The 114,613-nt window shown below is 55.3% G+C and carries 108 protein-coding genes and 2 pseudogenes (1 of these 110 cut by a window edge); 54 read left to right on the top strand and 56 right to left on the bottom strand.

Annotated elements, in window-relative coordinates:
• Together L2731_RS15950 and L2731_RS15945 are read left to right on the top strand one after the other, a co-directional pair.
• Positions 1-875 carry the 3' portion of a PrnB family protein gene (locus L2731_RS15950; RefSeq protein ID WP_249254478.1) on the top strand. Its footprint begins 298 nt before the window's first position, so 875 of the gene's 1,173 nt are visible here — the last part of the coding sequence; the start codon falls outside the window, past its left edge; its stop codon occupies positions 873-875.
• A 3-nt stretch (positions 876-878) separates the two neighbouring features.
• A complete protein-coding gene (locus tag L2731_RS15945; protein WP_249254477.1) occupies positions 879-1,991 on the top strand; it encodes an aminotransferase class V-fold PLP-dependent enzyme in 1,113 nt (370 codons plus the stop codon).
• A 98-nt stretch (positions 1,992-2,089) separates the two neighbouring features.
• Here L2731_RS15945 and L2731_RS15940 read toward each other — a convergent pair whose 3' ends face one another.
• On the bottom strand, positions 2,090-2,914 hold the full coding sequence (locus L2731_RS15940; RefSeq protein WP_249254476.1) for an N-acetyl-ornithine deacetylase: 825 nt from the start codon (positions 2,912-2,914) through the stop codon (positions 2,090-2,092).
• A 397-nt stretch (positions 2,915-3,311) separates the two neighbouring features.
• Positions 3,312-4,721: a glutamate--ammonia ligase gene (gene glnA / locus L2731_RS15935; RefSeq protein WP_041508885.1), complete on the bottom strand. Its 1,410-nt coding sequence runs from the start codon at positions 4,719-4,721 to the stop codon at positions 3,312-3,314.
• 368 nt (positions 4,722-5,089) lie between these two features.
• Here glnA and typA point away from each other — a divergent pair, with 368 nt between their 5' ends.
• Positions 5,090-6,913, top strand: coding sequence for a translational GTPase TypA (gene typA, locus L2731_RS15930; RefSeq protein WP_249254475.1), 1,824 nt, complete (start codon positions 5,090-5,092; stop codon positions 6,911-6,913).
• Positions 6,914-7,587: 674 nt separating this feature from the next.
• A complete protein-coding gene (locus L2731_RS15925) occupies positions 7,588-7,806 on the top strand; it encodes a hypothetical protein (RefSeq protein ID WP_239853427.1) in 219 nt (72 codons plus the stop codon).
• Positions 7,807-8,292: 486 nt separating this feature from the next.
• On the opposite strand, the gene L2731_RS15920 is transcribed toward L2731_RS15925, so the two are convergent.
• The 3 genes from L2731_RS15920 to L2731_RS15910 all read right to left on the bottom strand — a co-directional run bounded on the left by L2731_RS15920 (position 8,293) and on the right by L2731_RS15910 (position 10,677).
• On the bottom strand, positions 8,293-9,507 hold the full coding sequence (locus L2731_RS15920; protein WP_249254474.1) for a 4Fe-4S binding protein: 1,215 nt from the start codon (positions 9,505-9,507) through the stop codon (positions 8,293-8,295).
• 273 nt (positions 9,508-9,780) lie between these two features.
• Entirely contained in the window at positions 9,781-10,431 is a 651-nt protein-coding gene (locus L2731_RS15915; RefSeq protein WP_239853424.1) for a DUF2959 domain-containing protein, read from the bottom strand.
• A 24-nt stretch (positions 10,432-10,455) separates the two neighbouring features.
• Positions 10,456-10,677, bottom strand: a complete 222-nt coding sequence (locus tag L2731_RS15910) for a hypothetical protein (protein WP_011867341.1) — start codon at positions 10,675-10,677, stop codon at positions 10,456-10,458.
• 134 nt (positions 10,678-10,811) lie between these two features.
• On the opposite strand from L2731_RS15910, the gene L2731_RS15905 reads away from it, so the two are divergent.
• The 5 genes from L2731_RS15905 to L2731_RS15885 are packed head-to-tail and all read left to right on the top strand — an operon-like array spanning position 10,812 to position 14,211.
• Positions 10,812-11,690 carry a virulence factor BrkB family protein gene (locus L2731_RS15905; RefSeq protein WP_415837094.1) on the top strand — a complete coding sequence of 293 codons (879 nt, stop codon included), beginning with the start codon at positions 10,812-10,814 and terminating at the stop codon, positions 11,688-11,690.
• Positions 11,687-12,643, top strand: coding sequence for an alpha/beta fold hydrolase (locus L2731_RS15900; protein WP_249254473.1), 957 nt, complete (start codon positions 11,687-11,689; stop codon positions 12,641-12,643). Before L2731_RS15905 ends, L2731_RS15900 begins: the two co-directional genes overlap by 4 nt.
• Before the next feature lie 40 nt (positions 12,644-12,683).
• Positions 12,684-13,232: a type III secretion system chaperone family protein gene (locus L2731_RS15895; protein WP_249254472.1), complete on the top strand. Its 549-nt coding sequence runs from the start codon at positions 12,684-12,686 to the stop codon at positions 13,230-13,232.
• 59 nt (positions 13,233-13,291) lie between these two features.
• Complete coding sequence (gene dtd, locus L2731_RS15890) at positions 13,292-13,729, top strand: D-aminoacyl-tRNA deacylase (protein WP_249254471.1); 438 nt, start codon at positions 13,292-13,294, stop codon at positions 13,727-13,729.
• Between the two features lie 5 nt (positions 13,730-13,734).
• Positions 13,735-14,211 (top strand): thioesterase domain-containing protein, encoded by a 477-nt coding sequence (locus tag L2731_RS15885; protein WP_249254470.1) that lies wholly within the window; start codon positions 13,735-13,737, stop codon positions 14,209-14,211.
• 297 nt (positions 14,212-14,508) lie between these two features.
• Here the strand turns inward: L2731_RS15885 and L2731_RS15880 are convergent, their stop codons facing one another.
• On the bottom strand, positions 14,509-15,072 hold the full coding sequence (locus L2731_RS15880; protein ID WP_249254469.1) for a NapC/NirT family cytochrome c: 564 nt from the start codon (positions 15,070-15,072) through the stop codon (positions 14,509-14,511).
• Between the two features lie 316 nt (positions 15,073-15,388).
• On the opposite strand from L2731_RS15880, the gene L2731_RS15875 reads away from it, so the two are divergent.
• The 7 genes and pseudogenes from L2731_RS15875 (at position 15,389) to L2731_RS15850 (ending at position 22,689) form a co-directional block, all read left to right on the top strand.
• The gene (locus L2731_RS15875) at positions 15,389-15,901 is read left to right on the top strand and encodes a hypothetical protein (RefSeq protein WP_249254468.1); all 513 of its coding nucleotides are present in this window, start codon (positions 15,389-15,391) and stop codon (positions 15,899-15,901) included.
• A 128-nt stretch (positions 15,902-16,029) separates the two neighbouring features.
• On the top strand, positions 16,030-16,467 hold the full coding sequence (locus tag L2731_RS15870; RefSeq protein WP_249254467.1) for a DUF2057 family protein: 438 nt from the start codon (positions 16,030-16,032) through the stop codon (positions 16,465-16,467).
• A 105-nt stretch (positions 16,468-16,572) separates the two neighbouring features.
• On the top strand, positions 16,573-16,980 hold the full coding sequence (locus tag L2731_RS15865; protein ID WP_041508908.1) for a hypothetical protein: 408 nt from the start codon (positions 16,573-16,575) through the stop codon (positions 16,978-16,980).
• A gap of 269 nt (positions 16,981-17,249) precedes the next feature.
• Positions 17,250-17,789 carry a heavy metal-binding domain-containing protein gene (locus L2731_RS19570; RefSeq protein ID WP_283165105.1) on the top strand — a complete coding sequence of 180 codons (540 nt, stop codon included), beginning with the start codon at positions 17,250-17,252 and terminating at the stop codon, positions 17,787-17,789.
• A 23-nt stretch (positions 17,790-17,812) separates the two neighbouring features.
• Positions 17,813-18,037, top strand: a pseudogene (locus L2731_RS19610) (heavy metal-binding domain-containing protein); the annotation flags it as partial.
• Positions 18,035-19,537, top strand: coding sequence for an efflux RND transporter periplasmic adaptor subunit (locus tag L2731_RS15855; protein ID WP_415837080.1), 1,503 nt, complete (start codon positions 18,035-18,037; stop codon positions 19,535-19,537). The pseudogene L2731_RS19610 and the gene L2731_RS15855, both read left to right, overlap by 3 nt.
• Before the next feature lie 8 nt (positions 19,538-19,545).
• Positions 19,546-22,689 (top strand): efflux RND transporter permease subunit, encoded by a 3,144-nt coding sequence (locus L2731_RS15850; protein ID WP_249254465.1) that lies wholly within the window; start codon positions 19,546-19,548, stop codon positions 22,687-22,689.
• Positions 22,690-22,751: 62 nt separating this feature from the next.
• Here L2731_RS15850 and L2731_RS15845 read toward each other — a convergent pair whose 3' ends face one another.
• Both L2731_RS15845 and L2731_RS15840 read right to left on the bottom strand, forming a co-directional pair.
• Positions 22,752-22,928 (bottom strand): hypothetical protein, encoded by a 177-nt coding sequence (locus L2731_RS15845; protein ID WP_160290138.1) that lies wholly within the window; start codon positions 22,926-22,928, stop codon positions 22,752-22,754.
• 135 nt (positions 22,929-23,063) lie between these two features.
• Positions 23,064-23,843 (bottom strand): VOC family protein, encoded by a 780-nt coding sequence (locus tag L2731_RS15840; RefSeq protein ID WP_249254464.1) that lies wholly within the window; start codon positions 23,841-23,843, stop codon positions 23,064-23,066.
• Positions 23,844-24,227: 384 nt separating this feature from the next.
• On the opposite strand from L2731_RS15840, the gene L2731_RS15835 reads away from it, so the two are divergent.
• Entirely contained in the window at positions 24,228-24,641 is a 414-nt protein-coding gene (locus L2731_RS15835; protein WP_249254463.1) for a globin family protein, read from the top strand.
• Between the two features lie 85 nt (positions 24,642-24,726).
• On the opposite strand, the gene mtr is transcribed toward L2731_RS15835, so the two are convergent.
• The 3 genes from mtr to L2731_RS15820 all read right to left on the bottom strand — a co-directional run bounded on the left by mtr (position 24,727) and on the right by L2731_RS15820 (position 29,986).
• Positions 24,727-25,983, bottom strand: a complete 1,257-nt coding sequence (gene mtr / locus L2731_RS15830) for a tryptophan permease (RefSeq protein WP_239853390.1) — start codon at positions 25,981-25,983, stop codon at positions 24,727-24,729.
• The gene (gene plsB / locus L2731_RS15825) at positions 25,983-28,406 is read right to left on the bottom strand and encodes a glycerol-3-phosphate 1-O-acyltransferase PlsB (RefSeq protein ID WP_249254462.1); all 2,424 of its coding nucleotides are present in this window, start codon (positions 28,404-28,406) and stop codon (positions 25,983-25,985) included. The genes mtr and plsB overlap by 1 nt, the downstream gene beginning before the upstream one ends.
• 206 nt (positions 28,407-28,612) lie before the next feature.
• Positions 28,613-29,986 (bottom strand): DUF4397 domain-containing protein, encoded by a 1,374-nt coding sequence (locus L2731_RS15820; protein WP_249254461.1) that lies wholly within the window; start codon positions 29,984-29,986, stop codon positions 28,613-28,615.
• 304 nt (positions 29,987-30,290) lie between these two features.
• On the opposite strand from L2731_RS15820, the gene L2731_RS15815 reads away from it, so the two are divergent.
• Positions 30,291-30,884, top strand: a complete 594-nt coding sequence (locus tag L2731_RS15815; RefSeq protein ID WP_249254460.1) for an FMN-dependent NADH-azoreductase — start codon at positions 30,291-30,293, stop codon at positions 30,882-30,884.
• 98 nt (positions 30,885-30,982) lie between these two features.
• Here the strand turns inward: L2731_RS15815 and L2731_RS15810 are convergent, their stop codons facing one another.
• The 30 genes from L2731_RS15810 to gmk form a co-directional block, all read right to left on the bottom strand.
• A complete protein-coding gene (locus L2731_RS15810; RefSeq protein ID WP_249254459.1) occupies positions 30,983-31,168 on the bottom strand; it encodes a hypothetical protein in 186 nt (61 codons plus the stop codon).
• A complete protein-coding gene (locus tag L2731_RS15805; protein ID WP_239853386.1) occupies positions 31,161-31,499 on the bottom strand; it encodes a rhodanese-like domain-containing protein in 339 nt (112 codons plus the stop codon). The genes L2731_RS15810 and L2731_RS15805 overlap by 8 nt, the downstream gene beginning before the upstream one ends.
• 121 nt (positions 31,500-31,620) lie before the next feature.
• Positions 31,621-32,076, bottom strand: a complete 456-nt coding sequence (locus tag L2731_RS15800; protein WP_249254458.1) for a GNAT family N-acetyltransferase — start codon at positions 32,074-32,076, stop codon at positions 31,621-31,623.
• A gap of 121 nt (positions 32,077-32,197) precedes the next feature.
• Complete coding sequence (locus tag L2731_RS15795; protein ID WP_249254457.1) at positions 32,198-33,439, bottom strand: beta-ketoacyl-ACP synthase; 1,242 nt, start codon at positions 33,437-33,439, stop codon at positions 32,198-32,200.
• Positions 33,439-34,164, bottom strand: a complete 726-nt coding sequence (locus L2731_RS15790) for a 3-ketoacyl-ACP reductase FabG2 (protein WP_249254456.1) — start codon at positions 34,162-34,164, stop codon at positions 33,439-33,441. Before L2731_RS15790 ends, L2731_RS15795 begins: the two co-directional genes overlap by 1 nt.
• Complete coding sequence (locus L2731_RS15785; RefSeq protein ID WP_415837078.1) at positions 34,161-34,703, bottom strand: hotdog family protein; 543 nt, start codon at positions 34,701-34,703, stop codon at positions 34,161-34,163. Before L2731_RS15785 ends, L2731_RS15790 begins: the two co-directional genes overlap by 4 nt.
• The gene (locus L2731_RS15780; RefSeq protein ID WP_249254455.1) at positions 34,703-35,893 is read right to left on the bottom strand and encodes a beta-ketoacyl-[acyl-carrier-protein] synthase family protein; all 1,191 of its coding nucleotides are present in this window, start codon (positions 35,891-35,893) and stop codon (positions 34,703-34,705) included. Before L2731_RS15780 ends, L2731_RS15785 begins: the two co-directional genes overlap by 1 nt.
• A 32-nt stretch (positions 35,894-35,925) precedes the next feature.
• Complete coding sequence (locus L2731_RS15775) at positions 35,926-36,498, bottom strand: DUF3261 domain-containing protein (RefSeq protein WP_249254454.1); 573 nt, start codon at positions 36,496-36,498, stop codon at positions 35,926-35,928.
• Positions 36,489-37,778 (bottom strand): NAD(P)/FAD-dependent oxidoreductase, encoded by a 1,290-nt coding sequence (locus tag L2731_RS15770; RefSeq protein WP_249254453.1) that lies wholly within the window; start codon positions 37,776-37,778, stop codon positions 36,489-36,491. Before L2731_RS15770 ends, L2731_RS15775 begins: the two co-directional genes overlap by 10 nt.
• Complete coding sequence (locus L2731_RS15765; RefSeq protein WP_249254451.1) at positions 37,775-40,309, bottom strand: MMPL family transporter; 2,535 nt, start codon at positions 40,307-40,309, stop codon at positions 37,775-37,777. Before L2731_RS15765 ends, L2731_RS15770 begins: the two co-directional genes overlap by 4 nt.
• Positions 40,306-41,049 carry a LolA family protein gene (locus L2731_RS15760; protein ID WP_249254440.1) on the bottom strand — a complete coding sequence of 248 codons (744 nt, stop codon included), beginning with the start codon at positions 41,047-41,049 and terminating at the stop codon, positions 40,306-40,308. Before L2731_RS15760 ends, L2731_RS15765 begins: the two co-directional genes overlap by 4 nt.
• Entirely contained in the window at positions 41,046-41,483 is a 438-nt protein-coding gene (locus L2731_RS15755) for an acyl-CoA thioesterase (RefSeq protein ID WP_249254428.1), read from the bottom strand. Before L2731_RS15755 ends, L2731_RS15760 begins: the two co-directional genes overlap by 4 nt.
• 10 nt (positions 41,484-41,493) lie before the next feature.
• Complete coding sequence (locus tag L2731_RS15750) at positions 41,494-43,056, bottom strand: HAL/PAL/TAL family ammonia-lyase (protein WP_249254425.1); 1,563 nt, start codon at positions 43,054-43,056, stop codon at positions 41,494-41,496.
• Positions 43,057-44,775, bottom strand: a complete 1,719-nt coding sequence (locus L2731_RS15745; protein ID WP_249254415.1) for a glycosyltransferase family 2 protein — start codon at positions 44,773-44,775, stop codon at positions 43,057-43,059.
• Positions 44,775-45,146: an ApeI family dehydratase gene (locus L2731_RS15740; RefSeq protein WP_249254413.1), complete on the bottom strand. Its 372-nt coding sequence runs from the start codon at positions 45,144-45,146 to the stop codon at positions 44,775-44,777. The genes L2731_RS15745 and L2731_RS15740 overlap by 1 nt, the downstream gene beginning before the upstream one ends.
• Positions 45,139-46,500, bottom strand: a complete 1,362-nt coding sequence (locus tag L2731_RS15735) for an AMP-binding protein (protein ID WP_249254411.1) — start codon at positions 46,498-46,500, stop codon at positions 45,139-45,141. Before L2731_RS15735 ends, L2731_RS15740 begins: the two co-directional genes overlap by 8 nt.
• Positions 46,497-47,045, bottom strand: a complete 549-nt coding sequence (locus L2731_RS15730; RefSeq protein ID WP_249254400.1) for a COG4648 family protein — start codon at positions 47,043-47,045, stop codon at positions 46,497-46,499. The genes L2731_RS15735 and L2731_RS15730 overlap by 4 nt, the downstream gene beginning before the upstream one ends.
• Positions 47,045-47,293, bottom strand: a complete 249-nt coding sequence (locus tag L2731_RS15725) for an acyl carrier protein (RefSeq protein WP_011867307.1) — start codon at positions 47,291-47,293, stop codon at positions 47,045-47,047. Before L2731_RS15725 ends, L2731_RS15730 begins: the two co-directional genes overlap by 1 nt.
• Positions 47,294-47,301: 8 nt before the next feature.
• Entirely contained in the window at positions 47,302-47,556 is a 255-nt protein-coding gene (locus tag L2731_RS15720; RefSeq protein WP_239853366.1) for a phosphopantetheine-binding protein, read from the bottom strand.
• Complete coding sequence (locus tag L2731_RS15715) at positions 47,534-48,355, bottom strand: lysophospholipid acyltransferase family protein (RefSeq protein WP_249254398.1); 822 nt, start codon at positions 48,353-48,355, stop codon at positions 47,534-47,536. The genes L2731_RS15720 and L2731_RS15715 overlap by 23 nt, the downstream gene beginning before the upstream one ends.
• On the bottom strand, positions 48,348-49,082 hold the full coding sequence (locus tag L2731_RS15710; RefSeq protein ID WP_249254395.1) for a beta-ketoacyl synthase chain length factor: 735 nt from the start codon (positions 49,080-49,082) through the stop codon (positions 48,348-48,350). The genes L2731_RS15715 and L2731_RS15710 overlap by 8 nt, the downstream gene beginning before the upstream one ends.
• Before the next feature lie 186 nt (positions 49,083-49,268).
• The gene (locus L2731_RS15705; protein WP_249254393.1) at positions 49,269-50,141 is read right to left on the bottom strand and encodes a DUF3014 domain-containing protein; all 873 of its coding nucleotides are present in this window, start codon (positions 50,139-50,141) and stop codon (positions 49,269-49,271) included.
• Positions 50,142-50,275: 134 nt separating this feature from the next.
• Complete coding sequence (gene recG, locus L2731_RS15700) at positions 50,276-52,351, bottom strand: ATP-dependent DNA helicase RecG (protein ID WP_249254391.1); 2,076 nt, start codon at positions 52,349-52,351, stop codon at positions 50,276-50,278.
• 135 nt (positions 52,352-52,486) lie between these two features.
• Entirely contained in the window at positions 52,487-53,416 is a 930-nt protein-coding gene (locus L2731_RS15695; RefSeq protein WP_249254382.1) for a calcium/sodium antiporter, read from the bottom strand.
• A 163-nt stretch (positions 53,417-53,579) separates the two neighbouring features.
• Entirely contained in the window at positions 53,580-55,235 is a 1,656-nt protein-coding gene (locus L2731_RS15690) for an AMP-binding protein (protein ID WP_239853354.1), read from the bottom strand.
• Positions 55,236-55,527: 292 nt separating this feature from the next.
• Positions 55,528-56,232 carry a tRNA (guanosine(18)-2'-O)-methyltransferase TrmH gene (gene trmH, locus L2731_RS15685; RefSeq protein WP_239853352.1) on the bottom strand — a complete coding sequence of 235 codons (705 nt, stop codon included), beginning with the start codon at positions 56,230-56,232 and terminating at the stop codon, positions 55,528-55,530.
• A 68-nt stretch (positions 56,233-56,300) separates the two neighbouring features.
• Positions 56,301-56,684 carry a RidA family protein gene (locus L2731_RS15680; protein ID WP_011867295.1) on the bottom strand — a complete coding sequence of 128 codons (384 nt, stop codon included), beginning with the start codon at positions 56,682-56,684 and terminating at the stop codon, positions 56,301-56,303.
• A gap of 34 nt (positions 56,685-56,718) precedes the next feature.
• Positions 56,719-58,824 carry a bifunctional GTP diphosphokinase/guanosine-3',5'-bis pyrophosphate 3'-pyrophosphohydrolase gene (gene spoT / locus L2731_RS15675; RefSeq protein WP_239853350.1) on the bottom strand — a complete coding sequence of 702 codons (2,106 nt, stop codon included), beginning with the start codon at positions 58,822-58,824 and terminating at the stop codon, positions 56,719-56,721.
• Positions 58,825-58,837: 13 nt separating this feature from the next.
• Complete coding sequence (gene rpoZ, locus L2731_RS15670; protein WP_011867293.1) at positions 58,838-59,119, bottom strand: DNA-directed RNA polymerase subunit omega; 282 nt, start codon at positions 59,117-59,119, stop codon at positions 58,838-58,840.
• 59 nt (positions 59,120-59,178) lie between these two features.
• A complete protein-coding gene (gmk, locus tag L2731_RS15665) occupies positions 59,179-59,802 on the bottom strand; it encodes a guanylate kinase (protein ID WP_041508939.1) in 624 nt (207 codons plus the stop codon).
• A gap of 245 nt (positions 59,803-60,047) precedes the next feature.
• On the opposite strand from gmk, the gene L2731_RS15660 reads away from it, so the two are divergent.
• The 4 genes from L2731_RS15660 (at position 60,048) to L2731_RS15645 (ending at position 64,811) form a co-directional block, all read left to right on the top strand.
• Positions 60,048-61,256: a hypothetical protein gene (locus L2731_RS15660; RefSeq protein WP_249254366.1), complete on the top strand. Its 1,209-nt coding sequence runs from the start codon at positions 60,048-60,050 to the stop codon at positions 61,254-61,256.
• A gap of 88 nt (positions 61,257-61,344) precedes the next feature.
• On the top strand, positions 61,345-62,289 hold the full coding sequence (locus L2731_RS15655; RefSeq protein WP_249254364.1) for an NTP transferase domain-containing protein: 945 nt from the start codon (positions 61,345-61,347) through the stop codon (positions 62,287-62,289).
• Positions 62,282-63,346 carry a phosphotransferase enzyme family protein gene (locus tag L2731_RS15650; protein WP_249254362.1) on the top strand — a complete coding sequence of 355 codons (1,065 nt, stop codon included), beginning with the start codon at positions 62,282-62,284 and terminating at the stop codon, positions 63,344-63,346. Before L2731_RS15655 ends, L2731_RS15650 begins: the two co-directional genes overlap by 8 nt.
• Before the next feature lie 178 nt (positions 63,347-63,524).
• Positions 63,525-64,811, top strand: coding sequence for an acetyl-CoA hydrolase/transferase family protein (locus L2731_RS15645; RefSeq protein WP_249254360.1), 1,287 nt, complete (start codon positions 63,525-63,527; stop codon positions 64,809-64,811).
• Between the two features lie 128 nt (positions 64,812-64,939).
• Here the strand turns inward: L2731_RS15645 and L2731_RS15640 are convergent, their stop codons facing one another.
• Both L2731_RS15640 and L2731_RS15635 read right to left on the bottom strand, forming a co-directional pair.
• Positions 64,940-65,551 carry a paraquat-inducible protein A gene (locus tag L2731_RS15640; RefSeq protein ID WP_249254357.1) on the bottom strand — a complete coding sequence of 204 codons (612 nt, stop codon included), beginning with the start codon at positions 65,549-65,551 and terminating at the stop codon, positions 64,940-64,942.
• Positions 65,552-65,863: 312 nt separating this feature from the next.
• A complete protein-coding gene (locus L2731_RS15635) occupies positions 65,864-66,727 on the bottom strand; it encodes a YicC/YloC family endoribonuclease (protein ID WP_249254355.1) in 864 nt (287 codons plus the stop codon).
• Between the two features lie 181 nt (positions 66,728-66,908).
• Here L2731_RS15635 and rph point away from each other — a divergent pair, with 181 nt between their 5' ends.
• Both rph and pyrE read left to right on the top strand, forming a co-directional pair.
• Positions 66,909-67,622 carry a ribonuclease PH gene (gene rph / locus L2731_RS15630; RefSeq protein WP_033539356.1) on the top strand — a complete coding sequence of 238 codons (714 nt, stop codon included), beginning with the start codon at positions 66,909-66,911 and terminating at the stop codon, positions 67,620-67,622.
• Between the two features lie 84 nt (positions 67,623-67,706).
• Complete coding sequence (gene pyrE, locus L2731_RS15625; RefSeq protein ID WP_249254352.1) at positions 67,707-68,348, top strand: orotate phosphoribosyltransferase; 642 nt, start codon at positions 67,707-67,709, stop codon at positions 68,346-68,348.
• An 83-nt stretch (positions 68,349-68,431) separates the two neighbouring features.
• Here pyrE and folE read toward each other — a convergent pair whose 3' ends face one another.
• From folE to coaBC, 5 genes and pseudogenes are all read right to left on the bottom strand, one after another.
• Complete coding sequence (gene folE, locus L2731_RS15620; RefSeq protein ID WP_041508989.1) at positions 68,432-69,076, bottom strand: GTP cyclohydrolase I FolE; 645 nt, start codon at positions 69,074-69,076, stop codon at positions 68,432-68,434.
• 225 nt (positions 69,077-69,301) lie between these two features.
• Positions 69,302-69,466 (bottom strand): annotated as a pseudogene (locus tag L2731_RS15615) (alpha/beta hydrolase family protein); the annotation flags it as partial.
• A 22-nt stretch (positions 69,467-69,488) separates the two neighbouring features.
• Positions 69,489-70,082 carry a nucleoid occlusion factor SlmA gene (gene slmA / locus L2731_RS15610; RefSeq protein WP_041508952.1) on the bottom strand — a complete coding sequence of 198 codons (594 nt, stop codon included), beginning with the start codon at positions 70,080-70,082 and terminating at the stop codon, positions 69,489-69,491.
• A gap of 115 nt (positions 70,083-70,197) precedes the next feature.
• Entirely contained in the window at positions 70,198-70,656 is a 459-nt protein-coding gene (gene dut / locus L2731_RS15605; protein WP_249254342.1) for a dUTP diphosphatase, read from the bottom strand.
• A complete protein-coding gene (gene coaBC, locus L2731_RS15600; RefSeq protein ID WP_415837079.1) occupies positions 70,653-71,849 on the bottom strand; it encodes a bifunctional phosphopantothenoylcysteine decarboxylase/phosphopantothenate--cysteine ligase CoaBC in 1,197 nt (398 codons plus the stop codon). The genes dut and coaBC overlap by 4 nt, the downstream gene beginning before the upstream one ends.
• Positions 71,850-71,984: 135 nt before the next feature.
• Between coaBC and radC the strand changes: the two genes are divergently transcribed.
• From radC to L2731_RS15575, 5 genes are all read left to right on the top strand, one after another.
• On the top strand, positions 71,985-72,662 hold the full coding sequence (radC, locus tag L2731_RS15595; protein WP_041508954.1) for a RadC family protein: 678 nt from the start codon (positions 71,985-71,987) through the stop codon (positions 72,660-72,662).
• A gap of 123 nt (positions 72,663-72,785) precedes the next feature.
• Positions 72,786-73,022: a 50S ribosomal protein L28 gene (gene rpmB / locus L2731_RS15590; RefSeq protein WP_011867275.1), complete on the top strand. Its 237-nt coding sequence runs from the start codon at positions 72,786-72,788 to the stop codon at positions 73,020-73,022.
• A 6-nt stretch (positions 73,023-73,028) separates the two neighbouring features.
• Positions 73,029-73,202 carry a 50S ribosomal protein L33 gene (gene rpmG, locus L2731_RS15585; RefSeq protein ID WP_041508955.1) on the top strand — a complete coding sequence of 58 codons (174 nt, stop codon included), beginning with the start codon at positions 73,029-73,031 and terminating at the stop codon, positions 73,200-73,202.
• A 311-nt stretch (positions 73,203-73,513) separates the two neighbouring features.
• The gene (argA, locus tag L2731_RS15580; RefSeq protein ID WP_249254315.1) at positions 73,514-74,833 is read left to right on the top strand and encodes an amino-acid N-acetyltransferase; all 1,320 of its coding nucleotides are present in this window, start codon (positions 73,514-73,516) and stop codon (positions 74,831-74,833) included.
• 345 nt (positions 74,834-75,178) lie between these two features.
• Positions 75,179-75,763, top strand: a complete 585-nt coding sequence (locus tag L2731_RS15575) for a hypothetical protein (RefSeq protein ID WP_239853316.1) — start codon at positions 75,179-75,181, stop codon at positions 75,761-75,763.
• Here the strand turns inward: L2731_RS15575 and rarD are convergent.
• Entirely contained in the window at positions 75,734-76,621 is an 888-nt protein-coding gene (gene rarD / locus L2731_RS15570; protein ID WP_239853314.1) for an EamA family transporter RarD, read from the bottom strand. The genes L2731_RS15575 and rarD overlap by 30 nt on opposite strands.
• Positions 76,622-76,776: 155 nt before the next feature.
• Positions 76,777-77,241 carry a thioesterase family protein gene (locus tag L2731_RS15565; RefSeq protein WP_041508958.1) on the bottom strand — a complete coding sequence of 155 codons (465 nt, stop codon included), beginning with the start codon at positions 77,239-77,241 and terminating at the stop codon, positions 76,777-76,779.
• 237 nt (positions 77,242-77,478) lie between these two features.
• On the opposite strand from L2731_RS15565, the gene recQ reads away from it, so the two are divergent.
• Positions 77,479-79,311, top strand: coding sequence for a DNA helicase RecQ (gene recQ, locus L2731_RS15560; RefSeq protein ID WP_249254302.1), 1,833 nt, complete (start codon positions 77,479-77,481; stop codon positions 79,309-79,311).
• Positions 79,312-79,335: 24 nt separating this feature from the next.
• Here the strand turns inward: recQ and L2731_RS15555 are convergent, their stop codons facing one another.
• Positions 79,336-81,021: a tetratricopeptide repeat protein gene (locus L2731_RS15555; RefSeq protein WP_239853308.1), complete on the bottom strand. Its 1,686-nt coding sequence runs from the start codon at positions 81,019-81,021 to the stop codon at positions 79,336-79,338.
• 581 nt (positions 81,022-81,602) lie between these two features.
• Here L2731_RS15555 and leuA point away from each other — a divergent pair.
• The 7 genes from leuA (at position 81,603) to glpK (ending at position 90,473) form a co-directional block, all read left to right on the top strand.
• On the top strand, positions 81,603-83,174 hold the full coding sequence (gene leuA / locus L2731_RS15550) for a 2-isopropylmalate synthase (RefSeq protein WP_239853306.1): 1,572 nt from the start codon (positions 81,603-81,605) through the stop codon (positions 83,172-83,174).
• A 55-nt stretch (positions 83,175-83,229) separates the two neighbouring features.
• Positions 83,230-84,324 carry a 3-isopropylmalate dehydrogenase gene (gene leuB, locus L2731_RS15545; RefSeq protein ID WP_249254290.1) on the top strand — a complete coding sequence of 365 codons (1,095 nt, stop codon included), beginning with the start codon at positions 83,230-83,232 and terminating at the stop codon, positions 84,322-84,324.
• Entirely contained in the window at positions 84,324-85,724 is a 1,401-nt protein-coding gene (gene leuC / locus L2731_RS15540; RefSeq protein ID WP_249254281.1) for a 3-isopropylmalate dehydratase large subunit, read from the top strand. The genes leuB and leuC overlap by 1 nt, the downstream gene beginning before the upstream one ends.
• 9 nt (positions 85,725-85,733) lie before the next feature.
• Entirely contained in the window at positions 85,734-86,339 is a 606-nt protein-coding gene (gene leuD / locus L2731_RS15535; RefSeq protein ID WP_249254271.1) for a 3-isopropylmalate dehydratase small subunit, read from the top strand.
• Positions 86,340-86,914: 575 nt separating this feature from the next.
• Positions 86,915-88,267: an outer membrane protein transport protein gene (locus L2731_RS15530; protein WP_249254259.1), complete on the top strand. Its 1,353-nt coding sequence runs from the start codon at positions 86,915-86,917 to the stop codon at positions 88,265-88,267.
• A 206-nt stretch (positions 88,268-88,473) separates the two neighbouring features.
• Positions 88,474-88,965 carry a nuclear transport factor 2 family protein gene (locus tag L2731_RS15525; RefSeq protein ID WP_249254257.1) on the top strand — a complete coding sequence of 164 codons (492 nt, stop codon included), beginning with the start codon at positions 88,474-88,476 and terminating at the stop codon, positions 88,963-88,965.
• An 11-nt stretch (positions 88,966-88,976) separates the two neighbouring features.
• On the top strand, positions 88,977-90,473 hold the full coding sequence (glpK, locus tag L2731_RS15520; RefSeq protein ID WP_249254255.1) for a glycerol kinase GlpK: 1,497 nt from the start codon (positions 88,977-88,979) through the stop codon (positions 90,471-90,473).
• Positions 90,474-90,478: 5 nt separating this feature from the next.
• On the opposite strand, the gene L2731_RS15515 is transcribed toward glpK, so the two are convergent.
• From L2731_RS15515 to L2731_RS15505, 3 genes are all read right to left on the bottom strand, one after another.
• Entirely contained in the window at positions 90,479-90,787 is a 309-nt protein-coding gene (locus tag L2731_RS15515; protein WP_239853293.1) for a hypothetical protein, read from the bottom strand.
• Between the two features lie 104 nt (positions 90,788-90,891).
• Complete coding sequence (locus tag L2731_RS15510) at positions 90,892-92,016, bottom strand: PepSY domain-containing protein (protein WP_249254240.1); 1,125 nt, start codon at positions 92,014-92,016, stop codon at positions 90,892-90,894.
• On the bottom strand, positions 92,013-92,723 hold the full coding sequence (locus tag L2731_RS15505) for a peptidase (RefSeq protein ID WP_249254238.1): 711 nt from the start codon (positions 92,721-92,723) through the stop codon (positions 92,013-92,015). The genes L2731_RS15510 and L2731_RS15505 overlap by 4 nt, the downstream gene beginning before the upstream one ends.
• Positions 92,724-93,137: 414 nt before the next feature.
• Between L2731_RS15505 and mraZ the strand changes: the two genes are divergently transcribed.
• From mraZ to lpxC, 15 genes are all read left to right on the top strand, one after another.
• A complete protein-coding gene (gene mraZ / locus L2731_RS15500) occupies positions 93,138-93,596 on the top strand; it encodes a division/cell wall cluster transcriptional repressor MraZ (protein WP_033539377.1) in 459 nt (152 codons plus the stop codon).
• Positions 93,597-93,629: 33 nt separating this feature from the next.
• Positions 93,630-94,571 carry a 16S rRNA (cytosine(1402)-N(4))-methyltransferase RsmH gene (gene rsmH / locus L2731_RS15495; RefSeq protein ID WP_249254235.1) on the top strand — a complete coding sequence of 314 codons (942 nt, stop codon included), beginning with the start codon at positions 93,630-93,632 and terminating at the stop codon, positions 94,569-94,571.
• Between the two features lie 37 nt (positions 94,572-94,608).
• The gene (gene ftsL, locus L2731_RS15490) at positions 94,609-94,923 is read left to right on the top strand and encodes a cell division protein FtsL (protein WP_041509001.1); all 315 of its coding nucleotides are present in this window, start codon (positions 94,609-94,611) and stop codon (positions 94,921-94,923) included.
• Positions 94,920-96,656 (top strand): peptidoglycan D,D-transpeptidase FtsI family protein, encoded by a 1,737-nt coding sequence (locus L2731_RS15485; RefSeq protein WP_041509002.1) that lies wholly within the window; start codon positions 94,920-94,922, stop codon positions 96,654-96,656. The genes ftsL and L2731_RS15485 overlap by 4 nt, the downstream gene beginning before the upstream one ends.
• The gene (murE, locus tag L2731_RS15480; RefSeq protein WP_249254498.1) at positions 96,653-98,122 is read left to right on the top strand and encodes a UDP-N-acetylmuramoyl-L-alanyl-D-glutamate--2,6-diaminopimelate ligase; all 1,470 of its coding nucleotides are present in this window, start codon (positions 96,653-96,655) and stop codon (positions 98,120-98,122) included. Before L2731_RS15485 ends, murE begins: the two co-directional genes overlap by 4 nt.
• Positions 98,119-99,489, top strand: a complete 1,371-nt coding sequence (locus L2731_RS15475) for a UDP-N-acetylmuramoyl-tripeptide--D-alanyl-D-alanine ligase (RefSeq protein WP_249254226.1) — start codon at positions 98,119-98,121, stop codon at positions 99,487-99,489. The genes murE and L2731_RS15475 overlap by 4 nt, the downstream gene beginning before the upstream one ends.
• Positions 99,489-100,571 carry a phospho-N-acetylmuramoyl-pentapeptide-transferase gene (mraY, locus tag L2731_RS15470; RefSeq protein WP_239853282.1) on the top strand — a complete coding sequence of 361 codons (1,083 nt, stop codon included), beginning with the start codon at positions 99,489-99,491 and terminating at the stop codon, positions 100,569-100,571. The genes L2731_RS15475 and mraY overlap by 1 nt, the downstream gene beginning before the upstream one ends.
• A gap of 6 nt (positions 100,572-100,577) precedes the next feature.
• On the top strand, positions 100,578-101,909 hold the full coding sequence (gene murD / locus L2731_RS15465; RefSeq protein ID WP_249254216.1) for a UDP-N-acetylmuramoyl-L-alanine--D-glutamate ligase: 1,332 nt from the start codon (positions 100,578-100,580) through the stop codon (positions 101,907-101,909).
• Positions 101,902-103,116 carry a cell division protein FtsW gene (ftsW, locus tag L2731_RS15460; RefSeq protein ID WP_041509007.1) on the top strand — a complete coding sequence of 405 codons (1,215 nt, stop codon included), beginning with the start codon at positions 101,902-101,904 and terminating at the stop codon, positions 103,114-103,116. Before murD ends, ftsW begins: the two co-directional genes overlap by 8 nt.
• A complete protein-coding gene (gene murG / locus L2731_RS15455; protein WP_249254205.1) occupies positions 103,117-104,211 on the top strand; it encodes an undecaprenyldiphospho-muramoylpentapeptide beta-N-acetylglucosaminyltransferase in 1,095 nt (364 codons plus the stop codon).
• Positions 104,204-105,658: a UDP-N-acetylmuramate--L-alanine ligase gene (gene murC / locus L2731_RS15450; protein ID WP_249254194.1), complete on the top strand. Its 1,455-nt coding sequence runs from the start codon at positions 104,204-104,206 to the stop codon at positions 105,656-105,658. The genes murG and murC overlap by 8 nt, the downstream gene beginning before the upstream one ends.
• 143 nt (positions 105,659-105,801) lie before the next feature.
• On the top strand, positions 105,802-106,566 hold the full coding sequence (locus tag L2731_RS15445) for a cell division protein FtsQ/DivIB (protein WP_249254186.1): 765 nt from the start codon (positions 105,802-105,804) through the stop codon (positions 106,564-106,566).
• 3 nt (positions 106,567-106,569) lie between these two features.
• Positions 106,570-107,805: a cell division protein FtsA gene (ftsA, locus tag L2731_RS15440; RefSeq protein ID WP_011867246.1), complete on the top strand. Its 1,236-nt coding sequence runs from the start codon at positions 106,570-106,572 to the stop codon at positions 107,803-107,805.
• A gap of 34 nt (positions 107,806-107,839) precedes the next feature.
• Positions 107,840-109,015 carry a cell division protein FtsZ gene (ftsZ, locus tag L2731_RS15435; protein WP_041509011.1) on the top strand — a complete coding sequence of 392 codons (1,176 nt, stop codon included), beginning with the start codon at positions 107,840-107,842 and terminating at the stop codon, positions 109,013-109,015.
• Between the two features lie 180 nt (positions 109,016-109,195).
• Complete coding sequence (gene lpxC / locus L2731_RS15430; protein WP_041509012.1) at positions 109,196-110,116, top strand: UDP-3-O-acyl-N-acetylglucosamine deacetylase; 921 nt, start codon at positions 109,196-109,198, stop codon at positions 110,114-110,116.
• A gap of 3 nt (positions 110,117-110,119) precedes the next feature.
• Here lpxC and L2731_RS15425 read toward each other — a convergent pair whose 3' ends face one another.
• A complete protein-coding gene (locus tag L2731_RS15425; protein WP_041509013.1) occupies positions 110,120-110,575 on the bottom strand; it encodes a DUF721 domain-containing protein in 456 nt (151 codons plus the stop codon).
• 27 nt (positions 110,576-110,602) lie between these two features.
• Between L2731_RS15425 and L2731_RS15420 the strand changes: the two genes are divergently transcribed.
• Positions 110,603-111,502 carry a M23 family metallopeptidase gene (locus L2731_RS15420; protein ID WP_041509014.1) on the top strand — a complete coding sequence of 300 codons (900 nt, stop codon included), beginning with the start codon at positions 110,603-110,605 and terminating at the stop codon, positions 111,500-111,502.
• A gap of 58 nt (positions 111,503-111,560) precedes the next feature.
• Positions 111,561-114,284, top strand: coding sequence for a preprotein translocase subunit SecA (gene secA / locus L2731_RS15415; RefSeq protein WP_249254166.1), 2,724 nt, complete (start codon positions 111,561-111,563; stop codon positions 114,282-114,284).
• 25 nt (positions 114,285-114,309) lie between these two features.
• Here secA and L2731_RS15410 read toward each other — a convergent pair.
• The coding region (locus L2731_RS15410) for a hypothetical protein (RefSeq protein ID WP_249254156.1) at positions 114,310-114,613 on the bottom strand (304 nt) is incomplete at its 5' end.

The raw sequence follows: 114,613 nt of genomic DNA, 5'->3' as shown, positions 1-114,613 counted from the left end.
CCCTGCTTGAGGCCTCGGCGCTTGCTATGCATATAGGTGCCTCCATCGGCGTGACGCCGCGCTTTGCTACGGCGCATCTGACCACCCACAACCGTGCGGTTAACGGCCTCTACAAACGCTTTACCGATCTGGACGACGAGAAGCTGTTTGTCGACTACAACACCAAGGGGATCCTCGCCTACAAGCGCGCCGCCGATGCTTTGTTGAAGATTAAGCCGCTGGGAATTTCCCATCCCATGACCGCCGAACTGCTGGAGGTGGCTCGCGTGGCGCTGGAGCAGGTGATCGCCTCCAATCAGATCCTGTTCGATCGCCTCGATACCCAGGCGTTTTTCAACAGCGTGCGTCCCTATTACAAGCCCTATCGCGTCGGTCAGCAGGTCTATCGGGGTGCCAACGCCGGTGACTTTGCCGGCATCAATGTGATCGACCTGCAGCTGGGGCTCTGCTTCGCCAACGAGTCGGCCTACTCTCAGCTACTAGTAGATAAGTTCCTCTACATGATGCCGGAAGATCAGCGCATCCTGCGCGACTGCATGCGCCGCACTAGCCTGATGGATGATTTTCTCGGTGCGATGGAGATGCGGGAGCAGTCCTGGTATCGGCAGAATCTGGCGCAGTTCCTGCGGGTGTGTGAGGCCCACGGCCAAGGGGCGATACAGCATCATGATCAGCTGGTAGAGAAATATATCGCCCAGCCCGCCAAGCAGATGGAGAGTCAGCATATCGATAAGGTCACCGCCAGCGGCCCGCCACTGCCAGTGTTATTGGGGGCGCTGGAGAAGCTCAGAGACAGACGCGCCGCCGCCAAGCGAGATGACATTCGTACCCGTTTCGACGATATCGCCAGGCTGCGCGCCAGCCTAGAGGGGTAGAGTATGTATCAGAATGATTTTGAGATGCCTAAGTCGGTCTACCTGTTAAATCACTCGGTGGGCAGGCCACTTAAGAGCCTGCGTCAGGCGTTCGATGAGCGATTCTTCCTGCCCTGGCAGGGTTCGGGGCGCGAGCCTTGGGGGGATTGGTTGTCTGTGGTAGAGGATTTTCGTGCCCAGCTGGCCAGGCTGTTTAACAGTGAGGCCAGGCTGTTTTGTCCTCAGGTTAACCTCTCCAGCGGCTTGACTAAGCTGGTGCAGTCCCTGCCCAGGTTGAGACGTCCTGGCGCCGTGATCCTGATGAGCGAGAACGACTTTCCCAGCATGGGCTTTGCCCTGCAACAGGCGCTGCCCGAGGCGCAGATACGTTTCATTCCGGCCAATCTGGATGTGAGTCTGCCCGAGGTGTGGCAGGCCTATCTGACCGACGATATCGATCTGGTGTTTATCAGCCATGCCTATTCTAATACCGGGCAGCAGGCGCCGCTGGATTATCTGGTGCCTAAGGTGCGTCAGCTAGGGGCCTTATCTGTGGTGGATGTTGCCCAGGCCGCCGGGGTATTACCTCTGGATCTTAGTGTGCTAAAGCCAGACTTCATGTTGGGGTCCAGCGTTAAGTGGCTCTGCGGCGGGCCGGGAGCGGCCTATCTCTGGGTCAATGCCGAGCAGCTGGCGCATTGCTCGCCCCAGGACGTGGGCTGGTTTAGCCATGAGAACCCCTTCGAGTTCGATATTCATCACTTTCGCTATCACGACTCGGCGCTCAAGTTTTGGGGCGGCACGCCTTCGGTGGCACCTTACGCCATCGCGGCCCACAGCATAGGCTATTTCGCCGAGCTGGGTAGCGACAAGGTGCGCCAGCATAACCTGATGCAGCTGCAGCGTATCTGGAATCAAGTGGGCGAGGCCCTGGTATCGCCCGCAGATTCTGCTCGTTGCAGCGGCACCGCCATCTTGAATTGTGGCGCGGCGCAACAACAGGTGGTCGAGGCGCTGACTCAGGCCGATATCAGCCTGGATGTGCGTAAGCAGGGGATGCGTATCTCGCCGCATATTTACAATGGTGAGCAGGACATGCAGCGGCTATTGGAGGCCCTAGCTCCCTTCTGTCGTTAGTGGAAGCCCATGATCGCTGACAAGAAGCCAGGCCTAATGCCTGGCTTTTCTATGGGCGTCAGATCTTAGCGCTTGACCCTAATTCTTCTCTCAAGTTACTAGCGCCTCGCCAGACTCAACTCGACGAAGCGCTTGATGATGGCGGCATTGGCCAGGATGCGCTGGTCGAACCCCTGCTGGCCAGGTGTCTCGCTACACACGCCGACGCTGGCGCCCAGCCGTACCAGGAAGGCCTCGAAGGAGAGGTCGAAGTGGTTGAAGATGATGCCATCTTTGACCGGGCAGTCGTCGATCAAGCCATCTTGGGCGATAGGGAAATAGTGCCCTAGGGCGTCACGCAGCTCACGGCTGAATTGGCCGGGGTGCTGGTTGGCCTCGAAGGAGTAGATGTAGGTGTCTGTCAGCAGCACATCTTCGTGGCAGGTGAGGATGCCATCTTTACTGGCGGCGGCCAGCAGCTGAGAGTGGGTCAGTAGGATCTCGCCCTCACTCGAGGTGTCTTGATTGCTGACGCCGCGGCCGTTTTCTAACACGAAGCCGCGATTAGGGTTCTGTCCCAGCTTGTTGAACCTGTGGCCGCGCTTGAAACCGGTAGGATTTACCAGAGGCAGCAGGCTGAGGTTGATCTGGCTAAATAGCTCAGGCTCCAGTTCGTTGAGGAAGTAGAGCAATCCCCAGGGGCCGGCGGCCTCCTCGCCATGAAAGCCGGCGCTGATCAGAATAGAGGGCTGATCTGCCTTCTGCGCCGGTGACTGATAGAACTCCAGCGGATGCGGACCGGCATCACCCAGCTTGCGCGCCTGTAGTCCAAGGCGGCTGGCCTGCTCTTCTAAGCGGGCATAGAAGCTGCTGATATCATTGCTCTGACAGCTAAAAATATCGCTGTGCCAGGTGAAAGACTGGAAGGGATCGCGGCTAGACATAATGGGATTCTAAAGTAAGTGATTCGGCGTGATCATGATAGCAGTTTGGCCATAAAGTTAAATCAATTTTATGCCTGTCGTCAGGCGGTTAGGCCAAGTTTTTCCGTTGGTTAAAGGACATAAGAAGCCGCCTTAAGCGGCGGCTTCTTCAAGCTGTGAGCTGAATTTACAGGCAAGGATGACAGGCAAGAGTTACAGGTTTTAGTAAAGCTCGAACTCGGCTGGGTGGTGCGAACCAGACTCTAAGCTTCTGCTGTCTTCAGAGCGGTATAAGTTTCGCATCGATGGAGTCTTTACTGGGAGTTGAAAAGAGAGTCCCGGCATCGAATCAATGGGCATAAAAAAGCCGCCTAAGCGGCGGCTTCTTCAAGCTGTGAGCTGAACTTACAGACAAGGATTACAGGCTGTAGTAAAGCTCGAACTCAGCTGGGTGAGTAGTGCGAGAAACGGTTTCAGCTTCTGCTGTCTTCAGGGCGATATAAGAATCGATGAAGTCATCAGAGAATACGCCGCCCTTAGTCAGGAACTCACGGTCTGCATCCAGGTTCTCCAGCGCATTTTCCAGTGAAGTCGCAACCTGTGGGATCTCAGCCGCTTCTTCCGCTGGCAGATCGTATAGATCTTTGTCCATGGCTTCGCCTGGGTGGATCTTGTTTTGGATACCGTCAAGACCAGCCATCAGCAGTGCAGCGAACGCCAGGTATGGGTTAGCCGTTGGATCTGGGAAGCGAGTCTCGATACGACGAGCCTTAGGGCTTGGCACTACTGGAATACGGATAGACGCAGAGCGGTTACGTGCCGAGTAGGCCAGCATTACTGGTGCTTCGAAGTGAGGCACAAGACGCTTGTATGAGTTAGTGCTTGGGTTAGTGAAGGCGTTCAGCGCGCGAGCGTGCTTGATGATACCACCGATGTAGTAAAGTGCAGTTTCACTCAGACCCGCATACTTGTCACCAGAGAATAGGTTAACACCGTCTTTAGCCAGTGACTGGTGAACGTGCATGCCGCTACCGTTGTCGCCAACGATTGGCTTAGGCATGAAGGTCGCCGTCTTACCATAAGCGTGAGCCATGTTGTGAACCACATACTTAAGGATTTGGATTTCGTCGGCTTTTTCAGTCAGCTTGTTGAAGCGAGTCGCGATCTCGTTCTGACCGGCAGTCGCCACCTCGTGGTGGTGAGCTTCAACCACTTGACCCATCTCTTCCAGTACCAGACACATGGCGCTACGTAGATCTTGTGAAGAGTCAACCGGTGCTACTGGGAAGTAACCGCCTTTCACGAATGGACGGTGACCTGTGTTGCCGTCTTCGTAGTGAGTGCCTGAGTTCCAAGCCGCTTCTTTGGCGTCTAGCTTAACGAAACAGCCAGACATGTCGGTGCCGAACTTAACGTCGTCAAACAGGAAGAACTCTGGCTCAGGACCAATGAGTACGGTATCGGCGATGCCGGTAGAGATCAGGTACTCTTCGGCTTTCTTAGCGATAGAGCGTGGGTCGCGGTCGTAACCAGTCATAGTGCCTGGCTCAAGAATGTCACAGCGGATCAGGGCAGTGGTTTCTTCGGTGAACGGGTCGAGTACGAAGGTCGTTGGGTCTGGCATCAGTACCATGTCTGACTCGTTAATGCCTTTCCAACCAGCAATAGATGAACCGTCGAACATTTTACCGTCTTCAAAGAAATCGGCATCAACCTGGTGAGCAGGAATAGATACGTGCTGCTCTTTACCTTTAGTATCGGTAAAACGCAAATCAACAAACTTAACTTCAAGTTCTTCTAGTTGTTGTAAAACTGATTCAACTGACATTCTAAAGTCTCCGAGTAGAGTAGAGGGGATGCCCTTCTTATATCATTCAGCGTTGCGACCAACGCGGTTCTGGCATGAGTAAAGCCAGACTCGTGCCAAAAGTTTAAGGTATTGATTTTTATGGGAACGATAAAGAAGGTGAGTGGTGGGAATCCCGATGTTGCACCATAAAGGTGCAATGATTGCCTCTTAATGGTGCGCTCACCAAGATGGTGCGCACCAATATAAACATGACTATTCATAGCTGACTAAAAAATAATCCTGTGCGAGAGCCCCTCGCTAGAGTAGAATGGCACGTTTTTTATTGCAACAGCTATTATTAGGGCTGTTATCAATACCCTATTTTTTCGATGGTAAGAGGTTTATCCGTGTTAGAGAATTTACGTAACATCGCCATTATTGCACACGTTGACCATGGTAAGACGACCCTGGTTGATAAGCTGCTGGCACAGTCTGGAACCCTTGAGACTCGAGGAGAGGCCGCTGAGCGGGTGATGGATTCCAACGATCTTGAAAAGGAACGTGGAATCACGATTCTGGCGAAGAATACTGCCATCAAGTGGAACGACTACCGTATCAACATCGTTGATACCCCTGGCCACGCCGACTTCGGTGGCGAGGTTGAGCGTGTACTTTCTATGGTTGACTGTGTGCTACTGCTAGTTGATGCGGTCGATGGTCCAATGCCACAGACACGTTTCGTGACTAAGAAAGCCTTCGCTCAAGGCCTTAAGCCTATCGTAGTGATCAACAAGATCGACCGTCCGGGTGCACGTCCTGATTGGGTTATCGATCAGGTATTCGACCTGTTCGACAACCTGGGTGCTACCGATGAGCAGCTGGACTTCCCAATCGTTTATGCCTCTGCATTGAACGGTTTCGCGACTCTGGATCCTGAAGAGACTGGCGCAGACATGACGCCACTGTTCGAGACCATCGTCGAGAAGGTGTCTTCACCTGATGCCGATGCCGAAGGTGCCTTCCAGATGCAGATCTCTCAGCTGGACTACAACTCATACGTGGGCGTTATCGGTGTAGGCCGTATTAAGCGTGGTAGCGTTAAGGTTAACCAGCAGGTTACCGTAGTGGCGGCCGATGGCACCACACGTAACGGTAAGATCGGCCAGGTACTCGGCTACATGGGTCTGGACCGTCACGAGGTTGAGGAGGCAAACGCCGGCGACATCGTGGCCATTACCGGTCTGGGCGAGCTGAAGATCTCCGACACCATCTGTGCCGTGGGCAACGCCGAAGCCTTGCCTCCTCTGTCTGTTGACGAGCCAACACTGACCATGACCTTCCAGGTAAACACCTCGCCATTCGCTGGTAAAGAAGGTAAGTACGTGACTTCACGTAACATCCTTGAGCGTCTGCAACAGGAACTGGTACACAACGTGGCACTGCGCGTCGAAGAGACTGACAGCCCAGACCGTTTCCGCGTATCTGGCCGTGGTGAGCTTCACCTGTCTATCCTTATCGAAAACATGCGTCGTGAAGGCTACGAGCTGGCCGTATCGCGTCCAGAAGTTATCGTTAAAGAGATCGACGGCGAGAAGTGCGAGCCATACGAGACCCTAACCGTAGACGTTGAAGAAGAGCATCAAGGTGCGGTTATCGAGAAGCTAGGTACCCGTAAGGCTGACATGCGTGACATGCAGCCAGACGGTAAAGGCCGTGTGCGTATCGACTTCATCATTCCTAGCCGTGGCCTGATCGGTTTCCAAACCGAGTTCATGACAGCCACCTCAGGTACGGGTCTTATCTACCACTCATTCGACCATTATGGTCCTGTGAAGGGCGGTGAGATCGGTCAGCGTCAAAACGGTGTGTTGATCTCTAACGCTACCGGTAAGGCACTGACCTTCGCCCTGTTCGGTCTGCAAGACCGTGGTCGTCTGATGATCGGTCACGCCGCCGAGGTTTACGAAGGCCAGGTAGTGGGTATCCACTCTCGTGCCAACGACCTGACAGTTAACTGTCTGAAGGGTAAGCAGCTGACCAACATGCGTGCCTCTGGTACCGACGAAGCTCAGGTACTGACGCCGCACATCCAGATGACCCTTGAGCAGGCGCTTGAGTTCATCGATGACGACGAATTGGTAGAAGTGACTCCGCTGAGCATCCGCGTGCGTAAGCGTCACCTGACCGAGAACGATCGTAAGCGTGCCAGCCGTGCCTCGAAAGACGCCTAATCTGACCCGCACCTTTTAGGTGCAGTCGATTAGCCCAAAGCCCCGACCATGCAGATGGCCGGGGTTTTTTGTATCTGGCGTAAGCTGGCCAGATATTCAGCCGTGGCGCCAAGTTGGATACCTTAGGGGGCGTAGATGATATGGGTGTATAGCTGAGTTATTTGACACCATGGCTGCATGGTTAACCTATCGCCTGCCCGGCGAGGGATGAGTTGGATTTTAGCTATTGAGCTTCTGGCTCATGCAGTTGTTTGGCTGAGTTATTTAACACCAAGGCTTGGTGGTCAATCTATTGCCTGCGGCAGGCCCAAGTGCAAACACATTTGTGACACGCTACGAGCACATCCTTGTGAGCTCTGCCTCGGCATCCATGCCTCGGAAGGTCACAAATGTGTTTACACCGAGTTCAATCGTCTCTTCGATTTAGCGTTAATTGATGCCTTCCAGGTGCTAGTTTTGCTTGTATTAGAAGGCGTTGGAGATCTCGCCTCTTCTCAGTAATAAGCCAACTCTCTCTTGTCTTGGTTGTGGTAACTTTTGTATTGAAAAACAGCACTTAAATTGTTATACAATTCAGAGTCTTATTGTTTTCATTGTCGAGTGCATTAGGGCTTAAAGATTTTTATATTCGGCTTTTACGCTAATAAGTATCTTAAGACATGGAAGAATCATAAATGCAGGAAGATAATTCAATATATGTAAACTTTTTTATTAGCTGGTTTCCCCTACTTTTAGTATTGATATTTTGGCTTGTGCCCTTGGTTGTAATTGGCAAGTCAAAAAGAGTAGGAAGGAAAGAAAAAGCCATTTGGTTATTTGCCACATTTTTTGTTAGTTGGGCCAGCTTTATGCTCTATTTGATTATTGCCCCAGTAATGCAAAACGACGACTGACATGTCTGATAACAAACTGATGAAGTCATGTGCCATGCACTTTTGCTAAGAGAAGTTTGCACATGGGCACATCGCAGGTGTGAGGTTACAGCGAAGGTAAGGTCTTCAAACATATATCATAAATTCAAAATGATCCAAAAAGTTAAGCCTCTCAGCCTTACAAACAAAGCCAAATCGAAGAGACGTTAGATACTGGTGTAAACACGGCTGCGGCCTTCGCCAACATGGATGCTGGCGTAGAGCCCACAGGGAGGTGCTTGCGGCGTGTCGCAGAAGTGTTTGCACATAAAGCCTGCGGCAGGCAATGGGTAGCGATGAAGGTGCGAGCTTCAAACTGACTCAATTAACACCAAATACCTAAACCCCACCGCAGGCTATAGGTTGCAATGAAGGTGCGACCTTCAATTCTCGCCTAGATAACGATGTTCCTGAGGGCAAAATTATCATGGGCCCTCAGCCAAAAGGGTACCCCTTACCCAAAGGCCATCAATGCCCAATTGCCCCCAAATGCTGTATCAAATACATCCTAATCTCGGTCGGTGTCTGGCTGACCCAGAATCCCCCTACATAGGCGATCAGCGGGATCATAAACAGCAGCAGTAACAGCATGATGGTGAGGCCGCGGGCGGAGAGCTTGATGCCGTTGCGGGTGCTGAAGTGCAGCGCTTCCTGCTTCGGACAGGCGGAGACGCAGCGCATGCAGGCCTGGCACTCGTCGGAGCGTACCGTGCCTTGCTCATGTACCTTGATGTTGGCCGGGCAGGCACGGGTGCATTTGTCGCAGTTCATCCCCTTGGTTTCGATGAGGCAGTGCTGGGTGCTGCGGCGGATCTTAAACGGACTCAAGAAGCTGGTGAGGCCCAGTAGGGCGCCATAGGGGCAGATATAACGGCAGAAGCCCTGACGGCGCCAGGCGGCCAGCAGCAGTATGACGGCGAAACAGGCCAGGGTGATAAGCCCTGGGGTCACGAAGAAGAGCGCCATCTTAAGGTCGGCTATCTTATGGTAGTTGCCCTCGAGATAATGAGGAATACTGGCAGACGGCATGCCGAGCACGATATAGAGCAGGCCCGCCAGCAGCAGGTATTTCAGCATACGCAGCGGCCAATCGAGCCAGGCGGGCGGCAGCAATTCCTGCTTGATGAAACGCTTTCTCTGCTTATACAGGTATTCGCCGGCGAGCCCCAGTGGGCAGGCCCAGCCGCAGAAGGCGCGCTTACACAGCAATCCGGAGAGGATCACCACGGTCAGCATCACGGCGGCGGCCGGATGGTTCTGATCCCAGATATCCAGGGTGATGATCGCCTTAAGCTCTATGGCGCCGGCGATGGGCAGGAAGGCGTCGCCCACGTCGGGTCGCATCAGGTAGGGCGTAATGCCTAGTTTAAGCATGATGGCATTGGCCGCGTATTGAATGCCAACCAGCATCATGGAGAGTGCCAGTAGGTGCTGCACCCATTCCCTGAGCGTGTTGGCGCGTACATCTCCCTTGAGCAGCTCGGGTCTAACCCTGTGGCCCAGGGCCAATAGTCCGCCAGCCAACAGCAGGGCGATAAACAGTGGCCAATAGAGGGTCACCAGCGTGGCGCCCATTAAGGCTGCGCCGCTGACGACGGCGCCCCAGCGTTTGCCGCTCCAGTAGAGCAGGCTGACACTATAGAGTAAGGCTAAGGCGAGGGTAAGGGATTCGATAAGGCTCATACTGGCTTGCCAAGTCACTGAATGTATTAGTAAGAGGCGCTGCCGGCGTGGTTAGTTCGTGGCGGTCTGTGGTTTTGTGCGCTGACTCGCGAAATCGAGCCGATTCGGCATGGGGAAGGAGATCTATATCCGGTTGTTATATCAATCACAGTAAGTAAATGATCGGAAAGAGCGCAGCAAAAACGATCGAGCACAAAGCAGGTTTTTCTAGATTATTAATAATGGTCTGAAGCGAAAGCGCCCAGGAAATCCCGGGCGTCTTTAGGCAGAGTGTTACTGGTTGCCTTCCATCGATTGGATGAAGCGATTGGACTCGGCAATCGACTTGTTCATTTCTTTGATCAGGCTTGAGATATCGGTTTGCAGGCTGGCAAACTCGCCCTTGATGGCGCCTATGGCCTGGGCGTTGAGGTTGTGCTTGAGGTAGAGCATGTTGTCTTTCATGGCAGTCAGTATAGGCGGCATCTTGCTCTCGGCGCGGCGCATGGTGCGTACCAACTGCTCGTAGGAGCGACGGGTCTCGCGCAGCTTGGTTTCGCTGTTGCGGCGCAGGCTGGCCTTGCTGATCTCGCTAATTTCCGCCTGCCATTCGTCAAATAGCGCCTCGGCGACATCTTCCACCTTGTCGATACGGCTGCTCACCTCGTCGGCGGCCTCCTGAGAAGATTCATATTCGTCTCTGGCCTTCTCGTAGGCGCTCTGCAGATCGCCACCGTCGTGGTTCAGCAGGGCCTGCATCTCTTCCAGTGCCGAGCTGAACTGCTCTTGGGCTTCTTCCTGAGACTCTTTGGCGGCGTTAACGCGATCCACCATGATGTCGCGCTTATGGTAGCCCACCTTCTCCATGGCACCGTAGTAGGCGCTCTGACAGCCGCTGAGCATGACGACGGCGCCCAGGGCCGCTGCGGTGATGAGTTTTTTCATCCTGACGATTTCCTTGTTAGACGGTTAGTCGGCCTTGAATTTAGCGGCGTCTATGATGCTCCACAGGTGAGCGATACCGCCTATGATGGCAGGGACGATCAACCACCACAGGGCATAGCCCACTATGGTCACGACACAAAACAGGAGTGCCGCCAGGATGCGTCCTTGTACTAATTGGCCCAGGCCTGGGAAGAAGAAGCTTGCGATGGCGGCAATCACGTTGCCAGCCGAACCTTGTTGGGACATCAATTTATTCCTTACACTTGTATCTAGTGTCTTTAAACTTGTAATCTTACTGTACCAAGATACGCAGTTAACCCCACTTGAATCAAGAGAATAACGTGATAAATAGAATAGATGTGAGCCTGCTTCGTTCGATCATGCTGGGTATCTGGCAGTTCATGATACATCTAAAGCAGCGTGTCGCGGAAGACCAGATAAATATGCGGGCGGGTCACCTGGCTTACGTTACCTTGCTCTCTCTGGTGCCCATGGTGGCGGTGACCATGTCTATGCTGTCGGCCTTCCCTGTGTTTAAGGGGATCCGCAGCCATATCGAGACCTTCATCTACGACAACTTCATCCCCTCTGCCGGGGATAGCGTGCAGATGTATATCAACGAGTTTGTCGCCAACGCCTCTAAGGGCACGGCTGTGGGTATCGGTGCCCTGGTCGTGGTAGCTATCTTACTGATCTCCAATATCGACAAGTCGCTCAATGGCATCTGGCGCACCACGGAGAAGCGCTCCATGGTGGTCTCCTTCTCCATGTACTGGATGGTGCTGACCTTAGGGCCCGTGTTGATGGGGGCCAGCCTGGTAGCCACCTCTTATGTGGTGTCGCTCAAGCTGTTTAGCGGCACGGATCTCAGTGGTGTGGTGCCGCTCCTGGTAGAGCGTCTGCCCATGTTCTTCTCGGTTGCCACCTTCCTGCTGATCTACATGGTGGTGCCCAATACCAAGGTGAAGTTTTTCCACGCCCTGCTCGGCGCCATTGTCGCGGCGTTGCTGTTTGAGCTGGGCAAGAAGGGCTTCGCCCTGTACCTCACCGAATTTCCTGCCTATGAGGCCATCTATGGTGCCCTGGCGACCATACCCATCCTCTTCGTCTGGGTGTATCTCTCCTGGATCATCGTCCTGATCGGCGCCGAGATCACCGCGGCCATGCCTGAATATCTGGATAAGCGTCTGATGGATCTGGTGAACAAGGAGCTGGCAGATGATGAGCCTGATGAGCATTTCGACGAGTCCAAGCGGTGAGTCCGGCTAAGTCGCATCCGCTGATCCGTCAGGATTGGATAGATGTCGGCGAGGGGCACCACCTGTTTCTGGCGCAATATGGTGATCCCCAGGGCATTCCCGTGCTCTATCTGCATGGTGGGCCGGGTGCCGGCTGTAATCCCCTCGAGTTGAGGCTGTTTATCGACCGCGGATTTCATATCTACCTGCTGGATCAGCGCGCCGCGGGTCGTTCCAAGCCCTGTGGCGAGCTGGCCAATAATGACTTTCCCAGCCTGGTCAAAGATATCGAGCGCGTGCGTCATTGGGCGGGTGTCGAGGCCTGGTGTCTGCTCGGCGGCTCCTTTGGCGCGACCCTGGGGTATCTCTATAGCTGCGTCTATCCTGAGCGGGTGCTGTCACAGATCTATTGGGGCATGTTCATTCCTTCATATGAGGGGATGCAATGGCTTTATGGCCGGGGCGGCGCGGCGCAGATCTTCTCCGGTGAGTATCGCCAGTTTGCCGCCGGACATGGGGAGTCTCTCGAGCAGTTGTTTGATCATTTCGAGACCGGATTTAGCCATCAGGATGCCGAGGTTCGCCGTAGCAGTGTATGGCGTTGGCTCCGTTGGGAGCTGGCCCTGGCCGTCCCCGGCTTCGAGTTAAGCGAGGCCCTGGCCGAGCAGGGCGGAGCCTTGGCGAGAGTGGAGCTGCATTATGCCCGCAATCAATATTTTGGCGGCTATCAGCTGATGAAGAAGGTAGGTGGGGATCTCATCTGCCCAACCATCATATTGCAGGGGGAGCTGGACTGGGTCTGCCCGCAGCGTCTGGTGGATGAGTTTCTGGTGGAACACGGTCCTAGCCTATTGAGGTCACGCCTGGTGAAGGGGGGCTATCATACCCTCGCCGACAGCAAGATGTGCCGGGCGGTCGCCGAGGCGGTGACTCAGATGGGGCGTTATCTGGCCGCCGGTAAAGAAGACAAGTAACAGACAAGTAAAGCGTCATAGCCTAAAGGAAGCAGATATCATGAAGAAGAAACTGATCGCCGTTTTGGCGCTTGTAGTATGCACTAATGTGTTGGCGACCGAGCGTACGCCCCAGCCGGTGCCTGAGCGGGTCTATTTTAGCGGCATGAGCGATGAGCTGGCCACAGATGCCCTGCTGGTGTCGCTGATCAATAAGAATTATCTGGCTAAGAAGGTGGGGCCGAATAAGGTGGGCGTGCAGCTGGGGAATCATCAATTTGTGCTGCAGCCAAGCCTGAATCCAGAGGGAATAGACCGTATCTTGGCGAGCCGTTTCTACGCGGTGAGCCCTAAGCTGGTAGGCTCCCAAGAGCTGGTGGCGCTGATCGGCACTCTGAACGATAAGCTCAACTTCGCTAAGTTCACCCTGAGGGAGGAGGGCAAGGTGATTCAGGTACAGGGGGCGGCGACCTTTGTTGGCACCCTGGAGCTGGAGGAGCTGCGCCGTTTTCTTATCTGGACAGATGATGCCCTAATCAGGGTGGGGCAGGCCCTGCCCAACAGCGCTGAGCAGTTGATTAAACCCATTCCCGTGATGTCAGCCAACTAGAAGTATAAGGGCTACGGGCGTAGCCGTGATAAGCGTTAAGCAATAGGAGTCGAGTGGTAGTGATTGCCTTAATACAGAGAGTGAAGCAGGCCAAGGTGGATGTGGATGGCCAGACCATAGGCGCCATAGATAAGGGCCTCCTGGTCTTGCTGGGCGTGGAGCGTCAAGACGACCAGGCCAAGATGGAGAAGCTCGCCACCAAGGTGATGAGCTACCGCGTGTTTAGCGATGAACAGGGCAAGATGAACCTTAATCTCAAGCAGGTGGGCGGGAGTCTGTTGGTGGTTTCTCAGTTTACCCTGGCGGCGGATACCGGCCGCGGCCTGCGCCCGAGTTTCTCCGGCGCCGGAACCCCAGAGCAGGCGAAGCACCTCTATGAGGCGTTTGTCGATTACTGCGCCGCACAGGGCTTGCCCGTGCAGACCGGCGAGTTTGCCGCCGACATGCAGGTGAGCCTGATCAACGACGGTCCGGTCACCTTTAATCTGCAGGTGTGATCACTATGTCTAAGGCAGAAGAACCAGAACAGATAGAGGAACTACTCGGCGAGCTGCAGCGCACCTGGCATGAGACGATCCCCGTCAGCGCCTTCATGCAGATAGCCCCAAAAACTTATGAAGGGCAGACCCTGACGGTGAGTGCGCCGCTGGCGCCTAACATCAACCTGCATCACACCATGTTTGCTGGCAGCATCTATACCCTGATGACACTGACCGGCTGGGGCATGGTTTGGTTGCAGCAGCGACTTGCTGGCGTCGAAGGGGATATCGTCCTAGGCAAGGCGGATATTCGTTATCTAGCCCCCGTGGGGGAATCGCCTCAGGCGCGGGTGACCTGGCCCAAGGCCAATGAGCAGGATGGGGAGCTGAGCCTGTTAGGCCAAGGTAAGCGGGCCAAGGTGAAGCTAGAGGTGAGCCTCTACTGCGGCGAGCAGTGCTGCGCCCAGTTCCTGGGCACCTATGTGAGCCTGCCTAAATAATACCAATCGTAATAAATAATTGATCATTCTAGCTTGTTAAAACGCTCGATAACTGTATTAGTATTTTTAATTGTAGAATAACTACTTATCTAAAAATCCTGCTTTGTTCTCAAGCGTTTTTCCTGCGCTATTTCTGATCACATGTTTACTGTGATTGGTATAAGCTTGTCTTAGCGTCTGTCAGCGTCGCCAATCGCGGCGCACATTTTAGGTCTGCAAAAACAAAAACGCCTGATGACTATCATCAGGCGTTTTTCGATCAAGATTGCAATCTAAGATTGCCGTCAGGCTGGCGGATTATCCCTTAGGATAAGGGTGAGCAACGCCTTTGTGACAGTCTACACAAGTCTTACGCTTGTCAGCATCTTTCTTGAAGTTGTTGGCGTGCATTCTCTTCGCCATCTTCTTCATGGTTTCAGGCTGGTTCTCGTAGATACGAGTGTGACAGTGCTGACAGTTAGCGCTGTCGTTAGCGCGGAAGTATTTAAGTGCCAGGTCAGCCTGCTCTTTACGGTTTTCATCCAACCACTCTTGAGTGTTGAAGCCGTCGATAGTGAGGAAGCCGTATAGATCTTTAGATACGATGATCTTCTTGATCAGGTAGTCAACCGGGCCGTGTGGCAAGTGACAGTCTTGACACTGAACGGTTACGCCCGCACTTCCGCCGCCGTGAGCCGACGCCATCACCTCATCTTTCAGAGAGTGGTTGCTGTGGCAAGACATACAGAATTCATCTGTACTGGTTGCATGTAAAGTTTGTTGTGTCGCAAAGTAGCCCACAACACCGACTACAATACCCACCACGAGTAGGGCAAATATTGAGTATTTCGCGCTAGGTTTGAATAGTGCACGCCAGTTCATCACTCTATCTCCAAAATAATATGTTTATTATATCTATTATATTTAATGCATCTCTGTAGCTGAGAGTATAACCAGAAGACGCCGCTTGATCTGGCTTTAAAACCGTAAAATGAGAGCTAGCTCTAACTCTATCTTACATAAGCAAGATTTTGTGAAATCGCTCATAATATATGCGCATTTACTAAAGTTATAGTAAAGACCATGACATGACAAGTTCGTCGCAACTTTTACTATTTAGTAATGATTTTGTTGGATTTTATGGGGTTATTATCTATTGCTAATATGACGATTGTTCGCGAAATGGAAAAATAATTTAATGGGTAGTGAACCTTTTTTAAAGGCGCCTGTCTATCATGGTAATTCAGGTTCAATTAATGACGTTTTTCTCGCTTATATGACACGTATCTTCGGCAAGTTTGTATTGATCATCGCCCTACTGGGTCAGTTTATTCTGACACCAGCCATGGCCATGCCCAGTGCACTCATGTCTATGATGAAGGGCGATCATATGGCGATGGCTCAGAATATGAGTCAGGTCATGAGCCAGGAGATGACACAGGTCACCCAAGCCGTAAAGGCCGGCATGCAGATGTCTCATCAGGGACAGGTGTGCAAGATGTCCGGCGACAACTCGCTGGTGGATTGCGAGGCTCTGTGCGCCGCAATGGGCCCAGGCGACTGCATGACCCACTGCGCCTCGACCCTAGGTAATCTGAGCGCCAGCGTGCCATCATTGGCCTTTCAGCCTGTGTCTGGTCTGATTGTGACCACTGGTTGGTCGCTACAGACCGCCGATCTCACCCCCCTATCACCCCCTCCCATTGGTTAATGGTTCGTCTTCAACCCGCGTAACACGCACGTACAAAGCTCGAATACGAATCTGCCGCGCCGCTAACCTCATATGGCGTGGCCAACAATTTGCCAATTTGTCAGGCCTATGCCTGATGGGAGTCGATTATGAAAACACGTCATATCTTTACCAGCACACTTAGCACTTTCCTTGCCCTAGCCATGGTTAACGCCGCCAGCGCCGCCAGCCTCACTCTGCCCGACGAGATACAGGTGCAAGGTGGAGACGTTAAGCTAGGTCATCAGCAGAGTGTCTTAACCTTAGATTCGGGTAAGCAGCTGGTGGAGCTGGTCTATCGCGACATCTTTGCCGATAACGCCGATGATTCCGGTGTCTGGGTGACCTCGCAGCCGCTCTATTTAACCTTAGATGTCAAAGCTGATGATGCCTATCGCCTGGTGTTGCCCGAGATATTGAGTCAGCAGGACGCAGAGGCCTTCATAGATGCACCTAAGGCGCGCTTGGTGTCGCAAAATGGTCGGCAGCAGGAGCTTACCCTGATGAACCATCAGGAGTTGATGGAAAAGATCTGGCTGGCGAAGTAATGCCGCTCGATTTAGATGACCTTGATATATTGGAAATGTGAGTTTTATCAAGGCCTCATCTTGATATCGTGATAGACTTGGATCATCTCATTATAGGGTTACATCATGCGTCAAACGCTTAGGCATCACACGTTAGTCATCTTCACACTGCTCGCTTTGCTGGGCCAGGTGTTGTTGGCTAATGGCATGGCGATGATCCCCTACGCGCAGGCGGATGAAATGCCTATGATGCAGATGAATAATGGCGATAACTGTCATGATGACGGTGCAAAGATGCAATCTCACTGCTGCGATGATGAGCAAAATGTGCTTCCCGCTGCTCAGCATTGCTGTGAAGGCAAAGGATTTTGTAAGGGAGATTGTAATCACTGCATGGTGATCTCTGTGACAGGCACGCTGTTTACCGTTACGCCCTGGCCTGGCGTAGCCGGTTCCGAGTCTATCCTGGCCACTCAAATGCCTCATTTCCACTCTATCTCTTTAGGCTCAGCCTTCCGACCGCCGATCGCCTGATCTTCTGTGGCGCCTGGTAGACGGGCCGTCCGAGTCTAAATCGATATACCTATTTTTTATCAACGTTTTACTAGGTGTATTGGCGTATTTAACCCCGCTGTCTTGGAGACTCTCCATTCGCCGGGTGCGCCTCAATATTTACTTCACTGATGTTTAACGAAAAATGAATTATATTAGCCGCATATTAATTAGCTTAATTTAACTGTTTTAGGCTTAAGTCGCGTAAGCGTTACGCGTGTTATGCGGTCATCCTTTGATGGAGTCCATAGATGAAAACCCTGATCAGTCTGATTTTAACTGCGTTTATCTTTGTGAGCACGGCCCCAATGGCCTTCGCCGAGCAGCATCATGCTGCGGCGGCCGAACAAGGTTATGACTGCCCCATGCATCCTGAAGTGAAAGGCGCCAAGGGCGATACCTGCCCTAAGTGCGGCATGAACCTGGAGCCCGCGGCGCACCATGCCACGGCCAAGCACCATGGTAAGGACTGCGACAAGTGTCCTCACCATCAACATGCTAAGGCCGACAAGGCAGGCGGTTACGAGTGTCCTATGCACCCAGAGGTGAAAGGCGCCAAGGGCGACACCTGCCCTAAGTGTGGCATGAACCTGGAAAAGGCCAAGACGGCCAAGGCCGGTAAGTCATGCGACAACTGCCCTAAACATAAGCATCAACACGATATGGCTAAGCAAGGCTATCACTGCCCTATGCATCCAGAAGTGAAGGGGGCGAAAGGGGATTCATGTCCTAAGTGTGGCATGTTCCTTGAGCCTGTGGCGAGCGCCGATAGCGGCCACAAGCATCACTAGTTTATGAGTGGAGATGAGGCATTATGAGTCAGGTAAATTCGAAAAATAGAGGCCAAAAGCTCGCTTATCTTTTGAGTCTTTTTATGGTGGCGACTCCGCAGCTGGGCCATACCCAGGCGCTAGAGGCCAACACGGCCCACGGACACGAGGCGCACCAACATGCGGCGGGAGAGAAGACCTATGTCTGCCCCATGCATCCCGAGGAGACCAGCCACGAGCCGGGAAGCCGTTGCCCCAAATGCAACATGTTCCTGGTAGAGCAGGAAACCGAGACGAATGAGAAGAGTTTGACGGCCGGGCATGAGCAGAAGACCTATGTCTGCCCTATGCATCCCGAGGAGACCAGCCACGAGCCGGGAAGCCGTTGCCCTAAGTGCAACATGTTCCTGGTAGAGCAGGAAACCGAGACGAATGAGAAGAGTTTGACGGCCGGCCATGAGGTGACCTATGTCTGCCCTATGCATCCCGAGGAGACCAGCCACGAGCCGGGAAGCCGCTGCCCCAAGTGCAACATGTTCCTGGTGGCCGAGGAGGAAGAGGAGTCGATTAGCACTAAGGCACAGGCCGAGATGGATCACAGCCAACACGACCCCTTGGCCCAGGCAAAGCCTGCTCCCCTTACCGGTGAGCCGTCGATCAAATATGTCTGCCCCATGCATGCCCATATCGTTAGCGATGTGCCTGGTACCTGTCCTATCTGTGGCATGAATCTGGAGAAGGTGGAGATGTCGGCCGATGCGCAGCAGATTGAGATAGATGTCTCTGGCAGCATGCAGCAGGCCCTGGCGCTTAAGGTGGCCAAGGCGGAGAAAGATACCCTATGGAAGTTTGTCCAGACAGTGGGTCAGATAGGGTACGACGAGAGCCAGATCAACCATGTGCACGCCAGGGTCAACGGCTGGATAGAGAAGCTGGCCATAGATTCAGTGGGCGACAAGATCACCAAGGGGCAGCTGCTGTATGAGATCTACTCGCCGGATCTGATCAACGCTCAGGATGATTACCTGTTGGCGCTTAGCAGCCTGCAGAGCTCCAAGGAGAGCCGCAATTATCAAGACCTAGTACGTAAGGCGGGGCTACGCTTGGAGTTACTGGGGATGAATCAGGCGCAGATTAAACAGCTCGCCAAGACCAAACAGACCCAGTACCGGGTGCCTTTCTACGCCAAGACAGACGGTATCGTCAAGGCGCTGACCGTGCGTGATGGCATGTATATTCAACCCGCCACAGAGGTGATGTCTGTGGTGGATCTCTCCAAGGTGTGGGTGATTGCCGATGTGTTCGAGAATGAGCAGAGCTGGCTTGCCATAGGCCAACCCACAGAGGTTTCTGTGCCAGCCATGGATCTTAAGGGCATAGAGGGCAAGATTGACTACATCTATCCCGAGCTGGATCCCGTGACCCGCAGCCTTAGGGTGCGTATTGTGCTGGCCAATAACGAGGTGGCCCTGCGTCCCAATACCCTGGCCAAGATAGAGATCTACGGCGGTCCGAACGAGGATGTGCTGGTGATCCCTCAGGAAGCCCTGATCCAGACGGGTAAAGAGAACCGCGTCATCGTCAAGCAGGGTGATGGCAGCTTCCTGGCCCGCAAGGTCACCGTCGGCATGATGTCGCAGGGCAAGGCGGAGATCTTAAGCGGTATCGAGGAGGGCGAACAGGTGGTGACCTCGGGTCAGTTCCTGCTCGATTCAGAGGCGAGCCTGAAGGGCAGCCTGATGCGTCTTAGCAGCGGTCATCAGCACTAGGGGGCGCTATGTTAAAGAAAATTATCGAGGCCTCCATCGCCCAGCGTTTGATGGTGCTGATCATCGCCTTGATGATCACCGTCTGGGGCGTGCAGGAGCTGAGAAAGACCCCCCTGGATGCGCTGCCGGATCTGTCGGACGTGCAGGTGATCATCAAGACGCCTTACCCAGGCCAGGCGCCCAAGTTGGTGGAAGAGCAGGTGACCTACCCGCTTTCTACCGCCATGCTGGCGGTGCCCGGTGCCAAGACGGTGCGGGGCTACTCCTTCTTCGGCGATTCATACGTCTATGTGATCTTCGAAGATGGCACAGATATCTACTGGGCACGCTCACGGGTGTTGGAATACCTGAGTCAGGTCAGCAGCCGACTGCCCCAAGGACTTCAACCCTCACTGGGGCCCGATGCCTCGGGTGTGGGCTGGATCTATGAGTATGCCCTGGTGGATCGCTCGGGTAACCTGGATCTCTCCCAGCTCAAGAGCCTGCAGGACTGGTATCTCAAGCTCGAGCTGCAGAGTGTGGCCGGTGTCTCCGAGGTGGCGACCGTCGGCGGCATGGAGCAGACCTACCAGATAGTGATCGAACCCGACAAGCTGGCCATCTACAAGCTGGACATTGCCGCGGTGAAGAATGCCATTAACAAGTCCAATACCGAGGCGGGCGGCTCAGTGATCGAGATGGCCGAGGCCGAGTATATGGTGCGCGCCAAGGGGTATCGTCAGACCCTGGATGATTTCAGGGAGATCCCTCTGGGGGTCACCAGCCCATCAGGCACGGCGCTGCTACTCAAGGATGTGGCGACAGTGCGTAAGGGCCCAGCCTCTCGACGCGGCATTGCCGAGCTCGACGGTGAAGGCGAGGTGGTAGGCGGCATCATAGTGATGCGCTACGGCGAAAACGCCCTGGCGACCATAGACGCGGTCAAGGCCAAGCTTGAACAGCTCAAGGCGGGTCTGCCTCAAGGGGTGGAGATCATCCCCACCTACGACAGATCTGAGCTGATCAACAAGTCGGTAGAAAATCTGTTCCACAAGGTGATCGAAGAGATGCTGGTGGTGGGCCTGGTGTGTCTGCTGTTCCTACTGCACGCTCGCTCGACCCTAGTTGCCGTGATCACCCTGCCGCTGTCGATTCTGATCGCCTTTATCGTGATGAATAAGATGGGGGTTAACGCCAACATCATGAGTCTCGGCGGTATCGCCATCGCCATCGGCGCCGTGGTGGATGGTGCCATCGTGATGATCGAGAACATGCACAAGCACCTGGAGCACTTCAAGGATGAGTATCGCCGCGACCCGGATAACAAGGAGCATTGGCATATAGTCGCCAAGGCCTCCATCGAGGTGGGCCCGGCGCTGTTTTTCTCGCTGTTGATCATTACCCTCAGCTTCGTGCCTGTGTTTGCCCTCGAGGCCCAGGAGGGACGCCTGTTTAGCCCGCTGGCCTACACCAAGACCTTTGCCATGGCCGCGGCGGCGATTCTGTCGATCACCTTAGTGCCCATCCTGATGGGCTACTTCATTCGCGGCAAGATCCCCAAGGAGACCAGCAACCCCATCAGCCGGGTGTTGATCGCCCTCTACAAGCCGTCGCTCAAGCTGGTGCTACGTTTCCCCAAGATCACCCTGCTGCTGGCGGTTGTCGCACTGGGCAGCGCCTGGTATCCGGTGACTAACATGGGCAGCGAGTTCATGCCTGAGCTGGAGGAGGGGGATCTTCTCTATATGCCGACGGCGCTGCCAGGCATCAGTGCCAGTAAGGCGGCCGAGGTGCTGCAACAGACCGATAGGTTGATCAAGACGGTGCCCGAGGTGAAGCGGGTGTTTGGTAAGGTGGGACGCGCAGAGACGGCGACCGACCCCGCGCCGCTCACCATGCTGGAAACCACCATAATGCTTAAGCCCAGGGAGGAGTGGCGTGAGGGCGTCGAGCTGCAGGATGTGATCGACCAGCTACAGAAGACAGTTAAGGTGCCTGGTCTCACCAACGCCTGGGTGCAGCCGATCAAGACACGTATCGACATGCTCTCGACCGGCATCAAGACCCCTGTGGGGATCAAGATCACCGGCGCCGATGTCAATGAGCTGCAGAAGGTGGGGGCCGACATCGAGGCGATCCTCAGTCAGCTTCCCAATACCAAGTCGGCCTACGCCGAACGTGTGGGCGGGGGTCGTTATGTGGACATCACGCCTAAGCTGGATGTGGCCTCGCGCTATGGCATGACACTGACGGATATTCAGGATGTGGTGCGTTACGCCATCGGCGGCATGGACATAGGCGAGTCGGTTCAGGGCGCCGAGCGTTACCCGATCAATCTGCGTTATCCGCGGGCGCTGAGGGACAACATAGAGAAGCTCAGGGAGCTGCCGGTGATCACTAAGTCGGGCCACTATCTGCCGCTGCGTAACCTGGCCGATATCGAGATCACCGACGGGGCGCCTATGCTCAAGAGTGAGAACGGTCGCCTGATCTCCTGGGTGTTTGTGGATATTCAAGACACCTCAATAGGTGAGTACATCAAGGAGGCCAAATTGGCGCTGGATCAAGAGCTCAGGGTGCCACCGAGATACAGCTATAGCTTCGCCGGCCAGTATGAGTACATGCAGCGGGTCGATGCCAAGCTGAAGAAGGTGATCCCTATGGCCCTCGGGGTGATCTTCATCCTCTTGATGATGACCTTTGGCTCGCCACTGCAGGCCTCTATCATCATGCTGAGCCTGCCGTTTGCCCTGGTGGGTAGCACCTGGTTGCTGTTTGCGCTGGACTTCAACATGTCGGTGGCCGTGGCGGTAGGGATGATCGCCCTCGCCGGGGTAGCAGCCGAATTTGGGGTGGTGATGCTGGTCTATCTCAACAATGCCATCAAGCATAGGCAAGAGACAGGCGGCTACGAGTTTGTGGCGGATCTCAAGGAGGCCCTTATTGAGGGCGCCGTGATGCGCATTCGTCCCAAGGCGATGACGGTAGCAACCATCTTCTTCGGCCTATTGCCCATCATGTGGGGGGCAGGTTCGGGTAACGATGTGATGCAGAAGATCGCCGCGCCTATGGTGGGCGGCATGATCACCGCGCCGCTGCTGTCGCTGTTTGTGCTGCCGGCCCTCTATCTGCTCATCTATGGTCGTCGCCTGAAGCATTCGGCCGAAGGCTAGGTGTTTTTAGCGGATACAAAAAAGCACTGCTAAGGCAGTGCTTTTTTTCTATCTGAATACGGTTATTTCTGACAGCGGCCGATATTAGAGCCTGTCGAGCGAACTCGTTTGCATTGCTGGCTAGCCTTGTTACTGCCGTTATCGGCGGTAGTTTCTGTCTCAGATTCTTGGGTTGACGCACAACCGCTAAGGCCGATAACGAGTGTCGTCGCCATGATAGGCATCCATTTTTTAAGCATGGTTTACATCCCTGATTAGTGGTTAACAACATTGCCAAAATACATTCGCAATGTTTAGAACCTAACCAAAACAAAGAGTTAAAACAATGCCTGATCCCCATCCAGACTCAAGATTAGCGCTTTTCTACTAGGTATTTAAGTCATGGTGAGTCTTATGACTGACAGTGTGCCACCTTGGGGATCGTTAATCACAGAGAAGCGTCCCACCTCGGGAATATCCGTCGGCGGCACGCATACCTGGCCGCCTATCTCCGTGGCCTTAGCGACCGTGGCATCGCAGTTGTCTACCATGATATAGGGCATCCAGTGTGGCGGTGTATCGCCCCACTCCTCAGTCATGGCCATCATGCCGCCGACGGCGCGATCGCCCTGTAACCACTCATAATAGGTGAAGTTTTCCATCTGAGACTCGCGCACCTGCCAGCCCATCACCTGGGTGTAGAAGGCCTGTGCCATATTGACATCGCGACAGCAGAGTTCGGCCCAGCAGAGGGTATTAGGCTCGCCCATACGCATGGATCCAATATGCGCACCCGCCTGCCAGAGAGAAAAGCTGGCGCCTTCGGGATCCCTGCATTGGGCCATCTTGCCCGCATCGCCTACGCTGTGGGGCCCGAGGATCACCTGGCCACCGTTTGCCTTAACGGCCTCTAGGCTGGCGTCGAGATCGTCGACGGCGAAATAGATGCTCCAATGGGTCGGCACCTTGTCTTCGATCATATTTTGCGGCAGCTGGTACATGGCCCCTATGTCATCATCCTCGATGGCAAACATGGTATAGACGCCGTCGGGGATCGGCATATCCTTGAGCTGCCAGTCAAACAGCGCGCTGTAGAAATGTTTACCCGAGGCTGCCTCGTGACTGGCCAGTTCGATCCAGCAGGGGTCGCCATGTTGATAGCTAGTAATCTTCATCTTTGAGTCCTTTGCTAAGGAAGGTGCGAATAAGTCCCGTGCTTGCACTGCGTGTGCTTAAAGTGGATAGATGCAAGGCACAGTTTGCAGCGAATGGCCCTAGTTCTTCGCAAGCTTCCCTAATGAAAAATATGTCTTGATATCAATTTAGTTAAGCCTGTTTTGCCATTTATGTCTATGCTGTGGGGAGAGTTATTGAGAAGAGTTAGTTATTGAGAAGAGTTAGTTATTGAGAAGAGTTAGTTATTGAGAAGAGTTAGTTATTGAGAAGAGTTAGTTATTGAGAAGAGTTAGTTATTGAGAAGAGATAGTTATTGAGAAGAGATAGCTATTTAGAAGAGATAGTGATTAAGAAGAGATAGTGATTAAGAAGAGGGAGCTTCGATGAGCCTGACGTCCACCCAGATAGATCTTGTACAAACCTCATTTAAACAGGTTGAGCCGCTCAGCGAGCAGGCAGCGGCGATTTTCTACGACGCCCTGTTTCAGATAGACCCAAGTTTGCGGCCCCTGTTTAAGCAGGACATTCGGTCTCAGGGGCGTAAGCTGATGGCCATGTTGAAGGCGGCGGTGGAGGGGCTTAAAGATCTCGATGCCTTGGTGCCTCAGCTACATGAGCTGGCGCGAAGGCACCAAGCCTATGGCGTCAGACAGTCTCACTTTACCCCCGTGGGCAATGCCCTGCTCTACACGTTGAAGACGGGACTGGGCGAGGCCTACACCCGGGAGGTACGTGAGGCCTGGGTGGCGGTGATCCATCTTGTGGCAGATACCATGAAGCCGGCTCTGGAGCGATAAATTAGCACGGTTAGCGTAAAGGTATATATCAATAAAAAAGGCGCTAAATGAGCGCCTTTTTTGGGACTTGTACAGGGCATCTGGGCTAACCGTATACCGGCAGCAGCTCGGCCATGGCCAACAGGTGGCAGGCCGCAGTGAGCAGGCCGTAGAAGATCACTATGGCGATAACCACAGTCCCGCCTGGCACCCTGAAACTCTGGCTGTCAGGGAACATCTGCCTAGCGCGATAGGCCATCAGGGCCGGCACTATGGCGGCCCAAATCGTGGCGGCAAGCGCGGCAAAGCCGATGGCGATCAAAAAACCATTAGGGAACAGCAGGCCTAATAGCGTCGGCGGCAAAAAGGTTACCGCCGCCGTCTTGAGGCGGCCGCTGCGGGACTCATCGAAGCCAAATAGGTCGGCGAGATAGTCGAACAGCCCAAGAGTCACTCCCAGAAAGGAGGAGGCTACCGCCAGGTTGGCAAACAGGGTCAGCATAGTCGTTAACCAGTCGCTGGCCATCACATCCGACAGCGCCGCCACCAACACGCCCATGTTACCGCCCTGAGCAATCACCTCGACGAAGCCGCTGCGGCTGATGTTGCCCATGGTCGCGACCAGCCAGCACAGATAGATCACGAAGGCGATGAGGGTGCCCAGGGTGATCGCCTTGACGATAGTGCCTGGGTCCTTGCCATAGTATTTCACCAGGCTGGGGACGTTGCCGTGATAGCCGAAACTCACCAGACCGAAAGGGATGGCGGCCAGCATATAGGGCAGATAGCTGGCTTCACCGTCGGGCACAAACAGCTTGGCGGGCTCCACCTCGATAAGCAGATTCCCAATGGCGAGGAAGAAGGTGATGATCATTCCCCCCAGCATTATGGTGGTGATGCGATCCACCGCCTTGGTGCTGATGAAGACGATGATCGCCAGACCCACCGCAAATACCAGACCTGCGAGACTCTGGGGCAGCTCGACACCTAGGCTGCTCAGGCTGTGGTTGACGATAGAGCCGCCGCCACTGATATAGGCATAGGCCAGAATATAGAGCACGAAGGCGATTGATAGGCCGTTGACGATACGCCAGAAGTTACCCAGGGTATCCCGGGTGAGGGTATCGAAGCTGGCGCCGGGCTCGTAGTGCAGGTTAGTTTCCAGTAGCAGCAGGCCTGAGACCAGCATGCAGAACCAGACGCCCAGCATCATGAGCAGTGAATAGCTAAACCACATTCCGGCGCCGACCACAGGCAGCGAGAACATGCCCGCGCCTACGGCCGTACCGGCGATGATCATGGCGCCGCCCAGCAGCGACTTATCCGAGACCTTATGCTTGGCCGCGTTCATATGATTGGCCATTAGGCTTGATGCTCCGCGGCGACGCTGTCGACTATGGTTTGTCTGACCGATGTACGCAACAGGCTGTTGGCCCGGCTGCGGATACGCTGAACATCCTCGCCGTGGCTGTCATCGGCCAGGTAGCCCAGCTCCTTGAGCTTGACGCTCAGGGTGCCGTAGAGCTTCTTGTCGTAGAACTCTGGTGCCGTGATGCCGTGCAGTGCCCCGAGACGCTGAGCCAGCTGATGGCTGTCGCTCTCCAGTTCCGAACGCTCAATCTTAGGCGAAGCCGCCAGCAGGTTGAAGATGATGGCGTAGCGCTGCATGGTCTCGCTGATGGTGCCGGCCAGCAGCAACAGCTGATTAAGGCCCTCAGGCTTGACGCTGAAATGCTTGTCTTCGCCGATAAGATCTTCCGCCAGTAGCTGATCCAGAAGCTGGTTCACATAGGTCTCGAGGTTATCGATCCCCATAAATAGCTCGGCCTGTAGCAGCGGGTAGAAATCTTTCACCGTGGCGATGATCTCTTCTCTGGTGCAGTGGTCCTGCTGCGTCAGGCAGCTGGCGATCAAGGATGGGATCACCAACAGGTGGATGATGTTGTTGCGATAGTAGGTCATGGCAACCGCCAGGTCTTCATCGATGGAGATGATGTCACCCAGCGGGTCGCTGTCCAGCTTGAGCTTCTTCAGCTCCAGTCCCTGGGTGATCAGCTTGGCGCCGTCGCCTTCGACCACAGAGGTGAAGCCTGTGTAGGGCACGCTCTTGAGCAGCGACAGGTAGAGATCCAGCTGCTTCTCCAGCTGACTGCGTTGCAGAGCATTCTGCTCAGAGGCAAGCAGCACTAGGCTGGTCAGGGTGATCGAGCTGACGGCGGCGGCATCGTTGATGCGGGTCATGACGCGATTGGCCAAAGTGTTAACCACTGGGGTCAGCCAGCTTGGCTTCTGCTCGGGATCCTGGGCTAGCTCCTCGCGCCATTCGGGTACCTGCTCGTTGAGGTAGGTATGCAGGGTGATCGGCTCGCCGAAGTTAACATAGCCCTGGCCGAAGTTGCCCAGCTTGCGAATGGCACCAAACACCTGCCAGACAGACTCTTTCTGTTTCTTCTTACCGCTCAGCTCCTTGTGGTAGGTGGCCACCTCCATCACATGGTCGTATCCCAGGTAGACGGGCACCAGGGTGACCGGGCGCTCGACGCCACGCAGCACGCTGTTCAGCGTCATGGCGATCATCCCTGTCTTAGGTGCCAGCAGGCGACCCGTGCGGGAGCGGCCGCCCTCGGTGAAGTACTCGACCGAATAGCCCTTGGCAAAGAGCTGATCCAGGTACTCACGGAATACCGCGGTATAGAGCTTGTTGCCGCGGAAGCTGCGACGAATAAAGAAGGCACCACCGCGGCGGAACATGGGGCCGGCGGGCCAGAAGTTGAGGTTGATACCGGCGGCAATATGCGGCGGTACCATGCCCTGATAGTAGAGGATATAAGAGAGCAGCAGGTAGTCCATGTGGCTACGATGACAAGGCACGTAGACGATCTCGTGGCCGTCGTGGTGCAGCTGACGGATCTGCTCGGCGCCCTTGATGTTGATCCCCTTGTAGAGCTTGTTCCACAGCCAGGTGAGGAAACGCTCGGCGATACGTACCAGGCTGTCCGAGTAGTCGGCGGCGATCTCATCGAGATATTCCATGGCGGTCTCGCGGGCCTTGGCCTCGGAGATCTTCTTGCTTTGGGCCTCTTCCAGAATCGCCTTCTTCATCGATTCGGATTTTAGCAGGGCGTGGAACAGGTTCTGGCGGTTAGGCAGTACGGGGCCAGTCATCACCTTACGTTGACGGCTGAAGTGTACCCTGGCCACGCGCGCCAGCTTTTGGGCGATGCGCTTGTCGGTACCATGCTCGTCGGCCATGTAGCGCAGCGACATGGCATTGGAAAACTGCACAAAGTTGTGACGGCCGAGGAAGAGGATCATCAGGCATTTACGCAGCCAGGTGGGGTTCTCTCGCTCCAGCACCGCGGCCTTCATGGTGTCATCTTCCTTGCCAGGGGTGCGCCCCCAGTAGAGGCTGACCGGCACCAGCTGAATATCCAGCTCAGGATGTTTCTTGTGGGCGCTCAGCAGGCGCGAGAAGCTGTCGAGGTAAAACTCGTTGCCTTCGCGCTGGCCAAACAAGGGCTTGGCGCCTTCGACGCAGACCACTCGCGGGGCAGACTCGCCCTCGACATCCAGGCTCTGATAGGGGCTGGGCAGGCCGAGTCGCTCAGTCACCTCGCTTAGGGCGGCGATGTCACTGATCGATTCTGTCTTCATCACATAGACCAGGGGTCTGTCTGAATCCAGGTTGAGATCGGCAAAGGGATCCTGAGGCACTACTATGGTGTGCACGAGTTTCTTCTGGATCCAACGTAAGGATTTAAACCAAAGAGAGTCTTGTTTGGACATTATTCTTTATGCATAGGAGTCATGTTTAATAACGTCATAGAATACCAGAAAAGGAAGATGAATCCCTAATTTGTCTGCTTGGATGCGACATCAGCGGTGGAGGCGATCTAGTTGGTGCGGATAAGCCGTAAAAAGCGCCCTAAAAAGGGCGCTTGGCTTGGTCTTGGTAATAGTATTGGTCTTAGTCGCGAGAGCAAATCGCTAAACTACATAGCGTTGACAAAATCATCCGTGAGGATCACGCCAAGTGGAGTGCCGCCGCCCACTGCATCGACGGCGGCCACGCCATAGATGCCACCTGCGGCGAGATTAATATCGAGTGGACCTATGACAACCGTCTTGCTCCCGGTAGGGGTGACACTGACGACATAGTTTCCTGGGGCCACCGATAAGCTGCCCGATGCCGCCATGAAGGGAACATCGCTCAAGGCGGGTGTAGCGGACGAGATATCGGCATCCTGGGTGAGATAAATATCCACATTACCTGCGGAATAACTGGCATGGGCAATGTTGATCTTAGCCTCCGTCGCGACGCGGCGACTGTCTTCCATGATCACCCAAGGCTTGATATCCATGTCGGCCAGGGAGCCTGTTGCCAAGACGCTGTAACTCTGTCCCTGATCCAGGCTAAGGGCGGCCTCATCGATAACCACCACGCTATTATCCGCATCGGCTGCGACGGTTACCGTATGGGCGCCATCGGCGACATTAAGATAGTCGGTTAGCGCGGCAAAACTCAGCATGTCGACAGCCGGCGTATTGGCACCATCGAGAAAGAGATCGACCGCAGGTGCGTCTGCGACCGCATGAATCATCCGCACATCGCTGCCACTCATCTTATCGAGCAGCAGTGCCTGCTGGTCAGCCAGGGCCACCAACAAGGCAACGGGAGCGTCCCCGCTCCAGGCATTGGCAATTGCGGTGATGAAATAGTCAGTATCGGCCATCAGGGGCACAGTGCCCGAGTCGAAGACGGAAGTCTTCTGTCCCGATGCTGTGATACGGATCTGATAGTCACTGGCGGGGACTTCCAGCTGGGTGCTGGCATCTAGGTAGTTAGCCGAGAGTGTGGGGGCAGTATTGCTGATATCAGCGCCGGGTGCGGTGACATACACATCGACCAGGCCTACGTCAGATGCACCGTGCAATACCTGAACGCGGGCATAACCTGCGGCGATATCTGCACTGGCATTGGCCACGAGCTTAAGTTGCAATGTATCGTCGCTAACCTTACCAAGGGCGACGGCCGTATATTCCATGTCGGCGGATAGATCTAGGTCGGCGCTGAGTACTTCGAGTAAAGAACCGTCGGCTATTTGCGCATCGACATCTATGTCATACAGGCCAGCAGGGACGGTTAAGAAACCACTCGATATGCCGTAGTCGACATCACCCAGGAGCTGGGTATCGTTGGCCATCACGTTGACCTTGGGGGCGTCGATGCCTGCGTGAATGACACGAACATGGGCTTCGGCGACAGGCGCGGGCGCCATGTTGATTACCTCATCTGAATCATCACTGTCACAGGCTGTGATACCCAGCATGGCGCCTAGCATGAGCGCCGGATAGATCTTATTCATCAGCTTCTCCTTAACGAGGGTTGAGTTCCATTGCGTTACGCACAGAGAAGCCCAAGGGATCATAACGACAGCCTAATACGAGAGACTTGCTCTTTGAGTCTGATGGTAACTCTTTATTAATCAGTGGATTATATTTTCTGTCGCCTGTAGCGATCGCTACCTGATCCGAGGGCTAGCACTTTTTAAGTGCCTACCTTTCGTTTATTTAGAACGTTTTTGCGTATTTTATGCGCTTATCTTTCGTTTAAATGCCGGATAAACTGACCTCAATTGGTTGTAACAGAGATTTGAATTGGAGCAGATTATGGCAAAAGTACTGGTATTGAAATCAAGTATCTTAGGGGATTATTCACAATCGGCTAAGCTGATCGACCACCTGCAGCAACACTGGCAGGGTCAGGGCGCCGAGGTGACGGTAAGGGATCTGGCGGCGCAGCCACTGCCGGTACTCGATGGCGAGATCGCCATGGGGCTACATGGAGGTGATGAGCTGACGGCGCGTCAACAAGAGGTGCTGGCACTGTCTGACGAGCTGGTGGCCGAGTTGAAGGCCCATGACACACTCGTGATTGCCGCCCCTATGTATAACTTCAGCATCCCAACTCAGCTGAAAAACTGGATCGATCTGGTCGCCCGTGCTGGCGTGACCTTCACTTACACAGAGAACGGCCCTAAAGGCCTGGTAGAAGGCAAGCGCGCGGTCTTGGTGACCACTCGTGGCGGCGTGCACAAGAATGGCGCGAGCGATCACGTGGTGCCTTACCTCAAGACAGTGCTTGGTTTCATCGGTATCGATGAGGTAGAAACCGTTTATGGCGAAGCCCTCAACATGGGTCCCGAGGCGAATGAGCAGGGGATCAGTGAGGCCAAGCAGAGCATAGAGCAGCTGGTAGCTTAAGGCACTGCCTGTTAACAGTTTTCATTGTCGACCACATTTAAACCATCTCTAGGTTGAGGCGCTCACATCGGTGAGCGCCTTTTTTTACCTGCTAACGACTATTGCGCCAACTCGCACAGGGTGCACTCGTCACTCTGCTGACTTGTTTCCACATAGCGAACCCTGTGGCGTCCTTGAGTACGATTGGCGCTAAAGCTGTACCTGGGCCTGGGCGTTTCTGGAGCCGAGTGTTTGGCCTGAAGAATAGGCTGCTCGGTTTCAGGTCGAGTTTTGGTGTTAGCCATTGGCGACGCCTTGTGGCTGATAACAGAGCAGATCTTTGAGGGAGCCGCCATTGATGGCGCAATTGAACCCATTGGCTCTGAGGATGTCGCAGCCTTTCTGGGCACGGATCCCCGCGCCGCAGTAGAGCACGAAAGGTGTCTGTTTATCGCTGTGTTGAGTCAGCCACTGGGCCAGTTGATCCAGCGGCACGTTGAGCGCATTTGGCAGGTGACCACCGGCATATTCTTGGGGAGAGCGCACATCGATGACCTGTACGCCCTGTTCGATCAGTTGCCAGCATTGCTCGGCAGGATGGCTGCCAGAGAGCTTGGCTAAGAGTGATTGAAACATGGTTTGCCCCTACAATTAGAATCGAGTCTATAAGATTTACTTCAATAAGATCATTCTAATTGATTCCCGAGTGCAAGTTAAGCGCAAATCAAGTGCCAGCTATGTGCAAACCAGTGTTATGTCAGAGCCGCTTGGTCATGAAGACGCTGTTGGGATCATCCTGGTAGCGGCCGAAGGGGGCACACTCCAAGAAGCCAAACTTCTGGTACAGGCGCCGGGCCGGGAGAAAGAAGCTCATGCTACCGGTCTCCAGGCTAAGGCGCGTCATCCCATTTTGGGCGGCATCTGCCTGAAGATGGTGCAAGATCCGCGCACCTATGCCACGTTGGCGATAGTAGTTGGCGACCCGCATCGACTTGAGTTCGCCATGCTCGGGCGAGAGGCGCTTGATGGCGCCGCAGCCGCAGAGTCTATCGGCCTCCCATAGGGTCCAAAATCTAATATCGTCTTGTTTTAATTCGCTTAAATCTAACGCGTGCACACTCTCTGGCGGCGAGGTGGCATACATATCTTCCAGGTGTTGTTCTAGCATCTTGACGACGCTGGCGTGGCTGACGACACCGAGCACAAATTGCATCTTAAGCTCCATCTTCTAATTAAGGACTCAGAGCCTCAGCAAAGCCTGTGCCAGCAGATGTTGACCGCCACGGGGGGATTGCCAAGTGGCGGTCATTTCGCGGCGGCCAGGTTTGGGGGCCTTAGTCGTGCCAGCGCTTGAAGATCAGTGAGGTGTTGATGCCGCCAAAGGCGAAGTTGTTGCTCATCACGTAGTCTGTAGTGAGCTGACGAACCTCATCCTTGATGTAGTCCAGTTGACCACAGGCAGGATCGACATTCTTGAGGTTGAGGGTGGGGGCAAACCAGCCGGCATTCATCATCTCAATGCTGACCCAGGCCTCTAAAGCCCCGCATGCGCCCAGGGTATGGCCTGTGTAGCTCTTGAGGGAGGAGATGGGCATCTGCTCGCCAAAGACCGCTTGAGTGGCCTGGGTCTCGGCGATGTCGCCGCGATCCGTGGCGGTGCCATGGGCGTTGACATAGCCTATCTTGTCTGCGTCTAGGTTGGCATCCTTTAGGGCCAGGCGGATCGCCACCTCCATGGTCTCGGCGTTAGGCTGAGTGACATGCAGACCATCGGAATTAGTGCCGAAGCCGACTAGCTCGGCGTAGATCTTGGCGCCGCGCGCCTTGGCGTGTTCCAGCTCTTCCAGCACCAGGGTGCAGGCACCTTCTCCGATCACCAGGCCATCTCTGTCACGATCGAAGGGGCTCGGCGTCTCGCTTGGGGTGTCATTCTTGGTGCTGGTGGCAAACAGGGTATCGAATACCACGGCCTCCGTGGGACAGAGCTCCTCGGCGCCGCCCGCCAGCATGAGATCCTGCTGACCATATTTGATCGCCTCATAGGCGTAGCCTATGCCCTGACTGCCCGAGGTACAGGCGCTGCTGGTGGTGTGCACCCGGCCCTTGAGGCCGAAGAAGACGCCGACGTTGACTGCCGTGGTGTGGGCCATCATACGGATATAGCTGGTGGCCGTGACCCCCGACATGTCGCCCTCTTTGAGCATGTCGCCGAAGGCGATGATGGGATCCGTACTCCCTGTTGAGGAGCCGTAGGCGATGCCCATGGCGCCGGAAGTCACCAGGGGAGCGTTTAGCAGGCCGGCATCCATCAGGGCCTTTTCGCTGGCCCAGGCCGCCATGACAGAGACTCGCCCCATGGAGCGTATCTTCTTGCGTGAATAGTGGGCCGGTTTTTCAAAATCTGTGACAGGCGCAGCTAGGCGGGTGTTGAGACCGTCGAACCTATCCCATTCATCCATGCGCTGCACGCAGTTTTGCATCGTCTGCAGGCGCTGGGCGATGCTGGGCCAGTCGTGGCCCAGGGCGGTGACGCCGCCAGCGCCGGTGATCACTACGCGTCGAGTCTTGTTATTCATCAGATCATGCCACCGTTTACCGAGATCACCTGACGGGTGATATAGGCCGCATCCTCAGACATGAGGAAGTTGGCCAGTCCGGCGATCTCCGAGGCCTTGCCCATGCGACGCATGGGGACCAGCTCCTTGACCATCTCCTGAGGGAATTCGCTCACCATATCGGTTTCGATAAGGCCTGGGGCGATGCAGTTAACGGTGATCTTACGCTTGGCCAGCTCCAGGCTCAGGGCCTTGGTGGCGCCTATGATGCCGGCCTTGGAGGCGCTGTAGTTGACCTGACCACGGTTACCCGCGATACCGGAGACCGAGGCCATGGTGATGATGCGTCCGCCTTGGCGTGACTGAATCATTGGCATGGTGCAGGGATGGATAACGTTGTAGAAACCATCCAGGTTGGTATGGATCACCCCGTCCCATTCCTCGTCGCTCATGGCGGGGAAGGCGGTATCCCGGGTGATCCCGGCGTTCAGCACCACGCCGTAGTAGGCGCCGTGTGCGGCGATATCGGCCTCGATGGCAGCCTTGACTCCGGTGCGATCGGCCACGTCGAACTGCAGTCGGCTCACCTTGGCGCCGAGCGCCTCGAGTTCGACCTGAGTCGCATCGGCCGCCGCCTGATTGCTGTGGAAATGCAGGGCGATATCATAGCCTGCCCCGGCCAGCTTGAGGGCGATGGCCTTGCCTATGCCGCGACTGGCACCTGTGATCAATACACGTTTGTTCATCTTGCTTTCTCTTCTTCTTTACCCGCCTGGCTCTCCAAGATATAGGCCTGGGTGTCCTGAGGCTGAAATACATTGACATTAGCCTCAGCCACAAGTTGATTGTTGTGGAATATTTTACAATCAAACACCGCCAAACCGTTATCTTCCTGATAGAGGCGGCTGACCCGGGTCTGGTAACGTTCACCGAGTCGATAGGCGGGGATCGCGAATGTTAATTTGCGCGTGCCGAGCAGGAAGCCGACACGAATAGGCTCGCCCCTGGCACTGGCCTCCAGGCCTGCGAGTGCGGCGATGCTCTGGGCCATATATTCTATGCCCACATAGTTGGGTACAGACTGGCTGGCATCATCGAAATAGGCACTTTCAGTGCTTATGTTCACCTCGGTCAGCAGGGTATCTGGTGCCTGCTCGAGCAGCTTGTCGATCAAGATCATCGGTGCGCGATGGGGCAACACAGTGTCCAGCGGGATCTCTGCCAGGGGAGTATTTAGCTGTGACATTGGCTGTGACTCAGATTCTGGTGTTAGTGGTGTAGACATTAGCCCTTGGCTCCTTTGCTGAAGATGACGCTGGCATTGCTGCCGCCAAAGGCGAAGGAGTTACTCATCACATAGTCGAGCGCTTGAGTCTGCCCCTGTGATACGAAGGGCAGCGCCGGATTGTCGTCATCCCACAGCCCGTCGCCCACCTGAGGGGGGAGCCCCTGGTGTTGATTTAACGCTGACAAGAGCAGCAGGCTGAAGGCCGCCTCCAGGGCACCGGCAGCGCCGAGGGCATGGCCTGTCAGCGGCTTGGTAGAGCTTACCGGCGGCAGTTGGTCGCCAAATACCTTAAGCAGGGCGCGGCTCTCCATGGCATCGTTTTTCATGGTCGCCGTACCGTGAAGGTTGATGTAGCCCACCTGAGATGGCGCTATCTCTGCGTCCTTGAGGGCCATCTCTATGGCCGCCACTGCGCCCTCTCCCTCGGGATGGGGCGATGATATATGGTGGGCATCGCTGGATTCGCCCACGCCTGCCAGCAGCCATTCGGCCTCGCCTAGGGTGAGGGTAAACAGTGCGGCGCCCTCGCCGATATTGATGCCATCGCGATTACGGCTAAAGGGTTGGCAGTGGGTCTTGGAGACAGATTCCAGCGAGTGAAAGCCGTTCAGGGTCAACTTACACAGGCTGTCGGCGCCGCCGACGATCACCATGTCGCAGACGTTGGTTTCTAGCAGGCGTTTGGCGCTGGCGAATACCTTGGCGCTGGAGGAGCAGGCGGTAGAAACCGTGTAGCATGGTCCTGAGAGCTCGAAATAATGCTGTAGAAAGTCGCAGCTGTTACCCAGCTCCTGCTTGGAATAGAGGTAATCGGCGGGCAATACACCATGCTCGGCGCGGTAGGCCAACGCCTTCTCGCCCCTGGCGATGCCCGAGGTGCTGGTGCCCAATACGATGCCGATACGATCGGCACCATATTGGGTCTTGGCAGCCTCTACCGTGGGGGCGATCTGCTCCGCGGCGCGCTGTAGCAACTGGTTGTTACGACAGTCGAATCTCTGTAGGTCAGGCGCTATCTCTGGCAACTCTGTGGTGACCATGCCCACGAGTACCCGGCTGTCGGGGATTAGGTCGTCACGCCACCGCATGCCCTGGGTATCGCCATCGAGCAGGTGGCGCAAGACTGTGTGGGGATCGTCTCCCAGCGGGGTACACAATCCTAGGTGGGTGATAGCTATCTTTGTCATAGTGTCCGTTCTTATGGCTATTAAGCGCTTGTTTACTCTAGCGGCTGGATGTTCAGCGTCAGTTGTGCCTGATGAAACTCCAGCGTTACCTCGGCTGCCCAGGGCTGTGCTTGGCTATAGCGGATATCCATTATGGTCTCGCCATCGCTAGCATATAATCTTCTGCAATAGGCTGCATCACAGGCGTGATCGGTCAGTGTCGCCCCCTGTAAATGGCGATTTACATCCTCTGGCTGCCAGTATATCAATTGCAACAGCCCAAGGAGATACTCGGCCTTAAATTGCTCCCCCAATAAGACGCTCTGCTCGCTGGTGAGTTGCTGGCCGTCATAGGTGAGGGTAAACAGTGGCTGGCCCAGTGGTGCCAGCCCCACTAAGGTAAGTGAGTCTGGTGTCAGATCCAGCTGGCTGAGCAGCTGATGCCTGGACTGTTTCACCTTGAGTTTCACCAGCTGACTCTGACTGACCGGCGCCGATGCTGGCAGGGGGGCCAGACAATAGTCGACTCCCTCTGCCAGGGCCATACAGGTGTGCCTGTCTAGCTTTTGGGCGCAGGCACTCAGCATGAGCGTCATGCAGATGAAGAGACTCGCCCTTAACGGCATAGCTCGACCACCATGTTGAGGCGACGCTCAGACTCGGCGACAAACGGGTTGCTCTCGTCCCAGGCGTAGCCCGCCAGGATAGAACAGATCATCTGTTTAATCTTAGGGTTAGGATCCTGATAGAAGATCACGTCCTGGAAGCGGCCATCATACCAGGCCTGCACATAGGTTCTGAAGGTATCGACGCCGCGCATCAGCGGCTGGGCATACTCCGCCTGCCAGTCGACCGCCTGACCATTGAGTTGTCTCACGACACATTTAGCTGCAAACGAGGCTGATTGCATCGCAATAGTCACGCCAGAGGAGAACACTGGGTCGAGAAACTCGCCGGCGTTGCCCAGCAGGGCAAATTTATCGTTAGCCAGGGTGCTGACATTGGCCGAGTAGCCCTCGAGCTTGGCGGGTGGGCGTACTATCTCGGCGCGACTGAGCAGCTGCTTGAGACGTGGTTCTTCCCGCACCAGGCGCATCAGTGTGGCCTCGAGAACTGTGGTCTCGAGATTTGTGGCCTCTAGATCGGCATTTTCGCCCAGCAGGTGAGGCTCGCCCACCACACCCAGCGAGCAGCGACCGTTGCTGAAGGGGATCAGCCAGTACCAGATGTCGCGGTTATCCGGGTGAACGCTGATCAGGATCTTGTTGCGATCGAACTGATAGTCGCCCATGTCGACGCTGTCGATATTGTCCTGGATATGGGTAAATATCGCGGTGCGGCTGGGCAGGTTAGAGGGACGCTCAAGGTCCAGCAGCCTGGGGAGTACCCTACCGAAGCCGCTGGCGTCCAGCAGGTAGTCGGCGCTCAGCGTATAGCTTTGTCCCTGCTCGTCGCTGATGGTGAGCCTGGGTTGTTGGCTCAGATCGACCGCGTCGACATGCTGGCCATAACGGATCTCGACACCCTGGCTCTCGGCCGTGTCGGCCAGCAGCTTGTCGAAGTCGCCACGTTCGACCTGAAAGGTGGTACCCGGCCCAGGGGTGAACTTGTCGGTAAAGTCGAAGTAGGTCGAGCGTCCATTGGCGTTGAACGCAGCGCCATTCTTGAATTGATACCCCGCCTGATTGACGGCCTCGAGCATATTGGCCTCCTCAATCACCTGCATACAGCAGGGGAGAAGGCTCTCGCCGATAGAGAAGCGTGGGAAGTGCTGCTTCTCTATGACTAAAACACGCTTACCCTGTTGATGCAGCAAGCTGGCGGCGACACTCCCCGAGGGACCGGCACCTATCACTATCACATCATAATGGTCCGTCTGAGCGGCTGTTTGCGCGAATGGGGTCACTTATCAATCCTTGTTAATGTGTGAATAAAGGGGGAGAGCAAGAAGGTGAGCCCTATCCCCAGGAGTAATGTCAGGCCGAAATAATGGATGGCCGGCGTCTGGCTGAAGGCCAGTAGGCCGAAGGCCATCAGGGTCGAGCAGGCGGACATGAATACCGCCATCATCACGCCTTCGCCTCTATGGCTCTCGGCGAAAAACAGGCTGTAGTCGACGCCTATGCCGAACACCAAGATCAGTGCCAGAGCATGAAACAGGGTGAGTGGTGAGCCGGCTAATCCCAGGCCTGCCAGGGTGAGCAGTGCCGCCAAGGCGGGGACTGCCGTTATCCATAGGGCCATCTTGAGGCCGAAGCGCAGCGAGAAGATAAGCCCTGCGACCACAAGTGCCAGGCCCAACAGGCTTAGGGTCGTGCTGCGATACTTGGCCATCACATCCGAGATATCCTGTACCTTGTCGACCAGGGTCACGCCACTTAATGAGCTGATTGCCTGGGTCAAGGTGCCGAGGTTTTTGATGCCACCCAATAAGACAATAGCGCCGTAGGCATCTGAATCAGATCTCTTTATCTGGGTTTGAGCATCAGTTCCACGCGATAGCCCATGTGATAGCTCGGGTGACAACTTGGACGACAACTCGGGTGCCAACCATAGCGGCGCGAACAGCTCGCCCGCCTTATCGGCGAAGAAATTGGCAGGGGTGATGGTCTCTGTGGCGCTGGCCTCGAAGCTCGCCATCAAGGCGGGCGCTAGCTCGCTGTCCAGCCCTAGACGCGCTAACACCTGGGGCAGCTCTTGGTAGATCTGCCCTTGTAGGCGATAGGCCTCTTGCTGGCTTGTCTGACTGGGCAGGTAGCGGGCCAGATTAACTGAGTTACCCAGCATGCCCTGGTGTTGCAGTGAGTTGAGCGTCGGCGTAAGTGCCTCAAGCCGTGTCAGCAGCGCCTCCGGGGTGTCGGCTCTTACCAGGATAAATTGGTTATCTGTGCCGCCACTCATCACCTGGCGCAGCCTTTCCTCACTCTGGGTGACGCTCAGAGGGCTCTGCTGCAGGGCGCGAATATCATCGTTCACCTCAAGCCTATTCAGGCCCATCACGGTCACAAGCAGCAGGCTGAGGGCGAGTGCTATTCCTTTGGCCCCATTAATGGGCCGCGCGATGATCTGCATGGCATTGAGGTAACGCGCCGCTAAGCCTAGTGCGCGCTCGCCCGGCGTCATGGCGCTGTTGGCAAGCTTAGGATAGGCGAAGATCAGCGTCAGATAGGCGCCCAGGAGGCCGGCGGCACAAAATACCGCGACCTGCTGCATGCCGGGAAACGGCGTTAAGCCTATGGCCAGGTAGGCGATGACAGTGGTCAGCAGCGCCAGGCTGGCCGCCGGAAAGACCCGGGCGACGGCCGAAGTCGCGGTATAAGTGGCGGTATTAGCCGCACTATTGGTCTCGCCATTAGTGCTTTCACTTGCATCATCTTTCTGTGCCTGCAGCCGCTCGCAGTAGAAGTGAAAGCTGTAGTCGATGGCGATGCCGATCAGGCTGGTGCCGAATACCAGGGTGAGCAGATGAACCTGGGTGAAGATCCACAGGGTCGCGCCCAGGGCAAACAGCAGGCTGGTGGCTATGGTCAGGGCAGCTATGGTGAGCGGCATGATAGAGCGAAATGCAAGCCATACCAGCAAGATAACGCCGACCAGCGAGGCGAGCCCCAGGCTGGAGACCTCTCTCTTCGCCTGTGTTGTTGCCGCCGCGGCATGAAACAGGGCGCCGCCGCGTAGCACGTTCACGTTTTGTTCTGTCCCGAGGTTTTGCTGCATCTGGGCTATTGACTCTTCAAGCCGGGCGAGCTGAAGTTCCTGCGCCTTAGGGTTGAAGGCGCTGCCGACTCCCTGGGCCATGACGATGGCAACACTGCGCTTTTGCCCATCTGGACCTGGTGTCGCTTCCTGGCCGACCAGAATGCCGTCGACAACCTTGAGGCGACGCTGGGGCGAGAGCTGTTTCAGCAGCTCTGGGTAGAGTAGCAGGGGGTCCTGGCTCAGCAACTGGCTGTTGGCGTAGCCGAAGGCATTGTAGAGTTGAGCTAGCGTATTAGCCTCTAACTTGGCTAATTGTCCACTCTCTAACAGGGCTCTCTGCTGCGCGGTAAGCAGGTGAAAGCGATAGGGAAAATAGAAGCGGTTGAGGGCCTGTGCGCCCTGCATGTCAGCGCTTTGAACCTGGGTAAAGGCCTCGGGTGCGGCCTGCAGCGAGGCGAGTAAAGCCTTAGCCCCGGAGACGGCGCTGGCCTGATCTGGGCTGACGACGCCAAGATAGATACGATTGGCCAGCTGCTGCTCGACCCTGTCTATCGCCCTCTGTGTCAGGGGATCTTCCTGGATCTTGGGAAGCATGGCCAGGATGTCGCTCTGCACAGTGGCGCCGCGACTCAGGGCCTGGACGGCCAACAGCGTCATGGCGGCCAGCAGCGCCACCCAGATAAGGAGGCGGGTATTGGCTGAGAGACGACCTAGGCAGTCGCTGAGTCTGAGGATCATCTCGCCTCTGTCGCGGGGCGAGGTTCTGAGTCGAGCCTGAAGTAGGCTAACTCATCTGCAGTCAGTGGTCGCTGCGCTAGGCTGTTAAACTCGATCACGCTGAGATCGCCGCGGCTATCCAACAGGCTGAGGGACTCAAGCTGTTCGCCGCCTTTGAGCACGATACGCGGCATCGCCTGCTTGATCAGCGGGTCTATGGGCTCGAGGCCGAGCTGCCAGCAGTCGGCTTGCTGTATCAGGTGCAGGGTAAATTGCGCCTCCAGTGGGGCGAGGTCGCCACTGAGCAGGGCGCTCATCAGGTTGGGCATCATCTGCGCCATGGCCCCGGCCTGAGGGTTCTCATCGGCGTGGCTGATTTGGCGGTGACCGTCGGCGTCTATCTGCACCAGGGTGTTTTGCGTCAGCACCAGGCCAGAGGGGAAGGGCGCTGTCTGTAGCCAGGCGATGCCAAGCTTGTCCTGATAGAGAAACTCGCCATGGCTCACCAGAGGTTTCTTCAGCACTTTGAGGTAGCGGGACTGGGTAAATTCGCCCCTTGCCGACTCACCGCCGCCCAGGCGGGTCACCAGCTTGGATAGGGCCGCATTGTCTGCTGACGCTTTAAAAAGAGCCTCATAATCGGTTGATTGATCGGCATGAGTTACGAAGCTAGCTAAGCTCAGGGAAATCACTAGGCTGAGGCAAAACATTAGCCGGCAGAGACCTGCCTTAGCCGCGCGGATGAGCCGATGCGCCATCATGCCTTTAACTCCGCGTCTGGCAGCAGGTGAGCTATCTTGTCTCTAAAGCAGTCAGGGGTGACCAGGCAGAGCTCCTTGGTGTCCATCTCGACCGCCGCCTGAACAGTATAACCCTTGGTCAGGCGCTGGTTGGTGTCGGCGTCGCGTACCTGATAGGTGATCTTGAGACGGTTCTCCCACTCCACTAGGCTGGCTATTACTTTGACCCTCTGCTCGAAGGTGCTGGCCTGCACATATTTTATCTGCAGATCGATAATGGGCCAGGCATAGCCGGAGGCCTGCATCTTGCGATAGCCATAGTCTATTTCGTCCAGCAGCTGACAGCGGGCGATCTCGAAATATCTAAGATAGTTACCGTGCCAAGTGATCCCCATGGAGTCGACGTCGTGGAAGGGGATGACCATCTCCATCTCTGTGGTGAGCAGTGCCTTCATCTCGCGCCTCCTAGTGACACACTTCCCATAGACCCTGCTGGATCTTGTCGACCGTCTGTCTAAGTACTGTCTCTAGGGGTCTGTCTTCGGTGAGCAGTTCGAAGTCGGCGCTGACCTGATCGAGTGTCTTGGCCACAGAGCTGGTGAGCGAGGCATGACACAGCTCGCCTTGGGCGATGCGCAGGTGAATGCCCTGGGTCATGGCCAGCAGCGCAGCCGCGGCCACCTGTTCGGTGAGCTGCAACACGCGCATACAGTCGCGGGCGGCTATGGTGCCCATGCTCACCTTGTCCTGGTTGTGACACTCGGTGGAGCGCGAGAACACGCTGGCAGGCATGGTGTTTTTCAGCGCTTCGGCGGTCCAGGCCGATACGCCTATCTGCACCGCCTTGAAGCCGTGGTTGATCGCCTTGCGGCTGCCCTGAGCACCCGAGAGGTTGGCGGGCAGGCCGTTGTTAAATTTAGGGTCCATTACCAATGCCATCTGGCGATCGATAAGATCGGCGATATTGGCGATGGCGTTTTTCATCGAGTCCATCACGAAGCCGATGTGACCACCGTAGAAGTGGCCGCCGTGGAGCACGTGTTCACCCTCGCCGTCGACGATAGGGTTGTCGTTGGCGCTATTGAGTTCGGTCTCGATGAACTGGCGCATGAAGGGCAGCGCATCTTGCAGCACGCCTATGATGTGCGGCGCGCAGCGGATCGAGTATCTGTCCTGCAGGCGATCCGAGTTGCGTGGATGCTCGTGGTGGTTGAGGTCTTCCCGTATCCAGGCCGCTACCTGATTTTGGCCAGGATGTGGCTTGGCCGCAAACAGGATATCGTCGAAATGGTTAGAGTTACCCTTGAGAGTCAGCGAGGCCATGGCGGTGATGCGACTGGCCAGACGGTTCAGGTATTGAGCCCTGTCATAGGCCAGGCAGGCCAGCGCCGTCATCACTGCGGTACCGTTCATCAGTGCCAGGCCCTCCTTGGGACGCAGGGTCAGCGGCGTGATGTTTAGCTCACTGTATACCTCTGCGGTAGCGCGACGCTCGCCTTGGTAGATCACCTCGCGCTCGCCCACTAACACGGCGGCCAGATAGGAGAGAGGAGTGAGATCGCCGCTGGCGCCCACTGAGCCTTCTTCCGGGATCACCGGGGTGATGCCCAGGTTAAGCAGGGTCTCGATACGCTTGAGCAGCTCATAGCTGACTCCAGACTTACCCACGGCCAGCGAGCTTAGGCGGCACGCCATCACGGCCCTGGCCTGCATGACCGAGAGTATATTACCCATGCCGCAGCCGTGAAAGCGCGACAGATGCAGCGGCAGCTCGTGGACCAGATCCAGTCCCACGGTGACTGTACAGGAGTCGCCATAGCCTGTAGTGACGCCATAGACAACGCCCTCTTCGGCCAACAGGCTGTCGATGAAACGGGCGCCTTTCTGGATATATTCCTGATAGTCGGCGCTCTCTTTCAGCTTGGCCTTAGCGCCCTTGGCGATGGCAACGACCTCCTCTAGGTTGAGGTTACGCTGGCCAAATTCGACCAGGGTGTCTAAAGCGGGGGATTGAGTCGTCTGTGTCATCTATTTCTCTGTCCTATTGGGCATTTGAGGCTTGGCCTCGCGCAGGAGTTCATCGTCCTTGCGCCAAAAATCGAAAAAGTTAAACCATTGCAGCGGTGCGCGGCGGGCGTAGTGTTCCAGGCGCTCGGCGTAGTTATTCACCGCCTCCTGCAGCCTCTCCATGCGACCGGCGCGCGGTCCCTTGAGAGTGTCGGCAAAGTGCTCTACATGGACGCGGTAGCGGCCGTTTTCTCTGAGGCAGAACATCAAATAAACCGGGCAATCCAGCAGGCTGGCGAGGATGAAGGGGCCTTGTGGGAAAGGCGCCTCCTTACCCATGAAGGGGGCGTACAGTACCCGCCCCTCGCTGCTGGTGGAGGTGCGATCGCCGGCGATCACCACGAGTTCCCCCTGCTCTATCTTCTGCTGCAGCAACATAGAGGTGCTGGGGCCCAGTTCGGTCACCTGAATCAGGTTCAGCGCGCTATTGGGGTTGAGCTGTTTGAGTACCCGGTTGAAGTTCTCTGCGTTCTGGGTCAGCACCATCACATTGACTTTCACCTTGCGCTGGTGAATCGAGATGGCGCGGCAAAGCTCCAGGTTACCTAGGTGGGAGACCAGCAGCACGGCGCCCTGGCCCTGTGCCAGCGGCTTGGCGAGCACCTCGCGGTCGGGAAAGTCGACCTGGCTGAGTTTGATGCGATCGCACCAGGCGTCGATGCGATCCAGTGCCGCATTGCCGAAGGCGATGAAGTGCTTGAGGCTGTGGCGCCAGTTTATCTCGTCCTGGAGATCCGGATGCTTGGGTTCGAGTCGCTGCACCTGACGCAGGAAAGTCTGGCTGGCCTGGCGAGCCGTGCGGCCCGTGGCGAAGAAGTAGCAGATCACCGGATACATGATGGCGCGGCATAGCCAGTGACCGCCCAGCTTATAACTGGTGGCCAACAGCTTGATGCCCCAGTAGCTGCCGCGCTCGCCCATCCGAGACCAGTGCTTCACCGCCTTGGGGCGGCTGCGCTTGTGACGCAGTAGCTGTGGCATGCGTCTTAACATGCCGAAGAAGAGCTTGCTGTGCATGGCGGAGATGCGCACATTGTCTTTGAAGCCCTGGAAGTGGCTGGTGCCATCTTCTGGGTAGATCACCCGCGTCGGCTGGTGTCTGACCTCGACGCCCTGCCAATAGAGTTTGACCAGGACCTCGATATCGAAATCCATGCGCTCGCCTAGTGGCTCGGTGAGAAACAGCTGCTCGGTGGCGGCAAGGGGGTAGATGCGAAAACCGCACATGGAGTCTCGAATATCCAGGCTTAGGGTCTCGACCCAGACCCAGAAGTGGGTGAGGTAACGGCCATAGAGGCGTCCCTTGGGCACAGACTCATCGTATTGCGGCAGGCCTGAGATCAGCGCCTGGGGCTGAGCCTTAGCCGTCTCTATCATCTTAGGAATATCGTCGAGGTCGTGCTGACCGTCGGCATCCACCTGCAGCGCATGGCTAAAACCATCGGCATAGGCGGCCCTGAGGCCAGTCATCACCGCCGCGCCCTTGCCCCGGTTGAAGGGATGATGCAGCAGTCGCACCCAGTCGTGCTGCGCCGCCAGCTGGCACAGCAGGTGACGGGTCTCGTCGTCGCTGCCGTCGTTGACTAGATAACAGGTCAGTCCCAAGGGCTCCAGGCGTGCAAGGGTAGCCTTGATCGCCTGGCGATGGTTGTAGTTGGGGATGACTAATGCCAGCTGCATCAGCCTCTCTCCTCAGTATCGCTCGGCGTCAGGCAGATGCGGCCCGAGCCGAAGCGCTGTTCGCCCTGATAGTAGGCGAAGGTGAGCTTATGTTTGGCGCGATTGAGGCTGATCTTCAGTTGCACCTCGCTGCCGGGCAGGATCAGCTGTTGAAACTTGAGCACCTCTAGGCTCTGCACCTGGGGCGCATAGCCAAATTCGCTGGCGCCCAGCTGCACCGCCCAATCCAGTTGGGTCACGCCGGGAAGCACCGCCTGCTCGGGAAAATGCCCCTCGAAATAGGGCAGGTCGGCATCGATGCGCAGTTGCCATTCGACACCATCTTCCAGGCTGCGCTTGGCCAAGATGGGGGGGAGGTTTGACTTAATCATGTGTAAACAACTCCAACAGATCCTTGTGGATACGCTTGCCCTGGGTGTTGAGTGGCAGCTCGACAGGATAACGCCAGCGTCTGGGCAGGGTGACTCGCTCGAACTGACTCAACAGATGCTGTTTGAGGGCGTTGTTGACCGCTAACTTGCCTTCCTGGGCCAACAATGTTTTGCCCTCGGCAGATAGGCTGATGGCGGCGCCCAGGCTTACCCTAGGTTGCTCCAGTACCACGAGCGCGGCCTGATCCACCAAGGGATGGCTCTCCAGCAATGCCTCCATCTGTACCAGCGAAAGGCGCTTCTCCTCAATCTTGACGATGCGGTCCAGTCGTCCCTGCAACACAAACTCGCCGGGGGCGATAAGCTGTATCTTGTCGTCACACCTGAGCCAGTCTTGGCTTTCCAGGTAGGGGGATTTGAGCCAGAGCGCACCATCCTGGGGATCTTGCTTGATCTCGTGGGTGGCAAAGGCGCGCCAGCTCTGCTGATTGTCTTGCTGACGACGATAGGCGATGCCACCGGTTTCCGTGCTGCCAAAGACCTCGATGGGCGGCTTGCCATAGCAGTGGGCGATGGCATTGGCGGCCTCAAGGCTCAGCGGGCCGCCAGAGCTGAAGATCAGGCTGGGCGCGCGCAGCTGCGGCTGATGCTCCAGGGCATCGGGCAGACGCGACAGCTGCGCCGGGCTGCTGATCAGGCAGAGGTTAGGGAACAGGTTGGCGTAATAGGTCAGGGTCTCGGGGTACTCCACCAGATCGCTGAGGAAGGGGCGGCTGGCGGCTAGGGGCCAGAGTACCTTAAACAGCAGGCCGTAGATGTGCTGATGGGAGACGGTGGCGATCACGCTGCATTGGGGCAGGTGATTGGCAAAGGTCTGTTCCAGCACCGTCACCTCGGCATCGAGCTGATCCAGCGTCTTAGTGATCGCCTTGGGCTGACCACTGGAGCCAGAGGTGTAGAGAATGAGCTCGCCAAAGGTCTGGCTGGTCGGCCAGGGCCCAGGATGTTTAAGATCCTTATGCAGGGCGACATAGTCTTTGGCCTCGCACAGAGGACGGTCTGCCAGTACGGCATCGAACTCATGGGTGAGCTCGCTCAGGGTGCCGCCCTGGGTGTTGGCGGGCAGGATAAGCTGCTTGCCCGCCAGCAGGCCGGCGCAAAGGCCCACCGCAAACAGGTCGCTGCTGTCGCAGGCCAATAACCAGCGCTTCGCCTCATGTTGGCTCAGGGCCTCGAAGATGGCGGCCACCTGGGCGGTAAAGGCCTCACCCGTCAGGATATCGTGGTGATTGAAGCTGATAAGCTGCTGGCTCGCCGGCCCATGCTTGAGCCAATGTTTGAGTAGGGCTGTCATGACTTTTTCAACCAGAAGGTGCGATATAACCATTCTCCGCCGAGCAGCGCACCGATCAGCAGATAGGCGATAAATCCATTATAGAGGGTCCAGGTCGCCAGGCTAGTGGCGCTGGCGGTGTAGAGTGCCATGCTACCGTTGAAGATAAACAGTCCACACCAGATCTGGGTGACCTTACGCAGGTATGGGATCGCCTCATCGGGGAGATCCGGCTCCTTTAACTTGGCGAGACGCTCTATCATGGTGGGACCATGTTTGAGCGAGTAGGCAAACAGCGCCAACATGCTCAGGTTGATCACCACGGGATAGTAGAGCAGCCAGGCATTCTGTTTCGCCAAGTAGCTGCCTGCAGTCAGGAAGATGCCCACGACTATGGGCAGCATCATAGACCTTATCTGTTGCCTCTGTAGTGCCAGCCTCAGCAGCAGTATGCTGCACAGGGCGAGGGCTATTACGCCCGGCGGCAAATAGTTCAGGCCGAAGTAGACGGCTAGGGGATATCCCAGTACGACTAGGCCGGTGACTAGTTGCAGGAACAGGCGCATTACTGCTTCACTAGGCCTTCGATGGCCGTTACCACGTCATCGACGGTACGTACGGCTTTAAACTCGTCGGGCTGGATCTTCTTGCCCGTGAGTTGCTGTAGCTTAATCACCAGATCCACCGCATCTATGCTGTCGAGATCCAGCTCTTGATACAGCGACGCCTCTGGGGTGATGTCGTCGGCATCAATTTCAAACTCATCCACTAGGATCTGAGTCAGCATCTGAAGAATTTGCTCACGATTTTGCATGCTGCCTCCTAACCACGCTGAGATTCGATGAAGCTTGCCAGGCTGGCAACGCTGTAGAAGTGGGCCTTGGTGGCTTCAGAGTTCGCTTCGATCTTGACGTCGAACTGCTTCTTGATGGCCAGTCCCAGCTCTAGGGCATCGATAGAGTCAAGCCCAAGACCGTCGCCAAATAGCGGCGCATCGGTATCGATATCTTCGATACTGACGTCTTCGAGATCCAGGCAATCTATGATGAGTTGTTTAATTTCGTTTTGTAAGCTCATAATTTTTATCAAGTTGTTGTTTATAATATTCTTCGAGTTCCCGCGTCAACTGACGGGCCATCTTGGCGTCTCCACCCGTTTGAGCATGATACCTGATATGTTCGATAGTTTCGCCTACTTCGACATTCATGCCTATGGTTTGGCGAGGTATCTCATACCAGGGTTCCTGCTTGGTCAGGCCGACGGCATTGGTTCTTAATACCACGGGGATTAGATCGGTATCGGTGCGCAGGGCGATATTGGCCGCGCCCCGGGCAAATTCGTTGACTATCTCGCCCTTGAGGGTACGGGTGCCCTCGGGGAAGATGATCATATTGGTGCCCTGCGACAGTACCTCGCTGCAATCATTGAGCAGGAGATCGGCGCCGCGATTGGGAATATAACCGGCCGCCGATACCACGCCGCGCAGAAAGGGGTTGCGCCACAAGCCTTGTTTGACGATACAGCCGACATTAGGCATCAGGCTGATCAAGACCACCACGTCGACCAGCGTCGGGTGGTTGGCGATAATCACCTTGCCCTGGGCGCTTGCCAGTCTTTCAAGATGTTGGGTGGTGACCCGAATCACTCCGGCCCAGGTGAGCATATGCACGAAGCCGCGAAACATCAGGTGCACCGCGCGCTGTACGCGGGCGATACGAACCTCTCTGGTGCCTGGCCAGAACCTCAGCAGGGGCAATATGGTCAGCGAGCTTAGCAGGCCGCCTAGTCCGAAGGCGATATAACAGCTCACCCCACCCAGCCAGCGAGGAATATAGGCGATGCCGGTCAGGCGCTTGGCAACCACCTGGCTAGTCATGACAGATCCGCAGCAGATAGCGGTTGAGACGGCCTTCGAGCGGCTGCTTGGCGGCGATGGCGTGGATAAGCTGGCCAAAGCCTATGGCTGGTGCCTCGGCTAATTCGCTGGTCGAAGGGCTGGTCTCTATGAGCAGTTGCATGCCAGTAGGCGCTTCCTTGGCGAGCGACAGCTGCAGGGCCAGGGCGATTGGCAGCTCTGGCTCCTTGGTAAATTCTTTGTAGATGTCCGAGACGGGCTCGTCGCCGAAGACCAACAGCAGCGGCGCGTTATCTTCTGCCAGCAGGCCATAGGCCTCGATAAGCGCCTGAGAGAGAGTGAATTCACCGGCTGCTATCGATGTAGAGGGCGCGCGGTTGTCAGTCAGTATGCTGAAGATGCCGCTGGCGGTGTTATGCACCGACTGGCTAAAGCCGATGGGCGAAATGGGCTGCTGGCGCACTATGTCCTGCAGCAGATCCACTGTGCGGTTAAGTTCGCCATGGCGGGAGGCAAAGATGGTACGGCTTTGGGGCGGCACTTCGCATTGAAAGGCGACATCCAGCAGCATCTTAGTGAGCTTACTAAAGCGTCGCCTTTGCATGGCGGGCACTTGCTTGAGTGCCGGGGCGGCCTGAGCGAGCTGCTCGGCATTCGTCGGCGGCGTTGGCCATGTCTGCCAATCCCGCAGCTGCTGGTATAGGGGAGACCAGGCGCCCGCAGAATGAATGTGAAAGTGTAACCGCACTACTTTGCCTCTAAATACAGCGCTTTGCTGATGTTTTCCATAACCAGAAACTGAGCCACAAGAGAGATTTGTGGGGCGACTATTGTACACCCTTTGACGGGTGACATAAATATGTGATTGTTCTGTTAGTGATTACTGAAAAGATAGAGGAGGAAGTCGCCCGCCATGAGGCGGGCGATCTTGGGCTTAAGACTGTTTGAGCTGCTTCTTGAGCTTACGCAGGGCGGCTTTGACCTTCTTGCTGTTTTCCGGTCCCATGCGGATCATCAGCTTCTGGGCATTGGGCAGGCTCTCGAGCTTAGGGTCGACAAATTTATAGTTTACGCTGACGCTGTCCAGCTCAATCGGTGCGTCGATAACCGGGGCGGATAACATGACGTCGATCGCCTCTATCATGCGGTCATCGAAATTCATGTCGGGATAACCTAACTCGGCGAAGGCTTCGCCTAGCAGAGGCTTCACCTTTTTATAGGTGCTGAAAAGCTGTTCCTCGTCCAGGTTATCGACAAAGTTCGCATAGAGATCATACCTATGGTAGCTGTCGGGATTGAGGTAGGTCTTATCTGTCACCTCGGAGACGGTAAACTTGCTGTTAGGCGCCTTGAGTGGGCTCACCTTGCGGGCCAGCTCGCCTTGGGCCAGGTTGTCGACGAACACCACGAAGTGCCTGACGATATCTTTCTCGACCAGCAGCGGCTCAATCTTCATGCCGTTGGCGACGTCGACCGTCTTGTCGTGGACAAATTGATCGCTCTCGGCCAGTGTAGGCAGGGCCTCCACCGTCTCGATTGGTGCCTCTTCAACCTGAGCTTCAGGCTCGGGCGCCAGGTTTTCGGGTTCTGGCAGCGCCGCATCCGTCTGTAAGGGCTGCTCTGGCTCGGGTTCCGGCAGGGTCACAGGGGCGGGCATCTCTGGCTCGGGTGCGGGCTCGTCGCCACCGAGGAAGTAGTAGGCGCCACCGGCGAGCAGCAGCAATATGACGACCACGGCAATGCTGAGCGCATTGATCCCGCTGCGCGATTCCTGTGGGGCAATTCTATCTTCTTGACTGACTTGCATGAGATTTCCTTGAATTGTGGCTGGAGTGAGCCCTGTGACCACAGAGGCCTCTTTCCATTCTGCAAAATTCACCGGGCTTGTCTAGGGGCGGTCGGTGAAATAAAAAATATTTAATTGTTAGCAGTCGTTATGAGTTAAGCCTGCACGTATTGCTGGCGCTCCCCTAACCAACGCAGCACTATGGCGTCAACGTTTTCCGGCGCCTCTTGCATCACATGCTGCGCCAATTTCTGGATGTGGGGAATGAGGGCCTGATCCCTGACCAGATCGGCAATCTTCATGTCGGCGATGCCCGTCTGCTTGGTGCCTAAGACCTCGCCCGGACCGCGGATCTCGAGATCTTTCTGGGCGATCACGAAGCCGTCGTTGCTGTCTCTGAGCACACCCAGGCGCTGGGTGGCGGTGTGGGAAAGTGGCGCCTTGTAGAGCAGCACGCAGTGGCTGGCCACGGCGCCGCGCCCGACGCGTCCGCGCAACTGATGCAGCTGTGCCAGCCCCAGACGCTCGGGGTTTTCGATGATCATCAGGCTGGCGTTGGGCACATCGACCCCCACCTCGATCACTGTGGTGGCCACCAGTAGCTGTATGCAGCCGGCCTTGAAGGCGTCCATGATCGCCTGCTTCTCGGCGGGTTTCATGCGGCCATGCACCAAGCCAATGGATAGCTCGGGCAGTAGTTGCTTAAGCTCCTCGGCCGTGTCTTCGGCGGCCTGGCATTCGAGCGCCTCGGATTCTTCGATTAGGGTGCAGACCCAATAGGCCTGACGCCCATCTTGCAGGGCGGCCTGGCGCACGCGATCGATTATCTCACCGCGGCGATTGTCTGAGATGGCGACCGTGGTCACCGGCGTGCGCCCCGGCGGCAGCTCGTCGATGATGGAGGTATCGAGATCCGCATAGGCGGTCATCGCCAGAGTGCGGGGGATAGGGGTTGCCGTCATGATCAGCTGGTGAGGGTGGAAGCCCTGGCTGATCCCTTTCTCTCGCAGGCCCAGGCGTTGATGCACCCCGAACCTGTGCTGCTCATCTATGATGATCAGCGCCAGACGGTTGAACTCCACCTGCTCCTGAAAGATGGCGTGGGTGCCGATGACGATATGGGCCTCGCCGCTCTTAATCTGTGCCAGCGACTGCGCCCGCGCCTTGCCCTTGAGCTTACCCGCCAGCCAGCCGACCGTTAGGCCGAGGGGCTCAAACCAGGCGGCGAAGTTGTTGGCATGCTGCTCAGCGAGCAATTCGGTGGGCGCCATCATGGCGACCTGATAGCCGCTCTCTATCGCCTGCAGCGCCGCCAGCGCCGCCACCAGTGTCTTGCCCGAGCCCACATCGCCCTGTACTAGGCGCATCATGGGGTGTGACTTGCCGAGATCTTGGGTGATATCGGCAACCACCCGCTGCTGGGCGCCCGTGGGCTTGAAGGGTAAGAAGGCGAGGAAGGGGTTGAGCAATTGCCCAGTGGGCTGCATCGCGATGGCCTTATCATGATTGCTGCGGGCCCTGAGCTGTAACATGCTCAGGTTGTGGGCCAGCAGCTCCTCCTGGATCAGCCTTTGCTGCGCCGGATGTGTCCCCTGCTCCAAGGCAAAGGGGCTGACATCGCTTGGGGGTCTGTGTAGCAGCTGCAGCGCGTCGACCAATGAGAGCTGATTAGGCCTCAGCTGAGGTGGTAGCAGTTCGGTCAGGGCACCATGGGCCAGCAGGGCCAGAGCCTGATCCGTCAAACGGATCCAGCTGGCCTGCTTGAGCCCCTCCGTGGTCGGGTAGATAGGCGTCAGGGTCTCGCTGAGGCTGAAGTCGCTCTCGCCGTGGAGCATCTTGTATTCCGGGTGGATGATCTCCCGGTGAAGCTTGCCCCGGCGCACCTCGCCATAGGCCCGAATGCGCTCGCCCTCTTCGAGGCCGTTACGCATGGCGGCGGAGAAGTTGAAGAAGCGCAGGGTTATGGTGCCCGAGTCGTCGCGCACAGTACAGGTGAGCATGCGCTTGCGTCCCTGAACGATCTGGGTCGACTGTATGATGCCTTCTATCGTGCCATAGCTACCTGGATAGAGGGAGGCGATAGGATATATCTGGGTACGATCTTCGTAGCGCAGCGGCAGGTGAAACAGCAGATCCTGGACTGTGTTGATGCCGAGCTTTTCCAGCCGCTGCGCCATCTTGGCGGCAACGCCCTTTAACTCTGTCACCGCCATGAGATCGAGTCTATCCACGCTTTGTACCCATTTGATTTACTGTTTTATTTAACCAGTAATCTAGCCAATCACTGTAAATATATACATATACTATCAGAGTTCGGCATGAACGCAATCTTGTCGCATGTTTTGCGGTAGCTGGGCGTTATTTGACTAGCCACCCGAGGTGAGGATCAGGTAACCCAGGTAGACGAGGTAGCAGACTAGCAGCAAGGCGCCCTCGCGTCGGCCGATACGCAGGCCGCTCCACGCCAGGGGAAGCAGCAAGAGAGCCAGTGACACCATCACCAGCATGTCCAGCTTGGGCACGCTGGCCGTGATGGGATGAATGACCGCGGTGATCCCCAATATTCCTAAGATATTAAACAGGTTTGAGCCCACCAGGTTGCCGATGGCGATGTCACTCTCGCCACGTCTGGCCGCCACCAGAGAGGTGATAAGCTCTGGCATGCTGGTGCCTATGGCAATGATGGTCAGGCCGATGAGTAGCTCACTCATGCCCAGCTGTCTGGCAAGCGCCACGGCGCCGTCGACAAAGAGTATGCCGCCGCCGACCAACATGGCGATCCCCAGCAGCAGTAGCACCACGGCCAGTAACGGAGCGAGGGGCTTAAGCTCCATCGTCTCAGTGTCGGCTTGCTGCTTATCGAACAGGTAGTTCATGCCCAGATAGGCGAGCAGCATGGAGCAGAGCAGGGCGCCGTCGAGCTGGCTTAGGCTGCCATCGCTGATCAGCCCCCAGAAGAGCAGGCTGGCGAAGAGCATCAAAGGGATGTCGCGCTTAACCATCATGGATTGCACGCCGATGGGACGCACCAGAGCGGTCAGGCCGAGGATCAGGCCTATGTTGGCGATGTTGGAGCCGACCACATTGCCCAGCGCTATACCAGAATTGCCGGCCAGTGCAGATTTGAGGCTGACCGCCAGCTCGGGGGCGCTGGTGCCGAAGGCGACTATGGTGAGGCCGATGATCAGCGGGGTGACACCGAGCCTGAGGGCGAGGGCGCTGGCGCCGCGCACCAGGGATTCGGCGCCAAGAATAAGAATGAGCAGACCAGCGATAAGGGCTAGCGGGGTGAACATGATTGACTCTCAATAGTAGTGGGGCGCCAAGCATAGAGCTTGCACAGTTTTAGGCAACACCTATTTTGCTTTTGCCGATTAAACTTTATTCACTCCGCTGTGGGCGAGAAAATAAAAAACACGCCAGATGGCGTGTTTTCTGTTAGCGAGATATCGACAGAGCCTAGAGCTCATCTTCCCAGCGAACCACGCCGCCGCGTTGACCGTCGACCTTGGCGCTGAATCTCTGCTCCAGCACGTGGCGTTTAATCTTCAGGGTCGGCGTCAACACGTCGTTATCTACATCCCAGGGCTCGCTCACCACTATGATGGCGTCGACCGTCTCGTGGGACTCCAGGTTAGGGTTGATGCTGTCCAGGGTCGCCTTGAGTGAGGCGCGAACCTCCTCCTTGGGTTGCAGGGCGGCGCCCTCGGAGAGCTGCACCAGGGCAACAGGGTGAGGCAGGCCAGAGCCTATGATGCAGATCAGCTCCACATGAGGATCCTGGGCCAGCTTGCGCTCGATTGGCACGGGGGCGACATACTTGCCCTTGGCGGTCTTGAAGTTGTCTTTGACCCGGCCCGTGATGGTGACGCAGCCATCGGCGTCGATTGAGCAGAGATCGCCGGTATGAAAATAGCCATCTTCGTCGAAGCTGGCCTGAGTGACTTCCGGCTGCTTGTAGTAGCCGCTCATTAGCCCTGGGCTCTTGACCATCAACTCGCCATTGTCGCCCTGCTTGACGCTACAGCCCTCAACGGCGCGCCCGACTGTGCCTATCTTGCTGGCATCGAAGGGGTGATTGATGATGGAGTAGGCGCTGTTTTCCGTCATGCCCCAGGCCTCACAGATATTCAGGCCAATCTTGTGATACCAGGTAATCAGCGAAGGCGGAATAGGCGCCGAGCCAGAACCGAGCAGATGACAGTGTTGCAGACCCAGTCCTTCATGAATTTTCTTCTTCACTATGCTGTTGAGAATGGGCACCTTGAGAAGGAAGTTGAGCTTAGTGTAGCCAATCTTGTCGATAATATTCTTCTGGAACAGGCTCCACAGGCGGGGCACAGAGAAGAAGACGGTCGGTCTGGCTCGCTGCACGTCGGCGACGAAGCTGTCGAGGCTCTCGACGAAGGCGACGCTGCTGCCGGAGTAATAAGAGGAGCCCTCGATGGCGACACGCTCGGTGATGTGAGCCAATGGCAGATAGGAGAGCAGCCTGTCTTCCACATCTGTCTTGAGGTCACGCACCACGGCGCGGCAGGTCCACTCATAGCTGGCGAAGGTCTGAATTGCCCCCTTAGGCTTGCCGGTCGATCCCGAGGTGTAGATGATGGTCATGATCTGCTCGGGCGTAGGTGCCTCGGCGTCGGTCAATGGGTGACCCAGTTTCAGCAGGGTGTCCCATTGGTATTGTGCCGGCATGGTGTCGTAAGGCATGGCGAGGCGCAGTATGTCGCCGCCAACCCCGGCTTCCTGATCGGCCCAGTAGTCCAGCTTGCCGATGAAGATCGCCTTGGATTCGCTGTGTTCCAGCACGTAGCGTATGGTGTCGGCATTGGCCGTTGGGTAGATGGGCACGCTGATATAGCCGCCGTGCATCAGGGCAAGATCGGTAATAAACCATTCGGCGCAGTTCTTTGATAAAACCGCGACCTTGTCGCCCGGCTCCAGGCCGAGATGGCGCAGTGCGCCGGCGATCTGTAGCATCTTCTGCTGCACTTCACGCCAGCTAAAATTGACATACTGGCCGTTTATGGGCTGTTTCAGGTAGGTGTTATCGCCATATCGCTCGACCCAGTGTTGCAACATGTCGACCGGTGATTTGAATAGTGAGTCCATCTTGCCATTCCATAGTTATTCTTAGTGTTAAAGGAGACGCAACTTGGTTCGCCCGACCTGTGCCGGTGCGAGACTCAACAACCCCCATTATTGAGTGGGCCTGTTGTCTGTGATGAGAGCGCCTGGCCACTTTTTATGCGCGTCTTTGAGTATGGCGAAGAATGTGATCTATGACAATTGTTTTACCGGAATAAAAGGCCAATTGTCATAGTCTTAGGAGGCGTGGTCTGTTAGGTGAGTGCAGGAACTGTGTCGCAGGAGGCCGATTTTTGGCTTATCTCGCGTAGCGAGCTTAGGTTTCTGATTCGGCGTCGGGATCCGGGGCGCGCATTCGCTGCCACCAGGTCTCGTCGGCGACGATCTGCCCCTGGTCGTCGATGGCGGGATAGGGGATCTTCTTGCGCCGACAGGCCTTGGCGTACACTGGGTGGCCCTGCTCGAACAGCATGGTTTGGCAGTAGGCGTCGTCTAGGGTGCGCTGGCCATACATGCCGGCCTCGGCGCGTTGACGCTGTGCTTCATACATCACCAGGGCAGAGGCCACAGACACATTGAGGGACTGCACCATGCCTATCATGGGGATGATGATCTGTTTATCGGCGATGGCCAGGCCTTCCTCGCTGACGCCGTCGCGTTCGTTACCCATGATCACCACAGTCGGCTTGGTGTAGTCGATGTCGCGAAAATCGACCGCATTTTCTGAGAAGTTGGTGGCCAAAATCTGCATGCCCGCCGCCTTGAACTGGGCCGCGGCCTCATCCATATGGTAGTGCTTGATGGTCTTGACCCACTGCTGGCTACCCGATGCGGTATTGCCTGAAACGCGCATCTCGATATCGGGCCAGACGGCGTGGATTTGATGTATGCCGACGGCGTCGGCGGTGCGGATCACCGCGGCGATATTGTTGGTCTTGTGTACCTTGTCCAAACACAGGGTGAGATCGGTCTGGCGGTTGTCTAGCATCTGGTTGATGCGTTTGAAGCGTTCTGGACTCATGATGTTTCGTTTGTAATGTTTATCAAGAACAAAGGGCGCCGCAGCGCCCTTTGGTGTCAACTTAGAGCTTACAGCTCCATCACGCCATCCATCTCAACCAGAGAGTCTTTCGGCAGCTGCTTAACGCCGATGGCGGCGCGGGCAGGGTATGGCTGCTCGAAGTAGCGACCCATGATCTCATTGACCGTGGCGAAGTTAGCCAGATCTGTCATGAAGATGTTCAGCTTAACGATATCCTTCAGGCTACCACCGGCGGCTTCACATACGGCTGTCAGGTTGTCGAACACCTGCACCACCTGGGCTTCAAACTCGTCGCTGACCATCTGCATGGTCTCAGGATTCAGCGGGATCTGGCCAGACAGATAGACTGTGCTGCCCACTTTAACAGCTTGAGAATAGGTGCCGATCGCCTGCGGGGCCTTGTCGGTTGCAATGATAATCTTCTCTGCCATAACGCTCTCTCTACTTAGGTTAATAGTGGTGGAACTAACGATTACGCGAGGTGCGCAGCACTTCCGGCAGTACCCTGATACGGCGCATCACGTTGGCTAAGTGGACTCGGTCGGTGACCGAGATCCGTAAGTTAATCAAGAATACCCGGCCGTCACGCTCTTCTGTGCTCAGGTTATGGATATTCGAGCCCTCGGCGGCCACGATAGAGGTGATCTTGGCCAGTGCGCCCTGATGGTTGACGATCTCGATGCGCAGGTTAGCCTGGAACTCGACGCCCTCGGCGTTGTCCCAGTGCACAGGAATATACTTGTCTGGTTCGCCCTGATAACCGCGGATGTTGGCGCAGCTTTCCATGTGCACCACCAGGCCCTTACCCGGGCTCACATGGGCGATTACCGCATCACCCGGGATGGGGCGACAACAGTTGGCGAAGGAGACCAGCATGCCTTCGGCGCCGCGGATCGGCATCATGTTGGATTCTTTATGTTCGTGCTGCTCGACGCGATCGCCCTTGAGACGCTGGGCGATCACTATGCTCATGGCGTTGCCAAGGCCAATGTCGGCCAGCAGGGAATCTAGGGTGGCGTGTTTGGTCTCGCTCACCACCTTATCGATCTGCTCCTGAGGGATATCCTTGAGCTTGATGTCGCCCAGGGCGTGATTGAGCAGACGCTTGCCTAGCAGTACGGCATCATCTTCTTTGAGGCTCTTGAGCAGCTGGCGGATCTTGGCGCGTGCCTTACCCGTCACCACAAAGTTGAGCCAGGCGGCATTGGGCCGCGCGCCCTTAGCGGTGATGATCTCTATGGTCTGGCCTGAGATGAGCGGCTGGCTCAGCGGATAGGCCTGACGGTTGACTCTTGCACCCACACAGGTGTTGCCCACGTCGGTATGAACCTCGTAGGCGAAGTCCACCGCGGTGGCGCCCACAGGCAGCTCGAGAATACGTCCCTCAGGGGTGAAGACATAGATCTCTTCCGGGAACAGCTCTGTCTTAAAGTTCTCGACGAATTCGAATGAGGTGCTGGCGCTCTGTTGTAGCTCAAGCAGGCTTTGCATCCATTTACGGGCACGAACCTGAGTCGTGGTGCCTTGCTGGGCCGAACCGGCCCCCTTGTAGAGCCAGTGCGCCGCGACCCCCTTGTCGGCCATCTGATCCATATCCTCGGTACGTATCTGGATCTCTACCGGCACGCCGTGAGGCCCAAATAGTGAGGTATGCAGCGACTGATAGCCGTTTGCCTTGGGGATAGCGATATAATCTTTGAAGCGGCCGGGGCGCGGCTTATACAGGCCGTGCATGGCGCCCATGACGCGATAACAGGTGTCGATGGAATCGACGATCACCCGAAACGCGTAGATATCCATTACCTCTTGGAACTGGAGTTCCTTGTTGCGCATCTTGTTGTAGATGGAGTAGAGGTTTTTCTCGCGGCCCTTGACCGTGCCCTGAAGACCTGTGTCCTCGAGACGTGTCTTGATGGCGCCTTCGATATTCTGGATCAGCTCTTTACGGTTGCCACGGGCAGACTTGACCACCTCTTTGAGCACCCGGTAGCGCATGGGGTAATAGGCCTGAAAGCCCAGATCTTCCAGCTCAGTCTTGATATTGTGAATGCCCAGACGGTTGGCGATGGGGGCGTAAATTTCCAGGGTTTCCCGGGCGATGCGACGACGCTTGTCGGGACGCAGGGCGCCTAGGGTGCGCATGTTATGGGTGCGGTCGGCCAGCTTGATGAGGATCACCCGGATATCCTGGGTCATGGCCATCATCATCTTGCGGAAGTTTTCCGCCTGGGCTTCTTTCTTGTCTCTGAACTTAAGCTTGTCCAGCTTGGAGACGCCCTCTACCAGCTCGCCCACAGACTCACCAAATAGCTCGGAGAGCTCTTCTTTGGTGACAGGGGTATCTTCGATGGTGTCGTGCAGCAGGGCGGCCATGAGCGTCTCGTGGTCGAGACGCATATCGGCCAGGATGCGGGCAACCGCAACCGGATGGGTAATATAGGGTTCGCCACTCGTGCGCATCTGCCCTTCATGAGCATCGCGCGCTACCTGATAGGCCTGCTTGAGTAATTCTACCTGCGTAGCTTCTAAGTAACTTGACGCAGACTCCTTGAGACCTTCAAACAGATACAAGTGGCTTCACTCCTTAGATAGTGTTGCGGCCTTCGGCGATGGCGGCAACGGCAGCAATCTCGGCTGCTTCACGTTCGCGGACGGTCTGACGCTCATCGGCGTCCAGTGTGTCGGCGGTAACCAGGCCAAGTTCGATTTCGCGTAGGGCGATAACCGTTGGCTTGTCGTTCTCTTCTTCAACCATAGGGTCTTTGCCCTGCACAGCGATTTGGCGAGCACGACGCGCTGCAACCAGGATCATATCAAAACGGTTGCCGATTTGGTTTACGGCGTCTTCTACAGTTACGCGAGCCATGTATTGAAACTCCAGTGTTTATGGGTGAAAAAATGACGCAAAATTGTACACGATGACAGTTAGTCTGCCAACAGATCATTAAGCATATCATTTTGAGCATGAATTTGACTAGCACGAGTGAGGCGTTGGCTGCGAATAATTGCCTTTAAATCCACCTGTGCCTGTTCGAAATCATCGTTCACTATGATGAAGTCGTATTCGTCGTAGTGGGAGATCTCCGACGTCGCCTGGGCCATACGTCCGGCAATGACCTCGGCGCTGTCCTGGCCGCGTCCCGTAAGACGACGCTCAAGCTCGGCCTTCGAAGGCGGCAGGATGAATACGCCAATCGCTTCGGGCATCATCTCTTTAACTTGCTGTGCCCCCTGCCAGTCGATGTCGAGAAAGACATCTATGCCCTTTTCCAGCATCACCTCGATAGCCGCCTTAGAGGTGCCATAATAGTTACCGAATACCTCGGCCCATTCGAAGAAGGCATTCTCTTCGATCAATGCCTTGAACTCGTCGACCGAGACGAAATGGTAGTGCTCGCCGTCGACTTCGCCGACTCTGGGTTGGCGTGTCGTGTGTGACACAGAGACCTTCATATCGGCGGGTTTATCCTGCAAAATGGCGCTAAGAAGTGAAGACTTGCCGGCGCCACTGGGCGCTGAAATGATAAAGAGGTTTCCGCGAGCGGTCATGTATTTGCTATCCAAAGGCTGTATGGTTTTAGGTAGCCAGACATTATACAGGCTTGAGGTAAATTTAGGCTAGTTAATCTTGGCCCCTAGCCGCGTGGCCGCATGGGCGTTAGCCGCGTAGGTGCATGGGGGGCGAATCATCACAGCTGGCTTAGGCGAGATAAGAAAATTAACCAAAATTAAGCGTCATCCGGGGCGAGATCCAGTAGACTCTCTGCTGAGATAGCCGTGAAGTGGGATTTTTTATGTCGTTAAACACCTTTTTCTGTCGCCAGGGCGTGGATTCCAGCCTGCGTTTTCTTGTCATTAGTGGCACCTCACTCTGCCTCATCTATCTCTTCTCCTTGTTGTTTGCCAGTCATGGCATCTTGTTGCTGTTGGCCCTGCCATTCATTGCCGTCTCGTTGCTCAGCGCCAGCCGTCGCCTGATAGCCGACCAGCGTCTGCAGGCATTGACTGTGATCCCTGGGCCACTGCTGCTAGCTATTAGCCTAGTATTTGCCGACCAGGCCTGGCTGAACTGGGTCGCCCTCATCTTGAGTGTTTTGGCGGTGGGCTTCATCGTCTCTCGTCCTCAACCAAAGGCTTCCGCCCCTTTCGATAGCCTGGGCTACAGTGGCCCCTTGATGGCGAGTCATCAGCGCCGCGCCCGGGTAGAGCCCACCCTGTTGGGGAACTCGTCTGGATTTGCTCATGCTCCAGAACACGCTTTAGGGCAGGAGCTGGCGCAGGACAATGAGCCTGAGTTTGAGCAGGCATCTGCCATGGCGTCAGAGCTCGATGCGCAGCAGGTCTATCGAAGTGATGGCCCAAAAGATAATTATTTCCAAGCTAGCCAGTCCCAAGATGGCCAGTCCCAAGCTAGCCAACCCCAGGATAGGTTGGTGCAAGGAGTTAATACGCTCGGGGAGCAGCTGGCTAAGCTGTTTGGTATAAGCTTAACGACCATCAAAGGTCATCCTCGCGGCGCCCTGTTAGGCTTTGGTTGCCTATCGCTGTTGCTTGGCAGCCTGTTCTGGCTTGGGGGCGATGATGCTACCGAACAAATCGCAGCAGAGTCAGAGCCCGAGAAGCTGATAGCCCAGGGGCCTGCGACAAACATCAAGCAAGTGGCGATGCCGGACGGCTTTAAGGTGCAACTCGAGGGCAAGGTATTGATGCTCAGCTGGCTAGGTGAGCGGGGAGAACCAGGGACGCTATGGTCACTCGCCAGCGCCGAAGGGGATAGCAGCTGTAAGAACCTGACTTTTAATAATGGCGTGAGCTATCGGCCGATGACGGTGAGTCTGCTGACCGACACCTCGACCCAGGCGCGTTTCTCTCCTTTGGATACGCCCGCCATCATCAATGATATCGCCATGCGCGGCAGCCTGACCTTATGTGGCTACGAGTTTAGCCTTAAGGGGAGTCAGGCGGCGCTGGCCAAAGAGCCGGCCTTCAGGCCTTATCTCTAATTTTCTTATTCTATGACTTATGACATGGGCGGTTACACGGCCGCCCCTGTCTTCTTTTTTAAGACGAGCCATTGGTTCGTGTGGTTAGATGTCGATGAAGTTAACTGATGCAGTGTCCTATGGGGATGATGATAATCCATCCCTGACTCTAGTGATCATGGCGGCCGGTCTGGGGAGCCGTTTCGGTGGCGATAAGCAGCTCGCCGAGTTAGGACCAAAGGGCGAGACCATGTTACAGCTCTCCATCGCCAGCGCCATCAAGGCGGGTTTCTCGGCGGCGGTGATAGTGACCCGCTCCGAACTTATTCCGAGCCTTGAGGCGCGCCTTGCCGATCTACCTGGTGGTTTTGCCCTGCAGTTCTGTGTGCAGCAGATGACAGACCTGCCTGAATCCTGCCGCGAGACAGTACAGGGCGATAAGCTTGCCGAGCTGACAAACGCCCGTCGCAAACCTTGGGGCACGGCCCATGCGCTGTGGAGTGCCCGCAAGCTAGTTGCTGGCCCCATGGCGGTGATCAATGCCGACGATTACTATGGCGATCAGGCCTTTGCACTGCTGGCCCAAGGTTTTCAGCAGCGGCCTGATAAATGGCAGATGGTGGCCTATCCCCTCAAAGAGACATTGTCAGATCATGGCGGCGTGAATCGCGGCATCTGCGTGACTCAGGATAATCTGCTGATTTCTGTCGAAGAATGGCTGAATATTGCCTGGCAAGGTGATAATCTGGTGGGCTCGCATCTGGGAAGGCAGGGCCAACTGTCGCCCGAGGCGATGGCCTCGATGACCTGTTGGGGATTTACCCCGGATATTCTCGATCTCCTGGGTGACGCCTTGGCGGATTTTGTCGCTCAGCCTGGGCAGGCGCCGAACAGCGAATGTTACCTTCCCGCCGTGGTACAAGCCGCCTTGAGCGCCGAGGCGAATGCTAAACAGGTATTCGTGAGTCAAACCTTGGATACCTGGTTAGGTGTGACCTATCCGCAAGATATTGACTGGGTAAAACAAAAATTAATGGAGTTACTGGGTGATTGATTTTATAAGGCAGCAGGTGCTGCCGCGCTTTGGCGTAACCGCTTCGGCCAAAGTGAGTCCCCTTGGGAACGGTCATATCAATGATACTTTTCTCGTGCGCTGGCCAGAGGGTGAATTTGTGCTGCAGCGCCTCAACACGGAAGTCTTTACTGAGCCTCACGCCCTGGTGCGCAATGCTCAGAAGGTGGCGCAGCACCTGCAATCGAAACACGAGGCCGGTGAGTATCGCCTGAGTGTGGTGCAGCCGGTGACAGACTCACAGGGTGAGCTGGCGCTGGATTTGGGCGAGCAGGGTTTCTGGCGCGCCATCACCTATCTGTCTTATAGCCACAGCATTGAGGTGGTGGAAGATGCGGTCCAGGCCGAGTCGGCGGCCAAGGCCTTTGGCCATTTCTCTCGCGCTTTAAGCGATCTCGATGCCAGCCAACTTGAAGATGTGATCCCGAACTTTCATCATCTGCCCGGACGTATCGCCCAGCTGCAGCAGGCCGTCATCAAAGACAGCCTGGGGCGTCTTAAAGCCTGTCAGGCTTGGGTGGACTTTGCTTTGTCCCAGGATGATCTGCTGAGTGAACTTAGCGAAATAGAGACCAAGCTGCCGCTACGTGTCTGTCACAACGACACCAAGATCAATAACATGCTGTTTGATAAGCGCGACATGAGCAGCATGGCGATAATCGACCTCGACACCTGCATGCAGGGACACCTGATGTATGACTTCGGTGACATGGTGCGCACCTTTACCTCGCCAGAGGCCGAGGACTCCACCAATCTCACCAGGGTCGAGGTGCGCGAACCTATCTTTGCCGCCATCTGCCGCGGTTACCTGGGCGAGCTTGGCGAGGTGCTGAGCGATGTCGAGCGCAAGAGTCTTTGGCTGGGCGCCAGGGTGATCTGCCTGATGATCGGGGTACGGTTCTTAACAGATCACCTCAATGGCGATGTCTATTTTCATATTCACCATGAGAATCATAATCTCGAGCGTGCGGCCAACCAGTTTACCCTCTATAAGAGTCTGTTGACCCAAGGGGATAGCCTCAAGGCTTATCTAAAATAGTGCGTGATAAAGGGGGCCGAACGGCCCCTTTTTTGTGGCCACCGGCGTATTTATCTTATGCCGAATAGACACTCTCTTGCTCGAGATCAACTTAAGGTGAACTCATTGATAAGTTTGCTATCAAAGCGTTAAGTTAGTTCGTACACTGCACTCAGTTTTCCGACTATAGGTGAGATAGATGCCACCCATTATCTGTAATACTGCGCGAGAAGCCGTCGCCTTGATCCAGAGCGGCGAGACCCTTTGGACCCACTCCATGGGCGCCACCCCCAAGCTTTTACTCGATGCCTTGGCAGAGCATGCCTTGACCCGGCAAGACCTGACCCTGCTGCAACTGCATACCGAGTGCGCCGAGTCCCTTAGCGATCCCCGCCTCAAAGGCCATCTGCGCCATCGCTGTTTCTTCGGCGGCTTGCCGACCCGCCTGCTGCTGCAGCAGGGAGACGCCGATTATGTGCCCATCTTTCTCTCCGAGGTACCTAAGCTGTTCCGCTCTGGCGAGCAGCCTATAGACACGGCGATCGTTCAGGTATCGCCACCGGATAAGCATGGTATCTGTTCGCTGGGGATCTCGGTGGAGGCAACGCTGGCGGCCTGTCAGGTGGCGGGTAAGATCATCGCTCACATCAACCCCTGTATGCCCCGCACCCATGGTGATGGCTTCATTCATTACGACAAGTTTGCCGCCGTGTTTGAACAGAGCATGCCGCTGCCGCAACATCCGCTGGCGGCCAGCGACGAGACCAGCCTGGCAATCGGTCGGCACGTCGCTAAATTAGTGCGCGACGGTGACTGCCTACAGATGGGCATAGGCGCCATACCCGATGCCGTGCTCTCCTGCCTCTCGGACCACAAAGATCTTGGAGTGCATACTGAGCTGTTTTCCGATGGCGTGTTGAATCTGGTCGAGCAGGGGGTGATCAACAACAGTCGCAAGAAGGTGCATCCAGGCAAGCTGGTCACAGGTTTCGCCCTGGGCAGTCAGCGACTGTATGACTATGTGGACGATAACCCTTCCGTGGTTTTCATGGATATCGAACAGGTCAATGACACCTCGATCATTCGCAAGAATCCTAATGTGATGGCGATTAACTCGGCGTTGCAGGTGGATATCTCGGGGCAGATCTGCGCCGATTCCCTCGGTACCCGCATCTATTCAGGTGTCGGTGGCCAGATGGACTTTATCCGCGGCGCTGGCCTTTCCGAAGGTGGCCGCTCGGTGATCGCCCTGCCCAGCACGGCGGCGGGCGGTAAGGTGTCGCGTATCGCCTCGGTACTCTCTCCCGGAGCCGGTGTGGTGACCACCCGCGCCCATGTACACTATATAGTCACAGAATATGGCGCGGCTAATCTGCGCGGCAAGTCGCTACGTGAGCGTGCCCGGGCGTTGATCGATATCGCCCACCCCGATTTTAGGGAGCAGCTCTGCAAGGAGACCTTCGATATGTGGGGGTTAAGGGTTTAGCCTACCTATAACGAATCAAGCCCCCTATTGCGTTATAACAATATGGGGGCTTTTTTATGTCGTTAGCTCTCTTGAGTATCGCTCGGCTCAGACTTCATTTTTCTAAATAGAGTGCGCTAGATGCTGGGTTAGGCAGAGGTGTTTGTAGGTTTGCTCATCATGATGTTGGAAGCGATGGCAAACAGGCAGTAACCGGTGAAAAACCAGAAGCCGATTTCGAGCTGGGCGTGCATTATGATCAGCTCACCCATCTGATCCTCGGCGTTACCGGCAAGGTAGCTGACTATGATGGCTACCACAAATACATCGGCCATGCTCCATTTGCCGATGGCATCGATAAGGCGAGTGAGCAGAGTAGCCGTGCTGCCCCGAGCGAAAACCAGTACCGCCTGCGCCAGTAGCTTGAAGGTGGGTATGATCACCGAGAAGGTGGCAATCAAGATGCCGACCAGCAGATTATCGCTTTGCATCAGGTCTTCTACCGTCCCAAGTATGCTGCGCTGCTTACGATAGATCTCCACCTGACCTTCAAGCTCGTTAAAGCCGAGGAAGGCGGATACCGACCCCAGCAGTCCGCGCATCTCACTGTCTTCTGTCATCAGTTCTATGCTGGTCTGGGCAAATTTAGATTTGTCCGCCTGGCCATCCAGGCTCAGCATAGGCAGGCTGAGTCCGGGGATAAGCAGCGCCAGGGCGATAAGAATCACCAGTAATTGAGGCCATTTACTCCGTTGTGACATGGGGTCTCCAATTTTGCTGTGTTGCCTAGGTTTTGGCGTTGAGACTTGGTTATACATTGATTGAAGTGAACACTGGCTGAATGTCGCCGCTCATTTGAGAGCACTTTCTACCACGCCTAGCCTCGGCTTTGAAGTTTGGGCACTTTGCGGGAGCAATACTCTTTGCATAAGCGTAGCGGTAAGCCCTGTCGTGTCTTACATTCTGATTTCAGAGACTAGCTTGGCTCGAAGTTTCGGGTATGAGCTGTTCACCAGCTTGATTCAGAAATGAAAAAAACCTCAATAATGAGGCTTTTAGTAAGACTGAAGCGCTTATTCGACGTTCTGGATCTGCTCTCTCATCTGCTCGATAAGGACTTTTAGCTCTACCGCGGCGGCGGTGACTTCTGAGCTGATGGACTTGGAGGCCAGGGTGTTGGACTCGCGGTTAAACTCCTGCATCATGAAGTCGAGGCGTCGGCCCTGGGCGCCGCCTTTTTTGAGGATGCGGCGTGTCTCGGCGACGTGGGCATCGAGTCTGTCCATCTCTTCGGCGACATCCATCTTCTGCGCCAGTAGCACCATCTCCTGCTCTAGACGAGCGGGATCCAGTTCGCCCTGGATCTCGGCTAAACGATTAGTGAGCTTGTCGCGCTGCCACTGCATCACAGTAGGCATGTGCTGGCGAACGATAGTGACCTGGCCCTCGATGGCCTCGAGACGCGTCTCCAGCATGGTCTTGATGGCGTCGCCTTCGCGGCCACGGGCCTCGATAAACTGATCGACCGCGCTGTCGAAGGCGGACAGTAGCTCTTTGCCTATTGCGTCCATGTCCTGCTCGCTGCCTGACATCACGCCCGGCCAACGCAGCACGTCGACTATGTTGATCTCGCCTTGACCGGCTTCCTGCTTGACCCAGTTGGCTGCCTGAATGATCTGGCTGGCCAGCGCCTGATTGAGTTGCAGTTCGTTATTCTTTTCTTCGCCAAGATCGTAGCGCAGGTTGACCTCGATCTTGCCGCGATTTAAACGTTTACGCAGACGGTCTCTGAGGACAGGCTCCAGGCTGCGCAGCTGTTCTGGCAGTCGCAGGTAGGTTTCCAGGTAACGTTGATTGACCGAGCGGATCTCCCAGGAGGCGGTGCCCCATTGTGCTTTGTGCTCGATGCGAGCATAGGCTGTCATGCTTTGGATCATGGGTAATTCCAATAGTTTAAATCGATTTAGTGACCTTGGATTATAGTCCGATGAGGTGCAGGGTTAAAGCAAACTCTCCTCCCTTTACGCTTTGGGTCATGATTAACATGGCATCGAAGCGCGCAAGCCCCTATAATATGCAGCCAAATCTGCTTATCTCTATTTCAAACAGGAAATGCCAATGCGCCCAAGTGACAGAACCCCAGCTCAATCTCGTCCGGTAACCATTACGCGACAGTTCACAGCCCATGCAGAAGGTTCTGTATTAATCGAATTTGGCGAGACCAAGGTATTGTGTACCGCCAGCTTCACCGAAGGAGTACCGCGTTTCCTTAAAGGCCAGGGCCAGGGTTGGGTAACCGCTGAATATGGCATGCTGCCACGTTCGACTCATAGCCGTATGGATCGTGAGGCTGCTCGTGGTAAGCAGTCTGGTCGTACTCAAGAGATTCAGCGTCTTATCGGCCGCGCCCTGCGCGCCGCGGTAGACATGAAGGCACTGGGTGAAAACACTATCGTCATCGACTGTGACGTGATTCAGGCCGATGGTGGCACCCGCACCGCGGCGATTACCGGTGCCTGTGTGGCCTTGGTGGATGCGCTGAACTGGGCCCGTGGTAAGGGCTTGATTAAGACCAACCCCCTTAAGTTTTTGATTGCCGCCGTTAGCGTGGGCATCTACAAGGGCGAGCCTATCTGCGATCTCGAGTATATCGAAGACAGCGCCGCCGAGACCGACATGAACGTGGTGATGACAGAGACAGGTAAGATCATCGAGATCCAGGGCACCGCCGAGGGCGAACCCTTCAGCCATGAAGAGCTGCTGAGTCTGCTGGATCTGGCCAAGCATGGCATTCGTGAGATCGTCGATGTGCAGAAGGCGGCATTGAGTTAATTATTATTTTGTTAATCAGGACCCTACGGGGTCCTTTTTTTAAATCGAATTGAGCGTACCCCTACATTTTAAAAAGGAGAGATTGTGAAAGCCTATCAACGTGAGTTTATTGAGTTTGCCCTTGAGCGTCAGGTATTACGTTTCGGCGAATTTACGTTAAAGTCAGGCCGCACTAGCCCTTACTTCTTTAATGCCGGCCTGTTTAATACTGGGCGCGATCTGGCGCGTCTGGGTCGCTTCTATGCGGCGGCGCTGGTGGATTCGGGTATCGAATATGACCTGCTGTTTGGCCCTGCCTACAAGGGTATCCCGATTGCGACGACCACAGCCGTGGCCCTGTGCGATCACCATGATATCGATATGCCTTACTGTTTTAACCGTAAGGAGAAGAAAGATCACGGTGAGGGCGGCAGCCTGGTGGGTAGCGAGCTTAAAGGCCGCGTGATGCTGGTGGACGATGTGATCACCGCTGGCACGGCGATTCGCGAATCGATGGAGATCATCGAGGCCCACAATGCCGAGCTGGCGGGCGTGTTGATTGCGCTAGACAGACAGGAGAAGGGTAAGGGCGAGCTGTCGGCGATTCAGGAAGTCGAGCGTGATTTTGGTTGTCACATAGTTTCTATCATTAAGCTGGAAGATCTGATCAATTACCTGTCGGAAAAACCTGGCATGGAAGCGCAGTTGGCAGCGGTGAGCGCCTATCGCGACCAATACGGTATCTAATTGGTATCAATTGTTGAGAAGCAAAAAAACGCTGCCAAGGCAGCGTTTTTTTATTGCGACAAGTAAGTTACAAGCAATAGATATTAATTGCTGAGAAACTCGGCGCGGGTGGCTGGGTTAGACTTGAAGATACCGCCCAGTGCAGTGGTGGTCGTGGTGCTGGTAGAGTCCATCACGCCGCGAGACTTAACACAGTAGTGCACAGCATCCATCTTGACCGCTACATCTTTGGTCTCAAGTAGTGTCTGTAGCGCAACCAAAACCTGTTGTGTCAGGCGCTCCTGCACCTGAGGGCGCTGGGCAAAGAAGCGCACGATACGGTTGATCTTAGATAGGCCTATGATGTTCTTGCGCGGCAGGTAGGCGACGGTAGCGACGCCGTCTATGGTTACTAGGTGGTGTTCACAGGTGCTGGTAAGGCTGATGTCGTTGACCTTGACCATCTCATCGAAGCCCATCTTGTTTTCGATGACGGTGATCTTAGGGAAGTTTTCATAGTCCAGGCCCGAGAAGATCTCATCCACATACATCTTGGCGATGCGCTTAGGCGTCTCCACCAGGCTATCGTCGCGTAGATCCAGTGACATCAAGGTTAAGATCTCGCGCATATGGTGCTCAATCTTCTCTTTGCGCGCCTCGCTGCTCAGTCCGCATGGAACCATGGGCGTCTCGAGACCACGCTCTAATAATGCGGTTTGCACCTGCTGTGCTGCTTCACTCAATGCCATCGTGTCCTCCACCATCAGATAGTGGTCTATTCAGTCAGGTTAATTTACTAATGTTTTTAACAAATTAACCTTTAAGATATTCATTATAGCCTGTCCGGCGCCACTAAACATAGGGCGGCGGGTCAGGGAGGATACCCTGAATTGCGGGTAATTTATACCCAGAATTACTAGGGGATTAAGAAAAAAGCCGATTGAGACAATCGGCTTTTGGGTTTTTTTAGGGGGTTACAGCTTCAGATTGTCTTTGAGGAAGCTCATCATCTGACGATAGTATTTCGCCCTATGCTCATCGTTGTAGAAGCCATGGCCCTCATCGTCCATGACCAGTTTTTGATAAGGGTAGTTGTGTTTCTTGAACCCTTCTTCCAGCGCTTCGAGCTGTGCGATTGGTGTAAGTTACCTTTACCCGTTGTTAACTCTGAAGTAATTGTTGCTGAATAAACTGCCACTGCTCTGCGAAGTGTTCTGTGGGCTTGTTTTTGAAGTCGCTGCGAACGAATTGGGCGATGCGGCCTTCGGCTACCGCCAGTAGCAGGTTGGCTAGGATGGCCTCGTCTAAGTCAAAGCCTTTGCCTTCTCTTAGTGTCTTCTCTCTCAGGATCTGTTTCAGATGAGTCTCCACCTTGGAGAAGATCTGCCCGGTACGGTTACGCAGTCGTTCGTTTTCCCCTAGCAGCGCATCGCCGTTGAGCACGCGGGAGATCCCTGGGTTGCGCTCGGCAAACACCAGCAGGAGTTGCAGCAGCAATTGGCAGCGTCTCATGGTGTCTTTCTCTTCATCCATGATGAGGTTGATGCGCGACAACAGTGATTCTTCGATAAAGTCGATTAGCCCCTCGAACATTCTCGCCTTGCTGGGGAAGTGGCGATACAGCGCCGCCTCAGACACGCCTACCTCGGCGGCAAGTTTTGCCGTAGTGATTCGCTGGCCAGGGCTGGTTTCCAGCATGGTGGCCAGACATTGAAGAATATGTTCGCGTCGGTTGATTTTAGGGCTTGCAGCCATCTAAGTGTCCTTTACTTAATTACTACAGGAGCCGATGGGCTGGTGTTGCCCATGGCTCTCTAATTGTTCTGTGTGGCGTGTCGAGGTTGTGAGTGCCGGGTGCTCGCGTATCTGGCTATCGAGTACCTGAGTGACCGAAGCCGCCATCGCCTCGATCTGAGGTGTCGAACTCATCGACCAGCTTAAATTCGGCCTGTACTACGGGCACAAACACTAGCTGGGCCAGGCGATCTCCTATCTCCAAGGTGAAGGGCTCGCTGCTGCGGTTCCAGCAAGAGACCATCAGGGGGCCCTGATAGTCGGAGTCGATCAGGCCAACCAGATTACCTAGCACTATGCCATGTTTGTGGCCAAGGCCTGAGCGTGGCAGGATGACGGCGGCCAGGCTGGGGTCGGCGACATGCACGGCGATCCCTGTTGGGATTAGCTGGGTTTCGCCCGGCTGAATCACCATAGTGGTCTCTATCATGGCACGTAGATCCATGCCTGCGCTGCCAGGGGTGGCATAGGTGGGCAGGGGGAACTGTGAGCCGATGCGCGAATCGAGGATCTTGAGTTCTATGGGCGTCTTCATGCTGTCTTCATCTGCTGTGCGATCAGGGTGAGTAATTGCTTCGCTAAGGTATATTTATCGGTCGCGGGGAGTTCATACTGGCCGTTCGACCAGAATACTTTGAGGGCGTTGGCGTCGCTGTTAAAGCCCAATGCGGGATCCGATACATCGTTGGCGGCAATCATATCCAGTTTCTTGCGCGTTAACTTATCCTTGGCGTATCGCTCTACATCTTGGGTTTCGGCGGCAAAGCCCACGGTAAAGGGGCGTGTATCACAGGCCGCGACCGTGGCTAAGATATCAGGATTGCGTATGAGCGCAAGTGACATCTCTGTGGCAGATTTCTTGATTTTCTCGTCGGCAATATCCATGGTGCGATAGTCGCAAACCGCGGCGCAGCCGATAAAGATATCGCTGTGATGCACCTGTTGCATCACGGCGTCGAGCATCTCTTGGGTCGAGCTGACATTGAGGCGATTAACATTCATCGGCGTCTCGAGATTGACCGGGCCAGAGACCAGGGTCACCTTGGCGCCCATCTCGGCGGCGGCTCTGGCCAGGGCAAAGCCCATCTTGCCTGAGCTGTGGTTAGAGATGTACCGCACGGGATCGATCGCCTCGCGGGTGGGGCCTGCCGTGAGCAGTAGCGACACCCCCTGAAGTAGCTTGGGGGCAAAGAAGTGTTCGACGCGCTCGGCGATCACCAAGGGCTCCTCCATGCGACCCGGACCAATCTCGCCGCAGGCCTGACTGCCCGATGCTGGTCCCCAGATGGTGAGGCCGCGTTTTCTGAGGTTATCCAGGTTGTCTTGAGTCGCAGCGTTGCTATACATCTGCTGATTCATCGCCGGGCATAGCACCACGGGGGCCTCTGTCGCCAGGCAGGTGGTGGTGATGAGCTCATCGGCCATGCCTGCATTGATGCGGGCGATCAGGTTAGCGGTCGCTGGGGCGATCAAGACTAAGTCTGCCCAGCGGGCGAGCTCGATGTGGCCCATCGCCGCTTCGGCGGCCGGATCCAACAGGTCGGTGGCAACCGGATGGCCCGACAAGGCTTGCAGGGTCATTGGGGTGATAAAGGCCTGAGCGCCCTGACTCATGACGACGCGAACGTCTGCGCCACGCTCTTTCAGGCGGCGGACCAAATCGGCAGACTTATAGGCGGCAATGCCTCCGCCAATTCCCAGCAGTATCTTTTTATTGGTTAGACTCATGGTGATCATTAACAGTATTTCATTTTGCCCGCTAACCATATCACACTCGACTCTGGATTGAGGATACAAGTTTTTAAAAACTAGACCATACTCTAAAGCCTGAGTAGGAACTGAGTGCCGTGACAAGGAGTGTTTATGGCGATAAAAGATTGGCCCCAGGGAGAAGGACCGCGCGAAAAACTCTTGCGTAGTGGCGTCGACCAGCTCTCTGACGCCGAACTACTGGCCGTGTTGCTGAGAAACGGCCTCAAGGGGCAAAGTGCCGTGTCGCTGGCCCGAGTGATGTTAAGTCATTTTGGGGGCCTCAGACCGCTCTTTAGCGCCTCCTTGAGCGAACTGTGTGATATTCAGGGAATTGGCCCTGTAAAGTATGCCCAATTGCAGGCGGCCATCGAGTTAAGCAAACGAATCGCGAAAGAAAATCTACAAAGAGGAAAGATTTTGTCAGATCCTGATTTAACTCGGGACTATTTAATGAGACAATTAGCGGATCGTGCCTACGAAGTGTTTGCCATCTTATTGCTCGATAGTCAGCATAGGGTGATTCAGTTCGTCGAATTGTTCCGTGGCACCATAGATTCAGCCTCGGTTTATCCACGAGAAGTGGTAAGCCTAGTGCTTGAGAAAAAAGCCGCAGCTGTCATTGTGTGTCACAACCATCCTTCCGGGGTGGCTGAGCCCAGTCATGCTGATAGGCGAATTACTGAGCGATTGAAATACGCGTTGGCGACTATAGATGTTTCGCTGCTAGACCATATGGTTGTGGGCGATCGTGAGATAGTTTCGTTTGCAGAGAGGGGATGGATAGATTGAATATCCCTTGATCTTTGATTTTAGATCCTGTATAAAATGCGCCCTCTTTGTGTGCCTCGGGCGACGGCCATATTCGAGGTACATTAATGCTCGAGCGTTAAATTGTTTTTGGAGAAGATTGACATGTCAAGAGTATGCCAAGTTACTGGCAAGAAGCCGATGGTTGGTAACAACCGTTCGCACGCTAAGAACGCGACTCGTCGTCGTTTTTTACCTAACCTACAGAACCACCGTTTCTGGTTAGAAGACGAAAAGCGTTTCGTACAGCTACGTGTATCTACTAAAGGTATGCGTATTATCGATAAGAAAGGTATCGAAGTTGTTGTTGCAGAACTTCGTGCCCGCGGCGAGAAGGTGTAATAAACCATGGCTAAAGCTAAAGGTAACCGTGAGAAGATCAAGCTAGTTTCTAGCGCTAAAACAGGTCACTTCTACACGACTGAGAAAAACAAGCGTAACATGCCTGAAAAGATGGAGATCAAGAAGTTTGATCCTGTTATCCGTCAGCACGTTATCTACAAGGAATCAAAAATCAAGTAATGCTTGGTTGATGTTTCTGAAAAGCCCCTCATTGCAGGGGCTTTTTTTTGCCTCTCGTTTAGCGGCGCGTCAGCCTGCTTACTGTTTTTTTGACTAGCCAACTAATCGCTCCCGGCTCCCCATCCAACTTGATACCTAAGCCACTGATCTTAAGCTGTTCTGCTATGCTTAATCAGACTGCTTTGCCATGATGAAAAAATATCGCATCAGATGACAACAAATGCTTTTAATGTGAATTTAAATGCAATAAAATCGTTTTGTTATTCGTCTTGTGGCGATATTTTTACATATTTATTGTTGAGGTTACGCGCGTGCGCACTACTGAGTTAGTCGAGGGGTTTCGTCATTCTGCTTCCTATGTGAATGCACACAGGGGGAAGACATTTGTGGTCATGTTGGGCGGTGAGGCGCTGGCACAGAGTCAGTTTCGCTCCATCATCAACGATATCGCCCTGCTTCACAGTCTGGGGATCAAGATAGTCCTGGTGCATGGTGCCAGGCCACAGATCGATGAGGCGCTGGCGGCGCATAATCTCTCACCCGAGTACTACAACGGGGTACGCATCAGCGACGAAGAGTCCTTCAGGGTGATCAAACAGGTGGTTGGCGGTCTGCAACTGGATATTACCGCGCGTCTGTCGATGAGCCTGAGCAATACCCCGATGCAGGGGGCGCAGATCAACGTGGTGAGCGGTAACTTCGTGATAGCCCAACCCTTAGGGGTCGACAATGGTGTCGATTACTGCCTGAGCGGCAAGGTAAGACGCATCGATGTGGCGGGCCTCAGACGTCAGCTGGATAATCACGGCATAGTGCTTTTAGGCCCGGTGGCGGCATCGGTGACGGGGGAGTGCTTTAACCTCACCGCCGAAGAGGTTGCGACTCAGATTGCGGTGAAGCTCAAGGCCGATAAGATGATAGGCTTCAGCGCCAAGGAGGGGATTCTCGACGGCAATGGCGAGGTGATTGCCGAGCTGATGCCGACCGATGCCCAGCGGATCCTCTCAGAGCTGACCGAGGAAGACAACTGGTGCGTGGGCACCCGCGCCTTCTTACAGGCCAGCATAGACGCCTGCCGTAATGGGGTGGCGCGCTGCCACTTCGTTAGTTATCTCGATGATGGTGCCCTGCTACAAGAGCTATTCTCCCGCGATGGTATCGGCACTCAGATAGTGACCGAGAGCGCCGAGCGGCTGCGCCGGGCCACCATTGCCGATATCGGTGGTGTGTTGGATCTTATTCGCCCGCTGGAGCAGGCCGGGGTCTTGGTGCGTCGCTCCCGTGAGCAACTCGAGATGGAGATCGAACAGTTTATGCTGATCGAGCGTGACGGCCTGGTGATCGGCTGCGCGGCACTGTATCCCTTCGAGGAAGACAATGCCGGTGAGTTTGCCTGCCTGGTAGTGCATCCCGATTATCGCGACGCCGATCGTGGCAGCATCTTGCTGAAGAACATCATAGGCCAGGCCAAGGTGCGTGGTTATGCCCGCCTGTTTGCCCTGACGACCCGCAGCATTCACTGGTTCCTCGAGCATGGTTTTCAGATAGTCGAGGTCGATGCCCTGCCTGACAAGAAGAAGCAGCTGTATAACTATCAGCGTAAATCTAAGATTCTCGCCTTAGATCTTTAAATCTGCCTGATAGAGAGTGCTGGTAAAAGGCCACCTTCGCGGTGGTCTTTTTTATGCGCCAGCGACAGAGCTAGAGAAACCGAGCAATAGGCGCTCAGCGTTAGATTCGGAGCATCAGTCTCATGGCACCATTCTAATGGCATCAGTCTTGTAACATGAATCCTTTAACGTCAAAAAACAGGTTGACATAATATGTCATTAAAACCAGACTCTATCTGTTGATTTTTGCTACGGTCCACAAACTACCCTGCTCTTCACGGCTAGGGCTTTCTCGGTCAGGCCGAGATACTAAGCGGTAACCGTTAGCGCAAGTGTAAGCCTATCTTTGCTGGAGGATATATAGAGATGGATACTCAAGTCTTTCAACTCACCACCTTTGATTCGACGACGAGCGCTATGTTCCTGTCTATGCTGCTCGGTGTGGCCTTGGTGCTATTGCTGCTGAAGGTGAAGCCTCTACCTAAGGGGGCGAAATACGCGGCCTCTGGGATGATTATCGCCGTATTGGGATTGCTCTCCTGGGTGTTCTACAAGGCCCATGATGCCAGTATTCGCCTCTCGCCGACGACTATGCTTGTCGATATCCCGCTTTATCGGGTCGAATTATCACGGGAGAGCTTACTGACGTCCGAGGCCAAAATCCTCAACCTAGATGAAGACGGTGCGCCCAAGCTGAGCTATCGCAGCAACGGTGTGGGAATGCCGGGCTATTCCCTGGGCTGGTTTAAGCTGGCCGAAGCCAGCGAAAGCGTAGCTAGTGAACACATAGTTAGCGAACACATAGCCAGCGAAAACATAGCCAGCGCCCTACTGTCTGTCACCCACAGAGAGCGGGTGCTGGTGTTGCCAACCACCGAGGGTTACCTGTTGATCTTGAGCCTAGAGCAGCCGGAGGCCTTGTTAGCCAGCCTGCTTACGCCGACTCTTTAAGGCTAAGTCCAGGGTAAAGATCACCAGCGCACTCCAGATAAAGGCGAAGGTGACTCCCTTCTCGAGATCGAAGGGTTCGTTAAACAGGCTGACGGCCAGGATAAACATGATGCTGGGGCCGATATATTGAAAAAAGCCTAGTATCGACAGCGGGATACGGGTTGCTGCGCCGGCAAAGCACAACAGCGGAACCGAGGTGACGATGCCGGCCGCCATCAGCAGCAGGTTCATCTGCCAGCTGTTTTCCAAGATGCTGGTGCCGTCAAGATTCGTCATCAGGTAGAGTAGGGCTACCGGCACTAAGATGGCCGTCTCGACCAGCAGACCCGTCTTGGCGTCGACATTGACCTTCTTGCGCAGCAAACCATAGACGCCGAATGAGGCGGCGAGCCCCAGCGACACCACAGGAATCGAACCGAAAGAGATCAATTGGATCAGCACGCCGGCGCAGGCCAAAGAGACGGCGACCCATTGAAGCCTGCGCAGACGTTCCTGTAAGAACACCATGCCCAGCAGCACGTTGACCAAGGGATTGATGAAGTAGCCCAGGCTGGCATCGAGCATATGCTCGTTGTTGATTGCCCAGATAAACAGCAGCCAGTTACCGGCGATTAGAATCGAGGTGATCACTAGCACGCCAAGTTGTTTGGGCTGTCGAAACAGGGCGCGCAGTTTGGCAAAGCCACCGATAAATTGCATCAAGATCAGCATGAATACGAAGGACCAGATCACACGATGCAGCAGGATCTCAGTCGCCGACACATGATTTAGCAGCTTAAAATAGAGGGGAGCGAAGCCCCACAGGCAGTAGGCGCAGATGGCGAGCGCTACCCCTTTACGATACTCAATATCGGCCATAGTTTAGGATTTAGAAAAAGAGCGGGAGAGGCATTGTAGGCGCCTAAACGGCATGACTCAAGCGGCGAACGCCAATCTTTTATGCCCCGGCACTGGTACGGTCCATTGCCAGGGCGTCTCGCTAACTTGACGGGATAAACAGGGCGGTGAGGCTGCTAGCCCACCATGTAGGTGCCCGTGCCGAAGGCGATATGAGAGCCCTTCTCGTTGTGCAGCTCCATACGGCAGACGGAGACCCGATTGCCGGCCCTTATCACTGTGCCCGTGCCGGTAAAGATCTCGCCGCGTCCCGGTCTGAGATAGTCGATACGCAAGTCTATGGTGCCCAAGGTTTGCAGGCGTTTCTGCAGATCTTCCAGACGCCAGTCTTCGCGGCTGGCGACCAGGCCGGAGAAGGCCGTCAGTCCGCCCACCACATCCAGTACAGTTGCCGTCACGCCGCCGTGAAGGATCTGCTGGTGGATATTACCTATGAGGTCTTGGTGCATCTTTACCTCGACCTCGACGCCCTGAAGATCGTAGCGTTTGATATCCATGCCTAGCAGGTTGTGAAAGGGGACCTTGGTATCGAAGATGTCGGCTACGCTAGCCAGGGTCTGGGCTTGTATGGGCGTCGTCATAGGGGCACTCCTTGTTTTGTCCTACGCCGCTTGCGGGGTACAAGAGGGTTAAATTTGGCACTCGTTAGCCCGATGGCTAGAGCATTTAATCTATCGCTAATGCACAGGGTGAGGCAAGCCTGCGGACAAAATTTCAGCAATCGATGGGGGCCAGATGACAATTAATACCCGGATAGATGAGACAAGCCGAGCCGCCTTGATTAGAATAAGCGGCCAAATTATTGATTACTGAGCACCATGGACTTAGCCTTAACCTCTGCCGATGTGACCCAAAGCGATCCGCTCGCCGACTGCCTGCAGACGGTGTTTGGCTATCGCACCTTCAGGACGGGTCAGCGTGAGGTGATAGACACTGTCTGTGGCGGCCTGGACGCCCTGGTTATCATGCCAACCGGCGGGGGTAAGAGCCTGTGTTATCAACTACCGGCACTCGTCTTATCCGGGTTGACGCTGGTGGTGTCGCCGCTTATCTCTCTGATGAAAGATCAGGTCGATAGCTTGAAACAGATGGGGGTTGCGGCGGCCTATCTCAACTCGTCACAGTCGCGGGAAGAGGCACTGACCATCTATCGTCAGCTGCATAATGGCGAGCTCAAGCTGCTTTATGTCTCCCCGGAGCGCCTGCTGACCGACAGCTTTATCGAGCGGTTACGCAATCTGCCGCTCTCCCTCTTTGCCATCGATGAGGCGCACTGTATCTCTCAGTGGGGCCATGACTTCAGGCCCGAATATGCGGCGCTTGGTCGACTGAAGCAGCTGTTTCCTCAGGTGCCCATGATGGCGCTGACGGCCACGGCAGACAAGGCGACCCGGGTGGATATCTGTCAGCGGCTGGGGATCGCGCCTTTCGAATTGCTCACCAGTTTCGACCGGCCCAACATTCGTTATACCGTGGCGGAGAAGCTGAATGCCGCCAATCAGCTCAGGCAGTTTATTCAGGCACAGAATGGCAACAGCGGCATCATCTACTGCAGCAGTCGGCGCAGGGTGGATGAAGTGGCCGAGCGTCTGCGCATGCAGGGGTATCAGGCCGATGCCTACCATGCGGGTAAGACCCAGGAGGAGCGCGCCGATATTCAGGAGCGTTTTCTTAAGGATCAACTGGATATCGTGGTGGCGACCGTGGCCTTCGGCATGGGGATCAACAAGTCCAACGTGCGTTTCGTGGTGCATTACGATATTCCCAAGAGCGTCGAGGCCTATTATCAGGAGACAGGTCGCGCCGGCCGAGATGGCCTGGATGCCGAGGCCTTCATGCTGTTTGACCCCGCCGATATTGGGCGCGTGCGCCATCTTATCGAGCAGCAGGAGCCGGGGCCGCAGCAACAGGTGGAATACCATAAGCTCAATACCATGGCGGCCTTTGCCGAGGCGCAAACCTGTCGTCGTCAGGTGCTGCTGCATTATTTCGATGAGAGTGCCTCAGAGCCCTGCGGTAACTGCGATATCTGCCTGGATCCGCCTAAGCGCTATGACGGCGTCGAAGATGCCCAGAAGGTGCTCTCCTGCATCTTCCGTCTGCAGCAGAAGTTTGGCGTGAATCATCTTATCGAGGTGCTCCGGGGTTCCAAGGCAGCCTCTGTGGTCGATCGTGGCCATGACAAGTTGTCGACCTGGGGCATAGGCAAGGATAAGAGCCATGAGTTCTGGCTCAGTATCATTCGTCAGATCATCCACCTAGGCTTCGCCAGTCAGGATATTACCCGAGGCTCGGCCATAAAGCTCAATCCCCAGGCGCGGGCCGTGCTCAAGGGCGAGTTGCCGCTACAGCTCGCCGAGCCGCGTATTAGCATCACCACACATGTGAAGCGTCGCAGCACTAGCCGGGCGCCAATCAATTACGACAGGAAACTGTTTGCTCGCCTGAAGCAGCTACGTCGCAGCCTGGCAGAAGAGTTGGATGTACCGCCCTATCTGGTGTTTAACGATGCCACCCTGGCCGAGATGGCGGGCATGCTGCCGACCAGTCCTGGCGAGATGCTGGCGGTCAACGGCGTGGGAGAGACCAAGCTTGAGCGTTTCGGCGGCGACTTCCTCGACGAGATCAACGATTACCTCACCCGTGGCTAAGTAAGTCGCTGCCTGGCTCGCGGATCAGTGTGCCTGCTGGCCGCTGTATTTACTCAACTGATCGACACTGGCCCGCTTAACCAGTGAGGAGAGGGTGTCGTGATGCTGCATCACAGCCATCCCCATGTTGACCCGGGTACCGTTTTGGAGCGGCGTGATGATCTCGCTTAGCTGACGAGCGATGAGCTGTGCCCCCGCCAGCGAGGTGAAGGGTAGCATGATCAGTATCTGATCGGCGCTGGTGCTCATCAAGATATCCTGCTGACGTATCTTCTGTGACAGGCGGGTCAGTAGCCTGTCCACATCGGCTTTGGCCAGATGACTGGGGTTGATCAGCAAGATGGTGATAGGAAAACCTATCTGTTTGGCACTGGTCAGCAGGGCTTCCATCTTCTCCTGGGTGCTCATGGGTTCATCTCTCTGGCTCACCGGCGGCGGTGCCTTAGGCATTCTGATACGGTTGAGCAGAATAAACAGCGTCAGCAGCAGGAAGAGCACCAGGATACCGATTAACCCATAGCTGTCGCTAATGTTGGCGTCGAGCTTGATGGGCTTTGGTTGACTGGCCTGGGCAAGTTGCTGGTAACGTCCCAGCTGCGCCTTGATCTGCAGCAGTCGGGTGTCTTTGAGAAATTCGTAGCTGCGTTGGGCCATCTCGAAGCGTTTCAGCTGATACTGATAGGCCTCCTTGTACTGGCCGATGTCGGCAAAATAGCGGCTCAGGCTGCCATAGCAGTAGACGAGCTCGTCAAACTGATTAGTGCGCTCGCCGATGGCGATCGCCTTTTGCATCAGCTCGGTCCCCAGGGCCTGATTGCCATTTGCTAACTGAATATTGGCCAGTAGACGGTTGGCCCTCAGGGTGTCGTTGATCTTCTTCTGCTTGTCGAAGGTGTTGAGGGCGATATTAAGTAGCTGGATGGCGCTCTTGTCATTTCCCCTGAGAAACTCTATTTCCGCCAGTTGGGTGTAACTCTCTGCCAGTTCGGTCGCCGTGGCTAATTCGGGCAGTAAAATCTTGGCCTCGAGCACCATGTCATCCCTGAACTTCACCTCTTGGTTGTAGTGGGCAATCTTGGCCAGGGTGAGCAGCACTGTCAGTCGCACCTTGCCCGTGGTCTGTTCGCTATCGAGCGCGACTCTGGCATTGTTGAACGCCTGGTTATAGAGCCCCTTGGTTCTCAGCAACTCGGCCATGGCCAGTTGCACATAGGGCCTTGGCGGGGTAAGCCATTGTGGCCTCTGCTTCTCGGTATCGGGGTAGATATCTTGGGCCAGGCGCAGATCTTCCAGGGCACTGCTCTGGCTCTCGATATGAGTATCTATCTTACCGCGTAGCATCAGGCCGTTGACTAAGGACTGAGGCTGCTGCTGTTCGCGAGAGAGGTAGATGGCCGAGTCCAGCAGAGTCAGCGCCTGTCTGAGGTCGCCATAATCGATATAGGCCGCGGCCATACAGTTGAGAAAATAGGGGCTGAGCTGGTTGAGCTTTAGGGACTTAGCCTTGGCTTCGCTCATACGGCCCAGGTTGATGGCGGCCTCATTCTCACCGAGCTGGACGAAGGCCTCACACTTGAGCAGCGCGAGCCTGAGACGATTTTCGTCAGACGTGTCTTCCTGATCCAGGCGTTGTTCCAGCGCCGAGATTTGCGTCAGTGTCTTGTTGGGATATTGGTAGACGGTTTGGGCCAACTCATCTAACTCTGTCATAGTGTCCCCATAAGCGGGGATCAGCCACAGGCTGAGACTTAACACTATGAGACGAAAATCCATTTTTAAAAGCTCCGGAACGAGTGTGCTATATCTGTTTCCATTGGCGGCATTATACTGATTTTTCATCAGCAATTGCATAAAAAATAGTACCCGCGGTTGGAATCAGAGGGAATGCTCGACAAATGACCTAGTATGCTGAATTTAATCACTTAGTCACTCTTGTGAGCAAATTAATGGTTAGATTTGCGCAGTTAATCAAGATTTTTATCTGGTCTAATGTGGCAAACATGAAAAATATGGGGTTGACTATTGAACAGACACACGTTAAATATTAATCAATCTTTCGAAGCGAAACGAATAATTAATTACTTTTATTGAATACAATGACGACTATTAACCGTGCACTCCTCAGCCTCCTTATTCTCATTCTCGCAGGTCCTGCGCGGAGAATGTAGTGTTGCACGCTTAATAACACACCCAGCATTCATAAACCCCGCGCCCAACAACGCGGGGTTTTTTTGTTTATGGATTCGACGAACACCCAAAATTAGAGCCTAGACGTACCATGGAGAAACCAGATGTCTAACCGAGTGATAATATTTGATACGACCTTACGAGATGGTGAGCAAGCATTAGCGGCGAGTTTAACGGTTAAGGAGAAGCTACAGATAGCACTGTCACTCGAGCGTCTGGGGGTGGATGTGATGGAGGTGGGTTTTCCCGTCTCATCGCCGGGTGATTTCGAGTCGGTGCAGACCATTGCCCGCACCATCAAGAATAGCCGAGTCTGCGCCTTAGCCAGGGCATTGGAAAAGGATATCGACGCCGCGGCCCAGTCTCTGTCTGTGGCGGATCAGTTCCGTATCCATACCTTCATCTCTACCTCTACCATACATGTGGAGAGTAAGTTGAAACGCTCCTTCGACCAGGTGTTGGATATGGCGGTCGGCGCGGTGAAATATGCCCGCCGTTTTACCGACGATGTGGAGTTTTCCTGTGAAGACGCAGGTCGTACCCCCATAGATAACCTGTGCCGCATGGTCGAGGCCGCTATCAAGGCGGGCGCTAAGACGATCAACATTCCCGACACCGTTGGCTATACGGTGCCGAGCGAGTTTGGCGGTATCATTCAAAACTTATTTAACCGTGTGCCTAACATCGACCAGGCGGTGATCTCGGTGCACTGTCATGACGATTTAGGCTTGTCCGTGGCTAACTCCATCACCGCGGTGCAGCACGGGGCACGTCAGATCGAGTGTACCGTCAACGGCATCGGCGAGCGCGCCGGTAACTGCTCCCTGGAAGAGATCGCCATGATCATCGCCACCCGCAAGGCCAGCCTGGGGCTGGAGACGGGGATCAATGCCAAAGAGATCCACCGTACCTCTAACCTGGTGAGCCAGCTGTGTAACATGCCGGTCCAGGCCAACAAGGCGATCGTCGGCGCCAATGCCTTTACGCACTCCTCGGGTATCCATCAAGACGGCGTGCTGAAGTCGCAAAACACCTACGAGATCATGACGCCAGAGAGTATCGGCCTTAACCGCAACAACCTGAACATGACCTCCCGCTCCGGCCGTCACGTGATCAAACATCGCATGGAAGAGATGGGCTATGGCGAGCAAGACTACGACATGGACACCCTGTATGAGGCCTTCCTGAAGTTGGCCGACAAGAAGGGCCAGGTATTCGATTACGACTTAGAGGCACTGGTGTATGTGGAGGCTCAGGCGGAAGATGAAAACCACTATGGCTTGCAGCAGCTGGTGGTGCATTCGGATTCTACCCAGGGGCAGGCAACCGCCACAGTGACCTTAAGCATCGACGGCGAGTCGGTGACCGAGGCCGCCACAGGTAACGGCCCGGTCGATGCGGCCTACAAGGCGATTGCCCGCGCCAGTGGCTGTGAAGTTAACATCAGCAGCTATCAGCTCAGCGCCAAGGGCGAGGGCCAAGACGCTCTGGGGCAGGTGGATATCACCGCCAACTACCATGAGCAGAGTTTCCACGGCGTCGGCCTGGCGACCGATGTGGTCGAGGCCTCGGCGGCAGCACTTATTCACGTGATGAATCTCACCTGGCGTGCCGACAAGGTGGCCGAGAACAAGCATAAGCTAAAACAGGCGCGTACCGAGTTGGGCGGCGTATAACAAATTTCAAATTTAACAGTATAAAGACAATTAATTGCAGGGAGTTACTTGAGGTATGAGTTATCAAGTCGCGGTATTGGCCGGTGATGGGATAGGTCCCGAGGTCATGGTCGAAGCACGTAAGGTGCTAAAGGCGGTAGAAGAGCGTTTCTCGTTGGACATAGAGTATAGTGAGTATGATGTGGGCGGTGCGGCCATCGACAATCATGGTTGTCCGTTACCCGAGTCGACCCTAAAGGGTTGTGAGGCGGCCGACGCCATCTTGTTTGGTTCGGTAGGTGGCCCTAAGTGGGAACACTTGCCGCCTAACGATCAGCCAGAGCGTGGTGCCTTGCTGCCGCTGCGGGGGCATTTTGAGCTGTTCTGCAACATGCGTCCGGCCAAGCTGCATGGCGGACTGGAGCATATGTCGCCACTACGGAGCGATATCTCGGCCCAGGGCTTCGACGTGCTGTGCGTGCGCGAGCTAACCGGTGGCATCTATTTTGGCAAGCCAAAGGGGCGTCAGGGCGAGGGAGAGCAAGAGGAAGCCTTCGACACCATGCGTTATAGCCGCCGCGAGGTGCGCCGCATCGCCAAGATAGCCTTCGAGGCGGCTCGCGGTCGTCGTAAGAAGGTGACCTCTGTGGATAAGGCCAACGTGCTGGCCTGCTCAGTGTTGTGGCGTGAGGTGGTCGAAGAGGTGGCCAAGGAGTTCCCCGATGTGGAGCTGGAACACATCTATATCGACAACGCCACCATGCAGCTGCTGCGTCGTCCCTTCGATTTCGATGTGATGCTCTGCTCTAACCTGTTTGGCGACATCATCTCAGATGAGATCGCCATGCTGACCGGCTCCATGGGCTTGCTCTCTTCGGTGAGCCTCAACAGCGATGGCTTCGGCCTTTATGAACCCGCCGGGGGCAGTGCGCCGGATATCGCAGGCAAAGGCATCGCCAACCCGATTGCGCAGATCCTGTCTGCGGCGCTGCTTTTGCGCCACAGCCTCAAGGAGGAAGCGGCGGCCAAGGCGATTGAAGATGCGGTCGCCAAGGCATTGAGCGATGGCTATCTAACTGGAGAACTCTTGCCCGCAGATCAGCGTGACAAGGCAAAATCAACCCGCGAGATGGGCGACTATATTGCCCAAGCAGTCAGAGAGGCAAACTAATGGTGAAGACACTGTATGAAAAGGTATGGGATAGCCATATCGTAGCAGCCCCCGAAGGAGAGGCGCCGCTTATCTATGTGGATCGCCATCTGGTGCATGAGGTGACCTCACCTCAGGCCTTCAGCGGCCTGAAAGTCGCCGGCCGTAAATTAAGGGCGCCAGAGAAGACCTTCGCCACCATGGATCACAACACCTCGACCAAGAGCGCCAGCCTGGATGCACTCAGCCCCATGGCGCGCACTCAGGTGGAGACCCTGGCACAAAACTGTAAAGAGTTTGGTGTGCGTCTGTACGATATTCATCATAAGAATCAGGGGATTGTCCATGTGATGGGCCCCGAGCTTGGCATCACCCTGCCGGGCACTGTGATTGTGTGCGGCGACTCGCACACGGCGACCCATGGCGCCTTCGGCGCCTTGGCCTTCGGTATCGGCACCTCTGAGGTGGAGCATGTGATGGCTACCCAAACCCTGCGTCAGCTGAAAGCCAAGACCATGAAGATCGAGGTGCGTGGTCAGGTGGCCGATGGGATCACCGCCAAAGATATCGTGCTGGCCATCATAGGCAAGATAGGAATGGATGGTGGCACTGGCTATGTGGTCGAGTTCTGTGGTGAGGCGATTTCGGCCCTGTCGATGGAGGGTCGCATGACCGTCTGTAACATGGCGATCGAGATGGGGGCCAAGGCGGGCATGATAGCGCCGGATCAGACCACTATCGATTATCTCGAGGGCCGCGAGTTTGCCCCTAAGGGCGAAGCGTGGCAGCAGGCGGTCGCCGCCTGGAAGGCACTGAAGTCGGACGACGATGCCGTGTTCGATGCCCATGTTGTGTTGGAGGCGAGCGATATCGCGCCTCAGCTGACTTGGGGCACTAACCCAGGCCAGGTGGTGGCGATCGATCAGTGCGTGCCTAACCCTGAGGATGAGTCGAATCCTACGGTTAAGGCCAGTATCAAGAAGGCGCTCGATTATGTGGCGTTGACTCCTGGTACTCAGATGACAGATGTGAGCATCAACAAGGTGTTTATCGGCTCCTGTACCAACTCGCGCATCGAAGATCTGCGCTCGGCGGCTCACCAGGCCAAGGGGCGTAAGGTGGCCGCCGGTGTCACGGCTATCGTGGTGCCGGGCTCTGGTCTGGTGAAAGAGCAGGCGGAGGCGGAAGGCCTGGATAAGATCTTCATCGACGCCGGGTTTGAATGGCGTCTGCCGGGCTGCTCCATGTGTCTGGCGATGAACGATGATAGGCTGGAGGCGGGGGATCGCTGCGCCTCGACCAGTAACCGTAACTTCGAGGGGCGTCAGGGACGCGGTAGCTGCACTCACCTGGTGAGTCCTGCCATGGCCGCCGCTGCGGCGATTGCCGGTCACTTTGTCGATATTCGCAAGCCATACTAGGAGGGAGCGATGCAACCATTTACTACACACACAGGGCTTGCGGTGATCATCGACAGTGCCAATATCGATACGGATCAGATCATCCCTAAGCAGTTTCTCTCCAAGGTCACCCGTGACGGTTTTGGGGTTCACCTGTTCCATGACTGGCGTTATCTGGATGATGCCGGCGATCAGCCTAATCCAGAGTTCAGCCTGAATCAGCCGCGCTATCGGGGCGCCTCCATCTTGCTGGCCAAGGAGAACTTTGGCTGTGGCTCGAGCCGCGAGCATGCGCCCTGGGCCCTGGCAGATTTTGGCCTCAGGGTGATCATAGCGCCTAGCTTTGCCGATATCTTCTATGGCAACGCTATCAACAACGGCCTGTTGCCGGTTCGCCTCACCGAGGCGGAGGTGGTGCAGTTGATGCAAGAGGTTGAAGCCGAAGAGGGCGCTCAGGTGAGCGTGGATCTACAAGCCCGGACTGTGACCTCTCCTTCGGGCGCAAGCTTTAGCTTCGATATTGCCCCGTCGGCAAGCCATAATCTGCTCAACGGCCTGGATGCCATAGGCATCAGCCTGGGTTACGGCGAGGCGATAGCGGCTTATGAGGCCGAGATCCCAAGCTGGCGTGCCTAACTTCTAGTGCCTAGAGCCTAATGTTTAGTGCCTAAAACCAGATAAGGTGAGCCGGTTATAGCGTCTGTTATAGCGGGCTCATGCCAGTTGGCGTACATCTGTACCTTAGGGGATATGAATCAAGCCGATCGCAGTTTTCTGCGGTCGGCTTTTTGTTTATATTAGCGGTGGCGAATCTTATTAAGTACTTAATTTTCAGATGCTTACGTTTTGTTTTTGCCGTGAGATTGCTAGGTGTTCAACAGTCTAGTGATTTATGCTGGTGGTTTTGTTGTTTTCAGGCGTACAAGTGTCATTTTAATGTTTTGTGCTTAGTTGTTTGTTTTTATTTATTTTTGTCTGTTTTTCCTGATTTGTTTGAATCCCATTAAGTGAACATTGATCACATTTTTACGCTTTGGTGAGAGCTTAAAAACCGGTTGTGGTCGGTTTTTGTATGCTATTTAAGCGCCTCTGTCAGCATAATTCGCTTAAATTGATTATTTGCTTGTAAAGATATTCTGCATCAGTAGACTGCGGCTCACTCAATGACTGGAGCCTTTGCTCTAGGTTGTCATAATAACAAGAGAGCCATGATGAAGAAGCATATTTTATCTTTAGCTGTTGTTGCCGCTATCGCCGCACCGCTATCTCAAGTTCAGGCCGCTGGATTTCAACTTGCCGAATATTCTGCCACGGGTCTAGGCCGTGCATTTGCCGGTGAGGCGGCCATGGCCGACAACGCCGCCGCTCAGGCGCGTAACCCTGCGATGTTGACCTATCTCGAGGGGCGTCAGCTATCACTGGGTGGTATCTATGTCATGCCAAACGTCGATGTCGAGGGTGACGTCACCCTGGCTTCGCCGGTACTCGGGCCACAGCCTGTCACCATGAACGCCGACGCCTTAGACGTGGCAGGCGACGCGCTGGTCCCCAACTTCTACTACTCGAATCAGCTTAACGATCAGTGGACCTGGGGCTTAGCCGTTAACTCTAACTATGGTCTGGCGACCGAGGTGCCGAGTACACATCCCACCGCGATCTTCGGTAAAGAGACCTCTGTAACCACAGTCGAGTTTAATCCTAACCTGGCTTATAAGATCTCTGAGGCCTTCTCTGTGGGCGCGGGTCTGCGTATCGTCTATGGTGAAGGTAAGATTGGCGCTTCGACACCGGCTTGGGTCGATGGTATCAAGGCGATTCCTACGCTGCCCGCCGAAGTGGCCGGCGCGCTACCACCGGGTGGCACTAGCCTGAAATCGATGGAAGGCGATGATATCGGCTATGGTTGGCAGTTGGGTGCCAGCTGGCAGATCAACCCGGCACACCGTATCGGTCTGGCCTATCATAGTGGTGTCGAGCTGGAGCTTGATGGTCACGCCTCAGGCCTGATCTACAACGGTGGTCAGGATGTGGAGATCGAGGGTTATATGCCGCTCGAACTACCGGCCTTCGCCGAGCTTGCCTCTTTCCATCAGCTCACCGAAAACTGGGCCATGCATGCCAGCGTCAACTGGACCCAGTGGAGCGTGTTCGATCGCCTAGTGGCTTATTTCCCTGGCGAGCAGAAGCCAGTGGGTGGCCTGGAGTCTGACCTGGTGAAAGTCGAGAACTTCAAAGACAACTGGCGTTTCGCCCTGGGTACCAGCTATCAGCTAAACGATAAGTGGTTGGTCCGTGGCGGTGTAGCGCTGGACAAGACGGCGGTAGAAGATGAGTATCGCACCATCACCATCCCTGATTCTGATCGTCTGTGGTTCAGTGCGGGGGCTGGCTACCAAGCCTCTAAGAACCTGACGCTGGATTTTGCCGTGACTTACATCAAGGCACACGGCGATGCACCGATCAACGAGACCATGAACCTGATGAATCTGGCTCAGGTGAGCTTTAGCGGTGACGCGGGTGGCGATGTCTGGCTGGTAGGTGCTCAGCTAAGCTATAAGATGTAACTCGCCAACAGGTTATTGAACGAAAACCGAAATGCCTCACCTGTTTGAGGCATTTTTTTATCTGAATATTTATTGGCTATCTGAACTTCATCGGATTATATTCGTCTAATTATCAACATATTTTTAGCTTAATTGCATTCATTGATTGTCGCTCGGCTGAGGCTCTTGGGGCAATAGATGCGATAACCAACAATAAGAGGTGTCCCATGAAACCCTATCTTCTGGCTGCAAGCATAGCGTTACTGCCACTATCGGCCTTGGCCGACCCGAGTGCGACGCAAGTGGTGAAAGGGTTTATCGACGCCTACAACCAACACAGTGTCGAGCAGATGCTGACCCATGTATCGGACGATGTGCGCTGGATGCATATCTCTGGCAGCAAGATAGAGGTGGAAACCTCGGATAAGGCGCAGTTCGGCGCCGCCATGACAGATTATTTCGAGACCCTCACCGGCGCCCAGGCCAGTATCATCGAGTTGATTGAATCGTCTCACTTTGTCAGCACAGTAGAGCGTGTGACCTGGGAAAACGATGGCGAGCAACTCAGTCAATGCAGCATAGGGAATTTCCGTGTGCAGGACGGTAAGATCGCCGAATTCTGGTATCTGCCCGCCCACGCCTGTGACGAGCAGCTCGAGGCAGTACAGGACGTTGAACCTGAGCCGGAGCTAGATCCGAATCAGCCTAGCCAGCAGTAGCGGAGGCGTTCGTGCAACAGAAGTATGTTATCGCGCTCGATCAGGGCACGACCAGTTCACGTACCATCATCTTCGATCATGACGCCAATGTCGTGGCCATCTCCCAACGAGAATTTTCTCAGATCTACCCTAAGGCGGGTTGGGTGGAACACGATCCCATGGAGATCTGGGCCTCCCAAAGCTCGACCCTGATCGAGGCTCTCGCCAGGGCGGGGATTCACAGCGATGAGGTGGCTGGCATCGGCATCACCAATCAGCGTGAAACCACCGTCCTGTGGGACAAGACTACAGGAAAACCTGTCTATAACGCCATCGTCTGGCAGTGTCGTCGCAGTCAGCCTCTGTGCGAATCTCTGAGGGAGGCGGGTTATGAGGAGTACATCAGGCAAAATACTGGTCTAGTGTTAGATCCCTATTTCTCGGCTACCAAGATCCGTTGGATCCTCGACAATGTTGAGGGCGCCAGAGAGAAGGCCGAGGCCGGTGATTTGCTATTTGGCACCATAGATACCTGGCTAGTGTGGAAACTCACCGAGGGTAAGGTGCATGTCACCGACCCTACCAATGCCTCGCGCACTATGCTGTATAACATTCACCAGCAGGCCTGGGATCCCGTGCTCCTCGAGGCTCTGGATATTCCCGCGAGTATCCTGCCCGAGGTGAAGCCTTCTTGCGCCGTGTATGGTAAGACACGTATCGCCGGGGAGGGGGGCGAGATCCCCGTGGCTGGCATGGCGGGGGATCAGCAATCGGCCCTCTTCGGTCAGCTGTGTATCGACGAGGGGATGGCCAAGAATACCTATGGCACAGGCTGTTTCCTGTTGATGAATACCGGCTTACAGGCGGTGCAGTCTAACCATGGCCTGTTGACCACCATCGCCGTGGGACCTAAGGGTGAGGTGAATTATGCCCTAGAGGGCTCGGTATTCATGGGGGGCGCTACCATTCAGTGGCTGCGGGATGAACTGGGGCTGATTCGCGATGCCCAGGACACCGAATACTTTGCGCTCAAGGTCAATGACAACAATGGCGTGTATCTGGTGCCGGCCTTCGTGGGGCTCGGGGCGCCTTATTGGGACGCCAGCGCCCGCGGTGCCCTGGTCGGCCTCTCCAGAGGCGCCAATCGTAACCATATCATTCGCGCCGCACTCGAGGCGATCGCCTACCAGAGTCGGGATCTGCTCGATGCCATGACCAAAGACAGTGGTGTCGAGTTGAAACAGCTCAAGGTCGATGGTGGCGCCGTGGCCAACGATTTTCTGATGCAGTTCCAGGCGGACATTACCGATGTCGAGGTACAGCGACCTAAGGTGACGGAAACCACGGCCATGGGTGCGGCATTCCTGGCGGGCCTAGCCGTAGGATTCTGGCAATCGACGGCCGAATTAAAACACAAGGCGGGTGTCGAGCGCTGCTTTAATCCTGCTATTGCGGATGAAGAACGTGAGGCCTTGTATCTGGGCTGGAAACGCGCGGTTGCCCAGGTGACCAGCGAGTCACTGAGCTAGGAATATTAGACGTCGATATCGATATGGGGCAGTGGTGAGTTTAGCGCTTCTTTTTCGGCCTCTTCTTCGGCCTGTTTCTGGGCCTGTAGGCGTCTCGCCTGGCCGCGTCGATCGTCGCGTCCGGGTCTGGGGTTGATGCGTCTATCAGTCTGACGACGACGCTCCAGATGGGGCGGCAGCTGCGACTGGGGCGCCTCATGACTGTCGGCATGGATGGCATCTATGTGCTCAGTCTGATCCACCACGCGCTTACGTGTTACCACACGTTGTACCGGTCTGGCTAACATGGCGTACAGGCTATCTAGGGAAAGCATCTCTCCTCCTTTTTAGGTTAGGTGTAACTCCTCTAACCTATCTATCGGCTGCATTTGCTTAAAATTTAGACACCTGTTTGTTATTTTTGTTCAGGGAGCCGTTTTTACTCAAGAGGGCTGCTTTCGTTCACAAGGGGGGCCTGGGCCGGATTTAAGGCGGGTTCGGCCTCTGCCTGCGCTTTTTGCCAGTATCTTAGCTGGGCGCGACTGGTGAGGGCGAGTTTGCCTTGGTGGCCGTTATGCTGACAGCTGAGGCGAATCCCCTGAGCCAATAGCTCTTCCTTGAGACGCGCGCGCTCCTCTGGAGTGGCCTTGGGAGCTTGGTCCACAAAGCGCACGCGGCACATGCCACAATGACCGCCACCGCCGCACTGACTGGCGATCCGATTTCGGTCGTGATTGAGGTTATCCAGCAGATTACCTGGCGCCAGAATGATGTTTTCAAGTAGCTCTCCGTCAGGGGAGAGTAGCGTCAATTTACTCTCCTTCTTGCTTGCGCGGCTAATTAGCTGCCAGCTGATATAGTCGCCTGCGGCAAGTTTACGTACCAGTACCCAGGTGCCGCTGAGCCCGAGTAGCAGGGCGGCGAAGGCAATCAGCCGGGTGGCGAGATGATTGAAGCTCACGCCATTGTCGGGGTAATAGTCGATAAAATGCAGCATGAAGAGTAGCTGCTTTAATTCTGAGCCTAAATTCTCATGGGCCTTGACCTGGCCGCTCTGACCATCGATGAAGATCTGCGTGTGGCGCTCATCATGTGTGTCGATGCGGTAGAAGGCCGGATTGCCCCCATAGCGCTGCGCCGCTGCCTCATCGAGTATCGGCTCGGAAAAGATCGCCTCTCCCCGGTAACTCTGCTTGGCAAGTCGCGTCAATTGCTCCCTATTGAGATTTACCGCCTCGCCGGTATCGGCCCAAAAGGCGTGGTTCCCGCTGCTTGTCTTGATGCGATAGATGGGGCGACCGAGCAGTGTATTGAGCTCGACCCGTTTAAGGTCTATCTGCTTGGTGCCACTGCCAGTGAGCTGCGCCGTTATCTCGGCAAGCGTCACTTGGGGGGAAATCAACTGGGCCTTTTCGGGCTTGGCTCGCAGGGCGTTGGCATCTAGCAATGGATCGTCGATCAGGTTAAATGCCAGGCCGGTCAGAGTCCAGATGATCAGCTGAGCGCCGACGATGAGTGCCAGGATGCGATGTAAGCTTCTCGCGTTAATCATGCTAAGTCTCATGCTGGCTCCTCCTTGCCCCGTTTAAAGGCAATGAGCAGTAGCAGGGCGCCGGAAAGCGCCGTGAGTAGCGCCAGCAGGCTAAAGCCGCTAAGCAATGGATTATGCACATTTTCTCGGGTTTCATAGTCCATGATGTGTAGCATCCACATGACATCGAACAGGCGCCAGAAGTCGTGGCGCTTGGTGACCAACTCACCGCTACTGGCCGAGATATAGAGGCGTGAGTCGAAGGCATCGTTTAGGTTTATCTGCCACAGAGGCAGGTGTCGCCCGCCGACTTCGGCTGGTGTCGATTCGGTTAACAGCTCAGCGCTGGCGCCGGATAAGTTGCCAGGGTAGAGGCGGGCGGCGATCTTCATGGCCGCCTGCTGGCTTAATGGTTCAAGCGGCTCACCATCTCGTCCCGAGAGGTACAGGGGCTTACCTGTTAGATTGAGTTTATAGACGGGGCCGAGCGCGGTAGGCAGCAGCTCTAGCCTGGTTGCCTCGGGATAACGCGAGAGGATCGTCTCGGGTGATATGGTTAGCTGACTGGCATCTAACGTGAGTCTGGAATCATCGACGAGATGATCGCCATGGATATAGTCGATATCCATCAGCACCATGTAGAGACCGGAAATTAACCAGATGAGCAGTTGTGCCCCGAGAAAGAGGGTCAACCATTTGTGTGATTTTCGAAGCCAGCGGCCTTGTTTAGGAGTCAGCATAATTTTGTGTTTTTATTGGCCATCATAGGGATCAAGCGGTGTTTGAGCAAGCCATAATGGGTCTGAGTCCAATCGTTTAGGGTCGAACAGGCATACACGTTTCATCAGCCCAGACGGATCTTGGCGATCATGGCCTTAATTTGGGACGGCGATCCACTTATCGATCCACTAAAGCCTGTAGGTCCTCCACTTCTGTTTGTTTTTTCAACATATTTGTCCTCGAAATTCCCACAAATCTCCCCTGGATTGACTGTAGTTACAAATTTACAAACTGGCTGCTAACCCGCTTGAATACTGGCTTTATAAATGGTTGCATCCCTTGACAATGCTTGCACACTATCTCTAAACTTAGCATTTGTGGGAAATTGTGGATATTTGTGGATCTATTAACCAAAAAAACAAGGACGAGCTAACGTGTTTCGTGGAGCGAGTGCTATTAATCTTGACGCCAAAGGCCGGATCGCGATCCCCAAGCGATACCGCGAAAGCCTGCACGTCGAATTTAATAGCCAGCTGGTGATCACGGTCGATTTCGATGCCGCCTGTTTACTCATCTATCCACTCGAGGCTTGGAAACAGATAGAAGCCAAGCTGTTATTGCTGTCAGATACCCAGGGACCCGAGCGCGCCATGAAGCGCTTGCTACTCGGTTATGCCCATGAGTGCGAGTTAGATAGCAATGGTCGCATTTTACTTCCCCCACCGCTACGTCAATACGCCAACCTGGAAAAGCATGCGATGCTGGTAGGCCAGTTGAACAAGTTTGAGCTGTGGGATGAGGCGGCCTGGCAGCAACAGATTGAACTTAGCCGTGAAACGATTCAAAGCGATGCCTTTGCCAACAGCGAGCGTTTGGCGGACTTCTCTTTGTGATAAGAGAATAACCATAAGTTAAAGAAGAGAGCGATGACTCAAGAATTTGCGCATTTATCCGTGCTGCTGACGGAAACGGTAGCCGGACTCAACATCAAGCCAGAGGGCATCTATATCGATGGCACCTTCGGCCGCGGCGGACACTCGCGCGAAGTGCTCAAGCAACTTGGCCCCAATGGCCGCCTGGTTGCCATAGATCGCGATCCTCAGGCGATCGCTGCCGCAGAGCAATTTGCCGATGATGCGCGTTTCTCTATCGTTCACGGTGGATTTGGCCAGTTGGCCCAATATGTCGACGATCTGGGCCTGAGAGGCAAGATCGACGGCATACTGTTCGATTTCGGTGTCTCTTCGCCGCAACTCGACGATGCCGAGCGCGGCTTTAGCTTCCTGCGCGACGGTCCGCTGGACATGCGCATGGATAACTCCCAGGGGGAGACAGCCGCCGAGTGGCTGGCACGCGCCGAGATAGAAGATATGGCCTGGGTATTTAAGACCTATGGCGAGGAGAAGAACGCTCGCCATATTGCCCGCTGCATCGCCGCCGACAGAGACAAGACGCCTTTCCTGCGTACCAAGGAGCTGGCGGATCTGATCGCCCGTGTGAGCAAGAGCAAGGAGCGCAACAAGCATCCGGCCACCCGCGTATTTCAGGCGATCCGTATCTATATCAACAGCGAGCTGGAGCAGATCGATCAGGCGCTGGAAGGCGCGGTGACCGTGTTGGCTCCGCATGGACGCCTGTCGGTGATCAGCTTTCATTCGCTGGAAGATCGTATGGTGAAGCGCTTCATTCGCCGCCATAGCCAAGGTGAGTCGGTACCCCACGGGTTACCGCTGACCGAGGCCGAAATAAATAAGACACGATTACTCAAGGCCGTGGGTAAGGCGATTAAGCCATCGGCCGAAGAAATTGACCGTAATGCCAGGGCGCGTAGCTCAGTGTTGCGGGTTGCCGAGCGATTAGAGTACTAATCCCGTCGAGCAGACGTGAGAGACTAGGGGAACGCTAGTGAGTAAGTCACAACTTAACCTGACTCGTATCGTATTACTCGATCTTTGGCATCACAAGTGGGTGCTTTTGATGGCTTTTATTGTGATCGCGAATGCCGTTCTGGTGGTTTACACCAGCCATTCCAGTCGCAAATACACCAGCCAGTGGGATCAGTTGCTGCAAGAGCGCGACCGCTTGGATATCGAATGGCGCAACCTGTTGCTGGAAGAGCAGTCGCAGTCGGAACACAGTCGGGTGACACGGATTGCCACGAAAGAGCTGGACATGAAGCGGCCGTTACCCAATGAAGAAGTGGTGGTGAGAGTACCATGAGCAAGCAGGCGAAACGTAAACAGAAACCACAGCTGATCCACTGGCGTCTCTACGTCGTGGTCGGTTTCGTGTGTCTGCTGTTTACCAGCCTGGTGGGTCGCGCTGCCTATATTCAGATCATCGAGCCGGAAAAGCTGCGTCACGAGAGTGACATGCGCACCCTGCGCACCACGAGTAACGAGGTGCATCGCGGCATGATCACCGATCGCAACGGTGAGATGCTGGCGGTCAGTGTGCCGGTCAAGGCAGTGTATGCCGATCCTAAGGTGGTGCATGATCGCAACGGTTTCGCCGATATGCGTCGCTGGCAGGCGCTGGCCGATGTGCTGCACGAGCCCAAGGAGGAGATCCTGGCGCGGGTGCAGTCTAACCCCAAGAAACGTTTTACCTACCTCAAGCGTCAAGTCACCCCGGCGGTGGCCGAGTATATCAAGCAGCTTAAGCTGCCCGGCGTCTATCTTAAGGCGGAGTCACGTCGCTACTATCCTACTAGTGAGATCAGCGCGCAGTTGGTGGGCCTGACCAATATCGACGACGTGGGTATTGAGGGGATCGAGAACACCTATAACGACTGGCTCACCGGTACGCCGACCAAACACAAGGTGCGTAAATCCCGTGACGGCCATGTCGTCGAGCGCCTGGATACGGTGCAAACCGGCGAAAGCTCTAACGATCTGGTGCTGAGTATCGATCAGCGTATCCAGCAGCTGGCCTATCGCGAGATTAAGCGTGCCACAGAGATCAACCAGGCCACCTCGGCCTCAATCGTGGTGCTGGACGTGCATACGGGCGAGGTGTTGGCCATGGCAAACACCCCAAGCTATAACCCCAACTCCCGCGATAACCTGCAAAGCTATCGTATGCGTAACCGTGCCCTGACCGACGCCTATGAGCCGGGATCCACCATTAAGCCCTTTGTGGTTGCCGCGGCGCTCGAGGCGGGTACCATCAAGGAAGATCAGATCTTCAAGACGCATCCGGGCCGCGTGCGTATCGGCGGCAAGATAGTGCGTGACGGCCGTAACTACGGCGATATGTCCCTGGGTGATGTATTGGTGCATTCCAGTAACGTGGGGATGACGCAGATCGCCCTGTCGATGCCGGTACAGGAGCTGCTGGGTTACTACCAGGCCATGGGACTGGGTAACTATTCGGGCATCAACCTGCCAGGTGAGAGTGCCGGTCTCATCCATGATCGTCGTCGTTGGTCCGATTTCGAGCGGGCCACTTTGTCGTTTGGTTATGCCCTGACGGTGACACCGCTGCAGATCGCCCGCATGTACGCCATGCTGGGCAGTGGTGGTGTGTTGTATCCCTCTTCGATTCTCAAGCTTAAGAAGGCGCCCGAGGGGGATCAGGTGATCTCGCCCGAGGTGGCTCGCAGCGTGATGCAGATGCTGATCGGTGTCACCGAGCCTGGCGGTACCGCCAAGAAGGCCCATATCGACGGCTATCCGGTTGCGGGGAAGACGGGTACCGCCCGTAAGGCCGTGGCCGGTGGCTATGGCGAAGATTATGTCGCCCTGTTTGCTGGGGTCGCGCCTGTGCACAATCCAAGACTCGCCATGGTTGTGGTGGTCAATGAGCCTAAGGGCGATCGTTATTATGGCGGCGATGTGGCCGCTCCCGTGTTTGCCAAAGTGATGTCAGGGGCACTACAGATGTTAAATGTTGAGCCGATCAGTGCTCGAGAAAAAGTTCAATTGGCCGGTAATGTCAGGAGGGGCGAATAATGCAGCTGTGCGATCTCCTTGCCCCCTGGTTTCACTACGCCGGCGGTGATTCACTCAGTCATCTGACGCTGGATAGTCGAGAGATAGGCCAAGGCAGCGTGTTTGTTGCCGTGCCGGGCCACAGCGTCGATGGACGGGACTTTGTCGATGCCGCCCTTTCACAGGGAGCCGTGGCGGCGCTGATTCATACCGACGATCCGGCGCTGCATGGCAAGGTGAGTCAAGAAAACGGCCTAAGGATCTACTTTTTTCAGCTGCAACGGCAGCTGTCGGCACTCGCCTCCCAACTCTATGTGCTGGGGCGGGACAGAATCAAGCTGATCGGCGTGACGGGCACCAATGGTAAGACATCGGTGACCCAACTGATCGCTCAGCTGAGCCAAGGTTTGAGCCAGCCGAGCGCCGTCATGGGCACCCTGGGCAACGGCATGTGGGGTCAGCTGGTCGATAGCGGCAACACCACGGCCGACCCGATCACTGTGATGCGTCAGCTCAACGAATTTGACCAACAGGGCGCGGCTGTCTGTGCCATGGAGGTCTCCAGTCATGGCCTGGTGCAGGGACGCGTCGATGCCGTGCCCTTTGACGTGGCCGTGTTTACTAACCTAAGCCGGGATCACCTGGATTATCATGGCTCTATGGATGCCTATGGCGCAGCCAAGCAGCGCCTGTTTAGATTCAGCTCCCTAAGCCATGGTTTGATAAACCTAGATGATCCCGTGGGGCGTCAGTGGATACAGGATAAACGCTGCAAGGGCTTGGTGGGCTTTAGCATTCAGGGCCAGGAAGACGCCTCTATCTATACCAAAGCGGTGAAGCAGCATAGCCAGGGCGTCAGCGCGACCCTAGTCTGGCCCGAGGGCGAGGCGAAGATCGACTCGCCTCTGCTGGGTATCTTCAACCTGTCTAACTTAGTCGCGGCCTTGGGGGCTCTTTACCTGAGCGGCTACGCCATGGCGCAGCTGTTGACTCAGGTGTCCAGCCTCAAACCTGTGGCGGGACGCATGGAGCGTTTTACCACGCCAGAAGGCGTCACCCTGGTGGTGGATTACGCCCACACGCCGGACGCCATAGAGCAGGCGCTGCGAGCGCTGCGTGGCCACTGCCGCGGCAAGCTGTGGTGCGTCTTTGGCTGTGGTGGCGACCGTGATAAGGGCAAGCGTCCCCTGATGGCCCGCGCCGCCGAAGACAACGCCGATTGCGTCATGGTCACCAGCGATAATGCACGTAGCGAAGATCCCATGGTGATCATCAATGATGTGCTGGCCGGTCTAAACAAGCCGCAGGTAGCCTTGACTCAAGTCGATAGACAAAAGGCGATCCGCGAGGTGGTGACCCTGGCATCCAGCGGCGATCTAATTTTGCTGGCCGGCAAGGGCCATGAGACCTATCAGGAGATCGCCGGCAAACGCCTGGATTATGATGAACGTGCCCTAGCGGCAGCCATTGCGAGGGGCGGCAAATGATTCCACTGCGACTGTCAGAATTAGCCAAGGTGCTCGGTGCCCGACATGTTGGCGACGATCTTAGCGTCAGCAAGGTCTCTAGCGATAGCCGTGTGGTGGACTCTCAAACCCTGTTCGTCGCCCTCAAGGGTGAGCGTTTCGATGCCCATGATTTTGCCAGCAAGGCGGTGGCTGATGGCGCCAGCGCCCTACTGGTCGAGCGTGAGCTGCCGATCGCGGCGCCTCAGCTTGTTGTCACCAACAGCCAGAAGGCCATGGGCCAGATAGGTGCCTATGTGAAGCAGTGTGTCGCGCCTAAGAGCGTGGCCCTCACCGGCTCCAATGGCAAGACCAGCGTGAAGGAGATGGTGGCGACCATATTGTCGACCCAGCATCAGGTGCTTTATACCGCAGGCAACTTCAACAACGAAGTGGGCGTGCCTTTAACCCTGCTGCGTCTCGAGCCGCAACACGAATACGGGGTGTTCGAATTAGGCGCCAATCATCTCGGTGAGATTAATTACACTTCATCTTTAGTGCAACCCGATGTGGCGATGGTTAATAATGTCGCCTCGGCGCATCTCGAGGGATTTGGCTCGCTGGAAGGCGTGGCTAAGGCCAAGTCGGAGATCTTCCTCCACCTGGCTAAGGATGGTGTCGCCGTGATCAATGCCGACGACGCATTTGCCGATGTGATGCGCCGCGCGGCCGCTAGCCATACCCAGTTGAGTTTTTCTTCCCAAGGGAATCCAGCAGATGTCAGCGCCGACGAGCTCAGAGCTGATGCCTTGGGCTGTTATCGCTTTTGGCTCAGTTACCGAGGCGAGCGGCGTCAGGTCAGCCTGCCGCTGTCTGGTCGTCATCAGGTGAGCAATGCCCTGGCGGCAACCAGCATCTGTCTGGCGCTGGGATTGTCACTGGATGAGATAGTTCAAGGACTGATGCAGCTGCAACCCGTGAAGGGCCGTATGCAGCCGACCCGTCTGGGACGCTTCTTGCTGATTGACGATACCTATAACGCCAATCCGGCCTCTGTGGGGGCGGCAATCGACTGGCTTCAAGAAATTGAAGGAAATCGCTGTTTAGTGCTGGGCGATTTAGGCGAATTAGGTGACAATGCGTCCCTTTTACATCGGCAGCTGGGCGAGAAGGCCAAGCAGCAGGGGATCGATGCCTTGTATTCACTGGGAGAGTTGAGTCGGGCGAGTAGCGAGGCTTTCGCCGGCAAGCACTTCACCGACTTAGATGCATTGGTTGTTGATTTAGTTAGTTATTTTAACCAGTTAACCGGCAAGGTGACTGTGTTAGTTAAGGGGTCTCGAAGCGCCAAGATGGAGCGGGTTGTCGAGGCCCTCATTGCCGCCTTTGAGCGCAAGGAGTTGTTTTAATGCTGGTTTATCTGGCTGATTATCTAACCCAGTTTTATTCTGGGTTTAACGTTTTCTCTTATGTGACCTTCAGGGCTATCCTGGGGCTGTTGACCGCCATGGTGTTTAGCCTGTGGTGGGGGCCTAAGATGATCGAGCGTCTGCAACTGCTGCAGATAGGTCAGGTGGTCCGCAACGAAGGGCCCGAGTCGCATTTTGCCAAGCGCGGCACGCCAACCATGGGCGGCCTGTTGATCTTGGCTGGCGTCTTCATCAGCGTGTTGCTGTGGGGCGACTTGGGTAGCCGCTATGTGTGGGTCATGCTCTTCGTGCTGGGCGCCTTTGGCCTGATCGGCTTTATCGACGATTACCGCAAGGTGGTGCGCAAGGACACCAAGGGGCTTATTGCGCGCTGGAAGTATATCTTGCAGTCCCTGGCGGCTCTGGCGATCGCCTTCTATCTGTATGCCTCGGCGGGCAGTGAAGGTGAGACCCAACTGGTGCTGCCCTTCTTCAAAGATGTGATGCCGCAGCTGGGTGCCTTCTTCATTCTGCTGGCCTACTTCACCATTGTCGGCTCGAGCAACGCGGTGAACCTGACCGACGGTCTGGATGGTCTGGCTATTATGCCTACCGTGATGGTTGCGGCGGCCTTTGCGCTGATTGCCTATCTGTCGGGCCATGTGCAGTTTGCTAACTATCTGCATATTCCTTATCTGCCAGGCTCGGGTGAGCTGGTGATCGTCTGCACCGCCATCGTCGGCGCAGGCTTAGGTTTCTTGTGGTTCAACACCTATCCGGCTCAGGTCTTCATGGGCGACGTGGGGTCGCTGTCTCTGGGCGCGGCGCTGGGCACCATCGCCGTGTTAGTGCGTCAGGAGATCTTACTGGTGATCATGGGCGGCGTATTTGTGATGGAGACAGTTTCTGTGATCCTGCAGGTCGGCTCATATAAGCTGCGCGGTCAACGTATCTTCAGGATGGCGCCTATTCATCACCACTACGAGCTGAAAGGTTGGCCTGAGCCTAGAGTGATCGTGCGTTTCTGGATCATCTCCCTCTTCCTGGTGTTGCTAGGCCTAGCAACCTTAAAGTTAAGGTAATACGCCATGGCGAGTCAGTACACGCACATAGTATTAGGATTGGGGGCCACAGGGCTCTCGGTGGTGCGTTATCTCATTAAGCAGGGGATCACGCCACTGGTGATGGACAGCCGCGAGAATCCGCCGGGTCGCGAGACCCTGAGTCAGGAGTTTCCCGAGGTGCTACTGCTCACCGGCGGTTTCGATTGTCGCTACCTGGTGCAGGCCAGTCAGATAGTCGTTAGCCCAGGCATCCCGCTGGATACCGCCGAGGTGCGCGCGGCAGTGGACATGGGGATAGATATCGTCGGCGATGTCGAGCTATTTGCCAGAGCCTTGCAGGGCCGTGAGCCCTGCGTCATAGGCATTACCGGCTCTAACGGCAAGTCGACCGTGACCACGCTCGTGGGTGAGATGGCGGCTAAGGCGGGCATCAAGGTGGCCGTGGGCGGCAATATCGGTGTGCCTGTGCTGGATCTGCTCGAGGGTGATAATGAGCTGTTCGTGCTTGAGCTGTCGAGTTTTCAGCTTGAGACCACGGCTAGCCTCAACTGCATCAGTGCCACCTGTCTGAACATCAGCGAAGATCATATGGACAGGTATTCGGATCTCGAGAGCTATCGTCAGGCCAAGCTGCGTCTGTATGACCAGACCAAGCTGGCTATCTTCAATCGTGACGATCTGCTGACCCGCCCCAACGAGCCGATGAACCAGAACAGTTTCGGCCTCTCTCTTCCCGAGGGCGACGAGTGGGGTGTTAACCATGGCATCTTAGTGCATGGCTCCACCGAATATGTCGCCGCCGATCAGGTCGTGCTGGTAGGTAGTCACAATCAGGCCAACTTGCTGGTTGCCATGGCGTTGGCCGATAGCGCCGGTGTGGAGAAGGCGGCCATGGTCGAGGTGGCAAAACAGTTTAAGGGGCTGGCACATCGCTGCGAACTGGTGGGCAAACACCTGGGCGTGAGTTATGTGAACGACTCCAAGGCGACCAATGTGGGCGCGACCATAGCGGCCCTGCAGGGGCTGAGTGAGCATCAGGGGCAGATTATTTTAATCGCCGGCGGTGACGGTAAGGGCGCCGACTTCTCGGCGCTGCGCAGTGTGCTGCTGGATGTGGCTCAGGTGATCACCCTGGGCAAGGATGGCGACAGGATCGCCGAGCAGTTTGATGGCGCCATTCGCGTGGAGTCGATGCAAGAGGCGGTGACTCAGGCGGCCAGCTTGGCCAAGCCTGGCGACCTCGTGTTGCTGTCACCGGCCTGCGCCAGTTTGGATATGTACGCCAACTTCATGGCCAGGGGCGATGATTTTCGCGCCCAGGTGGCCGCGTTGGCCCAAGAGGTGATGCATGCGTAGCGACGAGCGTCAACTAAGCCTGTTTGGTAGCTCCCTTAGCTGGTCGCTGCCGAACCTGTTTAGTCAACGCGAGGCGCCGGGCATGCAGCTCTATGATAGAGCCCTGCTGTTTGCGGTCATCTCTCTGATAAGTTTCGGCTTCATCATGGTGATGTCGGCCTCTATGCCTGAGGCCACGAGTCTGACGGGGAATCCTTACCACTTCGTGTGGCGCCATGTGGCCTACCTGGTGGGCTGCGCCCTGATTGCCGCCGTGGTGTTGCAGATAGAGATGCATAGCTGGCAGCAGCTGAGCCCGATCATGCTGCTGGTCGTGGGCATCATGTTGGTGGCAGTGCCGATCGTCGGGACCACGGTAAACGGCGCGACCCGCTGGTTGTCGGTTGGCCCTATTCGTATTCAGGTCGCCGAGTTGGCCAAATTTGTCTTTGCCGTGTATATGGCTGGCTATCTGGTGCGTCGTCATCAGGAGGTACGGGAAAACGCCAAGGGTTTCTATAAGCCGATTGCCGTGTTTGCCGTGTATGCCTTCCTGATCCTGCTGCAGCCGGATCTCGGCACTGTGGTGGTGCTGTTTGTCGGCACTGTGGGCCTGTTGTTTTTAGCCGGTGCAAGATTGCTCGACTTCTTTGCGCTGATCTTGACCGGGGCCATGGCCTTCGTCGGCCTGGTATTGCTGGAGCCTTACCGTATGCGACGGGTGACCTCGTTTCTGGATCCCTGGCAGGATCCCTTCGGTAGCGGTTATCAGCTTACCCAATCGCTGATGGCCTATGGCCGCGGCGACTGGTTAGGGCAGGGCTTGGGTAACAGTATTCAGAAACTGGAATACCTGCCCGAGGCCCACACAGATTTTATCTTCGCCGTGATCGGTGAAGAGCTTGGCTTTCTCGGCATTATTGCCGTGTTGTCGGTTTTGCTGTTTGTCGCCCTGAGGGCGATTAAGCTGGGCAACTTGTGTCTGCTCGGTGACAGGGCATTCGAGGGCTATCTGGCCTATGCCATCGGCATCTGGATCTGTTTCCAGACCGTGGTCAACGTAGGCGCCAGCATAGGCATGTTGCCGACTAAAGGTTTGACCCTGCCCTTTATCAGCTACGGTGGTAGTAGCCTGTGGGTGATGACGGCGGCGGCAATGATATTGATCCGTATCGATCATGAGAGAAGATTAAGCCTGATTCAGGCGGTACAAGGCAAGGTGAAGTAGATGGCGCTAGAGAAACGTATTTTGATCATGGCAGGCGGCACGGGTGGACACGTGTTCCCGGCGCTAGCCGTGGCCAAAGCGTTAGCCAAACAGGGCTGGCAGGTACGCTGGCTGGGCACCGCCGATCGTATGGAGGCGTGGCTGGTGCCTCAACATGGTTTCGATATCGATTTCATCGATATCAAGGGGGTGCGTGGCAACGGCCTTATCCGTAAGCTCGCGGCGCCCTTTAAGATCTTGCGTTCCATCATGCAGGCGCGTGAGGTGATAAAAGAGTTTAAACCCGATGTGGTGCTCGGCATGGGCGGTTTTGCCAGCGGCCCGGGTGGGGTTGCCGCCAAGCTGAGCGGCATCCCTCTGGTGCTACATGAGCAAAACGCCATCCCAGGCATGACCAACAAGTTGTTGTCGCGCATCGCTACCCGTGTGCTGTGCGCCTTTGAAAACACCTTCGAGAGCAGTGCCGAGGTGGTGGGCAACCCGATCCGCAGCGAGCTGATAGCTCTGGGACGTAGCGAGCAGACAAGTGTTCAAGACGATGCGCTGCGGGTCTTGGTGGTCGGCGGTAGTTTGGGGGCCAAGGTATTTAATGACCTGATGCCAAGCGTGACGGCTGCGGTGGCGCAGCACCATTCGATGACGGTATGGCATCAGGTGGGCAAGGGCAATCAGGCGCAGGTGGAGGCGGAATACCTGCAACTGGGGCAATCCGGCAGCGTCAAGGTGGCCGAGTTTATCGATGATATGGAAGCGGCCTATCGTTGGGCCGACGTGATTCTGTGCCGGGCTGGCGCCCTGACTGTGTCAGAGGTGGCGGCGGTAGGTTTACCGAGTCTTCTGGTGCCTTATCCCCATGCGGTAGACGATCACCAGACCAAGAATGCCCAGGTCTTGGTAGAAGCGGGCGGCGCATTTTTGCTGCCACAGACAGTATTAGATAGTGAAAAATTGATCAGCAAGTTGCAGATCTTGGCATCAGACCGTAAGGCCCTCATCGAGATGGGGCAGCTGGCCAAGAGTGTTGCTGTGTTAGATGCCACAGAGCGGGTCGCCGATGTGTGTATCGCGCTGGCAAGTAAGGAAAAAGATGATTAGAACCGAAGAGAAGTACGCCCAATTAAGAACCATCATTCCAGAGATGCGTCGCGTCAAGCGGATTCACTTTGTGGGGATCGGCGGCGCGGGTATGGGCGGTATTGCCGAGGTATTGGTAAACGAAGGTTATCGTCTTAGTGGTTCCGACATCGCCGAGAACGCCGTGACGGCGCGTCTTAAACGACTCGGCGCGGCGATCTTCATCGGTCACCATGCCGATCAGGTGGAAGGTGCCGATGTGGTGGTGGTTTCCACGGCTATCGATGCCAGTAACCCAGAAATTTTAGCGGCCCAGGAGCGACGCATCCCCATAGTTCGCCGGGCAGAGATGTTGGCCGAGCTGATGCGTTATCGTCACGGTGTGGCGGTGGCCGGTACTCACGGCAAGACGACCACGACCAGCCTTATCGCCAGCGTCTATGGTCAGGCCGAGCGGGATCCTACCTTCGTGATCGGCGGCCTGCTTAACAGTGCCGGTACCAATGCCCGCCTGGGTAAGAGCCGCTACCTAATCGCCGAGGCGGACGAGAGCGATGCCAGCTTCCTGCATCTGCAGCCCATGGTGAGTGTGGTGACCAACATAGAAGCCGACCACATGGATACCTATGGGGGGGATTTCGAGAAGCTGAAATCCACCTTTGTCGATTTTCTGCATAACCTGCCGTTTTACGGTGTGGCCGTGGCCTGTATCGATGATCCTGTGGTGAGAGAGATACTGCCACGCATCGGTCGTAAGGTCGTGACCTATGGTTTCAGCGATGATGCCGATGTGCAGGCGCTTAACTTCGAGCAGCAGGGCTACAGTTCACGCTTTACGGTGCGCCGTGAAGGCATGACGGATCTGGAGCTGCGGGTTAACCTGCCGGGTCGTCACAATGTGCTGAACGCCCTGGCCGCGATTGCCGTGGCGACAGAAGATGAGATTGAAGATGAGGCGATCATCCGTGCCCTGGATGAGTTTCAGGGCATAGGTCGTCGTTTCCAGCAGCTGGGTGAATTTACCACGGCCGCGGGCGAGGTGATGCTGGTCGATGACTATGGTCATCACCCTAGCGAGGTGGCGGCAACCATTAAGGCGGCACGTTCCGGCTGGCCAGACAAACGTCTAGTGATGATCTATCAGCCCCACAGATATAGCCGCACCCGAGATCTCTATGATGATTTTGTCGAGGTGTTGGCCCAGGTAGATTGCCTGCTGTTACTCGATGTCTATAGTGCCGGAGAGGCGCCTGTGCCGGGGGCGGATAGTCGTGCCCTGTGCCGCTCGATTCGTCAGCGTGGCCAGATAGATCCTATCTTCGTGGCCGAACCTGAGCAGCTGCAGACCATTCTGCCTGGTGTGTTGCAAGAGGGCGATCTGCTGCTGACCCAAGGGGCCGGCAATATCGGCGCGGTGAGTCGTCAACTGGCCGATGCCGGGTTGCAGTTTGAGTCGGAAAACCAATGAGGTTGAGGGCATCTTGCCCTGGCCTCGATGAAGCTTTTGACGCTAGAGGTGAGGTAGTTATAATGGCCGGTTCCTTACGACTGCCCTCTGGTAGTAAGTTGATTGATTTTTATACATTAAATGATGCGTTAGGGCGATAAGCAGTGTCCTTAAGAGAGCTAGGTAGCCGTTGGAAAAGTAGGTTGGGACAGGTCGATTGGTACCTGTGTTTCGGCTTGATTTTTCTTTTCCTGGTGCTGTGTGGCTTGTCGATGGGAGGCTGGAAGCTACACCTGGTGTTGAACGATGCCGATGCCCTGCCTATCGAGGCGGTGGCGATAAAGGGTGACAGGCAGTTTACCAGCGATGCCGAGATACGCAGTGCGCTGCAGGATCTGATGCAGAGAAGCTTCTTCTCGGCGGATGTGAACCAGGTGCAGCAGGCGCTGGAGAATCTGCCCTGGGTCTACCACGCCTCGGTACGGCGCGAGTGGCCTGCCAAGTTAAAGGTGTATCTGGTGGAGCAGACGCCGGTTGCCCACTGGAACGAGACAGATTGGCTCAATGAGCAGGGGCAGGTGTTTAAGGCGCCGCTGCGTGAGGGCATAGGCCAGTTACCCAAACTGGTCGGCCCGGAAGACCAGGCGAAGTCAGTGTTGACTAACTATCGCCAGGTAAGTGAATTATTGAAGATCAACGGGTTCGATTTGGCCCGTTTAGAGTTAAGCCCCAGACATGCCTGGCTAGCCGTGCTGGCCAACGGCATAGAGTTGAAGCTGGGAAGGGAAGATAAGATGGCAAGGGTGCAGCGCTTTATCCATGTGTATCCCACATTGGCGAAACAGGATAAGCCCGTTGCCCGAGTCGATTTGCGCTACGATACCGGATTGGCCGTAGGTTGGGATGAAGCACAAGATGAGAGCCGTTAATTAATGACCAAGAATCAAGATAGAAATCTGATCGTTGGATTAGACATAGGAACGTCCAAAGTTGCTGTGATCATCGGTGAGGTATTACCCGATGGCGAGATCAGTGTGGTCGGCCTCGGCAGTCACCCCTCCCGTGGTATGGATAAGGGCGGGGTGAACGATCTCGACTCTATCGTGCGTAGTGTGCAGCGTGCACTGGATCAGGCCGAGTTGATGGCCGACTGCCAGGTAGCCTCGGTCTACCTGGGGATCTCGGGCAAGCATATCCAGTGTCAGAACGAAAACGGCATGGTGTCGATTAACGACGAAGAGGTAACTCAGGAAGACGTGGACAACGTCATCCATACCGCCCGCTCGGTGAAGATCCCGACGGAGCGTCGTATTCTGCACGTCTTGCCACAAGAGTACGCCATCGATGTTCAGGACGGAATCCGCAGCCCTATAGGTATGTCGGGGATGCGTATGGAAGCCAAGGTGCATATCGTTACCTGCGCCAATGATATGGCCAAGAACATTACCAAGAGCGTCGAGCGTTGCGGCCTGAAGGTAGATGACCTGGTGTTCTCGGCGATCGCCTCGGCAGATGCCGTGCTCACCGATGATGAGAAAGATCTGGGTGTCTGTCTGGTAGATATGGGTGGTGGCACCACAGATATCACTATCTACACCAATGGCGCCCTGCGTCACTGTGCCGTGGTGCCTGTGGCGGGTAATCAGGTAACCAGCGATATCGCCAAGATCTTCCGCACGCCGTTGTCACACGCCGAGCAGATTAAGGTGCAGTACGCCAGCGCCAGAAGCGCCATGGTGAGCCGCGAAGACAGCATAGAGGTGCCATCTGTGGGTGGACGTCCGTCGCGTACCATGTCGCGCCATACCCTGGCCGAGGTAGTCGAGCCAAGGTATCAGGAGCTGTTCGAGCTGGTGCGTAAAGAGTTACGCGACTGCGGCCTGGAAGATCAGGTTGCCGCCGGTATCGTACTCACGGGCGGTACCGCATCGATTGAAGGGGCGGTAGATGTCGCCGAGGCGACCTTCGGCATGCCGGTTAGGGTGGCCGAGCCGTTGCCGGTGAAAGGATTATTTGAATATGTGAACCAGCCCATCTACTCCACGGGTGTTGGGTTGTTACATTATGGTGCAAGACGAGTGCTCGAGCGACAGTTCGAGCGCCCAGAGCGCCAAGGGGTGACCAGTCTTTGGAATCGGGTCCAGAGCTGGTTTAAGGGTGAGTTTTAAGGTTAATAACGCAGACTAAAACGGAGAAAATACCATGTTTGAGATCATGGATAGTCATTCCGATGAGGCGGTGATCAAGGTCATCGGCGTCGGTGGCGGTGGTGGTAACGCCGTCGAGCATATGGTGAAACACAATATCGAGGGTGTTGAGTTCGTTGCAACCAATACCGATGCCCAGGCGCTACGCAAATCGGCGGCGGGCACCACCATTCAGTTGGGTCGTGATGTCACCAAGGGCCTTGGCGCAGGCGCCAACCCAGAAATCGGTCGTCTGGCGGCCGAAGAAGACAGAGAGAACATCCGCAGCGCGATTAAGGGCTCGGACATGATCTTTATCGCCGCCGGTATGGGTGGTGGTACGGGTACAGGTGCCGCACCTGTCGTGGCCGAGATCGCTCGCGAAGAGGGGATCCTCACCGTTGCCGTGGTGACCAAGCCTTTCCCATTCGAAGGCAAGAAGCGTATGTCCTATGCCGACCAAGGCATCGAGATGCTGGCCAAGCATGTGGACTCGCTGATCACCATTCCAAACGAGAAGCTGCTCAAGGTCCTGGGCCGTGGCACCTCATTGCTCGACGCCTTCGCAGCGGCGAACAACGTGTTGCTTGGTGCGGTACAAGGTATCGCCGAGCTGATCACCCGTCCGGGTCTGATTAACGTCGACTTTGCCGACGTTAAGACTGTGATGTCTGAGATGGGCAATGCCATGATGGGTACAGGTGTGGCGAGCGGTGAAGATCGCGCCGAAGAAGCCGCCGAAGCTGCCGTGGCCAGCCCGCTGCTGGAAGATATCGACTTGGCTGGTGCCCGTGGCGTATTGGTGAACATCACAGCCGGTATGGACATGAGCATCGAAGAGTTCGAGACAGTGGGTAACCATGTTAAGGCTTATGCATCAGACAATGCGACTGTGGTTGTGGGTGCGGTTATCGACCCAGAGATGAGCGATGAGCTGCGTGTAACGGTTGTGGCAACCGGTATCGGCGCCGAGAAGAAGCCTGATATTCAATTGGTTTCTAAGCCTGCGCCACGCCCTGAGCCTGCGCCAGCACCTGAGGTCAAGATTGAACTTCCAGTGGAAGAAGCTGTCCCACAGGCAATGGGAGCGGGCAATGTTGTGCAGGTGGCACAACCTGCTGCGGCTGCCGCGCCTAAGAGTGACCTTGATTACTTAGATATACCGGCATTTTTGCGTAAGCAAGCTGACTAGTCTTCGGGTAGGAGCGTGCTAGTCGGCGCCATATACCAGGATGTGGTACGACGAATTTCGTCGGTAAAATTTTGGTGAATTGGCAAAGATATGCTAGCATGTCCGACCTGCTGCGCCCTTGTGCGCCGCTTTGCTGTGCAGAAATAAACGCTTTTTTGTTGTGATATAACGGGTAACTAAATGATTTTTCAAAGAACTGTTAAAGAAATGGTTAAGACCACCGGTGTCGGATTGCATTCCGGTAACAAGGTGACTTTGACGATCAAACCCGCGCCAGTTAATACAGGGATCGTGTTGGTACGTACCGACTTGACGCCAAGCGTGGCCATTGCCGCCAAGGCGGATCAAGTGCGTGAGACGACCATGTGTACGGCGCTTGTGAATGACGAAGGTGTTCGTATCTCGACCATTGAGCATCTGTTTGCCGCACTGGCAGGTTTAGGCATAGACAACGCGACAATCGAAGTCGATGCCCCTGAGATCCCTATTATGGATGGCAGCGCCAGCCCTTGGGTTTTCCTGCTGCAATCTGTCGGCATTCAGGAGCAAACCGCAGCAAAGAAATATCTAAGAATCAAGCGCCCCGTGCGTGTTGAAGACGGTGATAAGTGGGCCGAACTGCGTCCATTTAAGGGCTTTAGAGTCGATTTTGCGATCGATTTTAACCACCCTGAGATCGCCAGAAGTCAGCAGCACATGGTGATGGATTTTTCCTCTTCTGCCTTCGTGCGTGATATCAGCCGTGCCAGAACCTTCGGGTTTATGCGCGACATCGAATATCTGCGCGCCAACAACCTGGCGTTAGGTGGCAGCATGGAAAACGCCGTTGTGCTTGATGAATATCGCGTTCTCAACCCCGATGGTCTGCGTTATGAGGACGAGTTTGTTAAGCACAAAATTCTCGATGCGTTCGGTGATCTCTATGTCGCCGGTCATGCTATCGTCGGTGAATTCCGTGCGTTTAAGACAGGGCATGCGCTGAACAATCAGCTGGTTCGTGCCCTGTTAGCCGAGCAAGATGCTTGGGAATTGGTAAGCTTCGAGAAAGAAGAAGAGGTACCAGTCAGTTTCGCCGTACCAGCCGGTGCGGTAATGGCGTAACGCCTATTTGGATTGCCTTGAACGGCTGGCTAAAGCAGCCAGCCGTTTTAGTTTTTGGCCTAGGGAACCTTCTATATGCTCGGCCAAGGCGTCGATATGCGCCGCAGCGGTTTCGCTTATCTGGTTGTGAGCCTGCTTTGATTTTGTCTCATACATTTTCAGGCTTGGGTTGACTTTAACCTCGATAGCGGACAGCATGGGGAGCGTTTCGGCTTGTAACTGTTGCAAAAGCTTGGGTTTTTGAAAGTTTATTCTCGCAGCCCATGCGGCGGTACTGGTTTCGATAACGAGCACACCTTGACGGAAGTTGGCGACTTTTAGTTGTTCCGTGACAGGACCTGTGATCACCTGTTTTACATGATGATCCAGATGAAGCAGTAGTTCTGCTTTTTCGGCGATAGAGGGCAATTGACCCTGCTGAAGCAGTAATTGACTGAGGTCCTGCGGGGGCTTTTTCATAACATAATAAAATGGCTTAATGAGGCTATGAGTGTAACAGTTTTTATTCAAGGTCGGAATGGTGCGACGCGCTGGCAGCCGGGTAAGCGTTGGCTATTATTACCGGTTTTGCTTATCGCCGCAGGCACTGGCTTATATCAGCATAACGCCAAACAAATTCAGCAACAGCAGGCCAGCGTCGATAACGAACGTGTCGCTCGTGAAGAGCAGAAGAACGAGCTTATCGAACTCAAAGGCGCGACCGAATCGCAACTGGCGATCTTGGTTACCCATGTGGCAAAGATGCAGGCTAAGGTGGCTCGTCTCGAGGCCTTGGGTCAGCAAGTTGCAAAAGATTACAAACTCGAAGATCAATTCGATTTCTCTTCTGAAGTCGGTGTTGGCGGCCTGAGCGAACTGGGCAGTAACATCGAACTCGATCAGCTTATCCAGGACATGGATAGGCTAGTGTCACGAATAGATAACAATAATGTTCAATTATCACTACTTGAAACGGTGACATCTAATCTCCATATAGATGAAGAACGTTATATCTCGGGGCGTCCCATCCAGAAAGGTTGGTTATCTTCGCCCTACGGTTTACGCAATGATCCCTTTAACGGCCGCAGAACCATGCACAAAGGCATAGACTTTGCCGGCAAAGAGGGAGCCGATGTTGTCGCCACCGCGGGCGGCGTCGTAACATGGGCAGGCAATATGTTTGGTTATGGTGAGTTGGTCGAGATAGATCATGGTAATGGTCTGCGAACTCGCTATGGACACAATAAGTCTTTGTCAGTAGCTGTAGGTGATGTGGTCGCAAAAGGCGAAAGTATTGCCAAAATGGGGAGTACGGGTCGTTCGACCGGTCCCCATGTGCATTATGAAGTGTTGCGTGGTGGACAGCAGATAGATCCTAAGAAGTATGTCTACCGCAAGGCAGGTTAAACTAAAATAGGCTTTTAGACTCGACAGGGACTTAGCCAACAACATAAAAGTGGTTCAGATGTTTGGTAAATTACTGACAAAAATATTTGGTAGTCGTAACGATCGCACCCTAAAAACTCTCGGTAAGATTGTCACAAAGATTAATGCCCTCGAAGCGGATTTTGAGAAGTTATCCGACGAGGAACTCAAGGCCAAGACGGCCGAGTTTAAGGAGCGATTGGAATCGGGCCAGACGCTGGACGATGTCATGCCAGAAGCCTTTGCCGTGGTACGCGAAGCCTCTAAGCGTGTGTTTGAGATGCGCCACTTCGACGTGCAGCTGCTTGGTGGTATGGTGCTCGACAGTAACCGCATCGCCGAGATGCGTACCGGTGAAGGTAAGACGCTGACCGCAACACTCCCCGCCTATTTGAACGCCTTGACCGGCAAAGGGGTTCACGTGATCACTGTGAACGACTACCTTGCCCGTCGCGATGCGGAAAACAACCGTCCCCTATTTGAGTTTCTGGGCATGACTGTCGGCGTGAATATCGCCGGTATGGGTCAGGCCGAGAAGAAGATGGCCTACGCGTCAGATATTACCTATGGTACTAACAACGAGTTTGGCTTCGATTACCTGCGTGACAACATGGCGTTCTCGCCAAACGAGCGCGTGCAACGTCCACTGCATTATGCACTGATCGATGAGGTCGACTCGATTCTGATCGATGAGGCGCGTACGCCACTGATCATCTCGGGCGCCGCCGAAGACAGCTCTGAGCTGTATATCAAGATCAACACTCTTATCCCTCACCTTATCCGTCAGGAGAAGGAAGATACCGAGGAAGAGATCGGCGATGGCGATTACTCTATCGATGAGAAGGCCAAGCAGGTCCACATGACAGAGCGTGGTCAGGAGAAAGTTGAAGTTCTGCTGACCGAGCGCGGTATGCTGGCCGAGGGTGACTCACTCTATTCGGCAACTAACATCTCGTTGCTGCACCATGTTAACGCGGCGCTACGTGCTCATACCCTATTTGAAAAAGATGTTGACTACATAGTTCAAGACAACGAAGTGATCATCGTCGATGAACATACGGGTCGTACTATGCCGGGTCGTCGTTGGTCAGAAGGTCTGCACCAGGCGGTAGAAGCCAAAGAAGGGGTTCATATTCAAAATGAAAACCAGACGCTGGCGTCTATCACCTTCCAGAACTTCTTCCGTCAGTATGAAAAGCTGGCCGGTATGACGGGTACCGCCGATACCGAAGCGTTCGAATTCCAACACATCTATGGTCTGGATACCGTGGTGATCCCGACTAACCGTCCTATGGTGCGTAAAGATCACGCGGATCTTGTCTATCTGACGGCGGAAGAGAAATACGATGCCATCATTAAAGACATCATAGATTGTCGTGATCGTGGCCAACCAGTATTGGTAGGTACTGTATCTATCGAACAGTCTGAACTGCTTCATAGCCTGCTGAAGAAGGCTAAGATCCCTCACGAGGTACTTAATGCTAAGTTCCACGAGCGCGAAGCGGAGATCGTTGCTCAGGCGGGCCGCAGTGGTGCAGTAACCATCGCAACTAACATGGCCGGTCGTGGTACCGATATCGTGTTAGGTGGTAACTGGAACATGGAGATCGACGCGCTCGACAATCCAACCGCCGAACATAAGGCTAAGATTAAGGCCGATTGGCAAGTGCGACACGACGAAGTGGTTGCCGCAGGCGGTCTGCATATCCTAGGTACCGAGCGTCATGAGTCGCGTCGTATCGATAACCAGCTTCGTGGCCGTTCAGGTCGTCAGGGTGATGCCGGTTCATCACGCTTCTATCTGTCGATGGAAGACAGCCTGATGCGTATTTTCGCCTCTGAGCGTGTTTCATCTATGATGAAGAAGCTTGGTATGGAGAAAGGCGAGGCTATCGAGCACCCTTGGGTATCACGTGCTATCGAGAATGCCCAGCGTAAGGTTGAGGCACGTAACTTCGATATTCGTAAGCAGCTGCTTGAATTCGATGACGTGGCAAACGATCAGCGTCAGGTAGTCTATGCCCAGCGTAACGAGTTGATGGATGCCGAGAGTATTCAAGACACTATCGTTAATATCCAGGCTGATGTGGTTAACGGTCTCATTGATCAGTACATTCCACCACAGTCTGTCGAAGAGCTATGGGATGTTGCCGGCCTCGAGACGCGTCTCGAGCAAGAGTACGCCCTAAGAATGCCTGTCCAGGAGTGGTTGGATAAGGAAGACGATCTACACGAAGAGACGCTACGTGAGCGTATCGTCGAGATGTGGGTGAAGGCATATAAGGCAAAAGAAGAGATGGTTGGCGCTCAGGTGCTACGTCAGTTCGAGAAAGCCGTCATGCTGCAAACGTTAGATGGTCTCTGGAAAGAGCATCTGGCGGCAATGGATCATCTGCGTCAGGGCATCCACCTGCGTGGCTATGCGCAGAAGAATCCTAAGCAGGAATATAAGCGTGAGTCGTTCGAGCTATTCCAGCAGATGTTGGAATCTTTGAAGCATGATGTGATCAGCATTCTCTCTAAGGTACAGGTTCAGGCTCAGTCTGATGTCGAAGAGATGGAAGAGCGTCGTCGCCAGGAAGAAGCTAAGATGCGTCGCGACTATCAGCACGCAGAAGCGGAAGCCCTCGTCGGTGCAGAAGAGGCACAAGCCTTGGCCGCGACTCAGCCTGTAGTACGTGAAGGTGAGAAGGTTGGCCGTAACGATCCTTGTCCTTGTGGTTCGGGTCGCAAGTATAAGCAGTGCCACGGCAAGTTAAGCTAATAGTATAGTAAGTGGTTAGCTGAACTTAGCCATGCATATTAAAAAGCCATCCTAAGGATGGCTTTTTTGATCCCCTAAATCCGTTGCCTTTAAGGTGAAGATGGCGCCTAAATAGCGACATTTGTGGATAACTTTGGGGGTAAATGGTGTGTATGATGTGACTATCTAAAAAGATCGAAAAAAGTCTGATTTTTCTTAAAAAACCACTTGCGCCCAAATCAGAACTGCCTATAATGCGCATCCACTGACACGGCAAAGCAGATAACGCGGCGTCGAAACACTTGGTAGCTAAGGCGATAGGGTGGTCAGTCACTGAAAAGTGAAGCCTC

This window comes from Shewanella aquimarina, assembly GCF_023349185.1.
GTDB classification, from domain to species: domain Bacteria; phylum Pseudomonadota; class Gammaproteobacteria; order Enterobacterales; family Shewanellaceae; genus Shewanella; species Shewanella aquimarina.
The sequence above is the reverse complement of the archived record's forward strand: the minus strand, read 5'-3'. Positions and strand labels throughout refer to the sequence as shown.

What these genes read in the sequence shown, in the direction of transcription:
- L2731_RS15945 (WP_249254477.1), top strand. Translation starts at nt 879, where the DNA reads ATGTATCAGAATGATTTTGAGATGCCTAAGTCGGTCTACCTGTTAAAT.
- L2731_RS15940 (WP_249254476.1), bottom strand. Translation starts at nt 2,914, where the DNA reads ATGTCTAGCCGCGATCCCTTCCAGTCTTTCACCTGGCACAGCGATATT.
- glnA (WP_041508885.1), bottom strand. Translation starts at nt 4,721, where the DNA reads ATGTCAGTTGAATCAGTTTTACAACAACTAGAAGAACTTGAAGTTAAG.
- L2731_RS15925 (WP_239853427.1), top strand. Translation starts at nt 7,588, where the DNA reads ATGCAGGAAGATAATTCAATATATGTAAACTTTTTTATTAGCTGGTTT.
- L2731_RS15920 (WP_249254474.1), bottom strand. Translation starts at nt 9,507, where the DNA reads ATGAGCCTTATCGAATCCCTTACCCTCGCCTTAGCCTTACTCTATAGT.
- L2731_RS15915 (WP_239853424.1), bottom strand. Translation starts at nt 10,431, where the DNA reads ATGAAAAAACTCATCACCGCAGCGGCCCTGGGCGCCGTCGTCATGCTC.
- L2731_RS15910 (WP_011867341.1), bottom strand. Translation starts at nt 10,677, where the DNA reads ATGTCCCAACAAGGTTCGGCTGGCAACGTGATTGCCGCCATCGCAAGC.
- L2731_RS15905 (WP_415837094.1), top strand. Translation starts at nt 10,812, where the DNA reads ATGCTGGGTATCTGGCAGTTCATGATACATCTAAAGCAGCGTGTCGCG.
- L2731_RS15895 (WP_249254472.1), top strand. Translation starts at nt 12,684, where the DNA reads ATGAAGAAGAAACTGATCGCCGTTTTGGCGCTTGTAGTATGCACTAAT.
- L2731_RS15885 (WP_249254470.1), top strand. Translation starts at nt 13,735, where the DNA reads ATGTCTAAGGCAGAAGAACCAGAACAGATAGAGGAACTACTCGGCGAG.
- L2731_RS15880 (WP_249254469.1), bottom strand. Translation starts at nt 15,072, where the DNA reads ATGAACTGGCGTGCACTATTCAAACCTAGCGCGAAATACTCAATATTT.
- L2731_RS15875 (WP_249254468.1), top strand. Translation starts at nt 15,389, where the DNA reads ATGGGTAGTGAACCTTTTTTAAAGGCGCCTGTCTATCATGGTAATTCA.
- L2731_RS15870 (WP_249254467.1), top strand. Translation starts at nt 16,030, where the DNA reads ATGAAAACACGTCATATCTTTACCAGCACACTTAGCACTTTCCTTGCC.
- L2731_RS15865 (WP_041508908.1), top strand. Translation starts at nt 16,573, where the DNA reads ATGCGTCAAACGCTTAGGCATCACACGTTAGTCATCTTCACACTGCTC.
- L2731_RS19570 (WP_283165105.1), top strand. Translation starts at nt 17,250, where the DNA reads ATGAAAACCCTGATCAGTCTGATTTTAACTGCGTTTATCTTTGTGAGC.
- L2731_RS15855 (WP_415837080.1), top strand. Translation starts at nt 18,035, where the DNA reads ATGTTCCTGGTAGAGCAGGAAACCGAGACGAATGAGAAGAGTTTGACG.
- L2731_RS15850 (WP_249254465.1), top strand. Translation starts at nt 19,546, where the DNA reads ATGTTAAAGAAAATTATCGAGGCCTCCATCGCCCAGCGTTTGATGGTG.
- L2731_RS15845 (WP_160290138.1), bottom strand. Translation starts at nt 22,928, where the DNA reads ATGCTTAAAAAATGGATGCCTATCATGGCGACGACACTCGTTATCGGC.
- L2731_RS15840 (WP_249254464.1), bottom strand. Translation starts at nt 23,843, where the DNA reads ATGAAGATTACTAGCTATCAACATGGCGACCCCTGCTGGATCGAACTG.
- L2731_RS15835 (WP_249254463.1), top strand. Translation starts at nt 24,228, where the DNA reads ATGAGCCTGACGTCCACCCAGATAGATCTTGTACAAACCTCATTTAAA.
- mtr (WP_239853390.1), bottom strand. Translation starts at nt 25,983, where the DNA reads ATGGCCAATCATATGAACGCGGCCAAGCATAAGGTCTCGGATAAGTCG.
- plsB (WP_249254462.1), bottom strand. Translation starts at nt 28,406, where the DNA reads ATGTCCAAACAAGACTCTCTTTGGTTTAAATCCTTACGTTGGATCCAG.
- L2731_RS15820 (WP_249254461.1), bottom strand. Translation starts at nt 29,986, where the DNA reads ATGAATAAGATCTATCCGGCGCTCATGCTAGGCGCCATGCTGGGTATC.
- L2731_RS15815 (WP_249254460.1), top strand. Translation starts at nt 30,291, where the DNA reads ATGGCAAAAGTACTGGTATTGAAATCAAGTATCTTAGGGGATTATTCA.
- L2731_RS15810 (WP_249254459.1), bottom strand. Translation starts at nt 31,168, where the DNA reads ATGGCTAACACCAAAACTCGACCTGAAACCGAGCAGCCTATTCTTCAG.
- L2731_RS15805 (WP_239853386.1), bottom strand. Translation starts at nt 31,499, where the DNA reads ATGTTTCAATCACTCTTAGCCAAGCTCTCTGGCAGCCATCCTGCCGAG.
- L2731_RS15800 (WP_249254458.1), bottom strand. Translation starts at nt 32,076, where the DNA reads ATGCAATTTGTGCTCGGTGTCGTCAGCCACGCCAGCGTCGTCAAGATG.
- L2731_RS15795 (WP_249254457.1), bottom strand. Translation starts at nt 33,439, where the DNA reads ATGAATAACAAGACTCGACGCGTAGTGATCACCGGCGCTGGCGGCGTC.
- L2731_RS15790 (WP_249254456.1), bottom strand. Translation starts at nt 34,164, where the DNA reads ATGAACAAACGTGTATTGATCACAGGTGCCAGTCGCGGCATAGGCAAG.
- L2731_RS15785 (WP_415837078.1), bottom strand. Translation starts at nt 34,703, where the DNA reads ATGTCTACACCACTAACACCAGAATCTGAGTCACAGCCAATGTCACAG.
- L2731_RS15780 (WP_249254455.1), bottom strand. Translation starts at nt 35,893, where the DNA reads ATGACAAAGATAGCTATCACCCACCTAGGATTGTGTACCCCGCTGGGA.
- L2731_RS15775 (WP_249254454.1), bottom strand. Translation starts at nt 36,498, where the DNA reads ATGCCGTTAAGGGCGAGTCTCTTCATCTGCATGACGCTCATGCTGAGT.
- L2731_RS15765 (WP_249254451.1), bottom strand. Translation starts at nt 40,309, where the DNA reads ATGATCCTCAGACTCAGCGACTGCCTAGGTCGTCTCTCAGCCAATACC.
- L2731_RS15760 (WP_249254440.1), bottom strand. Translation starts at nt 41,049, where the DNA reads ATGATGGCGCATCGGCTCATCCGCGCGGCTAAGGCAGGTCTCTGCCGG.
- L2731_RS15755 (WP_249254428.1), bottom strand. Translation starts at nt 41,483, where the DNA reads ATGAAGGCACTGCTCACCACAGAGATGGAGATGGTCATCCCCTTCCAC.
- L2731_RS15750 (WP_249254425.1), bottom strand. Translation starts at nt 43,056, where the DNA reads ATGACACAGACGACTCAATCCCCCGCTTTAGACACCCTGGTCGAATTT.
- L2731_RS15745 (WP_249254415.1), bottom strand. Translation starts at nt 44,775, where the DNA reads ATGCAGCTGGCATTAGTCATCCCCAACTACAACCATCGCCAGGCGATC.
- L2731_RS15740 (WP_249254413.1), bottom strand. Translation starts at nt 45,146, where the DNA reads ATGATTAAGTCAAACCTCCCCCCCATCTTGGCCAAGCGCAGCCTGGAA.
- L2731_RS15735 (WP_249254411.1), bottom strand. Translation starts at nt 46,500, where the DNA reads ATGACAGCCCTACTCAAACATTGGCTCAAGCATGGGCCGGCGAGCCAG.
- L2731_RS15730 (WP_249254400.1), bottom strand. Translation starts at nt 47,045, where the DNA reads ATGCGCCTGTTCCTGCAACTAGTCACCGGCCTAGTCGTACTGGGATAT.
- L2731_RS15725 (WP_011867307.1), bottom strand. Translation starts at nt 47,293, where the DNA reads ATGCAAAATCGTGAGCAAATTCTTCAGATGCTGACTCAGATCCTAGTG.
- L2731_RS15720 (WP_239853366.1), bottom strand. Translation starts at nt 47,556, where the DNA reads ATGAGCTTACAAAACGAAATTAAACAACTCATCATAGATTGCCTGGAT.
- L2731_RS15715 (WP_249254398.1), bottom strand. Translation starts at nt 48,355, where the DNA reads ATGACTAGCCAGGTGGTTGCCAAGCGCCTGACCGGCATCGCCTATATT.
- L2731_RS15705 (WP_249254393.1), bottom strand. Translation starts at nt 50,141, where the DNA reads ATGCAAGTCAGTCAAGAAGATAGAATTGCCCCACAGGAATCGCGCAGC.
- L2731_RS15695 (WP_249254382.1), bottom strand. Translation starts at nt 53,416, where the DNA reads ATGTTCACCCCGCTAGCCCTTATCGCTGGTCTGCTCATTCTTATTCTT.
- L2731_RS15690 (WP_239853354.1), bottom strand. Translation starts at nt 55,235, where the DNA reads ATGGACTCACTATTCAAATCACCGGTCGACATGTTGCAACACTGGGTC.
- trmH (WP_239853352.1), bottom strand. Translation starts at nt 56,232, where the DNA reads ATGAGTCCAGAACGCTTCAAACGCATCAACCAGATGCTAGACAACCGC.
- L2731_RS15680 (WP_011867295.1), bottom strand. Translation starts at nt 56,684, where the DNA reads ATGGCAGAGAAGATTATCATTGCAACCGACAAGGCCCCGCAGGCGATC.
- rpoZ (WP_011867293.1), bottom strand. Translation starts at nt 59,119, where the DNA reads ATGGCTCGCGTAACTGTAGAAGACGCCGTAAACCAAATCGGCAACCGT.
- gmk (WP_041508939.1), bottom strand. Translation starts at nt 59,802, where the DNA reads ATGACCGCTCGCGGAAACCTCTTTATCATTTCAGCGCCCAGTGGCGCC.
- L2731_RS15660 (WP_249254366.1), top strand. Translation starts at nt 60,048, where the DNA reads ATGTCGTTAAACACCTTTTTCTGTCGCCAGGGCGTGGATTCCAGCCTG.
- L2731_RS15655 (WP_249254364.1), top strand. Translation starts at nt 61,345, where the DNA reads ATGTCGATGAAGTTAACTGATGCAGTGTCCTATGGGGATGATGATAAT.
- L2731_RS15645 (WP_249254360.1), top strand. Translation starts at nt 63,525, where the DNA reads ATGCCACCCATTATCTGTAATACTGCGCGAGAAGCCGTCGCCTTGATC.
- L2731_RS15640 (WP_249254357.1), bottom strand. Translation starts at nt 65,551, where the DNA reads ATGTCACAACGGAGTAAATGGCCTCAATTACTGGTGATTCTTATCGCC.
- L2731_RS15635 (WP_249254355.1), bottom strand. Translation starts at nt 66,727, where the DNA reads ATGATCCAAAGCATGACAGCCTATGCTCGCATCGAGCACAAAGCACAA.
- rph (WP_033539356.1), top strand. Translation starts at nt 66,909, where the DNA reads ATGCGCCCAAGTGACAGAACCCCAGCTCAATCTCGTCCGGTAACCATT.
- folE (WP_041508989.1), bottom strand. Translation starts at nt 69,076, where the DNA reads ATGGCATTGAGTGAAGCAGCACAGCAGGTGCAAACCGCATTATTAGAG.
- slmA (WP_041508952.1), bottom strand. Translation starts at nt 70,082, where the DNA reads ATGGCTGCAAGCCCTAAAATCAACCGACGCGAACATATTCTTCAATGT.
- dut (WP_249254342.1), bottom strand. Translation starts at nt 70,656, where the DNA reads ATGAAGACGCCCATAGAACTCAAGATCCTCGATTCGCGCATCGGCTCA.
- coaBC (WP_415837079.1), bottom strand. Translation starts at nt 71,849, where the DNA reads ATGAGTCTAACCAATAAAAAGATACTGCTGGGAATTGGCGGAGGCATT.
- radC (WP_041508954.1), top strand. Translation starts at nt 71,985, where the DNA reads ATGGCGATAAAAGATTGGCCCCAGGGAGAAGGACCGCGCGAAAAACTC.
- rpmB (WP_011867275.1), top strand. Translation starts at nt 72,786, where the DNA reads ATGTCAAGAGTATGCCAAGTTACTGGCAAGAAGCCGATGGTTGGTAAC.
- rpmG (WP_041508955.1), top strand. Translation starts at nt 73,029, where the DNA reads ATGGCTAAAGCTAAAGGTAACCGTGAGAAGATCAAGCTAGTTTCTAGC.
- L2731_RS15575 (WP_239853316.1), top strand. Translation starts at nt 75,179, where the DNA reads ATGGATACTCAAGTCTTTCAACTCACCACCTTTGATTCGACGACGAGC.
- rarD (WP_239853314.1), bottom strand. Translation starts at nt 76,621, where the DNA reads ATGGCCGATATTGAGTATCGTAAAGGGGTAGCGCTCGCCATCTGCGCC.
- L2731_RS15565 (WP_041508958.1), bottom strand. Translation starts at nt 77,241, where the DNA reads ATGACGACGCCCATACAAGCCCAGACCCTGGCTAGCGTAGCCGACATC.
- recQ (WP_249254302.1), top strand. Translation starts at nt 77,479, where the DNA reads ATGGACTTAGCCTTAACCTCTGCCGATGTGACCCAAAGCGATCCGCTC.
- L2731_RS15555 (WP_239853308.1), bottom strand. Translation starts at nt 81,021, where the DNA reads ATGACAGAGTTAGATGAGTTGGCCCAAACCGTCTACCAATATCCCAAC.
- leuA (WP_239853306.1), top strand. Translation starts at nt 81,603, where the DNA reads ATGTCTAACCGAGTGATAATATTTGATACGACCTTACGAGATGGTGAG.
- leuB (WP_249254290.1), top strand. Translation starts at nt 83,230, where the DNA reads ATGAGTTATCAAGTCGCGGTATTGGCCGGTGATGGGATAGGTCCCGAG.
- leuC (WP_249254281.1), top strand. Translation starts at nt 84,324, where the DNA reads ATGGTGAAGACACTGTATGAAAAGGTATGGGATAGCCATATCGTAGCA.
- leuD (WP_249254271.1), top strand. Translation starts at nt 85,734, where the DNA reads ATGCAACCATTTACTACACACACAGGGCTTGCGGTGATCATCGACAGT.
- L2731_RS15530 (WP_249254259.1), top strand. Translation starts at nt 86,915, where the DNA reads ATGAAGAAGCATATTTTATCTTTAGCTGTTGTTGCCGCTATCGCCGCA.
- L2731_RS15525 (WP_249254257.1), top strand. Translation starts at nt 88,474, where the DNA reads ATGAAACCCTATCTTCTGGCTGCAAGCATAGCGTTACTGCCACTATCG.
- L2731_RS15515 (WP_239853293.1), bottom strand. Translation starts at nt 90,787, where the DNA reads ATGCTTTCCCTAGATAGCCTGTACGCCATGTTAGCCAGACCGGTACAA.
- L2731_RS15510 (WP_249254240.1), bottom strand. Translation starts at nt 92,016, where the DNA reads ATGAGACTTAGCATGATTAACGCGAGAAGCTTACATCGCATCCTGGCA.
- L2731_RS15505 (WP_249254238.1), bottom strand. Translation starts at nt 92,723, where the DNA reads ATGCTGACTCCTAAACAAGGCCGCTGGCTTCGAAAATCACACAAATGG.
- rsmH (WP_249254235.1), top strand. Translation starts at nt 93,630, where the DNA reads ATGACTCAAGAATTTGCGCATTTATCCGTGCTGCTGACGGAAACGGTA.
- L2731_RS15485 (WP_041509002.1), top strand. Translation starts at nt 94,920, where the DNA reads ATGAGCAAGCAGGCGAAACGTAAACAGAAACCACAGCTGATCCACTGG.
- L2731_RS15475 (WP_249254226.1), top strand. Translation starts at nt 98,119, where the DNA reads ATGATTCCACTGCGACTGTCAGAATTAGCCAAGGTGCTCGGTGCCCGA.
- mraY (WP_239853282.1), top strand. Translation starts at nt 99,489, where the DNA reads ATGCTGGTTTATCTGGCTGATTATCTAACCCAGTTTTATTCTGGGTTT.
- murD (WP_249254216.1), top strand. Translation starts at nt 100,578, where the DNA reads ATGGCGAGTCAGTACACGCACATAGTATTAGGATTGGGGGCCACAGGG.
- ftsW (WP_041509007.1), top strand. Translation starts at nt 101,902, where the DNA reads ATGCGTAGCGACGAGCGTCAACTAAGCCTGTTTGGTAGCTCCCTTAGC.
- murG (WP_249254205.1), top strand. Translation starts at nt 103,117, where the DNA reads ATGGCGCTAGAGAAACGTATTTTGATCATGGCAGGCGGCACGGGTGGA.
- murC (WP_249254194.1), top strand. Translation starts at nt 104,204, where the DNA reads ATGATTAGAACCGAAGAGAAGTACGCCCAATTAAGAACCATCATTCCA.
- ftsA (WP_011867246.1), top strand. Translation starts at nt 106,570, where the DNA reads ATGACCAAGAATCAAGATAGAAATCTGATCGTTGGATTAGACATAGGA.
- ftsZ (WP_041509011.1), top strand. Translation starts at nt 107,840, where the DNA reads ATGTTTGAGATCATGGATAGTCATTCCGATGAGGCGGTGATCAAGGTC.
- lpxC (WP_041509012.1), top strand. Translation starts at nt 109,196, where the DNA reads ATGATTTTTCAAAGAACTGTTAAAGAAATGGTTAAGACCACCGGTGTC.
- L2731_RS15425 (WP_041509013.1), bottom strand. Translation starts at nt 110,575, where the DNA reads ATGAAAAAGCCCCCGCAGGACCTCAGTCAATTACTGCTTCAGCAGGGT.
- L2731_RS15420 (WP_041509014.1), top strand. Translation starts at nt 110,603, where the DNA reads ATGAGTGTAACAGTTTTTATTCAAGGTCGGAATGGTGCGACGCGCTGG.
- secA (WP_249254166.1), top strand. Translation starts at nt 111,561, where the DNA reads ATGTTTGGTAAATTACTGACAAAAATATTTGGTAGTCGTAACGATCGC.